This window comes from Thiomicrolovo sp. ZZH C-3 (assembly GCF_054862725.1).
Map to the genome: position 1 here is coordinate 1,461,282 of NZ_JBTKXX010000001.1, position 106,281 is coordinate 1,567,562.

The 106,281-nt window shown below is 57.2% G+C and carries 132 protein-coding genes and 2 tRNA genes (2 of these 134 running past the window's edge); 48 read left to right on the forward strand and 86 right to left on the reverse strand.

All coding sequences use genetic code 11. From position 1 onward, the window contains the following. The 4 genes in view from argB to ACXWTF_RS07485 are tightly spaced (at most 9 nt apart) and all read right to left on the reverse strand, a layout consistent with a single transcriptional unit that may run on beyond the window. Positions 1-432: the 5' portion of an acetylglutamate kinase gene (gene argB / locus ACXWTF_RS07470; RefSeq protein ID WP_461714374.1), read on the reverse strand. 420 nt of this gene lie to the left of the window's left edge; only the first 432 of its 852 coding nucleotides appear in the window; the start codon lies at positions 430-432; the stop codon falls past the left edge of the window. Continuing rightward, the gene (locus ACXWTF_RS07475) at positions 416-1,339 is read right to left on the reverse strand and encodes a tetraacyldisaccharide 4'-kinase (protein WP_461714375.1); all 924 of its coding nucleotides are present in this window, start codon (positions 1,337-1,339) and stop codon (positions 416-418) included. The genes argB and ACXWTF_RS07475 overlap by 17 nt, the downstream gene beginning before the upstream one ends. Next, on the reverse strand, positions 1,336-2,454 hold the full coding sequence (locus ACXWTF_RS07480) for a DegT/DnrJ/EryC1/StrS family aminotransferase (RefSeq protein WP_461714376.1): 1,119 nt from the start codon (positions 2,452-2,454) through the stop codon (positions 1,336-1,338). The genes ACXWTF_RS07475 and ACXWTF_RS07480 overlap by 4 nt, the downstream gene beginning before the upstream one ends. Before the next feature lie 9 nt (positions 2,455-2,463). Next, positions 2,464-3,264 (reverse strand): NAD+ synthase, encoded by an 801-nt coding sequence (locus ACXWTF_RS07485; RefSeq protein WP_461714377.1) that lies wholly within the window; start codon positions 3,262-3,264, stop codon positions 2,464-2,466. Positions 3,265-3,476: 212 nt separating this feature from the next. Here ACXWTF_RS07485 and ACXWTF_RS07490 point away from each other — a divergent pair, with 212 nt between their 5' ends. Then, positions 3,477-4,133, forward strand: a complete 657-nt coding sequence (locus tag ACXWTF_RS07490) for an OB-fold nucleic acid binding domain-containing protein (RefSeq protein WP_461714378.1) — start codon at positions 3,477-3,479, stop codon at positions 4,131-4,133. 165 nt (positions 4,134-4,298) lie between these two features. Here ACXWTF_RS07490 and ACXWTF_RS07495 read toward each other — a convergent pair whose 3' ends face one another. Then, positions 4,299-5,114, reverse strand: coding sequence for a ferritin-like domain-containing protein (locus ACXWTF_RS07495; RefSeq protein ID WP_461714379.1), 816 nt, complete (start codon positions 5,112-5,114; stop codon positions 4,299-4,301). A gap of 25 nt (positions 5,115-5,139) precedes the next feature. On the opposite strand from ACXWTF_RS07495, the gene ACXWTF_RS07500 reads away from it, so the two are divergent. Continuing rightward, positions 5,140-5,733 carry an MBL fold metallo-hydrolase gene (locus ACXWTF_RS07500; protein ID WP_461714380.1) on the forward strand — a complete coding sequence of 198 codons (594 nt, stop codon included), beginning with the start codon at positions 5,140-5,142 and terminating at the stop codon, positions 5,731-5,733. Positions 5,734-5,854: 121 nt separating this feature from the next. On the opposite strand, the gene ACXWTF_RS07505 is transcribed toward ACXWTF_RS07500, so the two are convergent. Beyond that, positions 5,855-6,061, reverse strand: a complete 207-nt coding sequence (locus ACXWTF_RS07505) for a hypothetical protein (protein ID WP_461714381.1) — start codon at positions 6,059-6,061, stop codon at positions 5,855-5,857. Between the two features lie 56 nt (positions 6,062-6,117). Between ACXWTF_RS07505 and ACXWTF_RS07510 the strand changes: the two genes are divergently transcribed. The 3 genes from ACXWTF_RS07510 (at position 6,118) to ACXWTF_RS07520 (ending at position 8,064) form a co-directional block, all read left to right on the forward strand. Continuing rightward, positions 6,118-6,843 carry a tetratricopeptide repeat protein gene (locus ACXWTF_RS07510; protein ID WP_461714382.1) on the forward strand — a complete coding sequence of 242 codons (726 nt, stop codon included), beginning with the start codon at positions 6,118-6,120 and terminating at the stop codon, positions 6,841-6,843. Positions 6,844-6,967: 124 nt separating this feature from the next. Next, positions 6,968-7,852 (forward strand): HpcH/HpaI aldolase/citrate lyase family protein, encoded by an 885-nt coding sequence (locus tag ACXWTF_RS07515; RefSeq protein WP_461714383.1) that lies wholly within the window; start codon positions 6,968-6,970, stop codon positions 7,850-7,852. Further along, a complete protein-coding gene (locus ACXWTF_RS07520) occupies positions 7,849-8,064 on the forward strand; it encodes a hypothetical protein (protein ID WP_461714384.1) in 216 nt (71 codons plus the stop codon). Before ACXWTF_RS07515 ends, ACXWTF_RS07520 begins: the two co-directional genes overlap by 4 nt. Before the next feature lie 5 nt (positions 8,065-8,069). On the opposite strand, the gene ACXWTF_RS07525 is transcribed toward ACXWTF_RS07520, so the two are convergent. The 6 genes from ACXWTF_RS07525 to ACXWTF_RS07550 all read right to left on the reverse strand — a co-directional run bounded on the left by ACXWTF_RS07525 (position 8,070) and on the right by ACXWTF_RS07550 (position 13,485). Next, positions 8,070-8,684, reverse strand: a complete 615-nt coding sequence (locus ACXWTF_RS07525) for a GDSL-type esterase/lipase family protein (RefSeq protein ID WP_461714385.1) — start codon at positions 8,682-8,684, stop codon at positions 8,070-8,072. Positions 8,685-8,689: 5 nt separating this feature from the next. Further along, positions 8,690-9,712: a tRNA 2-thiouridine(34) synthase MnmA gene (mnmA, locus tag ACXWTF_RS07530; protein WP_461714386.1), complete on the reverse strand. Its 1,023-nt coding sequence runs from the start codon at positions 9,710-9,712 to the stop codon at positions 8,690-8,692. 71 nt (positions 9,713-9,783) lie between these two features. After that, on the reverse strand, positions 9,784-11,052 hold the full coding sequence (locus tag ACXWTF_RS07535; RefSeq protein ID WP_461714387.1) for an ArsS family sensor histidine kinase: 1,269 nt from the start codon (positions 11,050-11,052) through the stop codon (positions 9,784-9,786). Next, positions 11,039-11,719 (reverse strand): response regulator transcription factor, encoded by a 681-nt coding sequence (locus tag ACXWTF_RS07540; protein WP_461714388.1) that lies wholly within the window; start codon positions 11,717-11,719, stop codon positions 11,039-11,041. The genes ACXWTF_RS07535 and ACXWTF_RS07540 overlap by 14 nt, the downstream gene beginning before the upstream one ends. 51 nt (positions 11,720-11,770) lie before the next feature. Continuing rightward, entirely contained in the window at positions 11,771-12,556 is a 786-nt protein-coding gene (locus ACXWTF_RS07545; protein ID WP_461714389.1) for an LOG family protein, read from the reverse strand. Positions 12,557-12,558: 2 nt separating this feature from the next. Beyond that, positions 12,559-13,485: a 5'-nucleotidase gene (locus ACXWTF_RS07550; RefSeq protein WP_461714390.1), complete on the reverse strand. Its 927-nt coding sequence runs from the start codon at positions 13,483-13,485 to the stop codon at positions 12,559-12,561. A gap of 102 nt (positions 13,486-13,587) precedes the next feature. Between ACXWTF_RS07550 and fbaA the strand changes: the two genes are divergently transcribed. Next, positions 13,588-14,667 carry a class II fructose-bisphosphate aldolase gene (gene fbaA / locus ACXWTF_RS07555; RefSeq protein WP_461714391.1) on the forward strand — a complete coding sequence of 360 codons (1,080 nt, stop codon included), beginning with the start codon at positions 13,588-13,590 and terminating at the stop codon, positions 14,665-14,667. Here fbaA and ACXWTF_RS07560 read toward each other — a convergent pair. The 3 genes from ACXWTF_RS07560 to ACXWTF_RS07570 all read right to left on the reverse strand — a co-directional run bounded on the left by ACXWTF_RS07560 (position 14,664) and on the right by ACXWTF_RS07570 (position 18,397). Then, a complete protein-coding gene (locus tag ACXWTF_RS07560; RefSeq protein ID WP_461714392.1) occupies positions 14,664-15,539 on the reverse strand; it encodes a 1-aminocyclopropane-1-carboxylate deaminase in 876 nt (291 codons plus the stop codon). The two genes, fbaA and ACXWTF_RS07560, sit on opposite strands and share 4 nt — an antisense overlap. A 1-nt stretch (position 15,540) precedes the next feature. Then, positions 15,541-16,380, reverse strand: a complete 840-nt coding sequence (locus ACXWTF_RS07565) for a peptidylprolyl isomerase (RefSeq protein WP_461714393.1) — start codon at positions 16,378-16,380, stop codon at positions 15,541-15,543. Positions 16,381-16,456: 76 nt separating this feature from the next. Beyond that, entirely contained in the window at positions 16,457-18,397 is a 1,941-nt protein-coding gene (locus tag ACXWTF_RS07570) for a response regulator (RefSeq protein WP_461714394.1), read from the reverse strand. A gap of 129 nt (positions 18,398-18,526) precedes the next feature. Between ACXWTF_RS07570 and nth the strand changes: the two genes are divergently transcribed. After that, entirely contained in the window at positions 18,527-19,183 is a 657-nt protein-coding gene (gene nth, locus ACXWTF_RS07575; RefSeq protein ID WP_461714395.1) for an endonuclease III, read from the forward strand. On the opposite strand, the gene ACXWTF_RS07580 is transcribed toward nth, so the two are convergent. From ACXWTF_RS07580 to ACXWTF_RS07595, 4 genes are read right to left on the reverse strand one after another with little or no spacing between them, the layout of a single operon-like run. Continuing rightward, positions 19,180-20,436, reverse strand: a complete 1,257-nt coding sequence (locus ACXWTF_RS07580) for a M20/M25/M40 family metallo-hydrolase (RefSeq protein WP_461714396.1) — start codon at positions 20,434-20,436, stop codon at positions 19,180-19,182. The genes nth and ACXWTF_RS07580 overlap by 4 nt on opposite strands. A 10-nt stretch (positions 20,437-20,446) precedes the next feature. Beyond that, on the reverse strand, positions 20,447-21,157 hold the full coding sequence (gene cmoA / locus ACXWTF_RS07585) for a carboxy-S-adenosyl-L-methionine synthase CmoA (protein ID WP_461714397.1): 711 nt from the start codon (positions 21,155-21,157) through the stop codon (positions 20,447-20,449). Further along, on the reverse strand, positions 21,157-21,501 hold the full coding sequence (locus tag ACXWTF_RS07590) for a TraR/DksA family transcriptional regulator (protein ID WP_461714398.1): 345 nt from the start codon (positions 21,499-21,501) through the stop codon (positions 21,157-21,159). Before ACXWTF_RS07590 ends, cmoA begins: the two co-directional genes overlap by 1 nt. Next, complete coding sequence (locus tag ACXWTF_RS07595; protein ID WP_461714399.1) at positions 21,498-22,535, reverse strand: bifunctional 3,4-dihydroxy-2-butanone 4-phosphate synthase/GTP cyclohydrolase II; 1,038 nt, start codon at positions 22,533-22,535, stop codon at positions 21,498-21,500. Before ACXWTF_RS07595 ends, ACXWTF_RS07590 begins: the two co-directional genes overlap by 4 nt. 177 nt (positions 22,536-22,712) lie before the next feature. On the opposite strand from ACXWTF_RS07595, the gene ACXWTF_RS07600 reads away from it, so the two are divergent. Together ACXWTF_RS07600 and ACXWTF_RS07605 are read left to right on the forward strand one after the other, a co-directional pair. Then, positions 22,713-22,787 (forward strand) — tRNA-Gln (locus tag ACXWTF_RS07600). A 15-nt stretch (positions 22,788-22,802) separates the two neighbouring features. Next, positions 22,803-22,879, forward strand: a tRNA-Met gene (locus ACXWTF_RS07605). 60 nt (positions 22,880-22,939) lie between these two features. Here the strand turns inward: ACXWTF_RS07605 and ACXWTF_RS07610 are convergent. The 20 genes from ACXWTF_RS07610 to ACXWTF_RS07705 all read right to left on the reverse strand — a co-directional run bounded on the left by ACXWTF_RS07610 (position 22,940) and on the right by ACXWTF_RS07705 (position 37,774). Continuing rightward, positions 22,940-23,404 (reverse strand): hypothetical protein, encoded by a 465-nt coding sequence (locus tag ACXWTF_RS07610; RefSeq protein ID WP_461714400.1) that lies wholly within the window; start codon positions 23,402-23,404, stop codon positions 22,940-22,942. Then, complete coding sequence (locus ACXWTF_RS07615) at positions 23,401-24,792, reverse strand: glycosyltransferase family 2 protein (protein ID WP_461714401.1); 1,392 nt, start codon at positions 24,790-24,792, stop codon at positions 23,401-23,403. Before ACXWTF_RS07615 ends, ACXWTF_RS07610 begins: the two co-directional genes overlap by 4 nt. Next, a complete protein-coding gene (locus ACXWTF_RS07620; protein WP_461714402.1) occupies positions 24,785-25,915 on the reverse strand; it encodes a hypothetical protein in 1,131 nt (376 codons plus the stop codon). Before ACXWTF_RS07620 ends, ACXWTF_RS07615 begins: the two co-directional genes overlap by 8 nt. Further along, on the reverse strand, positions 25,915-27,612 hold the full coding sequence (locus tag ACXWTF_RS07625; RefSeq protein WP_461714403.1) for a YaiO family outer membrane beta-barrel protein: 1,698 nt from the start codon (positions 27,610-27,612) through the stop codon (positions 25,915-25,917). The genes ACXWTF_RS07620 and ACXWTF_RS07625 overlap by 1 nt, the downstream gene beginning before the upstream one ends. Positions 27,613-28,025: 413 nt before the next feature. Further along, positions 28,026-28,439, reverse strand: coding sequence for an ArsC/Spx/MgsR family protein (locus ACXWTF_RS07630; RefSeq protein ID WP_461714404.1), 414 nt, complete (start codon positions 28,437-28,439; stop codon positions 28,026-28,028). Next, on the reverse strand, positions 28,436-28,738 hold the full coding sequence (locus ACXWTF_RS07635; protein WP_461714405.1) for a hypothetical protein: 303 nt from the start codon (positions 28,736-28,738) through the stop codon (positions 28,436-28,438). Before ACXWTF_RS07635 ends, ACXWTF_RS07630 begins: the two co-directional genes overlap by 4 nt. Positions 28,739-28,740: 2 nt before the next feature. Further along, complete coding sequence (locus ACXWTF_RS07640; protein ID WP_461714406.1) at positions 28,741-29,436, reverse strand: hypothetical protein; 696 nt, start codon at positions 29,434-29,436, stop codon at positions 28,741-28,743. Between the two features lie 11 nt (positions 29,437-29,447). Continuing rightward, complete coding sequence (locus ACXWTF_RS07645) at positions 29,448-30,602, reverse strand: vWA domain-containing protein (protein WP_461714407.1); 1,155 nt, start codon at positions 30,600-30,602, stop codon at positions 29,448-29,450. 63 nt (positions 30,603-30,665) lie between these two features. Next, positions 30,666-31,370: a DNA alkylation repair protein gene (locus ACXWTF_RS07650; protein ID WP_461714408.1), complete on the reverse strand. Its 705-nt coding sequence runs from the start codon at positions 31,368-31,370 to the stop codon at positions 30,666-30,668. Between the two features lie 74 nt (positions 31,371-31,444). Next, positions 31,445-31,918 (reverse strand): hypothetical protein, encoded by a 474-nt coding sequence (locus ACXWTF_RS07655; protein WP_461714409.1) that lies wholly within the window; start codon positions 31,916-31,918, stop codon positions 31,445-31,447. A gap of 81 nt (positions 31,919-31,999) precedes the next feature. Further along, complete coding sequence (locus ACXWTF_RS07660; RefSeq protein ID WP_461714410.1) at positions 32,000-32,284, reverse strand: hypothetical protein; 285 nt, start codon at positions 32,282-32,284, stop codon at positions 32,000-32,002. A 79-nt stretch (positions 32,285-32,363) separates the two neighbouring features. Next, the gene (locus ACXWTF_RS07665; protein WP_461714411.1) at positions 32,364-32,978 is read right to left on the reverse strand and encodes a hypothetical protein; all 615 of its coding nucleotides are present in this window, start codon (positions 32,976-32,978) and stop codon (positions 32,364-32,366) included. A 181-nt stretch (positions 32,979-33,159) separates the two neighbouring features. Next, positions 33,160-33,360 carry a hypothetical protein gene (locus tag ACXWTF_RS07670; RefSeq protein ID WP_461714412.1) on the reverse strand — a complete coding sequence of 67 codons (201 nt, stop codon included), beginning with the start codon at positions 33,358-33,360 and terminating at the stop codon, positions 33,160-33,162. A 114-nt stretch (positions 33,361-33,474) separates the two neighbouring features. Continuing rightward, positions 33,475-33,615, reverse strand: coding sequence for a hypothetical protein (locus ACXWTF_RS07675; RefSeq protein WP_231018229.1), 141 nt, complete (start codon positions 33,613-33,615; stop codon positions 33,475-33,477). A gap of 132 nt (positions 33,616-33,747) precedes the next feature. Further along, complete coding sequence (locus tag ACXWTF_RS07680) at positions 33,748-34,758, reverse strand: ATP-binding protein (protein WP_461714413.1); 1,011 nt, start codon at positions 34,756-34,758, stop codon at positions 33,748-33,750. 48 nt (positions 34,759-34,806) lie between these two features. Next, entirely contained in the window at positions 34,807-35,151 is a 345-nt protein-coding gene (locus tag ACXWTF_RS07685) for a nitrogen fixation protein NifQ (protein WP_461714414.1), read from the reverse strand. Between the two features lie 42 nt (positions 35,152-35,193). Beyond that, positions 35,194-35,517, reverse strand: coding sequence for a hypothetical protein (locus ACXWTF_RS07690; protein WP_231018233.1), 324 nt, complete (start codon positions 35,515-35,517; stop codon positions 35,194-35,196). A gap of 21 nt (positions 35,518-35,538) precedes the next feature. After that, entirely contained in the window at positions 35,539-36,768 is a 1,230-nt protein-coding gene (locus tag ACXWTF_RS07695) for a nitroreductase family protein (RefSeq protein WP_461714415.1), read from the reverse strand. Further along, positions 36,761-37,195: an ankyrin repeat domain-containing protein gene (locus ACXWTF_RS07700; RefSeq protein WP_461714416.1), complete on the reverse strand. Its 435-nt coding sequence runs from the start codon at positions 37,193-37,195 to the stop codon at positions 36,761-36,763. Before ACXWTF_RS07700 ends, ACXWTF_RS07695 begins: the two co-directional genes overlap by 8 nt. A 24-nt stretch (positions 37,196-37,219) precedes the next feature. Next, the gene (locus ACXWTF_RS07705) at positions 37,220-37,774 is read right to left on the reverse strand and encodes a redoxin family protein (RefSeq protein WP_461714417.1); all 555 of its coding nucleotides are present in this window, start codon (positions 37,772-37,774) and stop codon (positions 37,220-37,222) included. A gap of 185 nt (positions 37,775-37,959) precedes the next feature. On the opposite strand from ACXWTF_RS07705, the gene nifA reads away from it, so the two are divergent. After that, positions 37,960-39,606, forward strand: coding sequence for a nif-specific transcriptional activator NifA (gene nifA, locus ACXWTF_RS07710; protein ID WP_461714418.1), 1,647 nt, complete (start codon positions 37,960-37,962; stop codon positions 39,604-39,606). A 32-nt stretch (positions 39,607-39,638) separates the two neighbouring features. Next, the gene (locus ACXWTF_RS07715) at positions 39,639-39,806 is read left to right on the forward strand and encodes a hypothetical protein (RefSeq protein ID WP_461714419.1); all 168 of its coding nucleotides are present in this window, start codon (positions 39,639-39,641) and stop codon (positions 39,804-39,806) included. Positions 39,807-39,988: 182 nt separating this feature from the next. Here ACXWTF_RS07715 and ACXWTF_RS07720 read toward each other — a convergent pair whose 3' ends face one another. After that, positions 39,989-40,858 (reverse strand): AraC family transcriptional regulator, encoded by an 870-nt coding sequence (locus ACXWTF_RS07720; protein ID WP_461714420.1) that lies wholly within the window; start codon positions 40,856-40,858, stop codon positions 39,989-39,991. 171 nt (positions 40,859-41,029) lie between these two features. On the opposite strand from ACXWTF_RS07720, the gene ACXWTF_RS07725 reads away from it, so the two are divergent. Beyond that, the gene (locus tag ACXWTF_RS07725) at positions 41,030-42,481 is read left to right on the forward strand and encodes an acetyl-CoA carboxylase biotin carboxylase subunit (RefSeq protein ID WP_461714421.1); all 1,452 of its coding nucleotides are present in this window, start codon (positions 41,030-41,032) and stop codon (positions 42,479-42,481) included. A 145-nt stretch (positions 42,482-42,626) separates the two neighbouring features. After that, positions 42,627-42,872: a hypothetical protein gene (locus tag ACXWTF_RS07730; protein ID WP_461714422.1), complete on the forward strand. Its 246-nt coding sequence runs from the start codon at positions 42,627-42,629 to the stop codon at positions 42,870-42,872. Between the two features lie 19 nt (positions 42,873-42,891). On the opposite strand, the gene nifT is transcribed toward ACXWTF_RS07730, so the two are convergent. From nifT to ACXWTF_RS07750, 4 genes are read right to left on the reverse strand one after another with little or no spacing between them, the layout of a single operon-like run. Further along, on the reverse strand, positions 42,892-43,113 hold the full coding sequence (gene nifT, locus ACXWTF_RS07735; RefSeq protein ID WP_461714423.1) for a putative nitrogen fixation protein NifT: 222 nt from the start codon (positions 43,111-43,113) through the stop codon (positions 42,892-42,894). 27 nt (positions 43,114-43,140) lie between these two features. Further along, on the reverse strand, positions 43,141-44,805 hold the full coding sequence (locus ACXWTF_RS07740; protein WP_461714424.1) for an L-aspartate oxidase: 1,665 nt from the start codon (positions 44,803-44,805) through the stop codon (positions 43,141-43,143). Further along, entirely contained in the window at positions 44,795-45,916 is a 1,122-nt protein-coding gene (locus tag ACXWTF_RS07745; RefSeq protein WP_461714425.1) for an aldo/keto reductase, read from the reverse strand. The genes ACXWTF_RS07740 and ACXWTF_RS07745 overlap by 11 nt, the downstream gene beginning before the upstream one ends. Beyond that, positions 45,916-46,887, reverse strand: a complete 972-nt coding sequence (locus ACXWTF_RS07750) for an iron-sulfur cluster assembly scaffold protein (protein WP_461714426.1) — start codon at positions 46,885-46,887, stop codon at positions 45,916-45,918. Before ACXWTF_RS07750 ends, ACXWTF_RS07745 begins: the two co-directional genes overlap by 1 nt. A gap of 161 nt (positions 46,888-47,048) precedes the next feature. On the opposite strand from ACXWTF_RS07750, the gene ACXWTF_RS07755 reads away from it, so the two are divergent. After that, on the forward strand, positions 47,049-47,444 hold the full coding sequence (locus tag ACXWTF_RS07755) for a P-II family nitrogen regulator (protein WP_461714427.1): 396 nt from the start codon (positions 47,049-47,051) through the stop codon (positions 47,442-47,444). Positions 47,445-47,447: 3 nt separating this feature from the next. Here ACXWTF_RS07755 and rpoN read toward each other — a convergent pair whose 3' ends face one another. The 9 genes from rpoN to nifN form a co-directional block, all read right to left on the reverse strand. After that, the gene (gene rpoN, locus ACXWTF_RS07760) at positions 47,448-48,716 is read right to left on the reverse strand and encodes an RNA polymerase factor sigma-54 (RefSeq protein WP_461714428.1); all 1,269 of its coding nucleotides are present in this window, start codon (positions 48,714-48,716) and stop codon (positions 47,448-47,450) included. 146 nt (positions 48,717-48,862) lie between these two features. Continuing rightward, positions 48,863-49,153, reverse strand: a complete 291-nt coding sequence (locus tag ACXWTF_RS07765; RefSeq protein ID WP_345987001.1) for a 2Fe-2S iron-sulfur cluster binding domain-containing protein — start codon at positions 49,151-49,153, stop codon at positions 48,863-48,865. Positions 49,154-49,168: 15 nt separating this feature from the next. After that, on the reverse strand, positions 49,169-49,549 hold the full coding sequence (locus tag ACXWTF_RS07770) for a 2Fe-2S iron-sulfur cluster-binding protein (protein ID WP_461714429.1): 381 nt from the start codon (positions 49,547-49,549) through the stop codon (positions 49,169-49,171). A 69-nt stretch (positions 49,550-49,618) separates the two neighbouring features. Continuing rightward, entirely contained in the window at positions 49,619-50,071 is a 453-nt protein-coding gene (locus tag ACXWTF_RS07775) for a nitrogen fixation protein NifZ (RefSeq protein ID WP_461714430.1), read from the reverse strand. An 86-nt stretch (positions 50,072-50,157) separates the two neighbouring features. After that, positions 50,158-50,535, reverse strand: coding sequence for a nitrogenase-stabilizing/protective protein NifW (locus ACXWTF_RS07780; protein WP_461714431.1), 378 nt, complete (start codon positions 50,533-50,535; stop codon positions 50,158-50,160). Positions 50,536-50,626: 91 nt separating this feature from the next. Then, complete coding sequence (locus tag ACXWTF_RS07785) at positions 50,627-51,145, reverse strand: flavodoxin (protein WP_461714432.1); 519 nt, start codon at positions 51,143-51,145, stop codon at positions 50,627-50,629. A 23-nt stretch (positions 51,146-51,168) separates the two neighbouring features. Then, complete coding sequence (locus ACXWTF_RS07790; protein WP_461714433.1) at positions 51,169-51,624, reverse strand: NifX-associated nitrogen fixation protein; 456 nt, start codon at positions 51,622-51,624, stop codon at positions 51,169-51,171. A gap of 40 nt (positions 51,625-51,664) precedes the next feature. After that, the gene (gene nifX, locus ACXWTF_RS07795) at positions 51,665-52,120 is read right to left on the reverse strand and encodes a nitrogen fixation protein NifX (protein WP_461714434.1); all 456 of its coding nucleotides are present in this window, start codon (positions 52,118-52,120) and stop codon (positions 51,665-51,667) included. A 20-nt stretch (positions 52,121-52,140) separates the two neighbouring features. Next, positions 52,141-53,460 (reverse strand): nitrogenase iron-molybdenum cofactor biosynthesis protein NifN, encoded by a 1,320-nt coding sequence (nifN, locus tag ACXWTF_RS07800; protein ID WP_461714435.1) that lies wholly within the window; start codon positions 53,458-53,460, stop codon positions 52,141-52,143. A 148-nt stretch (positions 53,461-53,608) separates the two neighbouring features. Between nifN and ACXWTF_RS07805 the strand changes: the two genes are divergently transcribed. Further along, positions 53,609-54,184 (forward strand): YceI family protein, encoded by a 576-nt coding sequence (locus tag ACXWTF_RS07805; RefSeq protein WP_461714436.1) that lies wholly within the window; start codon positions 53,609-53,611, stop codon positions 54,182-54,184. Positions 54,185-54,191: 7 nt separating this feature from the next. After that, a complete protein-coding gene (locus ACXWTF_RS07810) occupies positions 54,192-54,794 on the forward strand; it encodes a TetR/AcrR family transcriptional regulator (RefSeq protein ID WP_461714437.1) in 603 nt (200 codons plus the stop codon). A gap of 26 nt (positions 54,795-54,820) precedes the next feature. On the opposite strand, the gene ACXWTF_RS07815 is transcribed toward ACXWTF_RS07810, so the two are convergent. The 3 genes from ACXWTF_RS07815 to ACXWTF_RS07825 all read right to left on the reverse strand — a co-directional run bounded on the left by ACXWTF_RS07815 (position 54,821) and on the right by ACXWTF_RS07825 (position 57,227). Then, positions 54,821-55,222: a hypothetical protein gene (locus ACXWTF_RS07815; protein ID WP_461714438.1), complete on the reverse strand. Its 402-nt coding sequence runs from the start codon at positions 55,220-55,222 to the stop codon at positions 54,821-54,823. A gap of 159 nt (positions 55,223-55,381) precedes the next feature. Beyond that, positions 55,382-56,749: a nitrogenase iron-molybdenum cofactor biosynthesis protein NifE gene (gene nifE / locus ACXWTF_RS07820; protein ID WP_461714439.1), complete on the reverse strand. Its 1,368-nt coding sequence runs from the start codon at positions 56,747-56,749 to the stop codon at positions 55,382-55,384. A 184-nt stretch (positions 56,750-56,933) separates the two neighbouring features. Beyond that, positions 56,934-57,227, reverse strand: coding sequence for a hypothetical protein (locus tag ACXWTF_RS07825; RefSeq protein ID WP_461714440.1), 294 nt, complete (start codon positions 57,225-57,227; stop codon positions 56,934-56,936). A gap of 111 nt (positions 57,228-57,338) precedes the next feature. Here ACXWTF_RS07825 and ACXWTF_RS07830 point away from each other — a divergent pair, with 111 nt between their 5' ends. After that, positions 57,339-58,145, forward strand: coding sequence for a hypothetical protein (locus tag ACXWTF_RS07830; RefSeq protein WP_461714441.1), 807 nt, complete (start codon positions 57,339-57,341; stop codon positions 58,143-58,145). A gap of 61 nt (positions 58,146-58,206) precedes the next feature. Then, on the forward strand, positions 58,207-60,192 hold the full coding sequence (locus ACXWTF_RS07835) for a sensor domain-containing diguanylate cyclase (RefSeq protein ID WP_461714442.1): 1,986 nt from the start codon (positions 58,207-58,209) through the stop codon (positions 60,190-60,192). 73 nt (positions 60,193-60,265) lie between these two features. Here ACXWTF_RS07835 and ACXWTF_RS07840 read toward each other — a convergent pair whose 3' ends face one another. The 3 genes from ACXWTF_RS07840 to ACXWTF_RS07850 all read right to left on the reverse strand — a co-directional run bounded on the left by ACXWTF_RS07840 (position 60,266) and on the right by ACXWTF_RS07850 (position 62,852). Beyond that, positions 60,266-60,619, reverse strand: coding sequence for a hypothetical protein (locus ACXWTF_RS07840; RefSeq protein WP_461714443.1), 354 nt, complete (start codon positions 60,617-60,619; stop codon positions 60,266-60,268). A gap of 73 nt (positions 60,620-60,692) precedes the next feature. Continuing rightward, the gene (locus ACXWTF_RS07845) at positions 60,693-62,072 is read right to left on the reverse strand and encodes a sensor histidine kinase (RefSeq protein ID WP_461714444.1); all 1,380 of its coding nucleotides are present in this window, start codon (positions 62,070-62,072) and stop codon (positions 60,693-60,695) included. A gap of 45 nt (positions 62,073-62,117) precedes the next feature. After that, complete coding sequence (locus tag ACXWTF_RS07850) at positions 62,118-62,852, reverse strand: hypothetical protein (protein ID WP_461714445.1); 735 nt, start codon at positions 62,850-62,852, stop codon at positions 62,118-62,120. 126 nt (positions 62,853-62,978) lie between these two features. On the opposite strand from ACXWTF_RS07850, the gene ACXWTF_RS07855 reads away from it, so the two are divergent. After that, complete coding sequence (locus ACXWTF_RS07855; protein WP_461714446.1) at positions 62,979-63,374, forward strand: hypothetical protein; 396 nt, start codon at positions 62,979-62,981, stop codon at positions 63,372-63,374. Positions 63,375-63,392: 18 nt separating this feature from the next. Here the strand turns inward: ACXWTF_RS07855 and amrA are convergent, their stop codons facing one another. Continuing rightward, positions 63,393-64,391, reverse strand: a complete 999-nt coding sequence (amrA, locus tag ACXWTF_RS07860) for an AmmeMemoRadiSam system protein A (RefSeq protein WP_461714447.1) — start codon at positions 64,389-64,391, stop codon at positions 63,393-63,395. Positions 64,392-64,528: 137 nt separating this feature from the next. On the opposite strand from amrA, the gene ACXWTF_RS07865 reads away from it, so the two are divergent. Then, positions 64,529-65,128 (forward strand): hypothetical protein, encoded by a 600-nt coding sequence (locus ACXWTF_RS07865; protein WP_461714448.1) that lies wholly within the window; start codon positions 64,529-64,531, stop codon positions 65,126-65,128. 21 nt (positions 65,129-65,149) lie between these two features. Here ACXWTF_RS07865 and trpB read toward each other — a convergent pair whose 3' ends face one another. Next, positions 65,150-66,358 (reverse strand): tryptophan synthase subunit beta, encoded by a 1,209-nt coding sequence (gene trpB, locus ACXWTF_RS07870; protein WP_461714449.1) that lies wholly within the window; start codon positions 66,356-66,358, stop codon positions 65,150-65,152. A gap of 234 nt (positions 66,359-66,592) precedes the next feature. Here trpB and ACXWTF_RS07875 point away from each other — a divergent pair, with 234 nt between their 5' ends. Then, positions 66,593-67,183 (forward strand): phosphoribosylanthranilate isomerase, encoded by a 591-nt coding sequence (locus tag ACXWTF_RS07875; protein ID WP_461714450.1) that lies wholly within the window; start codon positions 66,593-66,595, stop codon positions 67,181-67,183. 9 nt (positions 67,184-67,192) lie between these two features. Here ACXWTF_RS07875 and ACXWTF_RS07880 read toward each other — a convergent pair whose 3' ends face one another. After that, positions 67,193-67,768: a hypothetical protein gene (locus ACXWTF_RS07880; RefSeq protein WP_461714451.1), complete on the reverse strand. Its 576-nt coding sequence runs from the start codon at positions 67,766-67,768 to the stop codon at positions 67,193-67,195. 125 nt (positions 67,769-67,893) lie between these two features. Here ACXWTF_RS07880 and ACXWTF_RS07885 point away from each other — a divergent pair, with 125 nt between their 5' ends. After that, positions 67,894-68,253: a hypothetical protein gene (locus tag ACXWTF_RS07885; protein ID WP_461714452.1), complete on the forward strand. Its 360-nt coding sequence runs from the start codon at positions 67,894-67,896 to the stop codon at positions 68,251-68,253. A 36-nt stretch (positions 68,254-68,289) separates the two neighbouring features. On the opposite strand, the gene ACXWTF_RS07890 is transcribed toward ACXWTF_RS07885, so the two are convergent. From ACXWTF_RS07890 to ACXWTF_RS07900, 3 genes are all read right to left on the reverse strand, one after another. Continuing rightward, on the reverse strand, positions 68,290-68,499 hold the full coding sequence (locus tag ACXWTF_RS07890) for a cold shock domain-containing protein (protein WP_461714453.1): 210 nt from the start codon (positions 68,497-68,499) through the stop codon (positions 68,290-68,292). Positions 68,500-68,568: 69 nt separating this feature from the next. Next, on the reverse strand, positions 68,569-68,754 hold the full coding sequence (locus ACXWTF_RS07895) for a hypothetical protein (protein WP_461714454.1): 186 nt from the start codon (positions 68,752-68,754) through the stop codon (positions 68,569-68,571). An 84-nt stretch (positions 68,755-68,838) separates the two neighbouring features. Beyond that, positions 68,839-69,057, reverse strand: a complete 219-nt coding sequence (locus tag ACXWTF_RS07900; protein WP_345987024.1) for a cold-shock protein — start codon at positions 69,055-69,057, stop codon at positions 68,839-68,841. Between the two features lie 254 nt (positions 69,058-69,311). Between ACXWTF_RS07900 and ACXWTF_RS07905 the strand changes: the two genes are divergently transcribed. Next, positions 69,312-69,917: a superoxide dismutase gene (locus ACXWTF_RS07905; RefSeq protein ID WP_461714455.1), complete on the forward strand. Its 606-nt coding sequence runs from the start codon at positions 69,312-69,314 to the stop codon at positions 69,915-69,917. 70 nt (positions 69,918-69,987) lie between these two features. Here ACXWTF_RS07905 and ACXWTF_RS07910 read toward each other — a convergent pair whose 3' ends face one another. Together ACXWTF_RS07910 and ACXWTF_RS07915 are read right to left on the reverse strand one after the other, a co-directional pair. Beyond that, positions 69,988-70,641, reverse strand: a complete 654-nt coding sequence (locus ACXWTF_RS07910; protein ID WP_461714456.1) for a DUF3530 family protein — start codon at positions 70,639-70,641, stop codon at positions 69,988-69,990. A 796-nt stretch (positions 70,642-71,437) separates the two neighbouring features. Continuing rightward, entirely contained in the window at positions 71,438-71,629 is a 192-nt protein-coding gene (locus ACXWTF_RS07915; protein ID WP_461714457.1) for a hypothetical protein, read from the reverse strand. Positions 71,630-71,696: 67 nt separating this feature from the next. On the opposite strand from ACXWTF_RS07915, the gene ACXWTF_RS07920 reads away from it, so the two are divergent. Continuing rightward, positions 71,697-73,532, forward strand: coding sequence for an ATP-binding cassette domain-containing protein (locus ACXWTF_RS07920; protein WP_461714458.1), 1,836 nt, complete (start codon positions 71,697-71,699; stop codon positions 73,530-73,532). Next, a complete protein-coding gene (locus ACXWTF_RS07925; protein WP_461714459.1) occupies positions 73,529-74,056 on the forward strand; it encodes a 3'-5' exonuclease in 528 nt (175 codons plus the stop codon). The genes ACXWTF_RS07920 and ACXWTF_RS07925 overlap by 4 nt, the downstream gene beginning before the upstream one ends. 387 nt (positions 74,057-74,443) lie before the next feature. Here ACXWTF_RS07925 and ACXWTF_RS07930 read toward each other — a convergent pair whose 3' ends face one another. The 3 genes from ACXWTF_RS07930 to ACXWTF_RS07940 form a co-directional block, all read right to left on the reverse strand. Then, a complete protein-coding gene (locus ACXWTF_RS07930) occupies positions 74,444-74,827 on the reverse strand; it encodes a thioredoxin family protein (RefSeq protein ID WP_461714460.1) in 384 nt (127 codons plus the stop codon). Between the two features lie 28 nt (positions 74,828-74,855). Continuing rightward, a complete protein-coding gene (locus tag ACXWTF_RS07935; RefSeq protein WP_461714461.1) occupies positions 74,856-75,221 on the reverse strand; it encodes a rhodanese-like domain-containing protein in 366 nt (121 codons plus the stop codon). A gap of 553 nt (positions 75,222-75,774) precedes the next feature. Next, on the reverse strand, positions 75,775-76,083 hold the full coding sequence (locus tag ACXWTF_RS07940) for a Dabb family protein (protein WP_461714462.1): 309 nt from the start codon (positions 76,081-76,083) through the stop codon (positions 75,775-75,777). 166 nt (positions 76,084-76,249) lie between these two features. Here ACXWTF_RS07940 and trxA point away from each other — a divergent pair, with 166 nt between their 5' ends. Beyond that, a complete protein-coding gene (gene trxA, locus ACXWTF_RS07945) occupies positions 76,250-76,633 on the forward strand; it encodes a thioredoxin (protein WP_461714463.1) in 384 nt (127 codons plus the stop codon). 347 nt (positions 76,634-76,980) lie between these two features. Here the strand turns inward: trxA and ACXWTF_RS07950 are convergent, their stop codons facing one another. Continuing rightward, complete coding sequence (locus ACXWTF_RS07950; protein ID WP_461714464.1) at positions 76,981-77,790, reverse strand: transglutaminase domain-containing protein; 810 nt, start codon at positions 77,788-77,790, stop codon at positions 76,981-76,983. 763 nt (positions 77,791-78,553) lie between these two features. On the opposite strand from ACXWTF_RS07950, the gene ACXWTF_RS07955 reads away from it, so the two are divergent. Further along, positions 78,554-78,847, forward strand: a complete 294-nt coding sequence (locus ACXWTF_RS07955; protein ID WP_345969228.1) for an ATP-dependent Clp protease adaptor ClpS — start codon at positions 78,554-78,556, stop codon at positions 78,845-78,847. 41 nt (positions 78,848-78,888) lie between these two features. On the opposite strand, the gene ACXWTF_RS07960 is transcribed toward ACXWTF_RS07955, so the two are convergent. Next, a complete protein-coding gene (locus tag ACXWTF_RS07960) occupies positions 78,889-80,745 on the reverse strand; it encodes a hypothetical protein (protein ID WP_461714465.1) in 1,857 nt (618 codons plus the stop codon). Between the two features lie 172 nt (positions 80,746-80,917). Between ACXWTF_RS07960 and ACXWTF_RS07965 the strand changes: the two genes are divergently transcribed. From ACXWTF_RS07965 to ACXWTF_RS07995, 7 genes are all read left to right on the forward strand, one after another. Beyond that, positions 80,918-81,670 (forward strand): TSUP family transporter, encoded by a 753-nt coding sequence (locus ACXWTF_RS07965; RefSeq protein ID WP_461714466.1) that lies wholly within the window; start codon positions 80,918-80,920, stop codon positions 81,668-81,670. A 158-nt stretch (positions 81,671-81,828) separates the two neighbouring features. After that, a complete protein-coding gene (locus tag ACXWTF_RS07970) occupies positions 81,829-82,182 on the forward strand; it encodes a GerW family sporulation protein (RefSeq protein WP_461714467.1) in 354 nt (117 codons plus the stop codon). Positions 82,183-82,191: 9 nt separating this feature from the next. Further along, positions 82,192-82,704, forward strand: coding sequence for a DUF2953 domain-containing protein (locus ACXWTF_RS07975; RefSeq protein ID WP_461714468.1), 513 nt, complete (start codon positions 82,192-82,194; stop codon positions 82,702-82,704). Positions 82,705-82,760: 56 nt separating this feature from the next. Next, positions 82,761-83,483 (forward strand): acetolactate decarboxylase, encoded by a 723-nt coding sequence (gene budA / locus ACXWTF_RS07980; RefSeq protein ID WP_461714469.1) that lies wholly within the window; start codon positions 82,761-82,763, stop codon positions 83,481-83,483. 231 nt (positions 83,484-83,714) lie between these two features. Then, on the forward strand, positions 83,715-84,026 hold the full coding sequence (gene cowN, locus ACXWTF_RS07985; protein WP_461714470.1) for a N(2)-fixation sustaining protein CowN: 312 nt from the start codon (positions 83,715-83,717) through the stop codon (positions 84,024-84,026). Positions 84,027-84,163: 137 nt separating this feature from the next. Next, positions 84,164-84,577: a MarR family winged helix-turn-helix transcriptional regulator gene (locus tag ACXWTF_RS07990; RefSeq protein WP_461714471.1), complete on the forward strand. Its 414-nt coding sequence runs from the start codon at positions 84,164-84,166 to the stop codon at positions 84,575-84,577. 10 nt (positions 84,578-84,587) lie between these two features. Beyond that, a complete protein-coding gene (locus ACXWTF_RS07995) occupies positions 84,588-85,256 on the forward strand; it encodes a CatB-related O-acetyltransferase (protein ID WP_461714472.1) in 669 nt (222 codons plus the stop codon). Here the strand turns inward: ACXWTF_RS07995 and ACXWTF_RS08000 are convergent. From ACXWTF_RS08000 to msrP, 6 genes are all read right to left on the reverse strand, one after another. Then, positions 85,253-85,504 (reverse strand): hypothetical protein, encoded by a 252-nt coding sequence (locus tag ACXWTF_RS08000; RefSeq protein WP_461714473.1) that lies wholly within the window; start codon positions 85,502-85,504, stop codon positions 85,253-85,255. The genes ACXWTF_RS07995 and ACXWTF_RS08000 overlap by 4 nt on opposite strands. 745 nt (positions 85,505-86,249) lie before the next feature. After that, positions 86,250-87,602 (reverse strand): MATE family efflux transporter, encoded by a 1,353-nt coding sequence (locus ACXWTF_RS08005; RefSeq protein WP_461714474.1) that lies wholly within the window; start codon positions 87,600-87,602, stop codon positions 86,250-86,252. Between the two features lie 56 nt (positions 87,603-87,658). Further along, a complete protein-coding gene (locus tag ACXWTF_RS08010; RefSeq protein ID WP_461714475.1) occupies positions 87,659-88,447 on the reverse strand; it encodes a phytanoyl-CoA dioxygenase family protein in 789 nt (262 codons plus the stop codon). A 65-nt stretch (positions 88,448-88,512) separates the two neighbouring features. Next, positions 88,513-89,493, reverse strand: coding sequence for a sce7726 family protein (locus ACXWTF_RS08015; protein ID WP_461714476.1), 981 nt, complete (start codon positions 89,491-89,493; stop codon positions 88,513-88,515). A gap of 80 nt (positions 89,494-89,573) precedes the next feature. Then, the gene (locus tag ACXWTF_RS08020; RefSeq protein ID WP_461714477.1) at positions 89,574-90,122 is read right to left on the reverse strand and encodes a ferric reductase-like transmembrane domain-containing protein; all 549 of its coding nucleotides are present in this window, start codon (positions 90,120-90,122) and stop codon (positions 89,574-89,576) included. Next, on the reverse strand, positions 90,119-91,078 hold the full coding sequence (gene msrP / locus ACXWTF_RS08025) for a protein-methionine-sulfoxide reductase catalytic subunit MsrP (RefSeq protein ID WP_461714478.1): 960 nt from the start codon (positions 91,076-91,078) through the stop codon (positions 90,119-90,121). Before msrP ends, ACXWTF_RS08020 begins: the two co-directional genes overlap by 4 nt. A 112-nt stretch (positions 91,079-91,190) precedes the next feature. Between msrP and ACXWTF_RS08030 the strand changes: the two genes are divergently transcribed. From ACXWTF_RS08030 to ACXWTF_RS08040, 3 genes are all read left to right on the forward strand, one after another. Then, positions 91,191-91,697 (forward strand): YgjP-like metallopeptidase domain-containing protein, encoded by a 507-nt coding sequence (locus tag ACXWTF_RS08030; RefSeq protein WP_461714479.1) that lies wholly within the window; start codon positions 91,191-91,193, stop codon positions 91,695-91,697. Between the two features lie 66 nt (positions 91,698-91,763). After that, positions 91,764-92,645: a hypothetical protein gene (locus tag ACXWTF_RS08035; protein WP_461714480.1), complete on the forward strand. Its 882-nt coding sequence runs from the start codon at positions 91,764-91,766 to the stop codon at positions 92,643-92,645. Positions 92,646-92,788: 143 nt separating this feature from the next. Further along, positions 92,789-93,415, forward strand: a complete 627-nt coding sequence (locus ACXWTF_RS08040) for a hypothetical protein (RefSeq protein WP_461714481.1) — start codon at positions 92,789-92,791, stop codon at positions 93,413-93,415. Positions 93,416-93,417: 2 nt separating this feature from the next. On the opposite strand, the gene ACXWTF_RS08045 is transcribed toward ACXWTF_RS08040, so the two are convergent. Then, the gene (locus ACXWTF_RS08045) at positions 93,418-93,756 is read right to left on the reverse strand and encodes a hypothetical protein (protein ID WP_461714482.1); all 339 of its coding nucleotides are present in this window, start codon (positions 93,754-93,756) and stop codon (positions 93,418-93,420) included. Positions 93,757-93,961: 205 nt separating this feature from the next. Between ACXWTF_RS08045 and ACXWTF_RS08050 the strand changes: the two genes are divergently transcribed. The 8 genes from ACXWTF_RS08050 to ACXWTF_RS08085 all read left to right on the forward strand — a co-directional run bounded on the left by ACXWTF_RS08050 (position 93,962) and on the right by ACXWTF_RS08085 (position 99,035). After that, positions 93,962-94,882, forward strand: coding sequence for a hypothetical protein (locus tag ACXWTF_RS08050; RefSeq protein WP_461714483.1), 921 nt, complete (start codon positions 93,962-93,964; stop codon positions 94,880-94,882). A 55-nt stretch (positions 94,883-94,937) separates the two neighbouring features. Continuing rightward, complete coding sequence (locus ACXWTF_RS08055; protein WP_461714484.1) at positions 94,938-95,114, forward strand: hypothetical protein; 177 nt, start codon at positions 94,938-94,940, stop codon at positions 95,112-95,114. Between the two features lie 66 nt (positions 95,115-95,180). Further along, entirely contained in the window at positions 95,181-96,137 is a 957-nt protein-coding gene (locus tag ACXWTF_RS08060; RefSeq protein ID WP_461714485.1) for a DUF6515 family protein, read from the forward strand. A gap of 9 nt (positions 96,138-96,146) precedes the next feature. Continuing rightward, positions 96,147-96,722 carry a class I SAM-dependent methyltransferase gene (locus ACXWTF_RS08065; protein ID WP_461714486.1) on the forward strand — a complete coding sequence of 192 codons (576 nt, stop codon included), beginning with the start codon at positions 96,147-96,149 and terminating at the stop codon, positions 96,720-96,722. Between the two features lie 69 nt (positions 96,723-96,791). Continuing rightward, positions 96,792-97,268, forward strand: a complete 477-nt coding sequence (locus ACXWTF_RS08070; protein ID WP_461714487.1) for an FKBP-type peptidyl-prolyl cis-trans isomerase — start codon at positions 96,792-96,794, stop codon at positions 97,266-97,268. Beyond that, on the forward strand, positions 97,268-97,711 hold the full coding sequence (dtd, locus tag ACXWTF_RS08075) for a D-aminoacyl-tRNA deacylase (RefSeq protein ID WP_461714488.1): 444 nt from the start codon (positions 97,268-97,270) through the stop codon (positions 97,709-97,711). The genes ACXWTF_RS08070 and dtd overlap by 1 nt, the downstream gene beginning before the upstream one ends. Next, positions 97,708-98,373, forward strand: a complete 666-nt coding sequence (locus ACXWTF_RS08080; RefSeq protein ID WP_461714489.1) for a DUF6498-containing protein — start codon at positions 97,708-97,710, stop codon at positions 98,371-98,373. The genes dtd and ACXWTF_RS08080 overlap by 4 nt, the downstream gene beginning before the upstream one ends. Positions 98,374-98,486: 113 nt before the next feature. Continuing rightward, entirely contained in the window at positions 98,487-99,035 is a 549-nt protein-coding gene (locus ACXWTF_RS08085; protein ID WP_461714490.1) for a hypothetical protein, read from the forward strand. Between the two features lie 9 nt (positions 99,036-99,044). Here ACXWTF_RS08085 and ACXWTF_RS08090 read toward each other — a convergent pair whose 3' ends face one another. After that, positions 99,045-99,422, reverse strand: a complete 378-nt coding sequence (locus ACXWTF_RS08090; protein ID WP_461714491.1) for a hypothetical protein — start codon at positions 99,420-99,422, stop codon at positions 99,045-99,047. Continuing rightward, entirely contained in the window at positions 99,409-99,660 is a 252-nt protein-coding gene (locus ACXWTF_RS08095) for a hypothetical protein (RefSeq protein WP_461714492.1), read from the reverse strand. Before ACXWTF_RS08095 ends, ACXWTF_RS08090 begins: the two co-directional genes overlap by 14 nt. A 117-nt stretch (positions 99,661-99,777) precedes the next feature. Between ACXWTF_RS08095 and ACXWTF_RS08100 the strand changes: the two genes are divergently transcribed. Further along, positions 99,778-100,014: a hypothetical protein gene (locus ACXWTF_RS08100; protein ID WP_461714493.1), complete on the forward strand. Its 237-nt coding sequence runs from the start codon at positions 99,778-99,780 to the stop codon at positions 100,012-100,014. Between the two features lie 12 nt (positions 100,015-100,026). On the opposite strand, the gene ACXWTF_RS08105 is transcribed toward ACXWTF_RS08100, so the two are convergent. Continuing rightward, complete coding sequence (locus ACXWTF_RS08105) at positions 100,027-100,440, reverse strand: hypothetical protein (RefSeq protein WP_461714494.1); 414 nt, start codon at positions 100,438-100,440, stop codon at positions 100,027-100,029. Between the two features lie 126 nt (positions 100,441-100,566). Here ACXWTF_RS08105 and ACXWTF_RS08110 point away from each other — a divergent pair, with 126 nt between their 5' ends. Next, the gene (locus tag ACXWTF_RS08110) at positions 100,567-100,953 is read left to right on the forward strand and encodes a bacteriohemerythrin (protein WP_461714495.1); all 387 of its coding nucleotides are present in this window, start codon (positions 100,567-100,569) and stop codon (positions 100,951-100,953) included. Further along, positions 100,946-101,791: an aldo/keto reductase family protein gene (locus tag ACXWTF_RS08115; RefSeq protein WP_461714496.1), complete on the forward strand. Its 846-nt coding sequence runs from the start codon at positions 100,946-100,948 to the stop codon at positions 101,789-101,791. The genes ACXWTF_RS08110 and ACXWTF_RS08115 overlap by 8 nt, the downstream gene beginning before the upstream one ends. A gap of 372 nt (positions 101,792-102,163) precedes the next feature. Here ACXWTF_RS08115 and galU read toward each other — a convergent pair whose 3' ends face one another. The 4 genes in view from galU to ACXWTF_RS08135 are tightly spaced (at most 3 nt apart) and all read right to left on the reverse strand, a layout consistent with a single transcriptional unit that may run on beyond the window. Further along, positions 102,164-103,015 (reverse strand): UTP--glucose-1-phosphate uridylyltransferase GalU, encoded by an 852-nt coding sequence (gene galU, locus ACXWTF_RS08120; protein WP_461714497.1) that lies wholly within the window; start codon positions 103,013-103,015, stop codon positions 102,164-102,166. Further along, positions 103,012-104,787 carry an alpha-amylase family glycosyl hydrolase gene (locus ACXWTF_RS08125; protein WP_461714498.1) on the reverse strand — a complete coding sequence of 592 codons (1,776 nt, stop codon included), beginning with the start codon at positions 104,785-104,787 and terminating at the stop codon, positions 103,012-103,014. Before ACXWTF_RS08125 ends, galU begins: the two co-directional genes overlap by 4 nt. A 3-nt stretch (positions 104,788-104,790) precedes the next feature. Further along, positions 104,791-106,008 (reverse strand): glycosyltransferase family protein, encoded by a 1,218-nt coding sequence (locus ACXWTF_RS08130; protein WP_461714499.1) that lies wholly within the window; start codon positions 106,006-106,008, stop codon positions 104,791-104,793. Then, positions 106,001-106,281, reverse strand: partial view of a glycerate kinase type-2 family protein gene (locus ACXWTF_RS08135; RefSeq protein WP_461714500.1) — the end only. The gene runs 1,003 nt beyond the window's last position; the window shows 281 of its 1,284 coding nt (coding positions 1,004-1,284); its start codon lies off the right edge, out of view — the gene reads right to left on this strand; the stop codon is at positions 106,001-106,003. Before ACXWTF_RS08135 ends, ACXWTF_RS08130 begins: the two co-directional genes overlap by 8 nt.

Here is a 106,281-nt window from a genome sequence, read left to right on the forward strand (position 1 = left end):
CCCCGTCAGTCCCCATTTTCCCGCATCTTTGGGCTGGGCCGTGATGAATTGGGCATCCTTGCCGTTAACGCCGAAAGCGCGCGCCCCGTGGGAATTCAGCAGGGCCACGATCTCGTTGTTGACCTCGCCGCACAGTACCATCTCCACGATCCGCATGATCTCGGGGGTCGTGACACGCTGCCCGTCGATGAACTCGGTGGGGATCTCCAGCTTGGAGAGCATCTCGTTGATACGCGGCCCCCCGCCGTGGACGATGACCGGACGTATACCGACAAGATACATCAGCAGCACGTCTTTGGCGAATTTCGCCTTGAGCGTTTCAGAGGTCTGCGCCGCCCCCCCGTACTTGATGACGACGATCTGGTTTCCGAACTCCTTGATGAACGGCAGTGCCTCGAGGAGGGTCTTGACGGTATCAATCTTTGTTTTCATCGTATGTCCTGATGTAGTGTTCCACGTCTGCGGCCAGCGCATCGTCGAGCTCCAGGTGAAGCTCCATCAATGCCAGCGGCAGTTCAAAGTGGCGAATTTTAACGTAATCTTTATAAGTAACGAGCAAAGCCTCCGCCCCGCTCTGCCCGAGGATGGCGGCCAGTTCGTCACGCGTGAAGAAGTGGTGGTCGGGAAAGGTCGCTTTGGCGACAACGTCGGGCAGATAGGGGTCCAGCCGCTCGGGCCGGGCGATGGCGGTGACCAGCGCCATCTTCGGCACCGCGTCCCTGATGGTGACGCGGCGCGTGAAATCCTTCCCCTCCCGCACGAGGCGTACGTTTTTCCCCGCCCAGAGCCGTTCGCGGAAAGGACCGGCGGGGAGGCAGAAGCTGTTGGCGGGCGTGACGTCAATGACGATGTCGTACTTCGCGATAAAGTGCTTGCCGTAGCCGTCGTCGAGGAAGACGCAGCCGCATCCCATCTGTTTGGCTTTGGCAATGCCCGCTTCGCGCTCCTCGCTGACGATGACCACGGCGTTGGGAAGCTGCAGGGCGTAGAGCATCGCCTCGTCGCCGCTGCACGCGACATCGCAAAGAACGCTTTGGCCGTCGGAGACGACCTGCAGCCCGCTGCTTTGGCGCCCGTAGCCGCGCAGCACGACGGCGGGCTTCGCCTGGCGCTGCGCCAGCGCCACCGTCAAGGGGGTCTTTCCGCTCCCGCCGACAGTCAGGTTCCCGATGCTGACGACGGGGATCCCCTGGTGACGCGGTACGCTGTTTTGATAGCGGCGGTGCATGATAAAGCAGTAGAGCACGCCCAGAGGCCAGAGCGTGTAGGAGAGCAGACGCTGGAAAAGAGAGGGAGCGTAGAAGAAGCGCTCCCCCCAGGCGACGAGGCGGGGTTTCACACGCGGGTTTTCGCGAGTTCGATGACGGCGTCGCAGATGTAATCGACCTCTTTGTCCGTGATGGAGCCGTAGATCGGCAGGGAGAGCACCTGTTGGTAATTGCGCAGGGCGATCGGGAAATCGTTGATGCGCAGGTTGTATTTGTTCTTATAGTACGCCATCAGGTGCAGCGGAATGTAGTGCAGCCCCGTCTCGATCCCTTTGGCCAGAAGATCGCGGGCGAACCCGTCGCGGTTCTTGTCGATCTTGATGATGTAGTTGCTGAAGGCGTGATCCCCGTGGACCTCCGGCGGGGTGATGTGGTAGACCCCTTTGAGGCGTTCGCTGTAGCGCGCCGCCACCTCTTTCTGGCGGGCGATCACCTTGTCCTGGTGGGAGATGAAAGCATCGTTGAAGGCGGCCTCGATCGGGCTCATCGTATACTTGCTCCCGATATCGACGACGTCGTAGATGTAGCTCAGTCCCTCTTCGTCACGTACCATCGCGTGGTTGCGCAGCAGGGTCGCGCGCTCCATCATCTCGGCATCGTCGGTGACGAGCATTCCGCCGTTGCTGATCGTCTGCTTCATGTGGGGGCTGAAGCTGAAACAGGTGATGTCCGCCCCCGTCGAGCCGATCTTCTTTCCTTTGTAGGTCGCGCCGAGGGCGTCCGAAGCGTCTTCAACGATCTTCACGTTGTAGATCTTGGCGATGTTATAAAGCCGGTCGAGGTCCATCGGCTGCCCGCCGATATGCGAGACGATGACCGCCTTGAGCTTCTTGGCACTGTTGGCTTCGAGGTAGCGTTCGAGTTTGTCGATATCCATGTTCATCGTCCACTCGTTGACATCGATGAAGATCGGCTCGGCGTCAAAGTGGCGCACGACTTCCGGCACGGCCGGGAAGGCGTTGACGGAACAGAGCACCTTGTCTCCGCGCTTGAGGTCGATGGCCAGCATCGCCAGATGCAGCGCCGCCGTGCCGTGTGAGGTCGCCAAGGCATAACCGCAGCCGATATAGTTCTCAAAATTCGCTTCGAGATCCTCCACGGCGAATTCGGCATCGCCCTGCAGTACCTGCTCGACCTTGTTACGTTCTTTCGGTCCTATTTCCGGCCGGTAAAACGGTACTTTCATCCTCTTCTCCTATAAAGTGATATCACGCGGATAGTTAAAATCATGGTTGATCGTCCGCGACGTCAGTTTCGCGATGACGGGCATTTTACGCTTGAACTGGTTGCGGTAGATCCGTGTCAGGATCAGCTCCACCAGCGCGGCGTCACACCCCTCTTCGATCAGTTCCGCTTTGCTGGCGCGCTCCTCGACGTAGCGGCGCAGAACGGCGTCGATCTGCGCATAGCTGTACCCCAGCTCCGCTTCGTCGCTCTGCCCCGCCCAAAGATCCGCCGAAGGGGGTTTGCCGATGATGCTCTGCGGCACCTCCAGGTGCGCCGCCAGTTCAAAGACCTCCGTCTTGTAAAGGTCCCCGATGGGGTTCACCGCGCTGGCAAGGTCCCCGAAAAGGGTCCCGTACCCCAGCATCAGTTCGCTCTTGTTGCTCGTGCCCAGCACCAGGGCGCTCTCGCGCGCCGAGATGTCAAAGAGCGTCGCCATCCGCATCCGTGCCGAAAAGTTTCCGACCCTGAGATTGTCCATCGCCTCGTGCTCGTACGCTTTGAGCATCGGTGCGATGCTGTGGGTCTCCGCGCGGATGCCGAAGCGTTCACAGAGCTCGTCAGCGTCATCGAGGCTGCTTTGCGAGGAGTAGTGCGACGGCATTTTAACGCAGAGCAGCCGCTCCCCGAAGGCGCGGTGGGCCAGGACGGCGACCACGGCGGAATCGATCCCGCCGCTCAGCCCCACGACCACATGCTTCAACCCGGTTTTTTCGACTTCATCGATGAGGAACTTCGTCAAAAAATCGGTAATCAATGCGTATTTACCCATCTGATGTTCCTCTGAAATTGTATTTTTCCGCTTCCCCTTTCTCCATGGTATCAGAGTATTATTTTAGAGAAGCCTTAACAATCAAAATTATATCAAATTTTCCTTCGCAAACGATAATTTTTATAATTCAGCACATATTTTTCCACACATTTCCGTTCATTGTACAAGGGTCTGCTAAGATGCGGATACCGAACAAACCGAGGAGAACCCGAATGAAGACATTACTCTTTCTTATAGTGGCCGTTTGCGGCCTCTGGGCAGCCGGCCCCAATGCGCCGGTGCAGCACACCGCCCGTGTCGTTGAGACGATGGATGCCGGCGGCTACACCTATATGAAAGTCAGTGAAGGTAAAGAGGCATACTGGGTCGCGGTAACGGCGACGAAGGTGAAGGTGGGCGACAACGTCTCTTTCAGCGAACAGATGTGGATGCCCAACTTCAAAAGCCGTGCCCTCGACCGCACCTTTGACAAAATCCTTTTCGCCTCCATGGCACCCGGGTCGGCGGCAGCCGCCGAACGTGTCCAGCCCCAGAACGCACCGAAGGCGGTCCTGAAAAAAGCAAAAGGCGGCTACAGCATCGCAGAGGTCTTTGCCCAGCGCCAAAACCTCAAAGGCAAACAGATCAAAGTGCGCGGCAAGGTGACGAAGATCTCGCGGCAGATCATGAAGCGCAACTGGGTTCACCTCGAAGACGGGACCGGCGATACGATGACGGACGACCTCGTGTTCACGGCCGACAGTGTTGCGAATATTCAAGAGGGTGACATTGTGATTGCGACGGGAAAAGTAGAGACGGATAAGGATTTCGGGTACGGTTACTTCTACCCGGTCATTATTGAAGAGAGTACGTTTGCCAAAGAGCGCTGATCAGCGCTCTTTTACGCCTCCGGAGCGAATCAGCACCGAGGCGCCGAAAATGACCAGTGCCGCTACAGCGACGACGGTCTGGGTCTGCGCGAAGAAAGCGTAATCCATTTGTTCCCCTTTTGTTACCTTTATGTAACCCTATTGTAACAAATTAACTTTCTTTCGTCAACAGAGCTTTTCCATACTCATACGGTTGAGTTCACTGCAGCTGAACCCTGCCGCTTTGCGGGCATCGACATTGAGGTATTTCTGCCGCGGATAGCTGCCCGGACAGCACTGCTCGACGATGTCAAAATAGACCGACTTTTCCGCTCCCGCCGCTTCGCAGGCGAAATCGAACCAGCGGTCCCCCTTGCGGACATGCTCCACCTCCTCTTCCAGGATCACCTTCAGCGCAGCAACGATCCGGCCGATCATGGGGTCGTTCTTGATCGATGCCAGTTTCTCCAGGATCTGCGGCGTCGCATCGAGACCGTTCGCCTCGAAATAGCGCGGCACCACCGCCATGCGTTCGAGCAGGGTCTGCGTTTTCTGGCCCGCTTCAAAAAGCCCCGCATGTACCGGAAGGGTGCCGTAGCGGCTGCCGAGCGCTTCGAGCAGCGTATGGAGCATCTCGAAATGGCGGCACTCGTCATCGGCCACCTCGAGCCAGTCGTCATAAAAGCCTTTCGGCATTCCCGTGAAGCGGTAGGCGTGGTCCAGGGCCAGGTCGATCGCGCTGTATTCAATGTGGGTGATGGCGTGCAGCAGCAGGATCTTTCCCTCGTCGTTGACGGGGCTTTTGCGTTTGGGAACATCCTGCGGCGGGACGATCTCGCAGACGGAGGCGAAGGAGGGTTCATCGAACAGCAGCGGTGTAAATGCCGATTCAAAGACGGTTTCCCCCGCCCGGTACGCGGCATAGAAGGTACGGAACGCCGCCAGTTTTGCCGCCGGTTCCGCGGTCTGGATGATCGATTGTAGGGTGGTGTGAAATTGCATGTATAATTCTACCAAAGGAAAGCGTATGCAGATCAAGAAAAAGCCCATGGGGCCCTACCAGACCAACTGTTACATCGTCACGGAGAACGGCAGCGACATCATCATCGATCCCGGCGTCGGCGCCGTGGAGTGGGTCAAGGCCAACGTCACGAACCCCGTGGCCATCCTCAACACCCACGGCCATTTCGACCACGTCTGGAGCAACCAGGAGCTCAAAGAACAGTTCGACATCCCCCTGTATACCCCGAAAGGCGACGTCATGCTGCTGCAAAAAAGCGGCTGGATGCCCGACCTTCCGCCCTCCTACCCCGACGTCGAGGTCGAGGGGGACCAGACCTTCGAGATCGGCGGTATCGAAGTGACCTTCCGCCATTTCCCCGGCCACTGCCCCGGCTGCTCCATGATCGAGATCGGCGACGCCGTCTTCAGCGGGGATTTCATCTTCCAAAACTCCATCGGACGGGTCGACTTCCCCTACTCTTCGCCCGCCGACATGAAAAAGAGCCTGCAGAAGTTTTTGCAGATCGACTATGACAAGAAGGTCTATCCCGGCCACGGCGGCCCGACAACGATCAAGGCCGAGCAGCGCAACGTCCCCTACTGGCTCAAAGCGATCTGAGCCTTTTTGACGCGGCAGGTTCTCCCCTACCTGTCAATCATCCGTAACTACCCGACTGATTCTTCCCTTTTTAGACCCTCCGCCTACACAGACAATATGCACTCCCCTGTCCGCGCAGAGCTCACGGCTGCTTGCCGCAACGGCTCAAGCCGCCATTCATCAAATTCAACTCATTTTCTTTGCTGCCGGGATCGTCCGTGATCAAGAGGCAAACCATGCCGTTTCCTGTGAAATTCTCTGCTGATTGAGCGCTCCAAACTGACAATTCAGGCCCTGAAAGGCCCCTAAAACAGGAGCAAAGAGAGGATAAAGCCTGCTTCGCTACCATGCGGCGGCTCATTGCCTCATTCACATACTTTAATCACTATCCAAAGGATCCAAAACATGAAAAAAACCATCCTAATGCTGCTGGCCACCGTGCCGATGTTCGGCGACGCTTTCAACGAAGGTCAGTTTGCATACGACAAGGGTAATTTCCGCAAAGCCGCCATCCAGTGGGAAAAAGCCTGCAATCTCGGCGAAGCAACCGCCTGCTACAACCTCGGGATCATGTCCTACAACGGCCAGGGCATTGGACAGGATTATGCCAATGCCGCCGGTTACTACAAGAAAGCCTGCGACGCGGGGAGTGCCCTGGGGTGCACCAACCTCGGCCGCATGTACGAACACGGCCGCGGTATAGCCAAAAATGAATCCAGGGCTGTCACGCTTTTCCAACAGGCATGTGACGCCGGCGAAACTGCAGGATGCTTTAACCTCGGCAATATGCTCAGCGACGGGCGCGGTACGGCGCAGGACCATGCCCAGGCCGCCACATACTTCGAGGCATCCTGTAACGCCGGGAATGCCCATGGCTGTACGAATGCCGGTAACCTGTACAGTTCCGGCAAGGGCGTGAAGCGCGATGCGGCCGCGGCGGTCAGGTACTTCAAAAAAGCCTGCGACAACGGCAGCGCCAGCGGGTGCTACAACCTCGGAAACATGTTTGCGCTCGGTGAAGGCACCAAGCGCAATGATGCGGCAGCGGCGCTGCTGTACGGCAAGGCGTGCGACGGCGGCTCTACGCTCGGCTGCAAATACTACAACAAATTGAAGCAGGCGGGGCTCTGATTTTTCATTTTTTCATACGGCAGTTTGCGGTAGCATAGTGATAACGAAAAGGAGATCGTAATGAAAAAAACAGTGATGCTCATGACGATCACGTCCGGGCGGCGCAACGTCACCCACCGGCTCCATGCGAACTGACCCCATCCACCCCGCCGAACTGGGCGGGACCCTCTTCGTCCCGGCGACACATGCCGGCCTCGCCGCCGTGCTGGGCGGCAAGAAATACCCGCGGTTGCGCAGCTGCGTCATCGACCTCGAAGACGGCATCGACGCGGATGCGCGCGACACGGCCCTTCTGCGTCTACAAACCCTGCTGCCGCAACTTGCCGATACATCACTGCTCCGATTCATCCGACCGGCCTCTCCGGAGATGCTCGCCGCGCTGCTTCGTATGGAGGGAATCGAACGTATCGACGGGTTCGTCCTGCCGAAATTCGGCAGCGATAACGCCGATGCATGGCTGGCGCTTCTGGACGACAACACATTCGCCTTCATGCCCTCCATCGAAGGTGACGACCTCTTTTCCCAGGTAAAGCTCCATACCCTTGCCGACCGGCTTCTACCTTACCGGGCGCGGATCCCGACGCTGCGTTTCGGGCTCGAGGATATGCTGCGGCAACTGGGGATGGTCCGTGACTGCGAGACGCCGCTTTACGAGCTTATCGCCCCGTCGCAGGTCATCGCCACGCTCATTACCGTCTTCAAGCCCCGCGGTTTCAGCCTCTGCGGCGGCGTCTACAAATGTTTCAAAGATCAAGAAGGATTTGCCCGGGAGCTGGAAGCGGATTTGAGGCAGGGCCTGTTCGGCAAGACCATCATCCATCCTTCCCAGATCGATGCCATGGAGGCAGCCTACCGGGTCGATGCGGCGGAACTGGCACAGGCAGAAACCATCGTTTCAGCATCATGCAATGTTTCAAGCTTTCGTGGTATGATGGTGGAGAAACCGACGCAGCTGCCCTGGGCGCGGATGATTCTGCGGCGCGCAGCGCTCTACGGAGTAAAGGCATGACCAAATTTGTCCATAACGCCCCGACGCAGGATGAAGTCTATTCGTTCAATATGCAGGTCGCCCACAGCGAGAACTACACGACCTACCGTATTCCCCTCGGCGGAACGTCCGAAGGACAGAAAGAGCGCCTCTCACGCCGTTACGGCATTCCGTTGCGCATCCTTGAAGACGAACGGGAGCTCGTCATCAAGATCATGAATGAGATGGGGTAAAAGGGCTATTCGACATACCCCAGGGAGCGCAGGCGTTCCGCGATTCCTTCAGCGAGCATACGGTAACCCTCTGCATTGGGATGCACATAGTCTGCTCTGAGCGCCCTGTCTCCCAGGACATCGGGCAGCAGTGACGGCATATAGGGTATGCCCTCCTCCCCGGCGATCTCCTTATACAGCGGCAGCGACTTCATACCGAAAACCCCGAACGTCGGAACCCCGATCAAGATAACGTCGATCCTCTTTGCTTTTGCCATCTGGACGATGCGCTTGAGGTTTGCTTTCAGGCGGATCTTCGAACGCTGCTGCAGAATGTCATTCCCGCCCAGACAGAGCAGCATCAGCCGGATGCTCTCATCTTCGAGCAGGTGGGGGAGGCGGGCGAGCCCCTCTTCCGAGGTCTCGCCGTTGACCCCGGCATTGATTACCATGAAACCGGTCAGTGACTGCAGCACCGCGGGGTAACTTTCATGCGCTTGCGCACCGTATCCGTAGGTGATGCTGTCGCCCAGGGCCAAAATGGCGTCCCCGTCTTGCAGGTGCGGCACGTGCGGAGCGGATTTCATGAAGGTAATGACGGCCAGTAGCAGCAGAAGAAGAAAGGCGAAAGCTTTGAGCATCAGCCCTACTCGATCCAGCCCCCGCCGATCAGCTTGTCGCCGTCATAGAAGACGGCCGCCTGTCCGGCGGCGACGCCGAGTACAGGTTCCTGCAGCTTGATCTGAGCCTTTTCCCCTTCGATCTTGACGTGGCACGGCACGGCTTTGGTGCGGTAGCGCAGCTTCACCGTCGTATCGAATTCGCTGCGCTCGTCGAAGAGGTTGATGTTGCCGATGGTGACGTCCCATATCTCCAGGTCCTCTTTCTTGCCGACGACGATCTGGTTCGTCTCGGGCCTGATCTCGAGGACGAAGTGCGGTTCATGCGCGCCGTGGACGGTGAACCCTTTGCGTTTGCCGATGGTGTAGTGCATATACCCTTTGTGCTCCCCGACGACGTTGCCCTCACTGTCGAGCACCTCGCCGGGCTGGTCGATGTTCACGTAATCCTTGAGGACATCCGCGTAGGTCGTCTCGACGAAACAGATCTCGCTCGACTCCGCCTGCGACGCGAAGGACTCCAGCCCCTGCACGGAGGCGGCATAGGCCTTGATATCCGTCTTTTTGCGCTCGCCCAGCGGGAAGATGAGGCGCGGCACGATCTTTTTGTCGACATAGAAGAGAAAATAGCTCTGGTCTTTGGTATCGTCCTCCGCCTGGTAGAGGAACTGGCCGTCGGTCTTGATGTAGTGCCCCGTTGCCAGGTAGTCCGCGCCGACCTCGTCGGCGAATTCCGCCAGGGCGCCGAACTTCATCGTCCGGTTGCACAGGGCGCAGGGGTTGGGAGTACGGCCTGCCTTGTAGGTTTCGACAAAGGGGGTGAAGACGTTCTGGTTGAACTCTTTCTGCAGATCGAGGACATGCAGCTTCACTCCGGCGAAATCCGCGGCTTTCTGGGCGCGGGCCTGGTGGATCTCATGGTATCCCGGTTTCGAGTGCAGCTTCATGTACACCCCTTCGACCTCGTAGCCCTGTTCTTTGAGCAGCATCGTCGTCACCGTCGAGTCGACCCCGCCGCTCATCCCGATAAGCACTTTTTTCTTTTCCATTACCCTTCCAGCATTTTTTCGCAATTGTAACAACATCGTGATAATTAAACCTAATATTTTCTTCCCAAACGCTACGTTTCAGGCAACGGATTCCCCATGGAAGTATTGGCAAAACAGATCTTGAAGACGTGCTGCCCCGCTTCGTACGCGTAGCGCAGCGCATAGCCGTGGCGCGTCACGATCTCGTTGACGATGTAAAGCCCCAGCCCCATCCCCTCCAAAGAGTGTTGGGAGAAGTCGCGCTGGTACGCCTTGAGATAGTGGGTGTACTCCTCCTTGAACGGCTCCCCGGCATTGGCAATACGAAGGCAGTTATCCGAGAAGGCGATGGTGACCGGCCGTTGCGAGGCATACTTCACCGCGTTGTCGATCAGGTTTTTAAGCGCATAGGCGAAGAGATCGAAGTCCACCATGATCTTCTCATTGCCGACGGCGACCTCCAACTCCGAACGCGGTACGTCCAGCAGGTCGATCGCCTGGTCCAGAACGTCGATACAGGCATAGGAGCGGATGTCGAGCTGCAGGTGGCGGGCCGTCAGCGACTCCACCCGCGCCAGGTCGTTCAGGTGCCCCTGCATCTGTTCGAAGAGCGCTTCGAGGATCGCTTTGTCCTTCGGGTTGATCTCCAGCAGGTGCGCCAGCAGCTTCCCCTTGCTGATCGGGGTTTTGAGCTCATGCATGACGTTGCGCAGGAAAAGCGAGCGGCTCCGCTGCAGCGCCTCGATCTTCTGGACACTGTCATGGAAGGCGTTGGCCACCTGCGCCACCTCGTCGCTCCCCACGACCTTCGTATCGATCCCCTTCTCCCCGTCGGCGAAGCGGAGGATCTGCCGGTGCAGGTTCTGCAGCGGTTCGATAGAGCCCGACATATAGCGGTAGAGCAATATCACCGTCACCAGGACGAGCCCGGCGGCGACAAGGATATAGAGCATGTAGGGTGTCATCTCCTTGTCGCTGCGGTAGTAATACATGTCGTGCATCTTGTAGGCGTAGTAGCAGTGCATCTCATAGACGAAGATCTCGATGTTCCCCGACTGGAAGGTACGCCGCAGCAGCGGGTCCTCGATAAAGGGTTTTCCCTCTTCGCGGATGCGTTTCATGACCTCCCCGCCGACAGGCGTGAGCTGATGCTCTTTGAGGTAACGCTCAAACACTTCAGGCGTCGGCTTGGTCATGAAGAGCAGGTCGTAGAGCATGACGGCACGCTGGATCTCGTTACGTTTGTCGAGCTGGATGGAGAGGTAGAGCGCCATCAGGGTCGCCGCGATCAGCAGCAAGGCGGTGATAGCGCCGACCAGGCGGGCGGCGAAGATGATCGAACGGGGGTTAATGTTCGTCAAACCGGTACCCTATGCCGCGTACGGTCTGAATGAAGGTGTCAAAATGCTCCGGGTCAAGTTTTTTACGGATGCGCCCGACAAGGATGTTGATGCTCTCGACCCCGCTGTCAAAACGGTGCGACTCGATGCTGTTGGCGATATCGGCGCGGGAGATGGTGCGGTTGGGGTGTTTCAGCATCAGCTTCAGGATCTCGTACTCCGCCAGGGTCAGTTTCAGGGGCACGCCGTCGAAATAGATCAGCGTCCCCTCCTCATCAATGCGGAAACGGCTCGGCGTCTCCTCCGCCTCCGCCTCGCTCCGTCCCCGCCGCCGCAGTACGGTCTTGATCCGCGCCATCAGCTCGCGGGGGTCGTAGGGTTTGGGCAGGTAGTCGTCGGCCCCGTTCTCCAGCCCCGTCAACTTGTCATCAAGATCTGTACGCGCGCTGGAGATAATAATGGGCACATCGGAGTGTTCGCGGATCTTGCGGCAGAGCATCAGCCCGTCCATCTCCGGCAGGGAGAGGTCGAGCACTACGAGGTCAAACGGTTCCGCTTCCAATGCTTTCATCGCCCGGGAGGGGCGCGTCACGTGTTCGACCGTCATCCCCTCCTGGCGCAGAAAACGCCCCAGCAGTTCCGCCATCTGGACATCGTCTTCGATCAGTAGCAAGCGGGTCGCGTCCACGGGCCATCCTTTCAGTGACATCCAGCATACCCCCTCATCAAAAACGCTTCATTAACGTTCCGCCGGATCGTGGTCCTCCCCGAAACCGCGCTCCTCGAAGAACTGCTGCAGTTTCTTGTAATACGGCGTATCGGCCAGGCCGCTCGCGCGGAGCGACCCCAGCTGCACATCGAGCGACTCGCGGATCTCGCGGACGACCAGATCCACGTCGTCGGTCAGCGTCAGCTTCGCCAGGTCCTCCTCGTCGATCATCCCCTCCGCCAGGAGCGAACTCCGCATAAACGCCAGCAACGGGGCATAAAAGGCCTCCCCCATCAAAAAGACGCACACCCCGTCGACCTTCTTGGTCTGAATCAGCGTCAATGCCTCGAAAAGCTCGTCGAGGGTGCCGAACCCGCCGGGCATGATGACGTAGGCCGTGGAGTATTTGACGAGCATCACCTTCCGGGAGAAGAAGTAGTCGAAGTTCTCCTCCTTGGTCGTATAGGGGTTGGGACGCTGCTCCATCGGGAGATCGATGTTGAGGCCCACCGATTCGACCCCGGCTTCGCGGTAGTTGTAAGCCCCGCGGTTGGCGGCTTCCATAATACCCGGGCCGCCGCCGCTGATCACGTTGAAGCCCGAGGCGGCCAGTTTGCCGGAGAGCTCCACGGTCTTGGCATACCAGGGGTGCGTTTCGTCGACGCGGGCACTGCCGAAAATCGTCACGGCCGGGCCGAGGTCGCCCAGTTCGTCAAACCCTTTGACAAAGTCGGCCAGGATCTTGAATACCGACCAGACGTCGGAGGACTTGATATCCTTGACATAGCGCTGCTCTATCTTCTGCTCTTTGGCCATGGCTACTTCTCCTCGGATATGAGCGTGCGGATCGGCGAATCGCTCTTGTAGGGCACCTTGCCCGACGGCACCACCCGCGACGCGCCGTCGAGGTGGACCTCCTGGTCGTCAAAGAAGATGTGGGCCCCGTACGCTTCAAGGATCTCCTCTTTGCCCAGACCGCCCAGGAAAAAGGCCTCGTCAACATGTACACCCCAGCGCCGCAGGGTCTGGATGACCCGTTCATGGGCGGGTGAGTTGCGCGCCGTGACGATGGCGATGCGCACCGGTGACGGCTCCGGGGCGAAGTGGCGCTGCAGGTACGAGAGGGTGATCAGCAGCTTTGCAAAAGGTCCCGCTTCCAAAGGCTCGTCCGCATGGGCTTTCTCATGGGCCCAGAACGCCTCGATGCCGTCGCGCTTGTAGATCAGTTCGCTCGCTTCGGAGAAGAGGACCGCGTCGGCATCAAAGGCGATACGGATCTGGTCGTCACGGTGCCCGGCCTTTTGCGGCGGCGCATAGAGTGCGGCGGCGGCCACCCCGCCGTCCACCGCCTGCTGGACATCCTCTTCGGACTTGGAGAGGAAGAGGTCGACCTTGAAGGAGTTCAGGTAGGGCGAGAGCGAAGTGCCGCCGCTGAAGGCCGCCCGCGTGATCGGCAGTCCGTAGTGGCTGATGGAGTTGAAGACCCGCAGTCCCGTATCGGGGGAGTTGCGCGACATGACGATCACCTCGACGACCTGCTTGCCCGCCTTGACGTTGAGGCGCAGCAGGGCCTCCACCAGGGGGAACGCCGTCCCCTTTTCGAGCGGGACCTTCTCATGTTCGAACTGGTAGGCGCGGTACGCCTCCAGCCCCTCCTCTTCGAAAACGCGGTTGGAAGCCTCGAGGTCGAAGAGCGCCCGCGAGGAGATACCGATTACCAGGACCGAAGAGAGATCAAATGCCATTGCCTGCAACCTCCGCGTAATATTTACGCACGTATTTAACGGTTATCATAGCGAAAAGCGCTATAATCCGCATTAGAAATTTTCTGTCCCAAGGATCTTTTTATGGCACAAGGTATTCTCGATCTGGTCAAACCCGGCGTCCTCTTCGGAGATGACGTCCAGAAGGTATTCGCCGCGGCGAAAGCGGGCGAATTCGCCCTTCCGGCGGTCAACGTCGTCAACACGGAGTCCATTAACGGCGTCCTGGAAGCGGCGGCGAAGGTCAACTCCCCCGTCATCATCCAGTTCTCCAACGGCGGCGGCCAGTTCTATGCGGGCAAAGCCCTCTCCAACGACGGCGAAAAAGCCGCCATCGCCGGGACGATCAGCGGGGCGCAGCACGTGCACATGATGGCCGAGCTTTACGGTGTACCGGTCATCCTGCACACCGACCACGCCGCGCGCAAGCTCCTGCCGTGGATCGACGCCCTGCTCGACGCGGGCGAAGCGCACTTCGACCGCACGGGCAAGCCGCTGTTCAGCTCCCACATGCTCGACCTCTCCGAAGAGAGCCTTGAAGAGAACATCGCCACCTGTGCCGAATACCTGGCGCGCATGGACAAGATCGGGATGACCATCGAGATCGAACTGGGCGTGACCGGCGGTGAAGAGGACGGTGTCGACAACACCAACATCGACAACGCCCTGCTCTATACCCAGCCCGAAGACGTCGCCTACGCCTATGAGACCCTCAGCAAGATCAGCCCGCGCTTTACCGTCGCGGCCTCCTTCGGGAACGTCCACGGCGTCTACAAACCGGGCAACGTCGTGCTGACGCCGAAGATCCTCGACAACTCCCAGAAATACATCGCCGAGAAGTTCGGTACGGCCGACAAACCGGTCAACTTCGTCTTCCACGGCGGTTCCGGTTCCGCCCCCGAAGAGATCACCGAGGCGCTCGGCTACGGTGTCATCAAGATGAACATCGATACCGATACGCAGTGGGCGACCTGGGACGGCGTCAGAGGCTATGTCGAAAAGTACCACGACTACCTGCAGGGACAGATCGGCAACCCCGAGGGCGAAGACAAGCCGAACAAGAAGTACTACGACCCGCGCAAATGGCTCCGCGCCGGCCAGGAGAGCCTCGTCGCACGTGTCGAGCAGGCTTTTGCCGACCTCAACGCCATGAACCGCAACTAACGGCGCCGCGCATAGCGCGCGAGCATCGTCTCGTTGCCGCTGACCCCGCCCGAGTGCACGTACAGCACTTCCCCCTCAAGATCCTCCCACACTTCCGTCAACGCCAGCCACATCACCGGGGCATAGACCAGGTCGAATTCCACGCCCGCTGATCGCAGTTTTTCATACGTCTGCAGCAGGTCGTCATGCAGGCTGCCGAATCGGTAGGGCGTGGAGAGCATCATCAGGTTCGGCGGCAGCGGCATCAGCGCTTCGATCTGCCGCTGCAGGTAGACCGGGTCCCCGACGGCCGCGACCGTCACTACAAGGCATTCGGGCAAAGCTTTGGCCAGGTAGGCCGCCGTCGTCCCCGTGCCCGAAGGTGTCACGACATTGAGGCGTTCGATGCCCCGCGCCGCTTTCCATGCCCGGATCTCGTCGGCCAGGAGAGACACACCCGCTTCCGCCGCCGGGTCGGCCCCGCCCTGGGGGATCAGCCGTACACGTTCCGCCGCGCCGCAGCGCGCTTTCAGCGCCGCCACGGCCGCATCGTACTCGCTCGGGTGCACTTCCCGCGGCTGCATCCCCAGTGCCAGGGCCTGCCGGTAGTTCCCCTGCGGATCGTCTTTGAGGTGCTGCGGCACCGTTTTCGCGGTGTACACGAATCCCCACCCTTTCAGGCCGCAGAGTGCCGCGATGGAGAGCATGGCGTTGGACTGGATGCCGCCGTAGGAGACAAGGGTATCGATAGCGTCTGCGGGGGTCTGCAATAGTGCGTAGAGTTTACGGTATTTGTTGCCGCTGAAAAGGGGGTGGATCAGGTCGTCGCGTTTGAGGGTAAACTCCCGCCCTTCAAACCGGAAGGGCTCGAACGGTGCGGGAGAGAGGTGCAAATTATTTGCTGTAGGTGATTTTAGCTGCGTCTTTGAGCGCTTTGGTTTTCGCTTCCATCTCTTTTTGGAACTGCTCCTGCTTCAGGCGCTGCTCGATGAACGGTTTCGCTTCGTCGAGGGTCGCTTTCTTGCCGGCCTGCTTCTCTTCGAGATAGATGATGTGGTAACCGAACTGGGTTTTGACCGGTGCCGGCGTGATCGTTCCGACCTTCATGCTGAAGACGGCGTCGTTGAACTCCGGTACCATCTGACCCTGCTGGAAGAAGCCGAGGTCACCGCCCTTCGGACCGCTCGGGCCTGTCGATTTGGCCTTGGCCTCTTCGATGAACTTCGCTTTGAGCTTATCGCCTTTGAGGCTTTTCATCCCGCCGATGATCTTCTTCGCTTCATCTTCCGTTTTCACGAGGATGTGGCGGGCATGGACTTTCTCTTTCTGCTCGAACTCGTCGCCGTGGCCGTCATAGTAGGCTTTGATCTCTTTGTCACTCACCTTGATGCCCTCGAGGAGGTTCTCCTGCCAGACTTTCGCCGCAAGCTGCTTCTCAATGCGCGCGACGATATCGTCATACTCTTTTTTGTATTTTGCGGATGTGAGGACACCCTCTTTCTTCGCGGCTTCGTAAACGAGTTCCTGCATCACGAGGCCCTCGACGACGCGCTTTTGAAGTTCGTCCTGTTTCTCTTTAGGCAGTGTGGTAAAACGTCCCTGCGTTCCTTCCATCAGGACCGCGTTCACTTCCTCTGATGTGATCGTTTTACCGTTGACCGTTGCCAACACTGCCGCAGAGGCGCTTACGCTGATCAGCGCCGCCGCCATCAATGATTTGACGATAAGCTTCATTCATTCACCTTTGTTTAAAGTGAAAGTATTGTATTTATGAATATTAAACAGATACCCAACGGCCGGGGCGGCCGTCTCAGGAGAGTGCAGGTTTGCTCAGATAGCGTTCGAGGATCCCCTCGAGTTTTTCGCGGCCCAGGGGTTTGGCGAGGTAATCATCCAGCCCCTCGGCGAGGATGCGTTCGCGGTCCCCTTCCATGACGAGGGCCGTCAGGGCGACAATGGGTGCGGGGTGTTCGCGGAAAAGCGGAAGCTTACGGATCTCCTGCGTCGCGGCGATCCCGTCCTTGACCGGCATATCGATGTCCATGAAGATCACGTCAAAAGGGAACTTGCGGCACAGCTCCACTGCATCGGAACCGTTCGAAGCGGTCGTGACGGAGAGGTTGTACTCCTCCAGCAGCAGCTTGGTCAGACGCTGGTTGATGATGTTGTCCTCAACGACCAGCGCTTTGACCTTGCGCTCTGAACCCTGCGGCTTCTCGACCGCCTTGACCGGCAGTTGGAGCACCTGGGTAAGGTGTTTCGAGATCCGGGAGGGGAGCAGCGGTTTTTTCAGGGTGTAATCGACCACCTGGCGCACCCGCTCCGGCAACTCCTCATCCTCGTCGATAAGCATGACGAAACGGCACGGGTGCGACTCGAAGGCCCCCAGCTGCATCAGCCAGCCGGAGTTCTCCTTGGGGGCGACGATATAGAGGATGTCCGTATCGCCGCAGTCGACGTGCTCGGTGTAGTGCACCTTTGTCACCGACAGACCGAAGGCCTGCAGGTAGCGGCTGAGCAGGTTACCGTCGAAGAGACGGTCGTCGTCAAAGAGCAGTACCTTCGCGCTGTGGTCGCGGATCGGGTCGAAGCTGGTGACCGTCGTCCCCGTCACGTCGAGGTTGAAGGAGAAGTGCGAACCGCGTCCCGGTTCGGACGTGACGTCCAGCCAGCTGCCCATCATCTGCAGCAGCCCCTCGGTGAGGGTCAGTCCGACACCCAGGCGGTTGTCCGAGTGCCCGCCGGTCTCGAAAGGTTTGGTGATCGAAGCCAGCCGCTCCGGCTGGATACCGACGCCCGTATCCTTGACGCTGACGTGGAGGGTATAGAGGTCGTTCTCATGCTTTTTGACGACGCGGATATCGACATGGACCCGTCCGCCCGACTCGGTGAATTTGACCGCATTGTCGACCAGCAGGGAGATCACCTGGCGGAATTTGCGCGGATCGGCCTCAATGTAGGTCGGCAGTGCCGGGTCGATAAAGACGTAAAGCCCGATGCCGCGCTGACGCGCCTCGTATTCGTAGTGCTTGAGAAGCGATTCGAGTTCGCCCATCGGTTTGAACTCGGTCACCTCCAGGCTCAGGCGCCCCGTCTGCATCTGTGCGAGGTCCAGCAGGGACTCGATGTTGTTCATCATGTACTGCGACGAGCGCTCGATCATCTCAATGTAGTCGCGCTGGGTCGCCGAAGGGTGGGAGGATTTGAGCAGCTCGACAAAGCCCATGATGCCGTTCATCGGCGTGCGGAACTCGTGGGAGATGTTGTGCAGGAACTGCTGCTTCGCCGTCTCTGCGCGCTCGCGCTCCTCGCGTGCCCGCTCCTGCTCGGTGACGTCCGTCATCTCCAGGAACGAGAGGCCGTTGAGACCGCTTTTGAAGACGCGGCTGCGCAGGGCGAAGACCTTGCTCTGACCGTTGGGAAGCTTCATGTGGACCTGCGGCGGCTTCTCCCCTTCGCGCTCGAGCTGCCGGAGCCACTGCTCGTCGGTCTCGGCAAAGATCTCGTAGTTCGGATCATTGAAGAAGTCCGAGATACGCTCATACTGCGCGCGGAACTCCTCCATATTCTTGAAACCGAAGGTGTTGTAAAAGGCGAGGTTGGCCCCCACCCATCCCTTTGCCGGGCTGAAAAACATTACCGTGGCGCTCTGCGCATCAAGATAACTGAACAACAGCGACTTGCTGATGTAGTCGTCGGGGAGGTCTCCCGCATCTGTGTGCTTCCCGAAAAGCCAGCTGATCAATCCCATCGGGCGCTCCTTTCACAATCTTTCACAATGTTAAGTTTCATAGTGTAGCCACCCCAAGCTTTTACATTTATTACACTTATATCAAAATTTCGAACCCGTAATCCGATGCGCTTTGCTACAATGGCACCCATGAAAAAAGTGAAAAAAGCCACCAAAGTAGAGATCGAAGCCATCAAAGCGGCCCTGATGGAACGCTACAGTGAGGCCGTCACGGAGCTGGACTACCGTAACGCCTATGAACTCGTCATTGCCGTCGCCCTCTCGGCCCAGTGCACGGACAAGCGGGTCAACCTGATCACCCCCGCACTTTTCGAGAAGTACCCGGACCCTGCGACCCTGGCCGCGGCCGACGTCGACGAGGTCAAGGCGATCATCCGCAGCTGCTCCTTTTTTAACAACAAGGCCGTCAACATCGTCAAGATGGCCCAGCGGGTCATGGAGGTCTACGGGGGCGAGATCCCGATGAATGAAAAGGACCTTGTCACCCTTGCGGGCGTCGGGCAGAAGACGGCCCACGTCGTCATGATCGAATACACCGGCGCCAACCTGATGGCCGTCGACACCCATGTCTTCCGCGTCGCCCACCGCCTGGGGCTCAGCGACGATGAAACGGCGCTTAAAACCGAAGAGACCCTGGTCAAAAAGTTCAAAACGGACCTGCATGCCCTGCACCAGGGGATGGTCCTCTTCGGCCGCTACATCTGTACGGCGAAGAACCCCAAATGCGACACGGAGTGTTTTTTGAAGGCGTACTGCAAGAGTACGGAGGGGTTCAAGGCGCGTTAAGCACGCGCGGCGATCACCTGTTCAACGACCGCGAAGACCCGCGCGACGCTCTCGAGGTCGACGCGTTCGCGGGTCGAGTGCGGGTGGGTGATCGTCGGCCCGATGGAGGCCATCTGCATCTGCGGAAAGTGTTTCTTGATAATGCCGCACTCCAGCCCGGCGTGGATCGCGCCGATCGTCACGGTGCCGCCGGTGGCCGACTCGTACGCCGCCCTGACCTCGTCGACGAACCCCTCCTGCTCCGGCTCCCAGGGGGCATAGAACCCTTCGCTCTCCACCGCCGCTCCGAAGGCTTCGAAGTAGGCCGTCGTCTCCGCTTCGATACGGCGCAGGTCCGCTTCGATCATTGAACGGGCACTGAGTTTGATGGTGAGCGCACTTTCGCTCGTCGCGATCTCGGCAAGGTTGATGCTTGTGCGCACGATGCCCAGCCCCGCATCGAAATCCCGGACCCCGTGCGCAAAAGCATGCAGCAGCGGCAGCAGCGGGTTTTCGATAACCTCGCACGGCTGTTTTCCGAGGGGGCGCAGCAGTGCATTGTCGACCTCGGTTGCAAACCCGACCGTCGCGGCAGCCCGCTTGGGCACGGCGTTGCGGCGCTCACCCCCTTCCATGGAGACGACCGAAGCCCCCAGATCGTAAAGCTTCGCCGCGAGTTCCTTGATGGCGTTGGGAAGGTGCTTGTCGATGTCGACGCCCGAGTGCCCGCCGGGATACCCTTCGGCGACCGCTTCGTAGCAGTAAAGCTCCCGCGTCGTGCGCGTCAGCGGCAGCGTGACGTTCAGGTCAACCCCGCCCGCGCAGCCGACGGTGATCTCCCCGTACTCCTCGCTGTCGAGGTTGAGCAGTACGGGGGTCTTCAGCGGAACGGCGAGATCCCGCGCGCCGACCAGCCCGGTCTCTTCGTCGGAGGTGAAAAGGCAGTCCACCGGCCTCCCCGCTTCCATCAGGGCCAGCATCATCGCCATCCCCATCCCGTTATCCGCGCCAAGGGTCGACTCCCTGGCGTGCAGCCACCCCGCCTCTTCATAGAGCTCCAGCGCCGGTGCCCGGCCGATGCAGACCATGTCGTAATGCGCCTGCAGCGTCACGGTCGCGTCCGGATGGGTGCAGAGCAGGTTCCCCACGGGGTCGGTATGCACACCATAGCCGTACGCTTGCGCTTTTTCACCCAGGTAGGCGAGCATCTGCGCCGTGTCGCCGGAACAGTGCGGGATGGAACAGAGCGTTTTGAAATGGTCGATGACGGTCATATGGGCCCTCCTATTTTTTCAGCGCGATAAAGGTCGCAAAATTGCCCCAGCGGAAGATCGTCTCGCAGTGCGCGAAGCCGCAGCGCGTCACCATCTCCCTGTTTTCCGCCTCGGTATAGGGGATAAGGACGTTCTCCAGCGCTTCGCGCTTCTGCATGATCTCGTACTCGCTGTACCCCTGTGCCTTTTTGAAGTCGTAATAGCCGTCGATGAGCAGCTTGTTGAGGCGCTTGTCCTCGCTGACGACCTTTTCGCTGAAAATGAACACCCCGCCGGGGTTGAGCGTATCATAAACGCGCTGCACCAGCGTCTCACGCACCAGCGGGCGGATAAACTGCAGGGTGTAGTTCGTGATGAAGACGTCGGCCGCCTCGTAATCGAAGGTCATGATGTCGGCCTCTTCGAGCCTGATCTTCGAGCCGAAGACGGCGAGCTTGCGCCGGGCCTGCTCCAGCATGGAAGCCGCGTTGTCGATGCCGACGAGTTCGGCTTCCACTTTCAGGTCCCGTTCGATGCTCAGCAGCGTCGAGGCGGTGGAGCAGCCCAGGTCGTAGAGCCGCCCGCCCTCACGCAGGTAGGCCAGTGCGAAACGCTTCGTCAGCGCCATCGCCTCCTCGTAAAAAGGGACGGAGCGCTTGAGCATGTCGTCAAAGACCGCGGCGATCTGCTCGTCGAACTCAAACTGCTTCTCGATCGGTTTGTTGAATACCTTGTCTTCCATCATCCCCCCCTCGCTTCGGCGCACGCCACACAGAGCGTCGCTTCGGGCATCAGCGCCAGTCTCCCCGGCGCGATCGGTTCGTCGCACGCTTCGCAGACCCCGAAATCCTCGGCGTCGATGTGCGACAGCGCGTACGCCAGACGGTTCCTGCGTTTCACAGCCGCCTCGTAGGCTTTAGCGGCGACCTCCTGCTCCCCCATCAGCTCCGCGCGCGTCAGCTCCCCCAGACAGCAGTCCGGGGCGATCGGCTCGAGCTGGGGTTCAAGCAGCGCGATCTCGTCGGCCGTCTTCGCCAGGGCCGCTTCAAGCGTCTGCCGCAGCGCCGCCTTCGCTTCCGGTGTCATTCATCGGCATCCAGGTGGATCACCTCGGCGACATCCAGGCCGAACCCGCCCAAACCGACGAAGGAAGGGGCATGGGCGTCGGTAATGAGACGCATATGCTTCACGCCCAGGGACTTGAGGATCTGCGCGCCGATGCCGTACTCTTTCATATTCCCGCCGGTCGCGTCGGGGTTGTTGATAAAGACCAGCACTCCGCTGTTTAGCTTGAGGTACTCGATGCTCTCGATCAGGCGGTTGTACTTGCACTGGTTGATCAGCAGGTCGAGGTCCGGGATGACGTTGTGGACTTTGACGTTGGCCGTTTCGTTGACGTTGTAAAAGACGACGGCCGTATGGCGGTTCCCCTCGTGGTCTTCGAAATCGTGCCGCTTGGCCTTGACGCCGAAGAACTCGATGTCCGCCTCTGCGGTGCTCTGGACCAGGGTCTCGTTGGCCATGCGGTACTCGACGATGTCGGAGATGTAGACGACCTGAAGCGCATGCTTCTCGGCGAAGATATCAAGATCGTCGCGGCGCGCCATGGTGCCGTCCTCTTTCATCACTTCGCAGATGACGGCCGACTCGCTCAGCCCCGCGAGGCGGCAAAGGTCGACAGAGCCTTCCGTATGCCCGGTACGCACGAGGGTGCCCCCCTCTTTGGCGATGAGCGGGAAGATATGTCCCGGGCGCGCCAGCTGCTCCGGGCGGCTGAGGGGATCGGCGAGGATGCGGATGGTAAGATCGCGCTCCCCGGCGGAGATCCCCGTCGTGGCTTCCGTGGCGTCGACGGAGACGGTAAAGGCCGTTTCGTGCGCCGAGGTGTTGGAGGTGACCATCGGTGCCAGTTCCAGCCGCTTGGCCGTGGCTTCGGAAAGGGCCACGCAGATGAGCCCCTTGGCGTGTGTCGCCATAAAGTTGACGTGCTCCGGCGTCGAGAAGACCGATGCGTAAACGAGGTCCCCCTCGTTCTCCCTGTCCTCGTCATCCATCATGATGACCATTTCGCCGCGTTTGATCGCTTCTATCGCTTTTTTTACCCGTTCGATCGGTGTCATTTCGCTCCCTGGATATTGCTTTGGTATTCATACATGTTTTGTGAATTCCGTATATAATAGTTGCAATTATAGCCAATAAAAAATTTTCGTAAATTTCTCCCGAAAACCCTTGACATTGCGGCATATATTGCCTATAATTTCGGCCTCAACTGACACAGAGCAGTTGGAAATGCGGACTGGGGTATCGCCAAGCGGTAAGGCACTTGGTTTTGGTCCAAGCATTCGGGGGTTCGAATCCCTCTACCCCATCCACCTTTTCATAACGATCGCGGGATAGAGCAGTTCGGTAGCTCGTCGGGCTCATAACCCGAAGGTCACAGGTTCAAATCCTGTTCCCGCAACCAATCGAAACCTTCAACTCAAAATCAAACTTTTTTTCCAAAACGAGCTTTTTTTTCCTAACATCAGTATCCCTCTTGCGATGCTGCCTCCTTCACAAAGCTTTTGAATTCAGACGTCATAAAATAGCGATGCACATAGGTCCGGCCCTCTGCCATAGCCAATACCCCGGCCAGTGCCGAGGCGTTTACATCGGGCAGGACGACAAATGCCATCCCCAGGCGGCGGCACGCTTCGGCTTCGCTCTGCACCAGTTCCCGCACGAAGGGCACCTCGGGATCCAAAACAGAGACGACGCGCCTGATACCCTTGCTGCTTTGCAGCCGTTCCAGCGCTTCGGGGTCCGGGTAAGGGCCCACGTAAACCTGACTGTGGACATAGGAAACGCTCCCCTTGAAGGGCTGCAACGGGTTGGCATATGCCTCCACCTTGTCGAAATTGGTAAGCACCATCAGAAAATAGTAGCTCAGAAACGTCATCAGCAGCGGGAGACGTATGCTCCAGAAGCGCAGGCTGTCCACCCAGTTCAAATCGACTTCCTTTTAATATGTCCCCAGGTGCGGTTAAAGACGTTGAACATGGCGAGGAACCCCTCCACTTTGAGCATCGGCCGGTAGAGAAACGGTTCAAGGAAACTCAGCACCAGCAGCCGGTAGATGTCTTTAAGTTTCGTCAAACGGCGCTTGACGAACATGTCTAAAGAGAGGGCGCCGATATTGAGAACGGTCCCCCAGGCGAACTCCAGCAGGAAAAAGACGATGAGCGCTTCGCGGTTCAGCAGTCCGAAGATGTAAAGCGTGATGATGGAGACGAGCCCCATAAACGTCACCATCGGTGCAATCCCCTCGATCATCAGGTAATAGGGAAGCGCGAGCATGCCCACCCTGCCGTATTTCGGATTGAAGATCATTTTGCGGTTGTGGTAGAGGGTTTCGATCAGCCCCCGGTGCCAGCGGTTGCGCTGGCGCAGCAGCGATTTGTAATCGGTGGGCACCTGTGTCCAGCACATCGTATCGGGGAGGAACCGGACGGTGTGGTCGATGCCGTTATCGTAACAGTGACGATGGATGCGCACCAGCAGATCGAAATCCTCCCCCACCGTATGCCGGTAGCCGCCGATGGAGAGGACCATATCCTTGCGGAAGACGCCGAACGCGCCGGAAATGATCAGCAGCGCGCCGAAGCGTTCCCAGGCGATCCGCCCGGCGAGGAACCCCCGGGTATACTCGAGCACCTGGAATGATTCGATCTGCGTGTCCGGCAGCCCGCGGCGCAGGACATTCCGCTCAACGACGTCGCACCCGTTCATGACATTGACCCTGCCGCCGATGGCCACCAGCCGTCTGTCCAGCGAGAAGAGAACGATGCTTCTCAAAATCGCGTCGAACTCCAGCAGCGAGTCCGCGTCCACGCAGCAAAAGAGCGGGAAGCGCGAGACGTTAATGCCACAGTTGAGCGCATCCGCCTTCCCCCCGTTGGCTTTATCGACGACGATCAGGTTCGGATAGTCCGGTGACGTATAGGTCTGCCGGATCGCCTGGTGCGGCACGTTCAGCCGTACGGGGACGTTGCTCGGTTCCAGGGCGAACTCTTCCTGGAGACGCGCAAGCGTACCGTCGGTCGAACCGTCATTGATCACGATGATCTCATACTCGGGGAAATGGAGCTTCAGGAAAGAGTGGACCGAGGCCGTAATCGTCTGTTCCTCGTTAAACGCCGGAACCAGGATCGACATCGGACGGTAGTTGTTCGAGTTGATGATACGGCTGACGATGACATTCTTGGCGGAGAAAAAATACCCCATGACCTGTTTGAGCGAGATCAGGATAAAGAGCGTCGTCGTCATATTCGTAAACACGAGGAACATCAGGTAGAGCACCTGAAGCAGCAAGAAGAGGTAGATCAGGTATTCACTCATCATCGTGTTCCGTCAGGGGATAAAAAGCCTTCAGGCTGTCAAGGAAAAAGGGGTCAAGGATTTTCCCGGACGCTTTGCGCGTGACAATATCGAGGATCTCGACGCGACTGATTCCGTGCTTTTTGCACATTTCGAAGATATTCCTCCTGACATAGTAATTCTCATCGAAAAAGTAGACGTACATGAACGCCAGCGCGGAAGTGCCGCAGAGGTCCAGCCCCGTCCTGGCACAGACGATGCGGGTGACCGTGTTGGGGCTGCGGTAATACGCCCGGATGACATCGCACTCCATCGCCCCGATCTTGTGGAAACTCCGTATATAGGTGATGACGAGCTGCTCATCCTCCCGGTAGCGTTCGAACAGGTTCGTGAGCAGCGGGGCGTATTCGCGCTTCTTCGTATCCCCCAGTGCCGCGACGACGCTCCGGACCATCACCATCGGCGCCTCGCGGAAAAGCGCCCCGTTCAGGAAAGTCTCCAGCTCCCCGTATGCGATGTTGACGAAGGCCTGCATATAGACGAACTCGCTGAATTTCAGGCTGATCCCCCTGCGGTACGCCCCCTGCAGCACCTCCGTAATGTGTTCAAGGTCCTCAGCGGTTTCGGCGAGCTTCGCAAAGCCGTACACGGAGTAGACCATCATCTCGAACTCGGCATGTTTTGCAATCATCCGTTTGAAAAAGGATTTCAGGCGCGGCGAATAGAGAAAAAGCATTTTGGTAAAAAAGAACTTCTTTTTCACCTCCGACCAGCTTTTTTCATGCCGGTTCAGCAGGTAGGTGTCCACCTCCATTGCCATGGCCAGTTCCGATGTTTTGCTCCGCGCCGTCACGGGGAGGAGACTGTTCACCTCGGTCAAGGCGTCGGCAAATGCATAGTAATCGAGCCTGCCGTTTACCGCAATGTCGTGCTGCCCCGTTTCAAGGTAACGGTTGATCTGCGGTATGTACTGCTCTTTGCGCAGCAGCACGCTGTACCTTCGCCGTTCGATGGAGTACTGCGAAACCGACAGGACGATGAGCAGGACGACCGCACTGAGGAAAAAAACAACCGTCACATCCCACACAAGCGGCAGTCTGTCGGTCAGAAACATCAGCCAGGAGTGGAGTATATTTTCCGGCATCACCAGTACCTTCTGACATAAATGCCCGCGCCCCGGCGTTCGAACGTCGCGGTGTCGGAGCGGTAGTGATCGTAAAAGAGGGCGCCTCCCGCCATCCACTCAGGCGTCAGCCGGTAGCTCCCCTCCCCCCGGAACATGTCGGCATCCGTATGGCTGAACACGTTGCCGATGTCGACCTTCTCCGAGGAGGAGGCCCGTGTATAGGAGAGCATCGCCTCCCAGCGGCAGACGCTTTCGTATTTCAGCAGATTCAGCAGCGCGTAACTGCCGCTCTCCGGTACCCAGTAGAACTTCTGGTTCCAGGTGTAACGGTCACCGAAATAGATGGAGTACTCCGGGACCAGCAGGTGCGTATCCGTCTCTTTGTAATGATTGTAGACGTACCCCATGCCGATCTCGAAATTTCCTATCCCCTTGTAAAGGTGCCCTCCGAGGCTGTAGCGGGGCAGGAACGCCGCATCCGGCGCCGCGGAGAAGGAGAGATAGCCCCACGTCCCGTTCCCGAAGGCGTCGTAAAGTTCGCCCCGGACGTTCGTATCGTAAAGGCCGTAGCGCCAGACACGCTCCGCCGTAGCCACAAGCACACGGCGCGCAATCGGCACCTCGACCCCGGCATAGACCCGCCCGTCGTCGTCCCGCTTGTCACTGTATCCGGCGAGCTCCGTCCCGGCCTCGAACGCGTGGAGCCTGGTACGGCAGTAGAGCTCCGGGTAGGCTTTGCGGAATGTCTCCAGCGCCTGCCCGTCCAGTGCCGACACCGCTTTCCCCGCTTTGGATTTTTCATGCTGTTGCAGCAGTACCGTGGCATACATCCGTGTCGCGTCAAGGTCCCCCGGATGCTCTTCACAGAGCGTTTCAAGCAGCGATTCGGCTTTGCCAAGTTCTCCCGCTTCCAGGTAGAGCGCCGCCAGTTTTTTCCCCGATTCGGCATCCTTCTGCTGAGCATACCTTTGCTGCAGGCGTTCGGCGGCTTCGACGTTTTTGCCCTGCCAGCGCAGCAGGTTTGTCAGGATCGCCTCCGCTTCCGTACTGGCGGGGTAGCGTTCCAAAAGCGCCCGGACGGCCGCTTCCGCTTCCGGGAACCTCTCCAGTCTGATCAATGCGCGGACGCGTAGCAGCATGACGTCGTAGGCGTTCCTGACCGCCTTCGGTTCCGCATCGATGCGTGCCGGGACCTCTCCGGGCGCCTTCTCCAGGAGCGTTTCCCCCCTCTCCAGCAGCAGCGCTGTGCGGACCTGCAGGTAGACCCGGTCGTTTCCGTAGGCCGGGTCCAGTGAAACCAGATGCTTGAACTGCGTATCCGCTTCCGCAATACGCCCGGACCAGAAAAGCAGCGTCGCGTACTGTTTCAGCACGGTCGCATCGCCGGGGAACACTCCCGCCAGCATACGTGAAGCGTCGCAGGCCGCAGGCGCTCCCTGTGCCTTTGCCACTTCGTACAGGCGGTCGATAAAAAGCTGCCGGATCTTGTCCGGATCATCCGTCACGGTCTCAAACGCAGCCGCACCGCGCCTTACCGCACTTTCCCGGACGGCAGCTTCGCTGCTGCCGACGAAGCAGCGCACCGAGTAACTGTTCGCTTCCCTATATGTCACGCAATACGGCGAGAGATCGCCCGGGAGACGGCCCCGGGCTTCTGCTGCTGCCGTGGCCGTTTCGAACGTCCCCATCCGCGTCGAAAAGATATCCGCCGTCAAGCAAACAGGCAACAGTATCCACGGCAAAAAAAGTCGTTTCATGCTTTCAGGCCACAATCTTTCATATTTTTTTCGTACTCTGCATGATACGGTATGCTACCTAAAGCGCCAATTCGCCACGTTAAAAAACATTTTCGTTTACACTGTCACACTGTTTTTACGCTGCTGTCTTTCAAAACGGCAAAGTATTCGGGATATTAAGATTGTTGCAGGAGCGGTGTCGGTAAGAGAGGGGGAAAGGTTGGCTTGCCGGGACGGCGGGGAGTCCGGAAGCGATTAGAACTGTTTGGCGTAGACAGCAACGGCGATCAGACCGATATAGACCATTGCCATAAAGCTGAACTTCGTGCGAAAGTAGTTGTCCAAAGCGTGCATCGTTTCTCCTTGTGCCTTGATTACCACTCTTTATGCAATTATGGTTCCGGGCAATTTTCGCCGTTTTGGAAGGAGCAGCTGTTGTCAATCGGCGTGCCCAGCGGCGTGTTGATGATCCCTTCGATCTTCGCCTGGTCGAAGCCGCACATACGCTGGCCGTTGACGCTGATAAGGGGCCGGCGGATCAGGATGGGGTCTTGCAGGAGCATGGAGAGGGCCGTTTCGGCGTTATAAGCCGCCGGGTCGACCCTCCCCTCTTTGACGGCGGGGGCGTTGGGGTTGAACCACTCGGCCACGGGACGGTCATCGAGGTAGGTGCGCAGCTCGTCGGGGCCCATGTTGAGCGCCAGCAGGTTCTGCACGATCAGCGTACAGCCCGCTTTGTAGAGCAGCTTCTTCTGGCGCGCGTTGGTGGCGCAGCCCGGTTTTTCGTAGAAGAGAACCAGTGTCATCCCAGCTCGACCATATCGATGGCTTTGTCGGTGAGGCAGTAGGTCGTCGTACCGTCATCGTCTTCGGTCATGCAGTGGTTGAGGCACCCCGCATCCCAGAGGATCTCGATCGCTTCGTCGACAAGCTTCTGGTCCAGCCCGAGGTAAAAGGCGATATCCTCCGCCTCGTAGACGCTGTAGTTCTCCTCGTCGGCGAGGTTGTAAATCGCCTTCATGACGCTGCGGAGGATCCGCGTCTTGTCAATCGGTTCGGACGGGTCCATACCAGTTTCGGACATCTCTACACTCTCTTCGGACATTTTTACTCCTTCAAAGCCGCTATCTGTTTTTGCAGTGCGATCCGCTGCAGCGGATGTAGCTGCGTCTTTTCCACCCATGTTTCATACGCCTCGGTATAGTGCGCTTTAAGCAATGGGTGCAAATTCTGTGCCTGCTTGCTCAGCGTCTCCAGGTAGGCCTTCGCCTCGTCGTAGCTGAACTTACGCACGGGCTGCAGGCGGCGCTTTACCCCGTCGACGAGCTTGTCGTCCAGGAAGTCTTCAGCCATCGTTAGAAAGGCCGTCGCGGCCCCCAGGTCGGCGTAGTGCTCGTTCCAGATACGGCCGTTGATGACCTGGTCGCAGGCCATGTCGATAAAGACCGGCGCGTATTCAAGCACCTGCACCAGCTCGGTAAAGTCGTTGTCGACCATGGCGCGGAAGAGCATCCGGCTCCGGTTGCGCACCTTGACCCGCAGGCGGTCGTTGGCGATGACGTCGGGATGCAGCCGCGTAAAACGCTCGTACGCCCCCAGGCGCGAGTGGTTGAAGGCCATGATGGAGACCATGACGTTTTTGTCGCTGACCTGCTCCGGGTGCGAACCGGAGGGGCGGTAGAAGGCCCACTCCAGCCGTGCCTCGTCATCCTCGTGGTAGAGGTAGAGCTCGTCGCCCCGCGTTTCGAAGTCCGGCTCATCCTTGAGGGCTTCGATCTCTTCCTTGTAACTCAGGTCGTACACCGTATACCTCCTTACAGATCAAAGTAGAAGACGTCGCCGTAGGGCTCAAAACGCTTCATGTTGCGCTTCTCGCTCACCAGGAACAGCGTCGGCAGGTGCGAGGCCTTCTCGATCTTGAAGAAGCCGTCGCTGAGCACCATCAGCGTCGCCGCCGCCTCGTCCGCCGTATTGAGGTACTCCAGTACCGGTGCGAACTGCGTCCCTCCGTTGCCCTTCTCGAAGGCCACCTCGGGTTTGAGCGCCTGGGCGTCGTAGGTGACGATCTTCTCCTTGTCGACCTCATCGTCGAAGGGGATGACGGTTACCTTGAAGTCGGTACTGAGGCGCAAAACCCCGTCGATGATGCCGAGGAACTTCGAGAAGGTGTCGCGGCTGATACTCATGGAGCGGTCCAGCGCGATGTAGAGGTTGAGGCGGTTATGCTCCTGGCGGTAGCCGGGCAGGTAGAGCTCCTGGTAGATAAAGCGGCGGTTGGGCCGGGAAAAGTCGCTCTGCTTGTCGAAGAAGCTCTCCGTCATGTAGGTGTGCAGGAGCGTCGCCAGGTCGATCTTGGGGCGGGTCACTTCGCGGATCACCTCCAGGAAGGAGGCAGGGATGTTCCCCTGCTTCTGCGCCGCGCCCATTGCCTGCACGATCAGCGCGTCGATATCTTCCATCGCCGCTTCGCTGTCGCCCTCGCTCTCTATGAGGTCCTGCTTCTGCTCCTGCGGGTTCTCGTCGTCGGGTGTGCCCTCGCCCTCGGGGTTCTCCTGATACAGCGAATTGTAGACCTCCTCGACGCTCTGGTCGCGGTACTTCTCCATCATCACTTCGTGCTCCGGCCGCTCGCCAACCCGCTCGAAGTCATCGAGCAGCAGATTGATGACGACGTCGCTGCTGCGGTTCCAGGTCTTGTGGTCGCGACCGGCCATGCGGAAAGGGTGCTTGAGCATGATGTGCAGCAAGGTATGCGCGTAGATGTACTTGAGTTGCGGTTCGGGGATGGTCTCGGCCATCGTCGTATCGACAAAGATGGCCGTCCCGTCGGTCTCGAAGGCTTCGTGGGGGTTTTTGCGGTAGCGCATGGGCAGGGAGAGTGCCAGGACGCTCAAAAACGGGTGGTCAAATAGAAACTGGACGCGGATCTTCTCCAGCCGGCGCTGCAAATCGCTCTGTTCTTCTGGCATGGCCCTCTCTCTACCCTAGGTTTATGCCGGAAAATATGCAATCGCCGTTCTATGGTTAAGCGGCTACACCTCCCCTTTCAGGTAAGCCTTGCGCTCCGCTTCGGGGAACTTCTCGATGGCATAGCGCAGCATCGTCCGCGGCATAACCTTGTATCGGGAGGCAAGAAACGCCCGCTCTCTGTCCGGATCACGGTTGCCGACTTCACGCAGCATCCAGCCGACGGCCTTGTGGATCAGGTCGTGGGTATCTTTGAGCAGCAGTTCCGCTATTTCCAGCGCCGTGTCGAACTTTCTGTTGCGGATAAAGTAGAACGTCGCCATGATCGCAATGCGGCGCTCCCACAAACTTTCTGAACGTGCGAACGTATAGAGGACCGCTTTGTCCCTTGCTATCAGGTACTCACCGACAATATAAGGCGCGGAGCTGTCGACGAGGTCCCAATTGTTGATATAGGCGGTATTAGCCATGTAGCAGTTGTAAACCGCTTCTTTCTCCGCCATATCTCCGCGCTCGTACTTCGCGACCATCAGCAGCAGCGCGAAAAGGCGCTCTTCATGATAGGCGGAGTGCAGAAGCATCACGACCTCATCCAGCGGCGTCTCACGGAACTTGGCAACCTGCTTGCGCAGCACAGGGACGCGGATACCAAGAAATCTATCCCCTGCTCCGTACTCCCCCTCGCCCGTTTTAAAAAAGCGCTGTGAATGTTCGGCGATGTCGGGGTCACCGAGGCTTCTGAGGGTTTTACTGATTAGTTCTGCGTTCATACTATTCACTTGTAATGTTTATTTGAGCAATCATATAGTTGTCCACAGTTCGTAGATTAGTCTGCAATGATTTGTCAGGTACTATAATGATTGAATTTTCGCCATATCGATTGATGCCGTTTATTATTTGGCGTATTGTAATGGTCAGTAAATCTAAAAAGCATTATTGACCCAGATCCCCATGCCACGCCAATCTCGTACTTTCCCTTTTCAAATGCGTATTCAGAAACAATCCATTCTGCTTTTGCCATGTTTTTGACAATTACATTGCCGAAGTACATGGCCATGCATTCCTCAAACTCTTCTCGCTTTGTATGAAGACTTTCGAACGCATTATCTTCCCATAATTCGAAATACCATACCTCAAGCGATTTTAGACTTTCGGGACTACTATCTGGTTCAAACATGTCACTAGCTGATGCGAAATCACTAAGGCGCTGAAGTCTATTATCCCTGAAAGCAAACAAATCTCTTTCAGCATCAGCTTGAGAAGAATAAGCAGGGAGTTTTTTCCCAAACAACTTTGCAATCTTGAGACCGTATCTCATCAAATGAATACCTTACTAGAACGTTTCGAATGAGCAATCAAAAAGCTGCTCGCGGGTTTTTGATTGGTCTCCTCTGATTTGTTATGTCTTTTCATCTTCTACGTTGCAAGGTAAGATGAAACACTCTGGATAGTTCTTGAGTAAAGATTCTTGAATCCCTGCATGTATTCCGTCATTTTTTATCTCGTCCAATAAGGTCTCCATTCTCCTTTTTAATGGAGCACCATAGTCATCATAAATATTATATTCCTGCGCTGAAAGATCAAAAGCAAAGCTTTTGACCTCCGAACAGCCTTTGACCGTATAAGTACGATCTTTATGTAGAAATTTTAGTTGATTGCAATTTTCTAGATTTATTTTATTCATCTATTCCCTTAGTGACATAACGTTTGCATTGAGCAATCAGTAACCCGCAGATAGGTTGCTGATTGGCTCCGCTTATTCGTTATATATTTTTTTCATCATCTACTTGTGCTTTATCAATTACAGATTGATATATAGTCTCCACCAGCATGGCATGATCACAACAATGAGCCATTCCAGTAAGGCCATGTACACGATTAAACTGTATAGAGAGCTTCTGGCAAAAATCATCCAAATCGTCTCTTGTTTTTTCGATTAAATGAATATCTTCATTTAAACTTCCATGTTCAACTGATTCAACAGAATATTTATATCCTTTTGTTGACTTGGAACTTTCTTTAATTCTCATGACTGAGTCTGGAGAACTTTTAAACTCTGGAACCCAAAATGAATGTATTAATTGATTTCGTCTGCTTTCACATTGATGGCATCGTTTCACAATCTCATCTAATTTCTCATAAATATTCTCTTCACTGAATAGCACTTCCTGAGAATCATGCAGGTCTTTAATGAGTGAACTCATTACATGGACTTTTGACTTAAAGGACATTTCACTCATCAATATTCGCATCTGGGAATAGGATGAAGTCATACTTCCAAAGATCAATCCTTCTACAGAACGTTCAAGGCCCTGAAAAGAAACAACCAGCTTCCCAAGTATTTCAAATAAATATATTTTTGTTTGAGTTTTCTTCATACTGATCCATAACTATTTATTCAATCAACACTATATTCGATCATCTATTGAATAAACATGTTAATAATACATTTCCAAATATAGATTCGAATCAATATACCACCTATCAACTTAACACAAAACAAAACTATTTAATACAGGAAAAGAAGAACGGGACGAAGAAAACGTCCCGGGAGAAGTTTTAGTGGCGGTACTCTTTATGGTGTCCGTAGGCGTGCCCATGACCGTTACTGCGTTTATAGACGGTACGGCCCTCTTCGTAATAACCTGACGGGTATCCGGACTCGTAATAGATGACCGGTTCACCTCTGTAAGCGTACGGCGCACGGATGACGCAGCCGGTAAAAAGCAGTGGGATGAGTGCAAGCAGCAAATATCGCATCTTCTATCCTTTTTTCATTTAGATAGGAAAAGCATAGAAAAAAATCGTGGGGGGATCGTGACGCGGGGAGCCCTCTTGGGCTGAGGGCTATTGCGGCATTGTGCCACATCGTTTTCAGTACCTGTGTCCCCTATGGTAGCCGCCGTACGGATAGATGTCATAGTAGATGACCGGGCCGTGATGATGCGGCCCCGGCACCCGGACGACACAGCCGCTGAAAAGCAGTGCAATGAGCAGTATGAACAGGTAGCGCATCGTTTATCCTTTTGTCGTTCTTTTCAGAAAGCATAGGAAAATTTCATGAGCCGTTTGTGAGAGAGAGTCTGCCCGAGACGGATCGGACGTGACGGTTAGAGAGGAGAGGTATACTCTTTCGAGCAGACCTTTTTAAAGGATGTACTCCCCGTACTTTGCCAGCCAGGCGTCGAAGGCGCCGTGGGTCGCGATGGATTCGTCCTTGACGATGACGTCCTTGACGAGCATGACACCGAACTCCGTCGGGAGGGTTTCGCTGTAGGCGAAGAGGTGGTCTTTGTGGGTATCTGAGCCGTTGTAGTACTCGACGAGCGCCGAGACAAGCGCGTAGAGCAGTGCCGGCTGGTTCGGGGTCTCGGGGTAGTGCCCCTCGTAGATCGCCGCGACATCCGGCAGCTCCTCGTAGACCTTGACGTAGGAGACGAACTCGATGCCTGCGGCGTAGCCGATGGTGCCGTAGATAACCGGGGCGATCTTGCCGATATCGAGGCTGGATTTCAGAATGTCCGAGAGCATGTGGTAACTGCGCGGCGTCGCGAAGGCCGGGTTGGCGTCGTCCTCGACAACCGGTTCGGTCGAGAGCAGGTCCGGGCGGAAGCCCAGGAAACCGATGACGAAGTGGTGCAGTTTACTTTTCAGCGCGAAGAGCTTGAAGTCGTCGAAGCGGGCCTGAACGTGCAGGTGCACCATCCGGTTGGCCAGCGGGGTGGGCAGGCGGAAGACGACCCCGCGGTCGCTGACGCGGTTACCGGCGCAGATGATCCGCCACCCTGCGGGCAGGTCGTACTCGCCCATGCGGCGGTTGAGCACGAGCTGGTAGATGGCAGCCTGCACCGACGGCGGCGCGGAGTTGAGTTCGTCGAGGAAAAGGATACCCTCGGAGTCGGGGTCTTTCGGGAAAAAGACCGGCGGCATCCAGACCGTCTGCTCGTCTCGGATCGCCGGGACGCCCCGCAGGTCGACCGGGTCCATCTGCGACAGGCGCACATCCACCAGTTCCAGTTTGTTCTTCTCTGCCACGTCGGCGACAATGTAGGATTTCCCGATTCCGGGGCTGCCGTGGATAAACAGCGGCGTGTCCGTTTTGATCAGCGTATCGATATGGTCGTAAAGTTCCGTGGTTGAAATGGATGGTGTCGTCATTGAGGGTTAGCGTTCCTTTCAGTAATTAACGTGCGGATGCCCGGGGGTTCAGGCACTCAGCTCTTTGACCATGCATTTGAAGCAGGTGAGCTGATCATCGCAGGTGGCGCAGGCCGGGGCGATGGCATTGACCCGGTCGTAGATGTATTTTTTCCAGAGCTTGTCCTTGGGCTTTTCCGCCGCCAGTTCCGGGAAGTTCTTCTTCATGAACGCCCCCATCTCCGTGCGGCTGTGGAAGCCCATGTCCTCGTACAGGTGGTCCATCAGCAGCGACTTCTGGGCGACCAGGGGTGCCAGGACGGTCTTGGCGTAGTAGTTGACCGCATACGCGGAGAGGAGTGTCTTGACGTCTTCATACATTTTGACATGTTCAGGCGGCATGATCGCAGTCATGGAATCTCCTTGAATATAACTCATCAACATGCAAATACCGTTCTACTGTCTGCCGTAGAGCAGATAGAGATAGTCGTGAATGTCGCTGAGGAAGAAGCGGCGGTTGTCCCGCTCCTCGAAATGGCCGACCCAGCCCGGATCCCCCTCCGCCGTCATCTTGCTGGGATGCACGAACTCGTTGTAGGGAAGCGTCGCCTTGAGCGGACCGCAGTCGTTGATGGCGTCGACGACCGCCTCGAAAATCGCGTCGAGGGTTTCGTCGTCCGCCGTGAGATAAAGATTCCCGTCCTTCTGGTAGAAGCGGTAGATGTTCAGGATCTTCTGTGCTTCGGCACTGTGTGCCTTGTTCATTTTCTTGACATTCATGAAAGGGTACCTCCATACACCCTATCGCTCCATTCCGAAGACGCCGACATAGAGAATGTCCTCCGGCGTCTCCAGAAAGGTTTGCAGTTTCTTATCGTAAAAGGCCCCGATAGCCGTGTAGCCCACCCCGCGGGAGGCGGCTTCCAGCGAGAGACCGTGCGCAAAGGCGGCCGAGGCCATCTGCAGGTCCGCGCTGTACTCCGGCGTACTCAGGACCATCACGATCTCCGCGTTTGCGACAAAACGCTGATCGACGAGCATGGCGGCGATCGCCTCGGCGAAATCGCCCGTCTTTACTCTTTTGCCCCCGCGGTAGACACCCGCCGGGGTCTGGTCGTCCCGGAGCACGATCGCATAGGCGTTCATCCACTCCGGCGTCCGCGTGAGCGTATGCATAATGCGTTCAAATGCATCCGCCGGCATCGTCTTGCCTGCAAAGACCCGGGCGGAACGACGGGCGCGCTGCAGCGCCTCGTCGGTACTGCGCATCCGGGGCGGCAGCGTCCTGCCGACGGGATGGTGCTGCACGATCCAGCCGGGGACGACCCCGTCGCTCTCGTTGTAATCGGTCGGCGCCACCTGCATCAGGGGCGTTTTGGGCAGCTTGACGGGTTTCTCTCCCGCCGTGCCGACGGCCAGGGCCGCACAGACATACTCCTGCTGCCCGAAGCCCATCATGTGGTTGAGCGCCGAAAAGTCCGCGTCCTCCAGCAGCGTTGTATCCAACCCGTGCGCATCCATCGCCGCGCAGAGCGCACCGATCTGGTGGCCGGCATCCATGTAGCAGTAGCGCCAGGCGCGGTGGCCGTACTTCCATTCGGAACGGAACGGGACGACACTGACGACAAAAATGAAACCGTCAAAGCGTGTCTCCATCCCGACGAAGTGTTCCAGCCCCTCCGCGCCGCATTCGCGGATCAGGACCATCTCCTCTTTCTGGGCGTCCAGATGGTAGGTGCCGCTCAGTACCCCTTTGACCCCCCGCACCTGGACATAGAGTTCCACGGGGTGCAGGTTGCCGGCAGAGGGGGTGTTGAGACGCAGGTAGGGTTTGCCCCCGACATCCCCTTCAAAGGTGATGCAGCGCGAGAGCGCCAGCGGGGCGAGTCCTTCATGGGCATCGAAACCGATACGGTAGAGAAACTCCGGGTAGCGTTTGAAAAGGGAGGGCTGGGAAGCCCAGTCGATGTAGCCGCCGGAACGGGCGACACGCAGCGGCGTCAGCGCCGTGGCATCATACAGCTCACGCATAGCGCAGCTGATTGAGGACGTCCCGGTTGACGGCGAAATCGATGGCGCAGTAGCCGTCCATGTTCTGCATGGATTGGTCGGCGCCCAGGCTCAGAAGGCATTTGACGCTGTTCAGACGGGAAGCGGAGACGGCATACATCAGCGGGGTCTCGCCGTTCTCGTTGATATCGTCGATGTCCGCGCCGGCAGTGAAGAGACGGGCGATGATCGCGGCGTTGTCGGCATAACAGGCGTTGAAGATGACGCCGTTATAGTCGTGGTTGACCGCATAGAGGTCTACGCCGGCTTCGAGCAGGCGCTGCACCATCAGCTCATTGCCCTCCAGCGCGGCCTGCAGCAGCGGGGTGTTGCCGTTGAAGGCGCGGGATTCAAGGTCGCTGGGGTCAAAACCGCGGGCCAGCAGCCACGCAATGTAGTTCTCTGCCATGACGGACTCCTTCTTCGCTGTGTCTTAGACGCTCATCCATTCCTCGTGGGAGTGGCCGTGTCCCGTCTTCTTCTCGTTGACCAGTTTGTCAACGACCTCGATACAGGCATCGTAATTGACTTCGTCGACGATCTCGGGGACGATCTCGCGGTAGGCGATGACGCCATCGCGGTCCACGACGTAGACGGCGCGGGCCATACGGTCTCTGAGTTTGCCCTCACTGATCAGCAGGCCGTACTTCTTGGCAAAGTTGCGATCCGGGTCCACAACGATTTCCGCAGCATCGATGGACTCTTTTTCCGCAAAATCCTTGACGAAATCGAGGTCATCCGTTGTGACCATGATGGCATTGAGCTTTTTGAAGGTTTTGAGCAGTTCATTGAACTTCTTGGCGCCGAGGGAACAGACTTCCGTCTTCAGCGAAGGAATAGCGATGAGCAACTGGGTATTGGGGGCGATCATGCCGATGACGTTTTGTGAACCGTCAAGCTTCGTGATGCGTGCTGCCGGGGCTTCGCCGCCAACCATTGGCTGCTTTCCGATAAGGGGTGTCGGGGTGCCGTGTACCGTAATTTCCATAACATATCCTCAGTGAGATTTCCGCAGATAATGCAAAATACGTTCCTGTTAAAATTGTGATATTGCCTATTTTTTATACTACATATTTGTCGTATTTTGGTATACCCTTGGACTATAATTACAACTGAACATTGATTCAACCATGTGATTGAAACGCTATAAACTGTAGTAGAAAGAAAAACGTAATGATGTATGACTCCCCCGTGATCCCCGACAGGCCCGAATGTAAGACCTGTTCGCTCACCTTTGCCTACAAAGAGATCGAACTGCTTTACGAAATCGCGGTCATCCTGGCCAGCTCGACGGACATCAAAGAGACGATTGAGCAGGGAATGCGCCTGCTCAAGCGTCACAACTACCTTGAACGCTGCGCCCTGTTCCTGCTGAACGAAGAGGAAGTTCTGGAACTGTACGCATCGATCGACCTGACCGAACAGCAGCGCCTCATGGCGACCTACAAGATCGGCGAAGGGGCGACAGGCCTTGCCGCTGCCGGCGGCGAACCCGTCGTCATCGAGAATATCCACAACAGCATCGACTACCTCAATAAAATGGGCGTCGTCAACAGCAAATCGGTCTCCTACGTCGCCGTCCCCGTCATCCAGGACGACGCCGTCACCGGGGTCATCTCCGCCAACCTCGGTCCGGACACGCCGCTGAACTTCGACGAGATCGTGCGCATGCTCACCATCGTCGGCTCCCTCTTCAGCGGGACGCTCGCCATCCAGCAGCGTTACATCAAGGAGAAAGAACAGCTCAACCAGCTCAAGATGTACTATAAAGAGGAGATGCTCAGCGAACACCGTTTCGAGAACATCATCGGGCGCAGTACGAAGATGCGCCAGATCTTCAGCATGCTCGAGACCGTCGCCCCGACGGACGCAACGATCCTCGTACGCGGGGAGACGGGTACCGGTAAAGAGCTGATCGCGACGGCCGTGCACAACCTCAGTCAGCGCAAGAACGGCCCCTTCATCAAGCTCAACTGTGCCGCCATCAGCGAGACCCTGCTTGAATCCGAACTCTTCGGTCACGAGAAAGGCGCCTTTACCGACGCCAAAGAGATGCGCAAAGGGCGCTTCGAGCTGGCCGACGGCGGGACCCTTTTCCTTGACGAGATCGGCGATATCACCCCGGCCCTGCAGGTCAAACTGCTGCGGATCCTCCAGGAGCAGGAGTTCGAACGTGTCGGCGGGACGAAGACGATCAAGACCAACGTCCGCCTCGTTGCCGCGACGAACCGGAACCTCGAGGAGATGGTCAAAAAGTCGGAGTTCCGCGAGGACCTCTACTACCGTCTCAACGTCATTCCGCTGAACCTCCCGCCGCTGCGCGAACGCTACGAGGACGTCAAGCTGCTCGTCGAACACTACATGAAAAAGTTCATGAAAGAGCACAACAAGAGCATGGTCCTCTCCAAGGCGGCGTTGGAGCTGCTGCTTGATTACCCCTGGCCGGGGAATATCCGGGAGCTGCAGAACACGATGGAGCGCCTCGTACTGATCTGCCCCGAGGGCGAAGTCCAGCCGGAGATGCTCAACCACGTTCTGCCGTTCAATTACCAGAAACTCTACAACCCCGCCACGCCGGAGCCGGCACCGCAGCCCGTCCCGGCGGCACCGGTCGCACCGCCGCCCCCGCTGGAGGAGGCGGCCCCGGCGAACACCGAGTCGCACCCGGTCACCAAGGCGACCCTGCAGGAGCTGGAGAAGGAGTCCATCATTCAGGCCCTGATCGAGAACCGCGGTATCCAGACGAAGGCGGCGGCCCAGCTGGGCATGACGCCGCGCCAGATCGGGTACAAGATCAAAAAGTACGGCATCGACATCTAGCGATGCCCTAACCCCAACCAAGGAGTACTATCATGGCACACGCAACATCTGACAACCCCACTGTTTCACCCGCAATCGGGTCCACCTACGGCACCTGGTTCCTCGGACGCAAGAAAGAGGAGTGCGGCAAGGGCAGCAGAGGGGTCGCCCCGGTCTGCCGCGCTGAGAAACCAAGCTGGTTCCTCGGGCGCAAACAGTAGCCCGGCACCCGCAAAAAACCCTGGAATGCCATTTGCAATCTCCTTATAACAAGGAGTTATAAATGGCAATGCACTACTATCATCAGAAGCTTCAAGCGCTGCGCACCAGCCTCGCCTGCAACGGCTGCGGTGCGACCATGGCGTTTTACAGCGTCCCCTCCGCCCTTATCTACGGCCTGTGATCAGTATCGAATCGCGATATAGAAACTGAGGTCGAAGGTCCCGTCTTCACTGAGGAAGTTGTTCTTTCGGTAGACGGCATAAGAGGGTTTCGTCGTCGTTTCGTATTCGCTGCGCGGCAGCCAGACGTGGTAGACCCAGTGGATGAACCGCAGGAGATCCTCGTGGCGCCCCTGCAGGTCGAACCGGGCGTAGATCCCCGACGCGATCTTGAACTTCGGCAGGCGGTCGCTGCGCACCTTCTCGTCCGTCTCGATACAGGCGATGTAACGGCACTCCTCCAGCGGTGTGACCGTCGGGTTGTCGTGAAAGAGCGCGATCTGGCGGTACGCCGTCACCCCGTTGTCCAGCACCCAGGTCTGCAGCTTCTGCCAGGTCGGCTTGATCATGCTGTCATACCCTTTGTGACGGATATAGTAACTCTCCAGCTCCGGCCGCTTTTCGATGACAGGCTCCATGCCGTCGAATTCGGAGAGCTTCGCCGTCTCGATGCCCGCACGGCGCAGCAGCCGGTCCGAATAGGTCTTATACCCCCCTTCCCTCCACCGTTTCGGGCTCTTTCCGAACCGCATCTTGAACGCCTTGATAAAAGATGAGTGGGAGCTGTACCCGCACTGGGCCGCCACTTCGGAGATCGTCGAGTAGCGGTTGGTGATCAGCAGGCTCGAGGCTTTCTGCAGCCGGATCGACTTGATGCTTTCATAGATGTTCTGTCCGAACATCTCCTTGAAGATCCGGTGCATATGGAACTTGCTGATTTTGAGGTCCCTGCTGAGCTCTTCGAGGTCGATATGGGTCTCGATATGGGTATAGATGTAGTAGAGAATATCGTTGGCGATCTTCGTATGTTTTTGCAGCGTCTCTTTTCTCATGGCTACATTATAGCAATAATAGACAATTTTACTGACAATTAATAATAATTAAACTCACATCAATTGCAAAAGAAAAAAGCATGAAATAGAAAGAAATAATTTTCGGAACCCTCTAAAATGTCTCCATCTTTTTTAAACGGGATGCCATCAGGCGTCCGAAACGGAGTCACAATGCAATCGATTACGAAAATCCTGGTCGCCAACCGCGGCGAGATCGCCCTGCGCATCATCCGCGCCTGCAAAGAGCTCGGCATCACCAGCGTCGCCATGTTTTCCGAAGTCGACGCCGAAGGGATCTGGGTCCGCAAGGCCGACGAGGCCTACCCCATCCTGGGCAACTCACTGCAGGCCTACCTGGACTATGACCGTATCATCTCCCTGGCGAAAAAAGCGGGCTGCGACGCCATCCATCCCGGGTACGGCTTCCTGAGCGAAAACGCCGAGTTCGCCGACGCCTGTACCAATGCGGGCATCATCTTCATCGGTCCGAAGGCGGAACACATCATGCTCTTCGGCGACAAAACGGCCTCAAAGGCGGCGATGAAAGCGATCGGCGTCCCCGTCATCGAGGGGACCCAGACGGCCATCACCGATAAAAAAGAGGGGGCGAAGGTCGCGGCGGAAATCGGCTTCCCCGTCATTATCAAGGCGGCGTTCGGCGGCGGCGGGCGCGGGATGCGCATCGTCCGCAAAGCAAAGGAGTTCGACGAACTCTTCGACTCCGCGACGAACGAGGCGAAGAAGTTCTTCGGCAAAGGGGACGTCTTTATCGAAAAATATGTCGAGAACCCGCGCCACATCGAGGTGCAGATCATCGCCGACAAGTACGGCAACGTCGTACACCTCGGTGAGCGGGACTGTTCCATCCAGCGCCGCCACCAGAAGGTGATCGAGATCGCCCCCTCCCCCCGCCTGAATGACGCGGTGCGCAAGGAGATCTTCCGCATCTCCACCAAGGCGATGTTCCGGCTGGGCTACGAGAGCGTCGGCACCATCGAGTTCCTCGTCGATGAAGCGGACACCGTCTACTTTATCGAGATGAACACCCGCGTCCAGGTGGAGCACCCCGTCACGGAGCTCATCTCCGGCATCGACATCATTCAGCGCATGATCGAGATCGCCGCCGGGGACAAACTCCGCTTTCTCCAGGAGGAGATCATCTTCCGCGGTTACGCCATCGAGTTCCGTATCAACGCCGAAGACCCCCAGAAACAGTTCTTCCCCTCCTGCGGGAAGATCACCAACTATATGGCACCCGGCGGCCCCGGCGTCCGGCTCGACACGAGCCTCTACGCCGGCTACGTCATCCCGCCGGATTACGACTCCATGATCGGCAAGCTCATTATCTGGTCGCTGGACTGGGAGGGGGCCGTGCGAAAAGCGCGCCGCGCCCTGGACGAGTTCTACATCGACGGGCTGCCGACGAACATCCCCCTTCACAAGGCGATCGTCCGCGACCAGGACTTCATCGAGGGACGGTTCACGACTTCATACCTCGACGAGAAACTGGACAAGTTCAATCTCGACGCCATCAACTGCATCAAGAAAGAGGAGGAGCGCATGGAGCAGATCAACAATCTGATCGGAACGATCAAACAGAACAACCTCTCCATCCGCCACTAGGCCCCACCAACCGCATCCGCAGCAGCGGGTCGGTGTCCATAACATATTTTTTAATCTGTTGAGAAATCATTTTGTATATTATTTGATCAATTTGGAATTTTATGTGGTAATATTCCGGGTGTTTATTTTACTAACGAGGTGTTCCTTGACCACAAAAATCATCTTTTCCGATGGTAAAGTTCAATTTCTCAGTGACGTCGATGCGGCGCTGTGCAGCAAACTCAAAGAGGCGCAGAGCGACAAAAGTATCAACGACCTGCTGTCCCAGCATATCGGCAGTTTTGCCCTGTGTGAAGAAATGGATGCCGGTGAGGTAGAGTGTACGGTGGATCTGCTGAAGAAAAAGCAGTCGAGCATCAAACGCATGAAGAAGGCGTTCGGCGGGCGCTAGGCCCGCTGCTGCGGGAGGATCACTCCTCGCCGCGGGTAATAATCTTGGCGTCGACTTCGTCGGGGAGGTTTTTCGGCCCCGGTTTGATGTACCAGACGTCACCGTTGGTCAGGCTGACGTTGCCGCCCCACTTCTCATCGGTGTCGAACTCCAGCTCCTTGATGATCTCCTCCATGTCCTTCTTTGCCACGTAAAAGAGGATCTGACCTTCCCCGTTGTCTCTTAACATTACTTTTGCCATTGTTTTTCCTTTGTTGTTAGATGGAGCTCAGACTTTGATCGAAGCCAGAACCTTTTTGGTGTGATGCCACAATCCGCCGCGTACGACCCGCTCGAACGAGATCTTGAGGTAGTCGCGCCCCACCAGCTTGATGTAGGAGGCGGCATTGAAATAGCGGTCGTCGCGCTCGGGGTAGTCCACGCGATAGTGCACCCCCCTGCTCTCTTTGCGTTTGAGCGCCGAGAGGATCATCGCCTCGGCGATGGTCAGCGCATTCTCAAACTCCAGGATGGAGGCCAGCTCGACATTGTTGTCACGCTCTTTGTGAATACAGTGCAGGCCGTGTTTTCGCCCCATCAGGTAGTGGGAGTACTCCAGGGCGGATGAGAGCGTATCTTCGCTGCGGAAGACACCGGCGTTGCGGAAGAGCGATTCGCCGAGGTTCTTGCGCATGGCGTTGATGTTGTAGAGGTTCTCCCCCTCCAAGATCAGTTCGACGCGGCGGCTCTCCTTGTCCACATCGCGGTAGTCGATGGGGCGGAACTCGCGGCGGCGGGCGTAGCGCGCGGCCTCGACCCCGGCCATCCGGCCGAAATAGGCCCCCTCGAGCAGGGAGTTGCCGCCGAGGCGGTTGGCGCCGTGCACCCCCGTGACGGCGCATTCGCCGCAGGCAAAGACCCCCGGCATGTCCGTCGAGGTATCGTCGCGCGTCCAGATCCCGCCGATGCTGTAGTGCGCCGAAGGCGTGATCGGCAGCAGCTCGGTGGTGATATCGATCCCTGCGCCGTTCAGGGCCATTTTCCGTGACGAAGGGAGCTTGGTGTCGATGGCCGCTTCATCCAGATGACGGAAGTCGAGGTAGACCGTATGCCCCTCGCGCATATGCTCGGTGATGGCGCGGGAGAGCTTGTCGCGGGTCTGCAGCTCGTCGGTAAAACGTGTCCCCGTCTCGTCGACCAGGTAGGCCCCCTCACCCCGCGCCGCTTCGCTGATCAGCGAACCGTTGGTCGCGAGCGTCGTCGGGTGGAACTGCACGAACTCCATATTGGAGAGCCGCAGGCCCGCACGCAGCGCTGCCGCGATGACGTCGCCGGAGCTCTCCTGGGCGTTGGTGGAGTGGCCCCGGAAGATCCCCGCATACCCGCCGCCGGCCAAAATAAGCGATTTACAGGCGAACGCGATGACCTGCGAGTCGCGGCGGCGCAGCACGGTCACACCGGAGAGTTTCTCTTTGAAACTGCAGATATTGAGGAACTTGTGGTTGGCCAGGATGTGCACGCCTTCGTTGCGGCACTGCATCAGCAGGGTCTGCACGATGGCCGAACCCGTCCGGTCGGCGATGTAGCAGGTGCGGTTCGCACTGGCCCCGCCGAAGGGGCGCTGGGCGAACGCCCCCGATTCGTCCGTATCGAAACCGACGCCCATCTCACCGAGTTCCTGTACGATCTCGGGGGCCTGGGCGCACATTTTGCGGATATTCCCGAGATTGGCAAGGCCGTCGGATCCGTCATAGGTATCGCTGACATGGCGTTCGACCGAATCGTATTCGTTGACGTTAATGACGGCATTGATGCCACCGGATGCGACGGCGGAGTTGGAGCGGAACGGGTTGCTCTTGGTCAGTACCGCGACGTGACAGCCCGCGCGTTTGGCAAAAAGTGCTGCATGCAAACCTGCGATCCCGCTTCCGACGACGATCACATCATACAGCATACTCACCCTTTACGACACGCTGTACCGTCTCCTGAGGCAGCTGCGGCACATAGGCCAGCAGCAGATTGTCCTCGACGTGCTGCGGATCGACGGCGCCGAAGAGCGCGCTCAGGATCCCGCCGGAACGTGCGAACTGCAGTGCGCTGATAATGTCCGTGAGCTCGCCGGTACCCATCATCTCGCCCAGACGGCTGTCGAACTTCCCTTTGAAGAGGTTCATCTGTAGCAGCGACGACGCCGCGAAACACTGCAGCCCGTAACCGTAAGCCGCCTGAAGCAGCGTATAGTAGCGCCCGTCGGGCCCCTTCTGGTTGGCGTAGCTGTAGGCGTGCGGCTTGGCGAGGTTGAACGGCACTTCCAGGAAGCGCAGGTGGTGATCCGGCCCCCCGACCTCTTCGGCGATGGAGACGATGTCTTTGAGGCTGAGGTACTCGGTGTGCCCCTCCTCGTACAAAAAGCCGTTCCACGCCGCAATGCCGTAGTGGCGGATCTTGCCCTCCGCCACCAGTGCTTCAAAGAGCTTGAACGCCTCGGCGATACGCAGGCGAAGCGTCATGTAATCCACGTAGCCGAGCTGGGTCTCGGGGTTGTGAAGGAAAAGCGCGTCCAGGGTCTCGATGCCCAGGTTCTTGAGCGACGTCTCGACGCTCCAGCGCAGGAACTTGGGACTGATACAGTGCTGGTCGACGACAATGTCGTCCTTCGTCGCCAGCCCCGCTTCGAGCATATGCTTGTTGATCCAGTCGTAAGGATCCGGGAAGGGGAAGTCCAGGGGGATAAATCCCGCCTTGGAGGTGATAAACAGCTGGTCGCGGGTCGCTTTGCCCTCTGCAAAAAGCTCGGCTAATGCCTCGCCGATCTCACGCTCGCTCATCTGGTAGCGGTAGTTGATCGCCGTATCAATGACGTTGATGCCGTTTTGCACCGCCGTCTTGACCGCATCTTTGTAGTTGAGAACATAGTTCTCTTCGCGGTAGGGCTCTTTGCGGAAGGTCCCGAGCCCCATCGACGAGAGGAAAGCCTCGCCGTTGAAGCGGAAGAAGTCCCGGCTGTATTTCGGGAACTGTTTCAGGTAGCCGAATGTGCCTTCTTTGGTCGCGTATGAGGCCATTAAGTAACGATTACCTTGATCGGTGCTTTGAGTTTGAAGTTGAGCATATCTTCGATACCCGCCAGCGTCGTCGTGGTGTTCATGGAGCAGCTCATACATTCGCCCTGGTACTTGATGAGGACATCCCACTTGCCTTCGTTCGCAACGATGTCAAGCAGTTCGACGTCACCGCCGTCGGCTTTGAGGGTCGGGCGGATATACTCTTCGAGGATGGACTCGACCGCTTTGATCTTCTGGACAAGGCCCATGGATTCGAAGGTACCGTCGCCCTTCGCTTCGATGATCTTGCGGCTCTTCTCTTCGGCAGCCATCTCCTCGAGCGCCTGCTCGAGCAGGTCGACGATGTAGACGTCTTTCTTCTCGTGGCCGCCCGGTTTGATACAGGATTTACAGAAACCGCCCGCTTTCGTATAGTCGGTGATCTCTTCAACGCTGGTCAGCTTGTTGAGCTTGATGACCTCCATGATCGTGTCCTGGGTGATACGGGCACATTCACAGATGATGAACTCATCTTCGAAGCTCTCCATATCGACACCCTTGTAGATGGAGGCCGCTTTTTTGATGACGTCGTAGGCCATAACGGAACAGTGCATCTTCTGGCCCGGGACCGCCGGAACGTCCGGATCGTCGCGCAGGGCTTTTTCGACGTCGATGTTGGTAATTTTCAGTGCATCGTCAACGGTCTTGCCCATACAGAGCTCGGCCATCATGTCGGAACTGGCGATCGCCGTACCGCAACCGAAACTCTTGAACTTGCTCACTTTGATCGTATCCGTCGCCGGGTCGATCAGCCAGTAAAGACGCACGGCGTCGCCGCAGCTCTCTGCACCGAAATCGGCAATAACGAGTTTATCGTCGCCGGCATCGGATTCTGTGAGTTCACCCATATTGATTGGATCGTTCATTCTACGCTGTACTTCGGTCGAGTACTCCTCCCAGAGCGCTCCGCCGATCAAATCATCTCTAGCCATTGTGTGACCCCTTTTAAAAAAGATTTCTACCGGCCATTATGCAAATGGCGTTCCAGTTGACACCCCCCATGAAAAAGAGGCTGCGATGACAAAAATGTCACCCTCCGACACCGGGAATGTCTTATGCAGTATCTATGGTAATCCCCATGAAAGGATCAGCCATGTACCAACTGACTGCCATCTTCAACCGCAGTTGCCTCAGTGACGTATTACTGGAGCTCAAAGAGCGCGCAATCGAGGGCGTTACCATCAGCGAGGTCATCGGAAAAGGCGGTGTGGCGTTTGACGACGCGGGCCCCGTTGAACTGGATGAGAACATCCGTCTCGACATCGTCGTCTCGAACGAACGCTTCAAAGAGGCAGCCAAAGAGGCGATCCGCTGCAATACCCGCGATCTCGGCAAAGGAAGCGGCAAGATGTGGGTGACGCCGGTCCTGGAGGTCGAGCGGATCCGTACCGGCGAAATCAACGAAGCGGCCCTGCGCCACAACGACAGCGACGAGCGCGCCCTGCACTTCGACAGCTACTACACCGCCATCGACACGCCGGCGAGCTGAGGCTCAGCTCTCGGCCAACTTGTAAAGAAAGCGCCGCTCTTTGAAGGGCGGTATCTCCAGCTCCTGGCGGTACTTCGCGATGGAGCGCCGTACCATTGAGATCCCGAAACGCGCCTCGATCTTCTCATGCAGGATCTTGTCGCTGAAGGGTTTGTCGTGGTCTTCACTCTTCACCAGACGTTCCAGGAAGTGTTTGATCTCCGCCGTGGAGACGTTCCCGATGGCGTTGGAGAAGAAATCCTTGAAGGCAAAGACCCCCCGCTCCGTCTCCAGGTACTTGTCGCTGATCGCCCGGGAGATCGTCGATTCGTTAAAACCGAGTTCATCCGCCACGTCCTGGAGTTTGAGCGGCTGCAGTTCCCCGCCCATGAAGAAGGCGTACTGCTTCTCCAGCAGCACCAGCGTCACGTTGTACAGCGTCGCCTTGCGCAGGTCGAGCAGTTTGACGAGCTCGCGGGCCTCTTTGAACTTCTGCTTCGCAAAATTGTCGTACTTGTCGATCTGCGTCACTTTGAGGTCGGGGTAGAAAGCGTTGTTCATCTTGATAATGAACTCCCCGCCGACAAACGCGACATAAAGGTCGGGCAGTACCGGCGGTTCGCTCTCCATGTACTCCAGCGCCGGCGGGTTCTTGAGGTGGCTGATCACCTCTTTCGCATCGCCCAGGCGCGGGTGGTTGACGAACTTCTCCATCGACTCGAAACGGGTAATCATCGCGCTCACCAGGATGCTCAGTTCGTCATCCATCTCAACCTCGTTGAGCTGGAAAAGGAACGACTCCTTGTAATCCTTGGCACCGACACCGGAGGGTTCGAGGTAGGCGAAACGCTGGCGCACCTTCTCCACCTGCTGCGGATCGGTATCGCACTGCTGCGCGATCTCCTTGATGGAGCCTTCGAAGTAGCCTTCGTCGTTGATGTAGTAGATGATCTGGCGGGCGATCTTCTGGGAGATCGGCGTCGGAAAGAGCGGCGCGGCGATCTGCTCGTCGAGTTTTTCATACAGCGACTGGGCGGAGACGCTCAGCCACTCGATCTCGTCGCTGGAGGCGTTGGAGACGTGGTTCTGGTACTCCATATAGGCGCGATGCGACCGGTCCGAAGAGCTCTCCGAGACTTCGAATCCCGACGACACTTCAAGACAGGGATTTTCGCTCGAGATGACCTGCAGGTGTTTGTCCAGGTCCGAGAGCGAACACTGTAGCAGCGGCAGCCATGTCTGCATGGAGAGGCGCGGCAGCTGTTTCTGTTTGAGGTTTAAGGCTTGTTTCATTGTCTAATCATACCTCTGCTGCTGATAATGTGATACGGGAATGTGGATATATTTTGTGCATTCTGCTGTTGAAATGCAAAAAATGTTCTAGGAATTTCGAAAATGTAGAAAAAAAGGAGTCCGAAGGGGAAAACCCTTCGGGAAGATTAGTACTTCAGGCGGACCAGACCGTTCGGCTGGGCAATTTTCATCTGGCAGGCCAGACGTGCTTTCGGGCTGGATTCGTTCAGTGTTTTCATAACCGCTTTTTCTTTGTCAGTCATGTCGCTGAGGAAGTCCATACCGGACTCAACGAAAACGACACAAGTCCCGCATTCGCCGTCACGGCAACCGAACGGCAGGGCAGAACCTGACGCTTCAACAATGTCCTGAATCGTTTTACCCGGCTTGACGTTGATCGCCAGGAAGTCGTTCATAATCTCTACACGTGTTGTCATCTATAACTCCTTTTTTTACTCGAATGGTTTAACGATAATGTCGCTTCTTACAATGCACTGGCATGCAAGGCGAACAGGTGTCTGGCGGTTGAATTGCTGGGCAACTTCCGCTTCTTTCTTAGTGATCGCAGCCATCTCGACCAGGGTGTCGAGCTCTTTGTCTTCCATGTAGTAAGACTGTGCATGCGCATCATAATCTTCCGTCATGGAATTCATCGGCTCTTCAACGCTGAGATCTTCGATCTTTACCGCGCAGCTACCGCACGTCCCGTCCTTGCACTCGGTCGGGATCTTGACGCCGTTGCTTTCCGCTACTCGCAGAAGCACGTCGCCCGTACGGGCCTGCACACGCTTGTCCATGCCGTCGCCAAATCCGCAAAAAATGACGTTTGCCATGTCGTTCTCCTTCTATTTAATCCCTCGCTACATCATGGCAGATGCATCAAGTTCGTCAATACCCAAAATTCAGACAATGTCTCCTTCATCTTGGGATTGCCCCCCTTTGGCAGCGCGTTCGGCAGCTTCTTTTTCTGCGGCAGCTTTGGCAAGTTTCTCCGCTTCGCGCTTGGCGCGGTGTTCGCGGATCCATTTGAGTTCATCCTCGACTTCGTCGAAACCGTCTTCCTCCTCGACGGCGACGAGTTCGCCTTCACGGCAACCGAAGGTGGAACCCTCTTCGATGAACTTCACGTCATAGACGCGGATGACCTGCAGGAAGTCGCCGATGTTCGTGACATACCCCTCGGCACCCGGTTCGACCAGGATGCCGTCACGCGGGTGGAACGGGTTGGTGCCGTCGTTGCGGATCGCCTTCGTGATCTTGACCCGCTGACCGATCCGGAAAATCGGAAGAATGGCATCTTTAGTGGAAGGGGATATCATTTTGCTGTCAGCAGTCGACATATTATTTTCATCCATGGCTTACCTCCTATAGTTTGCACCGTGGTTACGGATTTTTATCTTCACCCGTCTGGGCGACCCGGAAATCCGGGAGAGCGGCACTGTCAGTTAAAGCTGAGATCCGCCTGGCTTGTGCACGCGTGAACGCCGTTGCTGACTTCCTCGACGTCGCTGCAGCTGTCGGACGTTGAACACGTACCGCAACCGCTCTCTTTTCCGAACATGTCCCAGACGTCCGCCGCGGACGGCGCATACCCGTTCTCAAAATTCTTATACACGGTGATGAGTGCAAATTTGTAGTATTCGAGCAGTTTCTCATCACCCTCGAGATCGCTCCCGATGGCGCGTTCCATCATTGCACCAAACTCCTTCAAAATATGAAAACGTTTGACGTACACCAGACGCTCATCATAATCGAGGTCGAAGAAATCAAAATAGTCTTCGGCATCGGTCAGCGACTGAAACTCTGCGAGTGTACCCATCATCAATCCTTTCTAAGTGATTTGCAATTTTGATTCTTTAGTTTTAGGACAAAAGAATCATTTAAGAGACCGTAAAGGTGACATTTATGTCTTACAGTCCCATCTCCTGCTTAAGCTGGCCCGCCCAGGTGCTGACGCGCTCTTCGGTCAGGTCTTCCTGGTTGACCTTGTCGATCGCGAGACCGACGAACTTGCCGTCTTTCTCTGCGGCGGAGAACTTATAGGTATACCCCTCCGTCGGCCAGTAGCCGTATTCGGTATCGGCTCCGAGCTGGGCGAAAAGGGTTTTGAACTTCACCAGGGCGCTGACAAACTCTTCACCGTGGGTGTCCTGGTCGCCGGCGCCGAAGAAGGCAACTTTTTTGCCGCTGAAGTCAGGCGTTTCGCTCTCAAGCTCCATCATGGGGTCGACCCAGTCGCGCTGCGGATCGCCCTGCCCCCAGGTGGAGGAACCGATCAGAAGGACGTCGAAATCGTCGAACTGGTCGAGATCGTCGTAATCCTCTTCCATGTTGATAAGCTCTGCTTCGTCAAACTGCTCTTCCAGCAGTTCCGCTACTTCCTGTGTTGCACCGGTACTACTACCGACAAAAATACCTACTGTTGCCATTGATGTCTCTCTCCTTGTTGTAATTAAGCTTTGTCTTTGCAGGGTTTGTACTGTTCAAAGATCTCAAACGCCTTGTCCAGCAGTTTCTGGCCGTCCTCGTACAGTTTGTCGAGGGTGCGGTAGCTGAAGCGGTGCGCATCTTTGAAGTACTTGTCCACCAGGACGATCTTGTCCGCGATCACGATGCAGCGTCCGAATCCTTCGTGGCTCATCTCCATAACGACGTTACACATGACGCCCGTCTTGCGTTCGAACTGCAGGGCGATCGCTTTGTAGATCATCTTGATCTCGCCGATCAGCATCTCGTCGATATCCGCGATGATCGGGATCTCTTTGAGCTGCTCTTTCGTTTTGACGTATTTTTTCGTCAGGAGCTCTTCGTCGCTCATTTTCGCCCAGTTGCCGAACTGGTCCGTCGCACGCAGCTGACGGATCAGCTCCTCGGTGAATGCATTTACTTCAAGTGCCGTATCGGTCATTGTTTTCCTTCTTTTGATGTTGCTTTGCGTCTTGCGACGATTACTCGACGGCCCAGCGCGCCAGGCGCGGGTCTTCGACGGTTTCCATGTTGATGATCCGTTTGACCCACGGCGGCGGGTTGCCGTTGATCATCTTGACCAGGTCGTCCAGGATCTCCTCGATCTTGCGCGGATCGGGTACCTTCATAGGGTTGATGCCCGCGCGGATCACCTTGGCCGCCGCCGTACCGCCGATGGATTCGACGTACATGATGTTGATCCCCGCGAGACACTGGACTTTGAAGTCGGTCTTGTCGTCGCCCGTCAGCCCCGTGGTATCCGACTTGATCACCCCGTTGAGCTCGTAGCCGTCTTTGGAGACGTTGTAGACGACAAACTCTTTCGCCCCGCCGAAGTGGGCGTTGACGGTCTCCATATCCTTCGACGCAAAAGCGACCTTCATCGCGTTTGCCAGTGTGCCGGTGCTCTCGACGCTGATCTTCGTACTTTCACCCATCATGATCCCTTCAATTCAGTTTAGTGTTCGCCGTGCCTGACGTGCCGCAGCGTATTGGCCGCTTCGAAAAGAAAGAAGCAGCTCCCTTCGTAGAGCTGATCGTTCTTGAGCTGGTTGCCGAGCTCCTCGTAGTTCGGGAAGCCCCGCAGCATCAGCCCGGCATGGCTTTTGTCATCCATATGCAATAATCGTTCCGCATGGAAGTTGCTGATCACCAGGTCGGCGTTCCGGAAGTGCGGTGCCGCATCTTCAAGGTCCCCGACGAAGATGTGTTCGGCCTCGATCTTCTCGAGCACCGGGCTGTAGGTCGTTGCGACGACGGTGTCGATGATGCCGCCGACGCTCTGCAGCAGTTCGCAGATCCCGATGCAGGAATCGGGCTCCCCGGTGACGACGAAGCGGGCCGAACCGACGAGGAAGTGGCTGTCGAGCATCACGTCCTGCAGGCGGCCGCGCCAGCGCTTCACGAGCGGCGGCGGGTCGATCTGCCTGATCTTCATCAGTTCCGCGACAAAATTGTCGTTATTTTCCAGTCCCATCAGGTGATCAAAGTGGATATGGCAGACGGCGGGGTTCTTCTTCTGCAGCGCCTCGGCGCCGATTTTCATGGAACTGCCGATGGTGATGACCGTCTCCGTGTCCCCCAGGGCCACGATATCGTCGATGCCGATCCCCCCCGTGGCCAGTTTGCCCTGCCCTTCGCTGAGGTAGCCGTCGAGGGAGGTCGAGAGGTCCGGCAGCGCCAGGGTCTCGAAACCGAAGTTCTCGCACATCTTCTTGATCTTCTCGATCTCGCCGGGCTGGATACCCACGTGCGGCATCAAGACGAGCTTATTGGGCTTGCACTCCGTCGCCGGGGCGGTGTGCTGGTCGATCAGCGCCTTCACGGTCAGGGCCCAGCCGCTCTCCATCCCCCCTTCGAAGTCGGGGGTGTTCACGTAGCAGTAGGGGATCTCGATGTGCATTCCCACCCCCCGGACGTCGTCGCCTTTCGTCTCCGTCAGCCCCGTCGTATGCAGGCCGATGATCTCGGGCTTCATCCCCTTGTTCTTCTTGGTGATGTTCTCGATGGCGAGCAGGATGGAGTAATCCCCGCCGTCAAGCACCGCCGTGATGTCGCTGACCGAAGTGTTGTACATGGCGATCGGTTCGTTGAAGTGTTTGGTATAGAAGACTTTGGTATAGGAAGCACACCCCTGCGAGGCGTGCATCAGCGGCAGACAGTTGCGGATACCCATAAAAGCCAGGGCCGCCCCCATGGGCTGCGAATGCTTGATGGGGTTGACCTGCAGCGGTTTGTGCTCTTTCCTGTTCAGTTCGAAGTCGGCTTCGTGAGACATGGCACCTCCTTAATAATGCAAAAGCAACTGCATTTCGCGTTCTTGGAGGCCATTTTCGATAAAAATTATCAAATTAGTGCAATTGCTCTTGACATGCTTCAAAAAAAGGTGTAAAGTGTTAGAGTATTTACACTAAAAAGGATTCGCAATGAAACTTTCCACACGCATTCTGGGAGCGGCTACAGCACTCTCCCTTTCGACATCCCTGCTCTTCGGCGCCGTGTACGACGTCGATCCGACCCACTCGAATGTCGGCTTCAAGATCCGCCATATGATGATCAGCAACGTCAGCGGCCGTTTTGCCGAATTCAGCGGCAGTTATGACCTGGAGGGGAACGTACTCAACTCCCTGACCGGTACCATTAAGAGTACAAGCATCGATACGGATAACGCCAAGCGTGACGACCACCTGCGCAGCGCCGACTTTTTCGATGTGGCGAAATACCCGGAGATCACGTTTAATATGACGAAGTTTGACGGCGAGAGTGTAACGGGGGAACTGTCGATCCACGGGGTCACCCGCACCGTCACCCTGGAAGCGGAAGTATCGGGCACCATCAAGGACCCGTGGGGCATGACCCGCAGCAGCATCATCCTCGAAGGCAGCATCAAGCGCAGCGACTTCGGGCTGACGTACAACCAGGTGCTTGAAGCGGGCGGTGTCGCGCTCGGCGACAAGGTGAAGATCACCATCGAGCTCGAGGGTATCGCCAAGCCGCTATAATGCCGCCATGGGAACGAAAAAGAAAATCCTTGCAGGGGCCCTGAAGCTCTTCAACGAGAGCAATACGCAGGCCGCGACGACGAACCATATCGCCGCGGCACTCGGCATGAGCCCCGGCAATCTCCATTATCATTTCAAAAACCGCGAAGCGATCATTCACCGGCTCTACGAGGAGATGAAAGCGCAGACGGAACTGGAAACGGATGCCCTTCCGGGTTCCATCTGCGCCCTGCACGAACATATGCAGCACCTCGGACGGGTCTACTGGGAATACCGTTTTTTCCACCGCGAGCTGCTCTTTCTGCTCTCGCGCGACCCGGAGCTCAAAGCGCTCTATGTCCGGGACAACCTGGCCCACCGCGCACGCATCGTACGCGTGCTGGCCAACCTCGTAGAGAACGGCTGCCTCCAGGTCCCCTACGAGAACGTCCTGGAGCACCTCGCCGAAACGACCCTGCTGGCCACGCAGTTCTGGATCCCCTTCCTCGAAACCCTCGGCACAACGCTGGATGAACACAATATCGACGGGATGTTCGGCCATGTGCAGGGGGCCATGCGCCCCTACCTGACCCCCAGGGGCCTCAAAGCACTCGCCGAACTCGACGCCTAAGCAAAATCAGAAAAGCGGGAGGCCGTTTACATACGGTCGTCGAGGATCAGTTCGTTGTCGATGCGGATACGGGGGCGTTTGCGCACCTCGTCCATAATCCGTCGGAGACGGTTCAAGACCATACTCGAATTGAGTGTCGTATCGAAACTGTCGAGTGCTATGCAGCTTTTGGTGTCACGAAAGTGGTCGTCCAGCCGGCAAAGCAGGTTCTGACTGGCTTTGTACGCACCGCTGTAATCGGTAAAAGTAAAGATAATAACGTAGTGATTGTCGTCGATCTGGTGCAGATGGTCAGAGAGGCGCACAAACTCCCCCAACTCGTCCACGTGCAGAGGCAGGTGATGGTAGAGCAGCGAAAAGGTCGCATCAACTCCGTACCGATCATAAATGTAGTAATGCTTTCTGACAAGGTTGTCAAAATGTCTCATCGCACCGTCCCCTTCTGCCGTTAACCGTTTTATCAAAATTATAACAGTTTTCGGGAAACATGCATAGTTAAATTGGATGATTAAAAGGCATGGGGTGAATAAGGGGAACGTTTCCCACGCTCCGGGAGGGGCGTGCCGCTGGGTTCCGGGAGGTACGGACTAGCCGACTTCCCAGGGCGCTTTGGCCGAAACATTGGCGAACACCGGGTTCGCGAAGGCGGCCTTGAGGTCCTCGGCCAGGTTGATCAGGCCGCTGTACCCGCCGTAGGAGGTCTTCTTCTCCTGGTTGACGTCGATAAAGGAGATCTTTTTCTTGATCGCCGTATAGAGGCTCCGTCCCCCGGCGAGGAGGATATGCGCCCCCCGCTCGTCGATGACCTTGGACTGCTGTGCCGCCGGTTTGTCCATCAGGACCCCGTCCGGTCCCAGGTAGTCCCGCGCCTTTTCGATATCGTCCGCCGTCGATTTGCGGACGGAGGTCGCCACAACCTCGATGCCAAGGTCCTGGAGGCCCGAGGCGATGGACCACGCCTTGTTCCCCCCGGTGTTGAGGACGGCTTTTTTACCCTTGAACATGCGGCGGTAGGGCTCGAGGGCGAGGTCGAGCTTCGCCTCCTCCTCGTCGATAAGGCGTTCGGCCTTCTCGATCAGCTCCGGATCGCCGAGCCCCTTGACGATCTCGCGGATGGCGAAGGTCGTGTCGCGCTTCCCGTAGAAGGAGACGGAGACCCAGGGGATATCCCACTGCTCGTTCATCTTGCGCACCAGCGTCACCAGCGACTTGGCACAGACGATGACGTTGAGCTTCGCGCGGTGGGCCGTGCGGATATCGCCGACCCGGCCGTCCCCGCTCATGGAAGCGAGCACCCGGATGCCGAGCTTTTCGAACATCGGCAGGTACTGCCACATGTCACCCGTGACGTTGTAGTCGCCGATCAGGTTGATGTCGTACTTGGTCGTGTATTCGGGCTCTTTGGTGCCGATCAGGTGTTCCAGCACCGCTTCGCCCGCCAGGCGCGAACCGAGGTTCTTGCCCCCGACAAAGCCCGGTGCATGCACCGGGACGACCGGCACGCCGTGCTTCTCGCTGCCGAGTTTGCAGGTCATGTCGATGTCGTCACCCACCAGCGCCGTGACACAGGTGGAGTAGACGAAGATCGCCTCGGGCTTGTAATGCTCTATGACATAGTCGATGGAGTCTTCCAGGCGCTTATCCCCGCCGAAGATGACGTCGTTCGTCGTGATCCCCGTCGTGAAGCCCATAAAGGTGTGGTTGCGGCCGTGGTAGGAGCTGAGGCTCTCGCGGGTCTCCCACGAAGCTCCGAGACAGGTCTGCGGGCCGTGCACGAGGTGGACGGCGTCCGCATAGGGAAAGAGCGAGATCTGCGCACCGTCAAAGGCGCAGCCCCCTGCCGCCAGCCCCGGTTTGGGCTTGTCGCACCCCTCGCCGGGTTTTTTGTCCTTGCTGTGCGAACAGGCACTCTCGTTCAACAGTTCTTTGATCTTTGCGCGGTTTACCATTGCCATAATGTCATCCTTCTCTATGGATTTTCATAGTCAGCAAAGCTGCTCATCCGCCTGCTTTACGCTATTGATTTTTCTTGTAGGGGGATATGCAATATGTGTGCCTGCGGCGGGTTCTTGGGAGTCGTTATCAGTTTAATGGGGGAAAAGAGATGCAGGTGCCGGGCAGCCCCGGCGTGCGGACGGATTACTCCGCGACAGCGTCTGTATCGATCGGGTCGACGACTTCCGTCTCCGTCACCGTCTCTTCGACACCGTTTTGGTGCTTGTACTGGTGCTTCGCCTGCTCCGTCTGCTGTGTCATGTTGCGGATCTGGTGCTGGTAGCGCATCTGGCTCTGCATCTGCTGCTGCATCATCGCCGCGCTGCGCTGCATGGTTGCCGTACCGGCACCGGCGCCTGCGCCCGGTCCCTGCTGTGCCATGGCTGCCGTCGAAGCGACCAGCGCTGCTGCCGTCATTGCGATCATTGTCTTTTTCATCCTAAGTCCTTTTTCTAGTTGGGATGCGGAAATTGTAGAGCAGGAGGGTGAGCGGAGTGTGAGGGATGCACGCCGTTTTTCGCTAAGATATGTCCGAATCAAGGAGCCCCCATGCCCGAAGCCCAAACGCCCGCCTCCTTCCTGCGCCGCCACTGGAACCGTCTGCTCGTTGTCGCGCTCTCGCTGCTGATCCTGGCATTCTCCTTCGCCGGTACCCTTGACAAACCCGGCCGTGCGAACGTCGACGGCGCCTTCAAGCAGGCCCTCGTCGTCTTCGGGACCGCCAAGGCCCTCAATGCCGTCATTTCCGTCGTGCAGGGCACCGAGGTCGGTCCCCCCGGCGTCACCCTCGCCGTCGGGGAGGTGCTCGACCCCGTCAACGACCTCATCGAACGTTTCTCCTGGATCATGCTGGCCTCCATCACCTCCCTGGGGGTACAGACGATCTTTATGAACATCGTCACGGACCCCCGCTTCAACTACCTCCTGCTCGCCCTCGTGCTTGCCTACAACCTCTGGCTCTTTTTCCGCTTTGCGCGCGACGAAAAGTCCCGGACCCTCTTTTTCAAGATCACGGTGATCATGGTCTTCCTGCGCTTCAGCGTCCCGCTCATGGCCATCGCCAACGACCTCGTCTACACCCATTTTGTCCAGCCCGACTACAATATTGTCGAACTCGACCGGGGCATTACCGCGATCTCGGACGATATCGAAGGGTTCAAAAAGAGTTCGCACAGCCTCTTCAGTACCAGCTACTACACCGAACAGGTCGACCACTACAAAGCCGAAGCCAACGCCGCCGGCGACCAGATCATCCGGCTGATCATCGCCTTTGTCTTCCAGACCGTCGTCTTCCCCCTGCTCTTTCTGTTTCTGCTCTACAAGTTCGTCTTGAGGGTGTTGGATATCGGAAGGTAACAAAAGACGGCGGCCCGTGTATAAAGGAAGAAATTAATATTCACTTTTATATACTGTACACATGAACATTTATCACAGTAAGCTGCATTTCGAACCGGCATTGAAATATCTGCTCTTCTTTGTGCTAAGTGCTCTGTTGATCCTCATCTTCAGCAACGATATTCTGGCAGACCGTGTCAAGGGGCATCTTGCCGCCGAAAAAGAGCTGACGGTCTCGACCTACCGCAGCATCATCAGCGGTTTCAAATCCCAGGCCGATATTATCTACTACAACCGCATCAACGTCAAAGACGTCATCGATCTTTATAAAAGGGTGCCGGACGCTTCGGAGGCGGAACGTGCCGAGATCCGGAAAAAGCTCTACAGCCTGCTGCTGCCCGTCTACCGCAACATCAGCCTCTACCACCTCAAGCAGATGCATTTTCATCTCAGCAACAACGAGAGTTTTCTGCGCTTTCACCGTCCGGAACGGTTCGGGGATGACCTCACAGGCGTACGGGACAGCGTCGCGTATGTCAACCGGACGCACAAACCCGTCAGCGGGTTCGAAGAGGGGCGGATCTTCAACGGATACCGCTTCGTCTATCCCCTCTTCGACGGCAACGACTACCTCGGCAGCGTTGAACTCTCCATTTCGATGCAGACCATCCTCGAACGCATCCACAACGACATCCATGCCGATGCCCACTTCATCATTCTCTCCGACACGGTAAGGTCCAAAGTCTTCCCCGAGGAGCAGAACTATTACGCCCCTTCGGCGCTTTTCGACGACTACATGCACGAAAAGGCCATGGGATCGAACCATGCTCCGGGGACGGCGGCACTGATCCGTGCGTATATCCATGAGCACGGATCGCTGAACAACGTCCTGGCCAAAGGGAACGCCTTCAACTTCTTCGAATTCGACGATGAGACCCTGCACGCGATCACCTTCGTACCCGTCGTCAATGCGATTTCGCACAAGACCGTCGCCTACCTCATTATTGACCGCATCCACGAAGACCTCCAGACCCGTTTCAACCAGTACAAGATCATGGCCTTTGTCACCATCGCCCTGCTGGCACTGCTCTTTTACCTGCTGTACCGTGCCAACCTGCAGCGCAACGCGATCGAGATCGACAAGCGCCAGCTGCAGTCGCTTATCGACCTTCAGAAAAACGTCGTCATCCTGACCGACGGCCACGCCCTGAAATTCGCCAACCGCTTCTTCTACGAGTCGTTCAACTACGATTCGCTCGAGCAATTTCTCGAAGAGCACGACTGCATCTGCGACCTCTTCATCGCCGACGAGCGTTTCTTCCACCTGGGCAAAGTGCCAGAGGGCAAACAGTGGGTCAAATCCCTCATGGAGACCCCGGCAACGCGCCGGATCGTCAAGATGCTCGACCGCGAAGGGACCGCGCGCGTCTATACCGTCAGCGTCAACCCCATCCCCGGGCACCGCTACATCGTCGTTTTCACCGATATCAGCCTGACCATTCTGAACCAGCGGGAGCTCGAACAGCGTGCCTCCCGGGACAAACTGACCTACGCCTACAACCGGGAGTTCCTCGATGCCTCCTTCCACAAGCTCTGCCACTCGGCCAATGCGCAGCAGAAGCTGCTCGGCGTCATCATGGTCGACCTTGACCACTTCAAACGGGTCAACGACACCTACGGCCACAACCGCGGCGACGAGGTGCTCAAAACCTTCGTCAGCGTTATCCGCCACGCCATCCGTCAGGAGGACTTTATCATCCGCTGGGGCGGCGAGGAGTTCCTGCTGCTGATGATGGTCGACAGCCTCCAGAGCCTGACCGCCATCGCAGAGGGGGTCCGCGAGCGTATCGAAAAAGCGGCCTTCGAAGAGGTCGGTCAGGTGACCGCGAGCTTCGGGGTGACGCTCTACCGCGAAGGGGACAATCTCAAAGAGACTGTTTCCCGCAGCGACAAGGCCCTTTACGAAGCGAAATCATCGGGCAGGAACATCGTTATCGTGGATGAAGCCCTCACCGAAGAGGGGCACAGGGAGTACGAACGGATCATCGAGGAAAAAGCGGAGTCGTGACCCGCCCCCGGAGCGGGAAACGGGTTGTTTTGGAAGAAGTGAAACGGGCGAACAGGGCGTTCGCCGCCGTGCGTTATTCGTCGTCGACGTGGATGCGGTCTCTGTCCCGATCCTGGGCGGGTTCATCGACCTGGTCCTGCAGGCGGTCTTGCACCCGGTCCTGATCAGGTTCATCAATCCGGTCCTGCAGGCGGTCACGCGTCTGGTCCTTGTCCTGCTCTTTTGTCTGATCCCGGAGCTGGTCCTTCGTAGGGTCCTGGGTCTGCAGATAGGTCTGGTTCTGGATCATCATGCGGTTCTGTTTCATCTGCATCTGCTGCGTCTGCATCTGTGACTGGGACTTCTGCATGGTCGCGCTGCCCTGGGCCGAAAACGCCGTCGCCGTCAGCAGCGATAATGCTGCCGCTACTGTCAATACCTTTTTCATGACATGCTCCTTGTTCAGGTGGGATACCCAAATGGTACGCCCGCAGCATGAGCGAAGTATGAGTTCGGGGAACCTACGCTGATGCTTTGGGCAGTTTCAGTATGAACGTACACCCCTCTTCGCTGTTCACGACACTGATCTCGCCGTTGCCGTGCTTGGCCACGATCATTTTCGCCATATAAAGCCCCAGGCCCGTGCCGTTTTTGGACTTCGTGCTGAAATAGGGCTCGAAAATCCTGTCGATGATCGCCCCGTCGATGCCGCCACCGGTGTCGCTGATGCGGAGGAGGACCGCCTCCGCCGTCTCATCACACCCCAGGCGGATCACCCGTTCCCGCGACCGGTGCTGCACGATGGCGTCGCTGGCGTTGTTGATGATATTGATGACGACCTGGACCATTTCGTTGCTGTGCGTATGGATGCAGCTGTCGCTCGTACACTCGTTTTGAAGCGTGATCTTGTTGTACTGCAGGCGCGACTTCGTAAACTCGGCGGCGCGTTCAAAGATCGTACTGACGGCGCTGTACTCGATCCCCTCTGTCGGTTTGAAATAGGTCTGGAAATCCTCCACGGTCTCGGAGAGGTACTGCAGGGTCTTCGAGACTTCCTCCAGGATGCCGTCACGCTCATCCCGCGGCTTGACGTCGATCATCGCCTTGACGTTGTAATTGGCGATCATCAGGCTCATCGTCGCCAGGGGCTGCCGCCACTGGTGGGCGATCATGCTCATCATCTCCCCCATGGCCGCCAGCCGGGACTGGGAGATCAGCAGCTTCTCCTGCGCTTTCACCTCGTCGACTTTACGGGCAAGCTCACTGTTGGAGGTCTCCACCTGCTCTTTTTGCCGGTTGAGCTCCTGCAGCAGCATCTCGCGCTCCTGCAGCGCCCGGGAGAGCTGGACCTCGTAGCTGCTGCGCATCTTCTCATAGGTGTACACGGAGAGGGCGATGGCGATGTAGCCCAGGACCAGCTGGATGAGCAGGTCGAAAGAGAAGATGGGTTCCACCCACAGAAAATGAGCATTGGCCGCACTCCAGACGATCCCGAAGAGGATCAGCACGCTCAGCCGCAGCCCGTCCCGGCTCCCCAGCAGCAAAAAGGTATAGATCGGAAGCGAGGCCGTCCAGAAGAGCGCCGACTCTTTGCCGAAGCCTTCGATCGTCAGCGAGAAGAGCGACATGAAGGCGACGGTACCGAGCAGCAGGTAGGAGGCAGGTTCGAACCCGAGCCGCCACCGGAACAGCAGGTAGGTCATGACCAGGATCGCCAGCGATATCCCCTCCGCATACGCCATCGGCATAAAGCTGTGGGAGAGACTGTTGAAGAGGTCGGTGCCAAGGATGAGGATGGCAAAGATCAGCAGAATATTCAAAAAGGTGCTGCGCGTCTTTTGGATCCCGGGATAGCTGTAATCGGGATGCGAAATGGCCAACGTGATGATCTTGTTCAACATGTCAGAACTCCGACGGGGATCTGGCCGCCATACCGGCAGACACCGTCACGCCTCGTACGCCGTCGGGAGCGGCGGGTTCGTACTGAACGCCCGCCCTAAAGCCTCGGTCACTTTCGTTTTGAGCTTCCCGGCGGCGACCGGGTGGAGGAAACGTGCCCCCTCCTCGCTCATCGCCTGCCGCAGCCCCGGATCGTAGATGTAGGCGCGCGCCTTGCCGATCTTTTCGCTCTGCTCGAAGATCGACTTGGCGTAGGAGAGGATGTTGGGGTGGTGGCGGTCGAAGCGGTTCCCCCAGGCGAAAAAGACGAACTTGCCGCTGAGGCGGATGTTTCTGACGTCATGGTAGTTGAGCTCCCGGCTGAAGCGCGTCAGCTGGAACGACCCCAGCTTCTCGATATCCTCGTTGAAGGTCTCCAGCACCGAGGTCGGTTCGATATCGGGGCGGTTATAGTTGAAGAGATACTTCACTTCGATCAGTTTGCCCTCAAAGCCGTGGATTCGGGACTGGAAAATGTCCATCAGCTTGTTGAACTGCAGCGCCGTGTAATGACCGTCGAATTCGTACCCCTGCTCCGAGAGCTGGGTATCGGTGTTATACCCCTCCGGCGCCATGACGGGATTGTAGAGGAAGATCGTCCCCGCGACGGTCTTGTTCTTTTTCTTGAGCAGGCGCGGCAGATCATCAGCCGTGATCTCCTCGCCCGGCGCATTGAAGTAGAGGTAGTGTTCGACGAGGTATTCCAGGTCATATTCGGTGGCGAATTTTCCGAAAGCTTGCATCATCGTAGCCTTTAGAGCGTTTAGCGGATTTTACAGTATTTCGCCGTGAATGGGAAACGGCCCCTTTGGCGGGATGGACCAAGAAGTGCAATACATCCGGAAACACGGAAGGAACAAAGGAAACCGATGAAAGTTTTGACGGAAAATAGGATGAAAAGCGGAGCACGTTTTGTCGAACTGCTCGACGAAGAGGGGCTTAAGCCCAAAGCGGCATTCTGGATCTACAACCCGGAGCTGGACGCATGGCAGCTGCTGGTCGGCCACCTGGACACCCTCGATGACGCCGCGTTCGATCCGGCGGTTGCGGAACTTTTGGCCGCACATGCATCGGAGCTGCCCGAACTCGCCGTAAGCGATATCGGACTGGCCTTCGACGATGCGCCGATCCTGGAGCTGCTCAACTCCGTCGTCAATACCGGTGACGAGATCCTCGGCATCAACTTCAGCCGCGAAGAGATCAACGGCGTCGTCATCGACGGCGTCTTTCTCTACCGCATGAACATCACCGAACCGGTCTTTTAACGCTCCCGGCTGCCGCCGTTACGGCATGACCGCCGGATCGGGGGAGGCGTGGTGCATAAGCATCCGCCATCCCCCCGCTTCGTGACGGTAGACGTTCGTCGTCAGCGCCACCCCGGCCAGCTGGCTCCCGACGAAGATGCGTTCGCGCAGGGTATGGACGCTGAGCTGCGCGTCTCCCGTCCGCTGGACCGCCTCCTGCTCGAAACGCATGATGGGCTGCCCGGCGAGCATCTCCCGCCAGCTCTTCGCCACCGCGCTGCTCCCCTGCAGGCGCTCGCCGCCGGGGTGGATGCAGACGACGGCTTCATCCTCGGCCCACAGCCCCAGCATCGCCTCGAGGTCCCCGTACTCCAGCGCCCGGTAGAAGGCGGCCTCGGCCTCCTGGGGTGTCGCGTAGGAGGCGGCAGGCACCGCCTCGGCGGCTGCCTCGTCCTCGGTGTATGCCTCTTCGTCATCCAGTGCCCTGTCCGCAAAACGATCGGCCTGGTAGATGTAGATCTTCGGGTGCTGGTCGAGCGCGAAGCCCCGGATGCCGGCTTTGACTCCGAGCTGGCCGAAGAAGTGGTCAAAGCTGGGGAACTCCTCCCACACCTGGGGCAGGAAGGTTGCGCTGCGGTCTTCGAGCTGCAGGATCACCCCGTCTATCCCCGGCCGTATTTTCGTCTTAAGCTCCTCGGCGTCGCTGTACTCCACCTCTTCGGGGAGGCTCAGCAGCGAGACCTCGATGCTGCAGTAGGGGTACTCGCTTTCGCTCAGCGGGAAGAAGCGCTTGTCGCTGAAGGCCGCGGCCTTGGCGTTGTAGATGACGTCGTCGTAAAGGGTGGCGTGGGGCAGCAGCGACCCGATGCAGCCGCGCAGCGAATCGCCGTCGATGTTGATGGTCACGAAGGTCGCGCGCTCTTCGGCGAGTTGCGGGAACTGCTCCAACAGTATCTCTTTTGAAAAACTGAACGGTTTCCCGAATTTCTCCTCGATCGCCGCACGGGCGAGCTTGAGTAGTATGTCTTGCAGGGTCATGATATCTTTTCCTTTGGGCGATTATTCAACCCTTACAATTTTTATTCTCAACGGACAATTTTTATTAAGAAAAGGAGACGTTCCCCCGCCGCTTCGCCTGCAGGTGTGTTAAAATGAATATAAACAGGAGGGATGCGATGCTGTTACGTTACACACTGACGCTGATCTTTGCCCTGGCGGTCACGCTGGTCGCACAGGAGCAGGAGCGTGCCGAACCGACCATGCCTTTTTGGAATGGGCATGCCCAGTACCTCTTTTTCCAGGCCAACATCAACTTCCCCGACAGCGGCGGCGGTATCGAGTGGGAGCGGGACATCGACCGCGAGGAGTCCTCGATCGGGATCGTCTACTACCTGCAGCTCTACCGTTTCGTCTATCTCCGGGGCGCGTACGGGCAGACCGATTACACCTATACCGAACGCTACCGCTCCACGAGGGAGATTATCGAACGCCGGGATGCCGATTTCGACTACCTTCAGGGCGGGCTGGCGCTGGCCTTCGTTGAGACCCCGGATGCGCTGGCGACCGTCGACCTGGAGTATATGCACCCGCTGGGCGGGTCGGCTAGCAAGGAGGTGGAGGGGGTCGTCACCCCGCTGGATGACCCCGAAGCGAAGGTGGTCGCTTCCGTCAATGCCCACTACTGCTTCAAACATCTCTGTCTGGGCGGGGGGCTGTCGACGGAGCAGTACCGGAGCGGGCTGAACCTGTACCTGCGGATGGGGGCCAGGTTCTAGCGCGGGACGGCGCGTTTGCCCTCACCCCTTCGGCGGGATGGGGTAGTGCTCGATGACGTAGTCGATGTCCTTGTCGCCGCGCCCGCTGAGGTTGACGAGAATCGCGTCTTTGGGGTTGGCGCGCGCCAGTTCCATCGCGTAGGCGACCGCGTGGGCCGATTCGAGTGCCGGGATGATCCCCTCGTACTGGGAGAGCTTGTAAAAAGCGTCCACGGCTTCGTCGTCCGTCGCGGTGCCGACGATGGTGCGGCCGATCTCGCGCAGGTGGGCGTGTTCCGGCCCGACGGAGGGGTAGTCGATGCCCGACCCGATGGAGTGCACGGGCGCGGGATTGCCCTCGGCGTCTTTGAGCATGATGGAGTTGAAGCCGTGCATCACCCCCTCTTCGCCGTAGGTGAGGGTCGCGGCGTGTTCGCCCAGTTTATCGCCCTTGCCCATCGGTTCGACGCCGTGCAGCTTGACCGGGTCGTCGATAAAGCCCGAAAAGAGCCCCATCGCGTTGGAGCCGCCGCCGACGCAGGCCACGGCGTGGTCGGGAAGCTTGCCCGTCATCTCCATGAACTGCTCCTTGGCCTCGATGCCGACGACGGACTGGAAGTCGCGCACCATCCGCGGGAAGGGGTGCGGCCCCACGACGGACCCGATGGCGAACATCTGCGTCTCCGTATCGGCCAGGTAGGCCTCGAACGCGGAGTCGACCGCCTCTTTGAGCGTCTTGAGCCCGTGCGTCGCCGGGACGACCTTGGCGCCCAGGATCTTCATCCGCACGACGTTGGGGTGCTCCTTGGCGATGTCCACCTCGCCCATGTGAATCTCACACTCCAGCCCGAAATAGGCCGCCGCCGTCGCCAGCGCCACCCCGTGCTGCCCCGCCCCGGTCTCGGCGATGAGCTTCTTCTTGCCCAGATGCTTCGCCAGCAGTGCTTCGGCCATGCAGTGGTTGAGCTTGTGCGCGCCGGTGTGGTTGAGGTCTTCGCGCTTGAGGTAGATCTGCCCGCCGCCGCAGAACTCGCTCAGGTTCTTCGCGTAGTAGACCGGCGTCGGCCGCCCCTGGTAGTGCTTGCGGATCTTGCGCAGCTCGTGCAGGTACTCGTAGGACTTTGACAGTTTGTCATAGGCCTCGCGGATCTCCCGGAACGGCGCTTCGAGCTGGGGCGGGATGAACGCGCCGCCGAACTTGCCGAAAAAGCCGTTCGCGTCGGGCATGGTCTCCAGATACGGTTTTTGCATTTGCATGACTGTTCCTTCTGATAAGTTTCATCGATTCTAGCGGAGGACATCTTAGAAAACAGCACCGCGAACGGGCGGGGGCGCCGAAGTGTAGCGCGCCGTAAAAAAACGCGGCAGCATGCCGTGATCCGGTAGAAAAACGGCAGCATGAACGGGCATTGCATTACAGAGGGTCAACGGGCCTGCGGCATACGTCGCGGGCCGCACCATCTTTAGCATATGACAGGAGGATCGATGCGTGTAAAAATCACCGGCATCACCAATCTCGAGGATGCGCTGGCCGCCGTAGAAGAAGGCGCCGACGCCATCGACTTTATCTTTTTCCAGGGTTCGCGGCGCTTCATCACCCCCGAGGCGGCCTTCAGGATCGTCGAACAGCTGCCCCCCTTCATAGAGAAGGTCGGCATCTTCGTCGACAGCGACGCCAAGTACATCAACAAGGCCATCGCGCTGAGCGGCATCACCCTCGCGCAGATCCACTTCGAGGCGACGGACGCCTTGTACGGCTCGCTCGTCGCGCCGCACCTGCGCGTCGTGCGGGCCCAGCGCGAAGCGGACATCGGCTACCTCGGCGACCGCTACCGCATCGTCGACGTCTTCGGGGCGAACACGCTCAACGCGGACGGCAGCCTGGATCTGAGTTGGTTCGAGGGCAAGGACTGCTCGAGGATCATCCTCTCGGGCAACCTGACGCCCGAAAACGTAGAGCAGGCCCTCCCCTACGGCTTTTACGGTGTCGATGTCAGCACCGCGGTCGAGCGCGAACCGGGCAAAAAGGACCGCGAAAAGATGCGGGCCTTTATCCGTGCCGCCAAGCAGTGCTAGGCCGCGCGTCTACGCCTGCAGCAGCCACTCTTTGCGCGCGGGGGCGAGCTCCTCGAGCGTGTGCCAGACGGTAGGGTAGTCGCCGATCTGCGCGATCATGCCGTTGAAGATATGGTAGGCCATGCCGTCGCCGGCTTCATTCTGCGCCTCACGCCTTGTCTTCTCCAGAACTTCCAGGGGATCGAACGTCCCGACAAAGCGTGTCTCGACGGGCATCCCCGTATGATTCGCCACGGTGGCGATAATGACGTTGTACTTCTCCATTTTCAGCAGTGCCTGCAGGGATTCGTACATTTTTGGCTCGGTAATGTCGTAGTGTGTCGTAAAGATGTAGTTGTCGTCTCTGTTCAGACGGAACTGGACAATACAGACCCCGATGGTCTTGCCGTCATAGGGCATCAGCAGAAAGGTCGGCTTGAAGTCGCACTCCAGCTCGGGGGCATCGAGCAGCGCTTCCGCCCCGTCGCTGAGGCGCAGCAGGATCATGGGCTCGTCGTTTTCGACGCCCAGCGGGAGGGCATCGCCCGGGTCCATGGCGAGGATGGCTTGTTGTACTTCTGCGGGGAGTTCGTGGTTGAAAATCATAGGTCGGTTCCTTTGTGGTTTTCACCGGACCTACATTTTTTGTTCTTCCGCGCGATTTCCGGCGCCGAATGTCGCGCCCGTTTCCTGCATGTAGCCACGGAGAAAAGCACTTAAAAGGAGTCCATGTGCAAAAAGGGACGATCATCACGCTGCAGGAGGTGCAGGACGCTTTTTTTGAAAAGAGCCTCCATGGCTTTGACAATGAGAAGATCGCCGAACTCTACTACCTCATCGACGATCACGGCTACGTCTGTATCCGCGATCCGGAGCGCACGTGGGCGCCCAACATGGACGAAGACGACGAACGGATGGCCTGCAACGAGATCGCCGACATTCTGGAGCTCGACCACTCCATCATCGACGAGTACCACATGGTGATCGTGGCCGCCGTCCAGGCTGCCTGCGAACAGTTCACCGACATGACCCAGATGGAGAAGGTCCCCTTGTACATCGTGGCACTGCACGCACTGCTGCCGGAGGCGTAACGCCCGCTGTTCGGCGGTTGGAGAAGAGGGGTCTTTTTAGAGGAAGTAGAGGTTGTGGGCTTCGGTATCGACGATCTCGAACGAGACGTTATTGCCGACACGCAGTGCGCGGATACCGTCGGCGCGGCTGTGGTGGACCTGGCACTGATGGATCGAGACCGTCCTGTACTCGGCACAGAGCCGGATAATGCCGTAACCGTTCTCGGTGTCATACCAGATGACGGTCCCTTCAAATCTTTTTTGCATGGGTATATACCTTCTGTTTTCGTATGGGGAGCGTATGTGTCAGAGAAGGCGGCGCCTTCTGCGGGGTGCTTAGTGCTGCAGGTTCTGCCAGGAGACGGGATTGTAAAAATGGAGGCCGCTGCGCTGCCATTCGACGCGTTCGCTGTCTCTCGAGTGCAGCAGGCCCTCGATGATTTTATACCTTAGACCGGTCACCGAACTGATCAGTTCTTTGCCGTCTTTTAGTGCTTTAAGTGTCTCTTCTCTGGTGTTCATATCGATCCTTAAAGTCGCTCTATAAAAGAGTTAAACTCTTTTAAGTGAACGCCTGGACGGCGGAAGGCTCCGCCGCTAGGATCGTTAGAGCGCCGTAACGTTCTCTGCCTGCGGGCCTTTTTGCCCCTGGCCGATTTCGTACGTGACTTCCTGTCCCTCGTTAAGCTCGACACGGCCGTAGCCGCTGTTGTTGACCTGGCGGAAGTGTACAAATACGTCGTCACCACCCTCTTTCGGGGCGATAAACCCAAAGCCTTTTTCGCTGTTGAACCATTTAACGGTTCCGTGTTTAAGATTTGCCATTGCAAGACCTTCATGTTGAATTGTTGTCAAAATATAATGCGGAGTAAAACGAGGAATAGAAAATACTGAGGAAGTCTTCAATAGTTACAAACCAAGATGAAACTCTAAATCATCTTTCAATGGCTTAAGTATACCTGAAATAATAAAAATTAGCAAGCAAAAGTCAAAGAAAAAACGATTGGTGCAGTGAGATTCATTTTTGCACCTTCAGCAAGGTTATGAAAACAATGCATACGCTAAAAGGAGCAAAAGAGATGGCATTCGAACTGATGAAACTGCCCTATGAAGAGACGGCACTGGAACCGATGATCTCCGCGGAGACGATCCAGTACCACTACGGCAAACACCACCAGGGCTACGTGAACACCCTCAACAAGCTGATCGAGGGGGGCAAATATGCGGACGCATCGCTCTTTGACATCATCCGCAAAGCCAAGGGGCCCACGTTCAACAACGCCGCGCAGGTCTTCAACCACGACTTCTACTGGTACGGACTAACGACGGAGCAGACCTCTCCTTCCACGGTGCTTATGGACAAGATCGAGCACGACCACGGCTCCATGGAGGATTTCAAAGACGCCTTCATCAACGCCGCGATGAGCCTCTTCGGTTCCGGCTGGGTCTGGCTCGTCAATCAAAACGGCAGCCTCGCCATCAAGAAGTACAGCAATGCCGAAACGCCCATCAAGGACGGCCTGCGCCCCCTGCTGGTCTGCGACGTCTGGGAACACGCCTACTACATCGACCAGCGCAACAACCGCGCGGCCTACCTGGAGAACTGGTGGAAACTCATCAACTGGACGTTCGTCTCCGAGAACTGGGAAGCCAAAGAGGACGACCCGATTATCGGGTACAACTAAGCAGCCTTCATTTTTTCCGGGCCTCCGCACACCGCGGGGGTCAACTCCCCCTTATGCAATACCGATTAAACTATTCCGTTTCCTGCGCTTCCAGCCACGTTTCGACTTCATCGACAAAGAACCCCTCGGCACCGTCGAGCACATGGTTCGCGCCGTCGATGCCGTACTGCGTGTACTTCGGTCCGACAAGTTTTCTTCGCGTCGCGGCGAAGCGTTCATCCTCCCCGTTTGCCCTGCCCCAGACGTCCAGCACGCTCATGTTGATCTTCGGCATATTGTCGTTGCAGGATATCACTTTGCTGCCGTTGCCCCGGCACCCCACGGCGATGTACCCCTCTACGGAGGCATCGGGGTGCGAAACGAGGTAGCCCGAGGTCATCCCCGCCCCCAGCGAGTGCCCCATAAGGTAGATCGTCTTCACTCCATGCTCTTTCAGGTAGACGATGGCTCTGTCGATCATGGCGTCTACACGCGGCTGCTCCGCTTCGTACCCTTCGTAATCCTCGTGGTTCGTCGGCATCTGCAGCGAGAGGGTATGAAAATCCAGGTCTTCGTTCAGTGCCTTGCGCAACGGCCCGACGACTTTGAAATCGGGATGCATCCCCTTGCCGTGCGCGAGAATGATCCCTTTGTCGACGGAGCCTTCGAGGTAGAGGGCTTTTTCGGGTAGGGTGACGGCCAGGAGGGAGAGGGGAACAAGCGCGGTCAGCAGCAGACGGTGCATGCGGGTATCCTTCTTTTTTCAGACAAGGATAGTCCATAAGTATAAATTCTGCGTAAAAACAGAGAGCTTCGACCCGTCGAAGCGCATCCAATCAAATAAAGAATTGGCCTTGAGCGCTCTTTGTAAGCCATTCCGGAGGCATAAAGCCGGGAGGGATGAGCGATTCGCGAAAGGCCGCTTTTTGCGCTACTTTTTCTAAAAAAGTGGCAAAGAGGTTTCTTTTTCCTTTATTTTTACAAAGAAACGAAACCAAAGAAAATCGTCGTTGCGCGAATCGCTCGCTGCTCCCGGCTTGAGGGTATATCTATAACCCCTGTACAGATTTCAGAGGGCTTGGGAAGCGTGAGGTTGTTTTTGTTTTTTGCGAAGGCCTGGCTGTGGCCAAGTCAAGCGGAAAACGGAGGGAAAGTCGCGCTTCCAAGGCCCTCCCGCAGGGCGAAACAGAGAAAAGCCATACTCAGCGTTGCCGCTTCTCGACTTGGCTATGGCCAGGCCTTCAAAACGTCGCCTTGATTATGTCTGTCTCTGCTTCGCTGAAACTGCACAGGGGCTATAGGATATACCCTTACCTCCAGGGCGGCTTTCAAGGCACGCTTAACGACACTTAGCCTATTGATTTATGCGCTTCGGGAACCGATGCTAATATGAAAAAAGAGCTTTGTCGCGACAAAGCGCATTCAATCAATTAGGAATTGGCCTCGAACGCTCCTTGAAAGCCATCCCGGAGGCATAAAGCCGGGAGGGATGAGCGATTCGCGAAAGGCCGTTTTTTGTGCTACTTTTTCTAAAAAAGTGGCTAAGAAACCTTCTTCTCTATCTTTTCTTTTTCATAAGAAAAGAAACAAAAGAAAATCGTCGTTCTGCGAATCGCTCGCTGCTCCCGGCTTTGGGCCTCCGCAGCGGCTTTCAAGGCACGCGCGCCGACCAACTGCCGATTGATTTGATGCGCTTCGATCATCGAAGCTAATTGAGAAAAGAGCTTCGACACGTCGTTTTCCCCAGCGGAAGCAACCTGTTATAATTACGAAAAATCCTTCATCCGTCCAAAGAGTCCCATGATACAGTTTTCAAACCTCTCCAAGAGCTTCGGCAGCCAGGAGCTTTTCAGTAACCTCAATTTCCAGCTCAACCCGGGCAACAAGGTCGGACTCGTCGGCCGAAACGGCAGCGGCAAGTCCACGCTCTTCAAGATCATCCTCGGCGAGGAGAGCCCCGACAGCGGCGAGGTCCTTACCCCCAAGGGCTACCGCATCGGCGCGCTCAAGCAGTACCTCCACTTCACCGAACCGACCCTGCGCGAGGAAGCGGCGCTGGCGCTCAGCGAAGAGATGAAGTACGAAGTCTACCGCGTGGAGAAGATCCTCTTCGGCCTCGGTTTCGACCAGGAGGACCTCGACAAGGCCCCCGGCTCCTTCTCCGGCGGCTACCAGATCCGCATCAACCTCGCCAAGCTGCTGGTAACAGAACCGAACCTGCTGCTGCTCGACGAACCGACCAACTACCTCGACATCCTCTCCCTGCGCTGGCTCAAGGCTTTTTTGCGCAACTTCAAGGGCGAGGTGATCCTCATCACCCACGACCGCGACTTCATGGATTCCATCGTTACCCACACCATGGGCCTCGTGCGCCGCAGCCTCTTTGTCATCCCCGGCGACACCCACAAGTTCTACGACCAGCTCAAGGCCAACGACGAGCTCTACGAGAAGCAGAAGGCCGCCGACGACAAGAAGCGCAAGGAGCTTGAGGAGTTCATCGCCCGCAACAAGGCGCGCGCCTCCACCGCGGCGCTGGCCCAGTCCAAGGTCAAACAGCTCGAGAAGATGGGGGAGATGGACGACCTCGGCTTCGACCCCACGCTGACGTTCGACTTCAACTTCAAGGAGACCCCGGCCAAGGTGCTCCTCGACGTCAAGGACCTCAGCTTCGGCTATACGCCGGAGCACCTCCTTTTCAAGGACGTCTCCTTCACACTGGAGAGGGGGCAGTGCCTCGCTATCATCGGGAAGAACGGCTCGGGTAAATCGACCCTCCTCAACAACATCGCCGGCGAGCTGACGCCCCTCAGCGGCGAAGTGGCGTTTCACCCTTCGACCGCGTTCGGCCACTTCGGGCAGACGAACATCTCGCGCCTCAACCCGGACCAAACCATCATGGAGGAGATCTACGAGGCCAACCCGAAACTCTCCGCCGCCGTCGTGCGCGGCATCTGCGGCGGCATGATGTTCAGCGGGGACCTCGCCGAGAAGAAGGTCTCCCTGCTGTCAGGCGGCGAGAAGAGCCGCGTCATGCTCGGCCAGATCCTCGCGCGCCCGGCGAACCTGCTCTTCCTCGACGAACCGACCCACCACCTCGACATCGACTCCATCGAGGCGCTGATGGTCGCCATCGAAAATTTCAAGGGCTCATGCATCATTGTCACCCACTCCGAGGAGATGCTCCGCCGCGTCGCCGACCGGCTCATTATCTTCTCCAAAAACGGGGCCGAGTACTTCGACGGCGGTTATGACGACTTTTTGGCGAAGATCGGCTGGGGCGAGGAGGACCAGGTAGAAAAGGTCAAAACCGCCCCCAAGAACAACTACAAGGCGAACAAAAAAGAGATCAACGCCCTCACCCGCGAACGCTCCAAGGCGACCGCACCGCTGCGCAAAGCGGTGGAGAAGCTGGAGAAAGCCATCATGGAAAGCGAATCAACCATCAACACGCTCCACGCGGAGCTTGTTGCTGCTTCAAACAGCGGGGACAACTCCAGGGTGATGGAACTTCACCAGACCGTCGCCAAAGAGGAGAAGGCGGTCGAGGCGGATTTCGAACGCCTCGCCGAAGCGCAGGAGAAGCTCGACGAGCTCATGGCAAGCTACGAGAAGCGCTTCGCGGAGCTGGAGGGGTGATCTTCCTCGACTTCGAAACGAACTCCCACAACGTCCACGACGTCATCGAAGTCGCCGCGCTGCGCGTCGCGAAAACTGCTGCGGGCTACGTCGTGACCGAGACCTTCCACCGCTACTACCTGTCGCGCTACCCGGTCAACCCGCACGCCCTCGCCGTCCACAAGCTCTCTCCCTCGCGTCTGATCGCACTTCGGGAAGAAGCAATGTACCCGGAGCATTTCGAAGAGGATCGGGAGTTCGCCGATTTCTGCAACGGCGCGACGACGCTGGTCGCACACAACATCGCTTTCGAACTGCGCCATCTCGGCGACATAGTTGCGTTCGAAAAGCATTTCTGCACCATGCAGGCGAACAAGCGCATCGTCAACGCCAAAAATGTCAGGGGCGGGCTGAAAAACCCGAAGCTCGCGGAGACCTGCGCCTTTTACGGCATCGACTTCGACGAGGAGCAGTACCACAGCGCCATCTACGACGTCACAAAGACGCTGGAAATTTTGAACCGCATGGACGGTGCACTGCAGTGAGGGTAATGCTCGTATGAAAGTAAGTCAACGATAGTGGGAACCGATAGAGCTTCGACACGTCGAAGCGCATCCAATCAATAGGCAACCTGTCGTTAAGCGTGCCTTGAAAGCCGCTGCGGAGGCCCAAAGCCGGGAGCAGCTAGCGATTCGCGCAACGACGATTTTCTTTTGGTTCTTTTCTTATGAAAAAGAAAAGAATGAACCGCATACCTCTTTGCCACTTTTTTAGAAAAAGTAGCGCAAAAAGCGGCCTTTCGCGAATCGCTCGCCCTTCCCGGCTTTATGCCTCCAGGGCGGCTTCCAAGGTGCGCTCAAGGCCAATTTCCAATTCTATTGAATGCGCTTCGGGAACCGAAGCTAGTGTGAAAGTGGAATTTTGGGGCGCAGCTATTTTTGCTGGCGTGCCGCCCTTCTCGCTGCTTTTTCCGCCGCTTTCGCCGCGCGGAACGCTTCCATATCCATCGCTTTTATCTCTTCGATAATGTCGACAAGCTCCTCTTCCGAAAATACGCCCGGTTTTTTGAAAACGACTGTTTTCTCCTTCATAATCACCGTTGTCGGCGTGCTTGAGATAAAGAAATGATCCGAAATACTCGTTTCCACCTGGGAGTTGAGCTTGGTGAAGGTGATCTCGGGGTATTTTTCAGACGTCTTTTCAAAGATGGGGGCAAACTGTGCGCACGGTGCACAGAATTGTTGCCAGCAATCTATGACCACAATCTCGCTGCCGTCAACGGTAATATCATAATTCTCTTTTGTCAGTTCGAGCATCTATTTTTTCTCCTGCTTTTGCTTTTACTTACTTCACCGTTTCCAGGCCCTTGTCGATCCAGCCCCAGTTGATCCCGCCGTCAAGCTCAAAGACATTTTTGTAGCCCAGTTTCGTACCCATGATCTCGCAGGCGACTTTCGTTCTGCTCGCATGCGCACAGACCATGATAAAAGGCTGCTCTTTGTCAGTCACGACCTTCGAAAATGACTCCAGGAAGGCGTCGATGTCAAAGCCGCCCATCGCGTCAAAAAAGGTGATCTTGTGGCTACCTTCGATGATGCCGTCGTACTCCCACTCGTCAGGCCTTCTGATGTCGATGACGGTGAAACCCTCCTCCAGCTTCTTCTGGAACTCCCTGGTCGAAAGCGACTTGAACGGTCCGAAATTTAACACTGTTTCCCTCCTGATGGCGCTGCCGTGCGCCGGGTGTTTTTGGGGATATGTACAATAATCATGCCTGTTTACAAAAAAGAAGGGATCTTCGATACGTCGAAGCGCATTAAATCAAATAGGAAGATGGCCTTGAACATTCTTTTTACACTACTATTTCTCACAAAGTTACATAAACCTTCTTCTCTATCTTTTCTTTTTACAAAGAAAAGAAACAAAAGAAAATCGTCGTTGCGCGAATCGCACGCCCTTCTCGGCTTTGTGCCTTCAGGGCGGCTTTCAAGGCACGCTTAACGACCGTTTGTCTATTGATTAATGCGCTTCGATGAATCGAAGCTAGTAAAAGGAAGAGAGCTTCGACACGTCGAAGCGCATTCAATCAAATTGGGAGTTGGCCTTGAGCGCTCTTTGTAAGCCATCCCGGAGGCCTAAAGCCGGGAGGGATGAGCGATTCGCGAAAGGCCGCTTTTTGCGCTACTTTTTCTAAAAAAGTGGCAAGAAGATATACGCTTCGTCGAAGAGAATCAAAGCGCATTGCTGCAAATGAGTAAGTTTCCTACTCCTCTTCATCCACCTCGTAATCCACGACGTGCATCTCCTCCGTCTTGTCCTTGATGAAATTCAGCACTTCCAGGCTCTCCTGCTCGACCTTGTACCACATCAGGTGTTCCTTGGTCTTGAAGGTCGCATAGAGACAAAGGTCATACGAGTGCGCCCCGTGGTTGAAGTCCATCCCCACCTGCATGCTCTGCAACCACTCCACCTTTTCGGGCAGCGCTTCGAGCATCTCTTTGGCCTTGACCATGTTGGCCATCTTGTTCAGTTCGAGTTTGAACTTATACATTTCAACGTGTACTATCATCATTCACCCCGCTTAGAAAAAATCCACAATGAACAGTCTGCTCTGTCCGTTGGCTGCCAGGCGAGTTGCAAAATTTATGCATGAAGCGGGTTTTGTACAACATAAACTCCCCCAAAATCACTCCTTGAATCTAATTTGCATAGGGCCATAAAACAACCAAGGAGAAAGAATGGCACCAGTAGCACTGACAGCGGAGAACTTTGACAAAATAATAGCGGACAACGAGATCGTCATTATCGATTTCTGGGCGACATGGTGCGGACCCTGCAAGCAGTACGGCCCCATCTTTGAACGCGTCGCGGAGAACGTTTCAGACATCACCTTCGCCAAAATCAATACCGACGAGCAGCAGCAACTGGCCGCCCAGTTCCATATCCGTTCCATCCCGACGACGGTAGTCATGAAAGACGAGATCATCGTGTTCCAGCAGGAGGGGGTTCTCTTCCACGAGAAGCTGCTGGACATTGCGGAAAAGGCGCAGGCGCTCGACATGGACATGGTTCGCGAAAAAATCGCAGCGCAGGAAGCGGCAGCAGCACAGCAAGAAGGCTGATACCAGCTCCGACACGTCGAAGCGCATGCAATCAATAGGCAAAGTGTCGTTAAGCGTGCCTTGTAAGCCGCTGCGGAGGCACAAAGCCGGGAGCAGCGAGCGATTCGCGTAACGACGATTTTCTTTTGTTTCTTTTCTTTGTAAAAAGAAAAGATAGAGAAGAATGTTCATGCCACTTTTTTAGAAAAAGTAGCGCAAAAAGCGGCCTTTCGCGAATCTCACCCTTTCTCGGCTTTATGCCTTCAGGGTGGCTTTCAAGGAGCGCTCAAGGCCAATACTTGATTTGATTGGATGCGCTTCGGGAACCGAAGCTAATCGTGGGCAATGCAAGCATCCCGCATCTGTTTTCAAAACGCACTGTCGGAGGGAGGCGAGACCATCCGTTCGACATTGACGGACATATACAGCAGCTCCACGGGGTCGCCGAACTGGGTGTAGATGGCGACGTCGGCGGCATCGCGCCCGAAGGCGATCGCGATGCGCCCGCCCCACAGGTCATTTTGTGTCGGGTCGAACGTGTACCACCGGCCGCCTACATAGGCCTCGAACCAGGCGTGAAGATCCATCGGTTCGAGGCTCTCCAGGTAGCCCACAACCATGCGCGCCGGGATTGACAGCGCCCGGCAGCAGGCGATGCCCAGGTGGGCCATGTCGCGGCATACGCCGAAGCCGCTTTGGTTGAGCTCGGAGGCGCTGATGATCTGCTGCCCCATGCCGGGCGCGTACCGGACCGTATGGCGGATATACTCGACGATGGCGGCGCACTGGTCGTAGCCGGCGGCCCGGCCCGCCGTGATGGACCTGGCCATTTCCGTAAAACGGTCCGATTCGCAGTAGCGGCTGGGGTAGAGGTAGGGCAGCGTCTCGTCGGGCAGCTGCTGCACCTCGACAAAAGGGGCGCCCGGGGCCGTATCGCAGGCCTCCGCGGTTTCAATGTCCACGGAGGTATGAACGGAGAAATAGCCCGACGGTGCGACCAGCCGCTGGCAGAGGTTGCCGAACATGTCCGTAAACTCCATCACCGGCACGTTGGGCGACAGAACGTAGTGCTCGCTGGCGACCCACTGCTGCCATCCGCTCCGGGGGCGCAGCATCAGCAGGAATGGCGTCGGAACCGGAATACTGAATTCAAGAAAACAAGATGCGTGTAACCACATGACAATCCTTCACACTGTGACAAGTGGTGTTTGCACCCCTGTCCCACCGGTTATTCATTATAGCGTGTCACATTACATGCGGGACACAATTAAAAGCAAGCGAGCGGAGCCGCTGATGGATTCATATGAGCATCTCTTGGAAAAGCACAGCCCGACAATAAGCCTCTATGCCCCTCCCCTTATATCAATCAGCTTCGACCCGTCGAAGCGCATCAAATCAAATCAGGAATTGGCCTTGAGCGCTCCTTGAAAGCCGCCCTGAAGGCATAAAGCCGAGAAAGGGTGAGCGATTCGCGAAAGGCCGCTTTTTGCGCTACTTTTTCTAAAAAAGTGGCAAAGAAACAATCCCCTCATTCTTTTCTTTTTACCAAGAAAAGAACCAAAAGAAAATCGTCGTTGCGCGAATCGCACGCTGCTCCCGGCTTTATGCCTCTGCAGCGGCTTTCAAGGCACGCTTAACGACAGGTTGCCTATCGATTAATGCGCTTCGAGAAATCGAAGCTAGTATATAAAGAGCTTTGTCGCGACAAAGCGCATTCAATAAAATTAAGAATTGGCCTTGAGCGCTCTTTGTAAGCCATCCCGGAGGCCCAAAGCCGGGAGGGATGAGCGATTCGCGAAAGGCCGCTTTTTGCGCTACTTTTTCTAAAAAAGTGGCATGAAAATTATCTACCTACCAATTTGATTTTATGCGCTTCAAGCATTGAAGCTCATTGAAGGGCATGAAACCCCGTTGAATCTTTTAATATGCTAGACTTCCGCCATGTCAACACAACTCGAAAGCAAGACCGAACTCGCCACCAGCGAACCGAAAATGTTCGCCGTCTTCATGCTCAACGACGACTATACGACCTGGGAGTTCTGCATCAAGATCATCAATACGGTGTTTCACAAAACCATCGCGGAAGCAGACGCGATCACCCATGACATCCACACCAAGGGCAAGGGACTGTGCGGCATCTACACCTACGAGATCGCAGAGACAAAGGCTTTTATGGTTCGGGAGCAAGCCCGTAAAGAAGGCTTCCCCATGCGCTGTTCTGTTGAAGAGCAGTGAGAACGCAATCAGTTCCTACTCTATTAGCAGAGCCCCCTACTTTATTTCTTTATGGCCTTGACTATTCTGTCTTCTTTAATCATTACGTCCCGCATAAGTAAGTTATATGGAAATTCTTTCAACTTTGATTCTTCAAACTGGTCTGCAATCGCTTTCAAAGATTCAGCACGGATAAGTGAAAGATTAAGAACATAATCCAATTCGCATTCATTCACAAAATCGTCACTGAAATCAGGCGCTATCAGGAGTGACTTCACTACCTTTTGACCTGCTCTTTCTGCAAGTTCTACATATGATTTAATCTGTCGTGATACGGAGCTGAACTTGTTGTAACCAGACTCTTTAATAGTCTTGCATTCAACAATAATGATTTCATTGCCCCCTAGATTTATCACTATGTCAATCTGGTTTTTTGCTGTATTTAATTGCTTACGAAGTTTTTCATCTACATTGAAACCCAGAGATCCAAAAATACTTTTCGTAATGTCTTCAAACTTAATACCAAGGTCTGCTTCCTTAATCTTCAAACCATTTTCTTTTAAGGCATTCAAATCTCTGAAACCAATGTTGACATAGTTTTCAAATTCAATAATTTTCATATCTTTATATGACTCTAGGATATTGGCGACAAGGTTTCCACGAGAAGAAATCTGCTTTTCTGAGCAAAACTGTTTCATCTGAGCGTCATCAAGTAATTCAATAAAGTCACGCGGTTTGATGTTGTAATCTAAAAGGTATTCTGCATTCATCACATTCTCATCTTGAAGTTCAAACTCTTTCTTCAAAATATCATTGACTGTTTTTCCGAAGACAGATTCCATATCAATAACTAGCTGCTCATAACCACCCAATGGAATTCCTATCTTCTCTTCCTTCTCCAGTTCAATATAGTACGACATCAGATTATTGATCTTGTCATCAACAGTTGTACCTCTTAAAGGTTCAGGCAAACGAAGACCTTTTTCGGCCAACTCATTCAAAAATACCTTTTTCTCATTTTGGGTTGTCCCGTCTTTGTAAATACTATTTGAAAGGATTTCGTTAAAGCTGATTCCGCTATTGATGATCGTACGGATTTTGGTTTCTGTATCGAGCCCTTTGAAATGTATATTGTGTTTTTTGCATATCAGATTAATCTGTGGTTCTCGAAACTGTTTCAACACACGTCTAATATGTTTGTCAGCCATCGGTCGCTTTTTAATTCTACGAAGAATAGTAATGATTTCATTTGGTATATAAATCATATTTTGTTTCTTGGAAAAGAAAATTATTCCCATATTCTTTAGATCATTTATCAGTTCGTCAATATTCTTTTTTTCAAGAGGGATAACCATATAGTTGATCATTTTGATCTCTTTTTGCGAAAGCTCTAACTGCTCTGATAATGTCTGAAGAAGATGCTGCTCATCACTAGAAATTTTTGCATCCTGATTATGTGCTAGGTCATTAGTGTACGCAACATCAAGACAAGTTTTATATATTTGATAGTCACGTTTTCTGATAATGTCAATGTCCCCTTTTTCATTGGCCATAATTGTTGCAAGTTCTTTGATTGCCGAACGCATTTCTTTGAGCTCTTGCTCATATAATTTTGAGAACCATTCATATTTCATAATTGAGTTGCCATCTCTAATCATGATGTCTACAACAATATCCATTTGTGACATGATACTTTTCATCTGTTCTGACAAATGAGCTTCATATTCATCCTCAACGATCTGAAAAATCTTCACAATGTTCTTTATATCTGTATTTTTTAGATCTTTGTCAGAGGAAAGGAAAACCTTATCAATTGCCTTATGGTCAACGTTCCCGTTTGAAATAATGTTGTCTATGATTTTCAAAAACGCATTCTTTTCAAAAGAATTTACACGGTCTAAAATGTCAATTAACTGCATGGGGTTCCCTTTTCAGAAGCTAGCGTGAAAAATAGGATACAACAAATAAAATTAATAATAATCTATATGCAAATAGAGACTAATTTCATGAATATCTGTAAGTGCAATTTCACAAGACTATGATTTCATCATCGAAATGCCCAATGGAACAAAAAAGGCATCGCATACATTCATGGAAACATCAATTGAAATGCTCATGTTCCTGTTTGCCGCATCCGTCGTCGCAGGTACGATGGATACGATGATCGGGGGCGGCGGGCTCATTACCCTGCCCTCACTGTTGCTCACAGGCCTGTCGCCCATCAACGCGCTGGGTACGAACAAGCTGCAGGGGTGCGTCGGTACGGGAACGGCCACCTTTCTGCTGCTGAGAAAGTCCAAGATCAGGTGGCGGCACATCCGGCCTCTCTTTATTGCCGCCTTTGTCGGCTCGTTCATAGGCACCGTGGCCGTGCAGTTCATGAGCCAGCACTCTTTGTCGCTGGTCATCCCCGTCGTTCTAGTGCTGATCATCGGCTATTTTCTACTGTACAACCCAAGCAGAGCCTCTAATTTCAGCATCAAAATGGGTGCGAAAAAGTTCACCTGGCTCGTCGTTCCCGGCATCGGTTTTTACGACGGCATGTTCGGCCCCGGGACGGGCTCCTTCTTCAGCTTTGCGAACGTGCTGCTTCGGCGCGCGAAACTGGTGGCAGCAACCGCCACGGCCAAGCCGCTCAACTTCGCCACCAACGTTTCATCCCTCTTGGTTTTCATCCTTTTCGGCAACGTCGTCTGGCACGTGGGTCTGGTGATGATGCTGGGCCAGGCCATCGGCGCCTGGCTGGGGGTGCATTTGCTTTACAAGATCAACCCGCAGTACCTGCGCGCCTTCGTCATCGTCGTCTGTCTGCTGATGCTCGCTAAGTACATCGCCTCCTCCTGATGTACTGACCCTTACTGGCAGCATTACTTTCAGACCCTTTCGTTCCCCATTGTCACTTTTTGCTACAATCAGTGAAGGAGTACAGACATTGTCGTCCGGATGCAATACCCCTCCGGATCAATCGCAGCATATCTGCAATAGCAAGCAAGGAGAGCGCGATGGAACATGTTCAAGAAGTTTTGAAAACCTCCCTGGAGGAGCTTGAAAGGGTGCTGAGCACCAAAACGGTCGTCGGGGAGCCCTTCGTCATTGAGGGCAACACCCTCATCCCCCTCATCAGCATCGGGTTCGGGTTCGGTGCCGGCGGCAACATCGGCGGCAAAAAAAGCGGTGACGGACAGGGCGCCGGTACGGGCGGCGGTGGCGGCATCCGGCCGGTGGCCCTCGTCATCATCAACAAGGACGGCGTCAGGGTCGAACCCATCAAAAGCGGGATGGCCAGCGTCTTCGAACACCTCGGCGAAACCCTCGCCAAGGCGATGAAGGAGAAAGAGGAAGAAGACGACGATTAGCAGCTGAACATGCTAGTAGTTCTCTATCTCATCGCCTTTTTGTTCCTGAGCCTGCTCGCGTTGCTCGCCACTCCCGTCGAACTGAGCCTGCAGCTGGAAAAGGAGGAGACCTTCGACTACAAGGCCAGGTTGCACTGGTTTTTCGGGCTTGTATCCATAGACCTTACCGGGCTGGCAAAGAAAGCGGGCTCGATGAAAAAAACGAAGCGCAAAGCACACAGGACAAAGTTCCCGGGCGGGAGTGTGTCGCCCCAGAGGGTCACCCGGCTTCTGCGGGGGCTGCGGCGCAGCCTGCAGGTCAGGGAGTTCAGCCTTCACGGCCGCATCGGGCTGGGCGACCCGGCCTGTACCGGGATGCTGATGGGTGTGCTGCAACCGCTCCTGCTCCCCGCACGGCAGGTGAGCCTTGTCGCGGACTACGAGGAGGCGGTCTTCGAAGGGCGCTTCAGCGCAAGGGTCCGCGTTGTGCCCCTGCGGATCTTCGGCGTCCTGCTTCGCTTTTTCTTTGCGGGAAGGCGCTAGGATGATCACTGCGGCAGGGTGACCGTCCGTATTACCGACAGAAGAAAGGAGAGACTATGCCCGCCGAGCGAACCGCCTCACTGCACCCCCTCTACCTCTGCGCCCCCGTCAACGCCCTCGTGGAGGGGATCTACGAGGAGAATATCCCCCTGGCCGAGATCAAGCGCCACGGCGACTTCGGCCTGGACACCTTCGACGACCTGGACGGGGAGATGGTCATGCTGGACGGCGACGTCTACCAGATCACCGCCGACGGGGAGGCCCACAGGGTTCCCGACGCCAAACACACCCCCTTTGCCGTCGTCACCTTTTTCGAACCGACCTTTGCGGCGACTTTCGAAGAGGCGATGGCGTACGACACCTTCCTCGCGCGCCTCGACGCCCTGCTCCCCTCGCCCAACCTCTTCTACGCCCTCCGCATCCGCGGCCGCTTCGACCTGGTCCGGGCGCGCTCCGTCCCCAAGCAGCACAACTACCGGCCGCTCAGCGAAGCGGCCGCCGAACAGCACGAATTCCGCTTCGAGAACGCGGAGGGGTGCCTCGCCGGCTTCTACACGCCCGCGTTCATGGCGTCGCTCAACGTTCCCGGCCTGCACCTGCACTTTCTCACAACGGACCGCCGCCGCGGCGGCCACCTGCTGGAGTGCCGCACCCGCGGCGTCACAGTAGAGGTGCAGATGCTCCACACCCTCGAGCTTTCCCTCCCCATGACGCACGACTACCTGACCCGCGATTTCAGGCGCGACACGGCCGCAGACCTCGAGGCGGCGGAGAAGTAGCACCCGGGAGCGGTGCAATTTTCTGCTGTATTGACCGTAACCATCCCTCCGACCGCACTGGACAAATATAGAGCATGCTGCAGTGACGCAGCATGCGGACTCCCGGAGAAACGGCCTTTTCACAGCCACTTTCCTTAAAATACAAAGAGTATAATATTCCACAAATATTTTTAAGGAAACCAATGACCCTCCGCACCGCCGCGACCCTTCCCCTTCCGAAAAGCACGCCCAATGAACAGTGAAATCCGCATCGACGAACGCTACGTCTCTTTTGCGAACATCGACTGCTTCGAGAACGCCTGCCTCGTCATCGACCGCCTCCTTTATGTGACCGGGCAGGCCGAGCACGTCAACCTCTACTGGAAAAAGATCATCCCGACGATCCCCCAGGCCTACTACGACCGCGACCCGAAAGCCGACGAGAAAGAGGCCCTGCTCTACCTTGTCTGCTCCAATGTCTTCTACCTCGAAGAGCTCTTTGAAAACGAAGAGGACGAGGCAGGCCTCGATGCGCTCAAGCGCGCCGAACTTGAGTGCTGCTAGGCGGCAGCACAGCGCGCCCACTACCCACTACCCACTACCCACTACCCATTACCTAATACCTAATACCCATCACCATCTTGACGAAAAGAAATATTTGCAATATACTTGTGCACTCAAATATATTGCAAGGATATTTTATGGCTTCAAAACTGGAATGGCTCTTCGCCTTCTCCTCCGCGCATGCAAAACTCTTCAAACAGGTCGACCGGGCGCTCAGCGTCCACGGCATCAGCTTTTCTGAGTTTTACATTTTGCACCGGCTCCAAAATGCGCCCGGACGGGCCATGCGGCGCATCGACCTGGCCGAAGAGGTCGGGATGAGCGCCTCGGGGATCACCCGGGCGCTGAACCCGCTGGAGAAGCTGGGGCTGGTACAGAAAGAGAAAAACCCCAGGGACGCGCGGGTGAGCCTCGTCAAGCTCTCCGACACCGGGGTACAGCACTCCACCGACGCCCTGGCAACGGTGCAGATGACCCTCGACACCCTGCTCTCGCCGCTGGAAGCGGGCGACATCGACGCCTGCATGGCGATCGCGGCAAAACTCAACTAAGGAGAGCACTATGCTGGACCCGGCAAAAAAACACCCCATGGTGATGCCCGACGGCACCGCCGTCGAACAGGTCGTCCACCTGAGAGCGGTCATAGACCACCCCCGCATCGAGGTGGGCGAATTCAGCTACTACCACAACTTCGAAAAGCTGGATGACTACGCGGGCCACCTTGCCCCCTACCTCTTCCCCCTCAGCCTCGACAGGCTCATCATCGGGAAGTTCGTCCAGATCGCCCACGGGGTGCGCTTTATTACCAGCTCGGCCAACCACGCCATGGGCGGCTTTTCCACCTACCCCTTCGACAACTTCACGATGAACGCGGAGACGACGGGCGCGGATATCGTCGCCATGTTTGAAAAGTCCGGCAACCGCGGCGACACCGTCGTCGGCAACGACGTCTGGATCGGGCTCGGTGCGACCATCATGCCGGGGGTGACCATCGGCGACGGCGCCATCATCGGCAGCCATGCCGTTGTCGCTGCAGACGTGGCACCCTATACCGTCGTGGCGGGCAACCCGGCACGCCCCGTCCGCCGGCGCTTCGACGACGAGGTGACGGCGGCGCTGCTCGCCATCCGCTGGTGGGAGTGGCCGACCGCGAAGATCGAAAAGCACATCGACGTCATCACCGGCGGCGACATCGACGCGCTGAAGCGCTGCAGCCGGGAGAACTTCTAATCCCTCTGCCGTTTCTCCAGCAGCTCGCGCTTAAACTTCTCCTGCGCCTCCTTTGCCCTCTCGCGCTCCGCATCGCGCTGCCGCAGCCGCTCTTTGAAAACCGCCTCCTGCTTCTTCTGCTCGGCGGTCAGCTCCTGTTTCGGGGCGGGCTTCTCCTCCTCTTCGTAGGGGACGATGACACCGACGCTGACGGCGAAGGCCAGGCTGCCGTAGAGCAGGAAAGCCGCTGCAAATACGCTCTTTTTCATACGCTGATCCTTTTGACTCTATGCACCTGCACATTATGAATCTATTGTAGCCAAGTATCAGCTTCGCACGTCGAAGCGCATCCATTCAAATCAAGAATTAGAATGAGTATTCTTCTCTATCTTTTCTTTTTCATAAGAAAAGAAACAAAAGAAAATCGTCGTTGCGCGAATCGCTCGCTGCTCCCGGCTTGAGGGTATATCTATAACCCCTGTACAGATTTCAGAGGGCTTTGGATGTGTGAGGTTGTCTTTGTTTTTTGCGAAGGCCTGGCTGTAGCCAAGGCAAACGGAAAACGGAGGGAAAGTCGCGCTTCCAAAGTCCTCCCGAAGGGCGAAACAGAGAATAGCCATACTCAGCGTTGCTGCTTCTCGACTTGGCTATGGCCAGGCCTTCAAAACGTCGCCTTGATTATGACCTCTCTCTGCTTCGCTGAAACTGCACAGGGGTTATAGATATACCCTTACCTCCAGGGCGGCTTTCAAGGCACGCTTAACGACACTAAGCCTATTGATCAATGCGCTTCGATGAACCGAAGCTAGTAAAAGAAAGAGAGCTTCGACACGTCGAAGCGCATCAATAAAATAGACCCTTGGGCCTTGAGCGCGATCCTTATAAGCCATCCCGGAGGCATAAAGCCGGGAGGGATGAGCGATTCGCGAAAGGCCGCTTTTTGTGCTACTTTTTCTAAAAAAGTGGCAAAGAGACTACTGTTAAATTGTCAGTCTAAATAATGAGAGGAATAGATCATATCTTCGTCTTCAACCACTTGCGTCTGGCAAAGATCTTCCAGAAGATGAACCCCTTGATGAAGGTCTCCACCGTCATGATGATGTAGACGGCGATGATGCCGAAACCCATTTTCATGGCGATGTACGAGGGGATGACCCGCAGCAGCCAGAGGGCGGCGATGTTGATCTTCAGCGGCGTGCGGGTGTCGCCCGCGCCGCGCAGGACGTTGCTGAGCACGAAGAGCACGGCCAACGGTACCTGGGAGAGGCCGACGAGGCGCAGGTAAAGCGACGCCTGCTGCACGGTTGCGGGGTCATGGGTGAACATCCGCACGAAGAGCTCGGGCCAGATAACCATGACGAGCCCGAGCAGTCCCATGAACGTTGCGGCGACTTTGAGGCTGTAAAGCCCTCCCTCGTAGGCCTCCTCCGGGCGCTTCGCCCCCAGCTGCTGCCCGACGATGGCCATAGCGGCGACGGCGAAGCCGAAGCCCGGCATAAAGGCGAGCCCCTCCACGCGCAGCCCCACCTGGTACCCCGCCAGGGCCGCCGTGCCATAAGAGGCGATGACCCAGATGAAGAGCAGGAAGGAGCTGACGGTGATGAGCCGCTCCAGCGCCGCGTGGCTGCCGACCTTGAGCGCGCGCTTCAGGTCCGGCAGGTTCCAAAGGGGCAGGAAGTGCAGCCGCGCGTCGCGCCGCCGCAGCAACAGCAGGTAGAGCACGATGTTGAGGCCGTAGGCGGCCACCGTCGCGTAAGCCGCCCCGGCGACGCCCATCGCAGGCAGGCCCCAGTGGCCGAAAATGAGCAGGTAGTCCAGCAGGGCGTTGACCCCGGCGGAGGCGAGCTTGATGTAGAGCGAGCTCTTCGTATCGCCCGCCGCGCTGAGCTGGTTGTAAAAGAGCGCGTCGAGGAAGATGAGCGGGAAGCCGAGGGCGAGCGCGCCGAAGTAGACGCCGCCGTAGTGCACGACGTCCTCCCCCGTGCCCAGCAGGCGGTAAAACTCGTCGGCAAAGAGGGTGCCCGCCGCGGCAAAGGGGAGCGAGAGCAGCAGGGAGAAAGCGCCCAGGGTAAAGAGCAGCGCGTTGGCCCTTTTGCGGCGCCGCGCACCAATGAGCCTTGCCGTCACGGCGTTGCCCCCGACGACGTAGAGGGTGATGACGACGTTGACGACCATGATGAACTGCATGCTCGTCCCGACCGCCGCCAGGGCGGAGACGCTGAGCAGCCCTACCATCAACATGTCGACGAAGATCTGCAGGACGTCGAGGAGGTGTTTGAAGGCCGCGGGCAGCGCCAGCCGCAACACCTCGCGCAGGCGCGCGTTGGGCCGCAGAGAGGTCAATACGGAGCGGGACGGTCGGTTCATTGATAGTTGCTTCCTGCCTGCACCCGCTATCGGTGCGGCAATGGTTAAGATGGGTGTTAACGCGGCGGGAGGGCCGAGACGTGCAGGACGACGGAGCGCCTGCTGGAGCGTCTGTTCTCGATGACGCTGCCGCCGTGAGGGAAACGCGGGTGCCAGATAAGGGCGTCGCCGCCGCGGAAGGCGAACGCCTCCTCGCTCAGACCGGCCGCTTCGTACTGCCGCTTCAGCGTCTCCTGGTACCGGCGCCACGCGTCGGGATCCTGTGGCGGCATTGTATCGAAACGTTCGTAGAATCGGTGCGGCAGCCCGTAGCGCTCCGCCGCGACCCGGTGGGCGCCTTTGACCCCCGTCAGCGTACCGTTGTCAGGCGTCGTATCTTCCAGGGCGATCCAGATCCTGAAATAAGGCTCCCCGGGCATGACGTGAAAGACGGGAATGTCCCGGTGCAGCGGCTGTTGGCTCCCCTGCAAAAAGGTAATCGACGTCCGCAGCGACGGCCCCAGGCCGAACAGCAGCTCCTGCAATTTTACGATGGTGCGCTCCGCGAAGAGCGCGTTGATGGCGGGAATATCATCGTGCAGCCCGATCAGACGCGGGTAGGTGCCGTCGGCTTTTTTGTTCGCCGCCAGGGCTTTGACGTTGGCGACCGTCCAGTCGTCCAGCGCGTCGTTGACCTTTTCGACCGTCTCGTCGCCGATCGCACCCCTGTAGAGGTAACAGCCGTCCGCGTTGAACTGCTCGACAATCGCCCTCTCCTCCCCGGAGAGACCGAGGTAGCGGGGATGCTGAGCATAGTTTTCGTACTCGAACCAATGTTTTTCCGCCGGCATCGGCCCCACTTTCACTGCTCTGCTCCCTTCTCTGCACTCACGCTTTTTTAACGGCAAAGCAATTTCCGTTCGACCCCGCGTCAAAAGAGCGTCGGCTGCCGCAGCTGCCGGTAGAGTTCCAGCACGCCGGGAAGCCTCGCCGCCCTGCACAGCCGCCCCGCTTCCCAGTAGGAGGGTTTGAGCAGTTCGTCGAAGAGCAGCTGCTTCTCCAGGGGGTCGACGTAGTCCACTATCTTAACATCATCGGGCCTGTCGCCCCGCAGACGGGCGACGAAGAGCTGCCGCGCGATCCGTTCGCGTTCGTGCTGGGTGTAGACGGCGTCGATAACGTCACGGTAGGTATTATAGTCGTTACCGGGAAGGCGGCTCCGGTTGTTCAGCATGGAGAAGTAGTGCTTCAGCTCCGGGGCGCGGAGCATGGCGACGAACGTATCGGGAAGCAGCGGTTCGGGCTCCTTGTAAAGCCCCAGGCCCCCTTCCCCGTAGAGCAGAATGCCCACATGCTCGAAGCGGTTGCCGAAGGTCTGCAGGTACTTGGGCAGGAACCGCTCGTCGAGGGCGACGTAGACGTGGTTGCTGAAGCGGGAGTAGCTGTCAAGCTGGCGGTAGAGGCGGTCGAGGTTGTCCTTGTCGCTCTTGATCTCGACGGCGACGAGTGTCTCTTCTTCCGTCAGGGCGTAAAGGTCAGGACGCACGCTGATGGTCCACTGCGAGAACTCGTGGATGATATGTGTCCCCTCCCCGTAGCGTTCGCGCAAAAATGTTTCGGCGGCCTCGCGCAGTTCGGCCTCGTTCGACGCCGGGGCGGGCCGCAGCTTGCGGTACTTGGCGAGGAAGCTCTTGTGGTCCCGGTCGCGGCGCTGGCGCGGGGTCATGTCCGCGTAGGCCTGCCGCACATAGCCTTCGTCGTCGCCCCCGCTGCAGTAGTCGCACAACTGCTTGCGGCGCCGTTTCAGGCGGCGGGGAATGAAGGGGTTGTCGGGCTGCTCTTCGAGCAGGGCTTCGTCGACAGTGACGGCATTGAGAAGGGCAAGAACTTCATTGGCGTTGACGGCATCCATGGCGCGATTATAGCGCGTAGCCGGACCGCGCGGCGAAAAGATGGCAGGGATGCCATGTGACGGCCGCCGAGCGGCGCCGTTCAGAGCTTCGCGAGCCCGGTTTTCTGCAGCAGCTTCAGCACCCCGATAACGCCCATCACCGCCAGGATCTCCCACTGCCAGTAGGCGAGCGCCTTCTGCGCCATGACGAAGTGGACCGTGACCAGCAGCAGGGCGACGTAGATAAGCCGGTGGTACCTGTAATACCTGGCGAAGAGCCTGGGCAGGGAGGTGACGGCCATAAACAGCAGGATTGCGAAGGCGCTCACCCCGAGATAGATGAAGGGCCGCTTCAGCGTCTCGTTAAAGGCGGCGGCGGGATCGAGTTCCATGTCGAGGATGAGGAAGTTGGAAAAGTGCAGCAGGGCGTAGAAGAAGGCGAAGAGCCCCACCATACGCCGGTAGCGCAGCAGCCGAATCTTCTTCCGCACCAGGGAGATCGTCGTCGCCGCGTAGAGCAGTGTCAGGGCACTGTAACCGGTCACGCTGTAGATGGTCTTGACGGGGTCTTCCGCCCCGCCGGCGAAGAGGCGGTAGAGCAGGAAGAGCAGCGGGGAGAGACAGAGGAGGAAAAGGAGCGTTCTTTTCAAAAATCTTTCCTCAGGTCCATGCCCTTGTAGAGATGGGCGACCTCTTTCCCGTAGCCGTTGAACAGCTGCGTCGGCTGTTTGAAGAAGTGCCCCAGCACCCGTTCGCGCGCCTGAGACCAGCGGGGGTGGTCGACGCCGGGGTTGACGTTCGCGTAAAATCCGTATTCGCGGGGGGCGTAGGCCTGCCAGGTGTTCTGCGGCCGGGTGTCGGTAAAGGTGATCCTCACGACCGACTTGATGCTTTTGAAGCCGTACTTCCACGGCACGACGAGGCGGATCGGCGCGCCGTTCTGCGGCGGGAGGGTGTGGCCGTAGAGGCCGACGGCCATCAGCGTCAGCGGGTGCATCGCCTCGTCCATGCGCAGCCCCTCGACGTAGGGGTAGTCTAGAGTCGCCAGGAGGCCGCGGCCCTGGTCGGGGAACTGCTCGGGGTCGTACAGCGTCTCGAAACGGACGTACTTCGCCGAGGAGAGGGGCCTGGCCATGGCGATGAGCCTGGAGAGTTCGAACCCGATCCACGGCACGACCATCGACCACCCCTCCACGCAGCGGAAACGGTAGATCCGCTCTTCCAGGGGGAGCTGCTTCATCAGCTTCCAGACGTCCAGCTCGAGCGGCTGCCCGACCATCCCGTCAATGGTCAGCTTCCACGGCTCGCTTTTGAAGCGCTTTGAAAGGGGTTTGACCCCCTCCTTGCTCGTTGTGAACTCGAAGAAGTTGTTGTAGGAGGTGATCTGCTCGTAGGTATTGAGTTCGAGTCCACCCGCGTTGGGGTCTTTGGCATAGTCGAGGTTTGCCGCGGGCAGGCGCTCTTTCGCAGCCAGTTCCAGCGCCGCCGCCGTACTCACCAGGGTCGCCGCCCCCAGCTTCAGGAACTTCCGGCGTGCGTCGAAGAGCGCCTCTTCCGTCACGTCGGCTTCGCGCAGCGGCCGGTTTTCGTATCGTGTGCGTTGCATCGTCGCTCCTTTTCGGGCGTTGTACCTTAGTAAGACTATACGCCCAGCGCATAAATAGTTCAAAAACGGCCGCTACAGATGCTACAATGGCGCAAACATCTTTGGAGAGAGCATGACGACGGAACTGCGCTATCTTGCCCACTACCCCGAGACGCTCCAGGCGCAGGTGCGGCGGCTGATCGAGGGCGGGAAGCTCGGTGATGTTCTGCTGCAGAAGTACCCCGAGGCGCACGCCCTCTCCACCGACAATGCGCTCTACGGTTACGCCGACGCCATGCGCAGCGCGCACATGCGCAACTCCCAGCCACTGCACAAGGTCGTCTACGACACGAAGATCAGGGTCATCGACGACGCGCTTGGGATGCACACCCGCATCTCGAAGGTGCACGGAGGACGGGTACGTTCCCGGCGGGAGATCCGCATCGCCTCCCTTTTTAAAAGGGTCCCCGAGCCCTTTTTGCAGATGATCGTCGCCCACGAACTGGCCCACCTCAAAGAGCGCGACCACAACAAGGCCTTTTACAACCTCTGCGAGCATATGGCCCCCGGCTACCACCAGCTGGAGTTCGACCTGCGCCTCTACCTGACCCACCTGGAGCAGGCCGGGAAGCTCTACTGACCCCGCAACGCATTTTCCCCTGCACGCTATAATGGCGCCTTTCGATTCCCGTTATAAAGGCAACCAATGAAGATGTTTTTTTCCCGTCTGGCGGCACTCCTTTTGATCGTTGCGTCGTTCGGCGGCTGTTTCGAACCCAAGACCCCGCAGGAGGCTGCGGCGGCGTTCTGGAAGGCCGTCGAACAGAACGATGCCAGTGATGCGGTCCGCTACTCCACCCTGGAAGACGAGGCGGCATTCGACGCCTTCGGACACGCCTGGGAAGGCGCCGAAGCGACGGTCGAAAAAGTCCTTATCGAAGGGCGCAAAGCGCAGATCGTCTCGCGCATCAGCGCCCCGGAGGGACGCGACCTGCCCGCTACCGTGACAACCTACCTTGTCCAGCGCGACGGGGCGTGGCTCGTCGACTACGCGCGTACGGCGGAGGGGATGCGCGGCAACGCCCTCTCCGCCCTCTTTTCGGAACTGACCAAGATCACCCAGGAGCTCGCGGGACAGTTCAGCGCCACCTCCGACGACCTGCAGCAGCAGCTTGCAACGATGCGGCAACAGATGGACACCTATGCCGAAACGCTCAACCGGCAGATGTCCGACTCTATCGAACGCTACGGCAGCGTCCTGCGCGAACAGGTCGACGCGCTGGCCGCATCGGCCCGCGACGCACTCGACGAACACGGGGAGCAGCTGACCCCGCAGGAGCAGCAGACCCTGAACGACGTCGCCGGGGAGATGGCGCAGCAAAGCGACACCCTTTCCGAACCCGATGCGGACAACGTGACCAAAGGGACCGAAAAAGCCCTCGAGGCCCAGGGGATGCTGCTGCAGCTTGATGCAAAGACGCTGAAGCGCTACAAAGCGCAGTGGATCGAGTGGCGCAAGCAGTTTGAGCAGGAGGCGAAAGCCTTCTTCGACACCCTCGATGCCGAACTCCGTAAAGGGAAGGAGTAAGGCACCCCTCTCTCCCGATCACGCCCCGTCCGCTCTTTCTCCCTCCAAACTTTTAAATTTTTTTAAAAATATGTTTAATAAAGTTATTAATGTTACAATTATTTTTTCCGGCACCAGATTCGGTGCCGCCGAGAAGGAGAACCATGCGACCGATCATCGCGACACTACTACTGTTTATCACGGCCGCGTCCCTCGCGGCCGCCACCACCAAGGTCATCGTCGTCGGGGCGTTCCATACCCCCGAACAGGCGCAGCAGCGCGTCGACACCCTCAAAGGGTATCTGCGCTTTGAGCCGGAGAGCTACGCTCTCCAGCGCGGCGGGCACTACACCTACGGCGTCCGCAGCGCGGCCCCCTATTACGTCGCGGTGCTGTACGCTTTCCGCAATTTCGACGAAGTGCTGACGGTACGTAACAGCATCAAGAAGATCTACCCGGACGCCTACGTCAAGAACAACATGGACTTTACGCAGCCACTCGGTGCCCATGCACAACGCATGGCATCCGCGGACACCGCGGCGTTCGCCCCGGCGGCTGTTTCTGAAGAAGTGATGGCGGAAAGCGTTGCAACGGCGACAGATACGACCGTCGTGGAGACGGTGCCGGGGATGGAGGTGACGGCGGTCACCACGCCCGAGACGCTGACATCCGCTTCCATCCCCCCGGAAACGACAGGGCCTTCATTTTTGCCGCTGCTGATCGCGGAGCTGCTCGGCGGGGCGGCGTTCATTCTGCTCTTTGCCGGCAGACGCCAGCCGGTGCAGGGGTAGATTCAGAGCTGTTTGACGCTGAGCAGCGCCCCGCCCGGGGCGATCACCGCGGAAAGGTGGGCGGTAAAAGCGTCCCCCCGGTAGTTTCGCGCCGAGAAGGTCGTCATGACCCGCAGGTTCTGCCCGGCGGCATAGACCAGCGTCTTGATATGCGTGTAGCTTTCGGGCACGCGCAAACGTTGGCGGATGTAACGGCTCAGCACCGGGTGGGCGCCGCCGTGCATCGGGGAGAGGCGCGGTGCCTCCAACGCCCCGCTGCTTTCCGGAAGGCCTGCAGCCTTCAACGCCGTCACGGGGAGGACACGCTGCTTAGCGTCTCGGTATGCCGGGGTCATTGTCATCACATTTTCCTGCCGCAAGTATCAATAATACGGCACTATACCCCCTTTGTGTCACAGCCGTATTACAGTTTTTATCCTCCAAACATGTGAAAAAACGGCAAAGCACAGTATTTTCAGCGCAAAAAAAAGTTAGACAAAGTTCCGGGTGCTAAAATAACCTTCTCTCATTGGCGCGTTCAGGCGCTATATTCATTAAAGGAGTTGCATGCGTCTGGCCACCCTATCCTTTCTACTGTTTTTGTCGGCGGTCTCGCTTGCGGCCGCGACAACGGAAGCCATCATTGCAGGGGCGTTCCAGACGGAACAGGATGCGGCGCAGCGCATTGAGGCCCTGCAGTGGTACCTGCAGCAGGACCCCGACGCCGGTCCCCTCCAGGCGCAGGGGGCCTTTACCTATGACGTACGCAATGCCACACCGGACTACCTGGCCGTTTTGCATAAATTCCGCAGCAGCGCGGAGCGCAAGATCGTGCTCGATACGATCCACAAGCTTCACCCGGATGCCTACCTGACCGACGGCGGGGAGATCGTTGCCGGCGTTTTCGGCAGTAAAGCCGAGGCCAAGCAGCGCATCGAAGCGCTGCAGTGGTACCTGCAGCACAATGCCGACACCGGCAGCCTGCAGAGTGATCACGCCTTCACCTATGCCCTCAGCGGCGGAACGCAGAACTACCTGGCCGTGTTGCAGCAGTTCCGCAACAGCGGGGAGGTCCGCACCGTCCTCAAAAGCATCCGCAAACTTCACCCGAACGCCTATATCGCGAAGAACCTCGCAACCCTGAAGCCGTTCATTACCGAACCCCTCGAACCGCAGGCGGCGATCACCCCCAAAACGGCGGCACCGCAAAAAGCAGCACCCGCGCCGAAGCACGCGCCCGAAGTCACGGAACCCGCAGCAGCCGCTCCGCAACCTGCCGAGGCGGCCCCCGCCGTCACACCGAAACCGGTGGCCCCCAAACATATCCAGACCGCTTCCTCCTTCCAACGCACGACCCCCTTCGAGATCTCCGATGATACCGAGCCTTCGGACGAGTCCATGTTCTCCTCCGTCGTCACGCTGCTGCTCGCCGAACTGCTGCTCGGCGGGGCGGCGCTGATGCTCTTCTTCCGCAAACGTACCCATTGACCGTTTCCCTCCGGGGGAAGCAGCATGCATGAACACGCTTTGCATATAAAACGTTATGGAAAACCTCTACTGCGTACATTGTGACAAAAACTACCGGGTCAGACCCGAAGATATCCGCCTGGTCCGGCAGCACAACGACGGCCTCGAAAAACGGGAGACGCATTACCGTTTCACCGGAGGCTGCTTTTTCAAAACCCTCACCGCCCTGAAACGGGAGCATCCCCCCCGCTGACGCACGCGACTCACAATTTTTTAACGATTTCCCGTTATACTGGACCTATCACTTAAGGAGGATGCGATGCAAACCAGCAACTTCATCTCAATGGCAGCAGCCCTGCTTCTCGGTTCGGCCCTGCTGCATGCGGCCCCTGACCATGACGGCAGGAACGACAACAACCGTGGCGGTTCAAAGCAGGAACGCTCCTATAATAAACAGGACCGTTCCTACAATAAACAGGAGCGCACCTACAACAAGCAGGATCGTTCCTACAACCAGGGCCGTTCCAACGGTCAGGGCAACGTCCTGGGACAGGAGATCCGCCGCGACCGTACCCAGCCCTCCAAAGGCGAGATCCGTCGGGAAGAGGTACGCCGTTCCGAACCGCAAAAATACACCCCGCACCCGGTCAGACCGGCGCCTGTCGTCCGGCCGAACCAGCGCGATGACAGACGAATCGAACAGCGTACGGTACGCCCGTCAAAAACGGAATACCGCGACGGTAAACGGGTCTATTCCCCTTCGCATAACAAGGTGGTCCGCATCGACAAGCACAAGCGCTATTACCGCCCGCCGGGAGCCCGTCCGCTGACCTATTACCAGCGCCCGGGATACGTCGTGCGGAGCTTGCCGCGCGTGGCCATCTCCCTGACCCTCGGCGCGCTCTCGTTCTACTATGCCGACGGTGTCTACTACCGCCGCCACGACCACGGGTTCGTCGTCGCCGTCCCGCCGGTCGGCCTGGTCGTCCGGAGCCTGCCGGTCGGTTACACCGTCTTTGTACACAGCGGGCGCACCTACTACTATTATGCGGACGTCTATTATACGTGGGACTCCTACCGCAACGCCTACCGCGTCGTGAAACCGCCGGTGGCCTATTATGACGTCGAGTTCGCTCCCGGCCAGGTCCTTGACGCCCTGCCCGACGGCGCCTACAGTGTCACGATCAACGGGGCACAGTACTACCGTTATGCGGACACCTATTTCATGCAGGCGATCCAGGGTGACCGTATCGTCTATATCGTCGTCACGCCGTAAGGCGCAAAGATGATCCCCTTCAACCATCTCGGTTGGATCTTCAGCCGGTTCGGCGCAGCGGTCTACCCCGCGGCCGCCGTCTCCCACCTCTGCGAATCCCTCCGTCCCCTCCCCGCCGAAGCCATCCTCCTCGACCTCGGCGCGGGGACGGGCACCCTGAGCAGCTACGCGCTTGGCTGCCGCAGCGATCTGCGACCCGTTGCCGCCGACCCGGCCGAGGGGATGCTGCGCTACGTACCCGAAATCGTTGAGCGCTTTACGGCGCGGGCCGAAGCCCTCCCTTTCGACGCCGACCGGTTCCATGCCGTTTTAGTGGGCGAGGCCCTGCACCACTTCGACGTTCCCGAAGAGGCCCTCGACGAAATCGTCCGCGTTCTGCGGCCCGGCGGGCTGCTCTTCATCTACGACTTCGACCCCTCCACCCTGCTCGGCGGCACCCTGATGCGGGCCGAAAAACTGCTGGGCGAGCCGGGGCACTTCTACCCGCCGGACACCCTGGCAACGCTGCTGGAGCAGCGCGGCTTCACCGGTACCAGCATCCGTTACGGCTGGCGCTACACCCTTGCAACTGCCCTTAAGGCTTAAAGACGGCGCGTTTGGCTATTCCCCCCGTTTCATTGTAAAATTTCTCTATCCCATTGTTAAGGCCGCACCATGCGCATTACGAAGAACACCCTCGTCACCCTCGACTACGAGCTCTCCACCGCCGACGGTACGCTGCTGAACCCCGATGACTCCGAACTGATGTACCTCCACGGCGGCTACGGCCAGATCTTCGCCAGGCTCGAAGCGGAACTCGAAGGCAAACAGGCCGGGGACGACGTCTACGTCGCCCTCTCCCCCGCCGAAGCTTTCGGGGAGTACGACGGCTCCCTCATCGTCGAAGAGGCCCTCTCCGAACTCCCCGACGACCTGGAGGTCGGTATGGAAATCGAAGGGCACCTCGAATCCGATCCCGACGACATGATCATCTATACCGTCAAGGAGATCCGCGGCGATGAAGCGGTTCTCGACGGCAACCACCCCCTCGCCGGCAGCAGCCTCGTCTTCGACGGCACGGTGAAGGAGGTGCAGCTCCTCGATGACGCCGCCGTCCGCGAGCTACTCGAACACGAGCACCACCACCACTGATGCTGGCCCTGCTTCAGCGGGTCGGCAGCTCCTCCGTATACGTGGAGGGGCGCGAAGTCGCCGCGATCGGAAAGGGGCTCACCCTCCTGCTGGGCGTGCTTGAGGGCGACACGGAGGCTGACGCCGACAAACTGCTGGCCAAGATCATACCATTGCGCATCTTCGCCGACGAGGCGGGCAAGATGAACCGCTCCCTGCTCGATGTGGGGGGCCAACTGCTTGTCGTCTCCCAGTTCACCCTCGCCGCCGACGTCAAAAAAGGGCGGCGCCCCTCCTTCGATGCCGCCGCCCCGGCGGCGGAAGCCGAACAGCTCTACCGCTACTTCATTGCGCAGGCGTCCGTGAACGTCCCGGTCCGGCACGGCGTCTTCGGCGCCCACATGGACCTGCACATCGCCAATGACGGCCCGGTGACCATCATGATGGATTCGAAAACGCTTTGACGGTCCCGCTGCTCTCCACACTCCGGCGCTACGTCTCCCTGCCGCTCATTGTCCTGCTGGCCGCCAACCTCTACCCGCTCTACGGCGTCCTGGAGCGGGGATGGGGTGTTTTTGAACTGATTTTTCTGTACTGGATGGAGAACGTCGTCATCGGCCTTTTCAACGTGCTCAAAATGATCACCAACCGCCCCGGGGATCTGGCCGGCAACCTCGGCAAGCTCTTCCTTGTCCCCTTTTTCACCTTCCACTACGGCATGTTTACCTACGCCCACGGCATCTTCGTCATCGCCCTCTTCGCGCCGAAGGAGCTGCACCTGAACGTCTTCGGTCTCGCCGACTACATCTACCACCGCGACGTCCTGTTCGGCAACGGCGTACTCACCGCCCTGACGCTGCTCATCGTCAGCCACGCCGTCTCTTTCTACGTCGATTATGTCCGCAGCGGCGATTATGAGCGCACCACGCTCTCGGACTGGATGGGCGCGCCTTACGGCCGGGTCGCCGTCCTGCACATCGGGCTTATTGTCGGGGGGTTCCTCGTTATGGCGCTGGGACAGCCCCTCGCCGGGCTGCTCGTCCTGCTCTTTTTGAAGATCGGGATGGACGGGCGCTCGCTCATTCGCCACCATGCCTCCGTGCAGGGGAAGCGTCCGGTGGATTAATGTGACTTTTTGATCATCACTTTTATCCGATCACTGATTATTTTTTATCCATTGAAGCGTCAATAATTCCCGCTGCCTTGTCGTACACTTCCGTATTCTATGCGGAGGTCATTATGGCATCAAAAGAGAACTATATACAGAATATTCGAAATGCACGGACCCATCAGCTCAAATGGATCAACCAGATCAAACTGATGGTCTCCGGCGTCAGCCATGAAAAAGATGCGGTCCCCGTCAACCAGTCCGACAGCGACTTCAGCCGCTGGCTCTACGACGACGCGATGATCTTTTCAACATCCAACGCCAAAAGCGTCATCGACGAGATGATCGAGCTGCATACCAACTGCTACGATATCTATCTCAAGATCTATGCCACGCTCTTTGCCGAAAAATCGGGGGGATTGATGGGGATGTTCGGTTCGAAAAAGGCCAGCGCCAGCGACCTGAAACTCGCCCAGAACTATTACGAAGAGCTTCTGCCGGTCTCCGACAGTCTGCTCAAGCGGCTGCGGGCTTTCGAGAGCGTCATGCTCGCCACCCCGCAGTCCAAGTTTGACGAACTGATGGTGGCCCCGGAGGTGGAGGCCGTTACCGCGCCGGAGCCCGAAGTCTCCGAAACCAAGCAGAAACTCTACTTCCGCGGACAGCTGATCGAGGGCTGACGCCCCGGCCTAGTAGTCCGTAAAGGTGGCATAGACCGTCGTATCGCACGGCATCCACACCCCCAGTGTCTCCGTAACGTACCCATCCTCGTACTCGACCCGGAGATCGTAATACTGGTCGCATTCATAGATGTCTACGACAAGATCCTCCCCGGGGTAGAGCACATCCGTCCCCAGCAGATCCTCACCCCAGCTCGACGCGAGGGAGGGCGCGGCATAGGCGTAAAAGATCCTGCCCCAGGAGGTCTCATCGTTGTGCATCACGAGTGTCGCCGGTGCATAGGGGATGTGGGGGTCGTTGTCCTCCACATAGATAAAACAGCCCGACAGCAGCCACAGGGGCAGCAGCAGCATCGCCAGGCGCAGCAGAAGTTTATTGCGCTTCATCGGACACCTCCGGTTTCGGCAGATAGAAGATGTTGGGCAGCTTGCGGTCATGCAGTTTGCCGAAATCCTTCGCCGGTTTGGCGGCCGCAGGGGCGGCTTCCGGCTTCTGTACCGCTTCGGTGTGGGCATGAAGCCGGACGATTTCCCGGACCTGTGGCGGCTGCGGCGCTGTCGGCGCGGCGGCATAGACCGTCGCCGCAATAAGGGCCGCTCCGCTCCATAAAATGACTTGTTTCATCATGGCTCCTTTAATCTTTACCGCCAGTATGCCATACAATCATGAAGCGAACGTGAAGCCCGCAGGAACGGCATTTGCAACCTCTCAATCACAATATTTACGTGTAAGGAATCTCCTATGGAACACCATGTCATCATCGAAAAACTTTGCAGTTGCGCCAAGAAAAAAGGGTTGGATCAGATCGTCACCTTCGACAATAAAGAGAGCGCCAGAAGCGCGGCGGATGCCCAGCTCTCCTTGATGAAAAACAGCTTCTGCGGCAAACACCACTTTGACGTCACCGAAGTGGATGACCACTTTGTCATCGGGATGCTCCAGGGCGGCTGCGGCTGCGGCAGCCACGAGCATCACTAAGGCGATCCCGCCTCAGTGCTGTACCCGCAGGTACACCTGAAAAAAAGGAAGCACTTCCAGATCCTCCGGATCGATACTGACCCGGCCGTCGGAAGCGACGCTGGCGATGATCTCCACCGTCTTGTCTTCACTGTAAAAACTGAGCAGCGCCGTATCCCCGCTCTGCTCCTCTAACAGTCCCAGCCCCGTAGTGCGAACCAGTTCGCGCAGGGCCTCCGCCGATTCGAAGACGGCAGCGGTAATAGCCGCCAGGAAAGCCGCAAAGGGTTCGCAGCGTACTTCGCAAAGCAGGCAGTCTTTTTCCGAACGGCTGATGCCGCGGTTCTCAAAATGGATAAAATCGTATTGCTGAAGGACATCCAGATCCTCCATCGTGATTTCGCGCGAGGCGTACACGGCTTTGAGTGCATTGAACGTTGATAACATCGTTACCTCCTCTCCGCCCGGTCGCGGGCGTGTCGTCCCACCTACTGCATATTCCGTGCGACGCGGCTATCGTATGAAAGTTGCACACGTGAGGCCAACGCCCCGGGCGTACCCAAGGAGATAGGAATGGATGAACTGACGCTCGGAGTCGCCGCGATGGACGAGACCCATGCAGACTTTCTTCGTCTGCTCGATGCCGTCAAGCAGGCGACGGGAAGCGACTTCATTGAAGGGTTTTCGGCCCTTGTCGAACACACGGAAGCCCACTTTGCCATGGAAGAGGAGATGATGCGTTCGCTCGCCTATTATGGCCTGCAGGAGCATCATGACGAGCACGAGACCCTGCTCTCGGAGATGCGCTACTTCCTCCAAAAAGCACGGAAACTCCCTCCCTTCGGTCGCTCCTATATCGACGATTATGCCTATGAAAAGTTCCGGCGCCATATCATCAACATCGACGCGCAGCTGGCGATGTTCCTCAAGGGGCTCGAAATGGAGGCCGCGCATGGTTAAGACCCTGACAACCCGCGCCGGTGTAGAGATGCCGACGCTGATCTACGGCACAGCCTGGAAAAAAGAGCAGACCGCGCCCCTCGTCGAAGCGGCACTGCGCTGCGGCTTCCGAGGCATCGATACGGCCTGCCAGCCCCGCCACTACCATGAAGCCGGTGTCGGCGAAGCCCTGGCGAAGATGGACGCCGAAGGGCTCAAACGCGAAGCGGTCTTTCTGCAGACGAAATTCACCCCCGCAGACGGGCAGGATCCGGAGAACACCCCCTACGACCGGAACGCCCCGCTCCCCGAACAGGTGGCGCAATCTTTCCGTGTCTCCCTGGACAACCTCCGTACCGGCTATGTCGATTCGTACGTCCTGCACTCGCCGCTCTTCCCTTTCGCACACCTCCTCGCCGTCTGGCGGGCAATGGAAACGATCGCCATGGACGGCGGGGCGCGGCAGCTGGGGATCAGCAACTGCTACGACCTGCGGACCCTGCAGCGGCTCTTTGACGAAGCAAAGGTCAAACCGGCCGTGCTGCAGAACCGCTTCTACGCCGATTCCGGCTATGATGCCGAGCTGCGCGCCTTCTGCGATGCCAACGGCATACGCTACCAGAGCTTCTGGAGCCTGACCGCCAACCCTCATCTGCTCGGCAGCGAACCGGTCATCCGCGCCGCGATGGCACGCCGTATCGGCACCCCGCAGATCTTCTACGCCTACCTGATCGCCAAAGGGATCACTCCCCTCGACGGCACCACCTCTTCCGTCCATATGCAAGAGGACCTGCACGTCACGGATATCCGCCTGGCGCCCGAGGAGATCGCGGCGATCGACCGGCTGCTGCTGAGCTGAGTCTAACGCCGTTTCACACTGGGATTTTCAAAAATAGACAGGGACGAGACACCATTGATTAAAAGTTGATCACTTTGTTGTTCATCCTGTTTCCAAAATATCCTATACTGTTCTTACCCGTAAAAGGGTAAGCATTCCGATGCGATTGATTTGTATCAGACTTTCATGCGAAAGTCGCCATTACGTTTTTGTTCTTCTACTCCCTTGCATTCGCGGTGCTGCTGTCACCGCGATCCTTCCACAGACACCATTGACATCTGAAACGACACCGATAATTTGACCTGGTACACTGAAGAGAAAATACGATAGATAGCGGTATGAAAGTGTGCCGGCCGCAACGGCCCTCAGAGAAAAGAAAGTGTGGCGGGGCGGCTATTTCTTTGCCGCTTTCGCCTCCGCCTGTTTTTCAAGGTCGTAGAAGTAGTTGGTCGCCTCGACGAAACCGTCGACGCTGCCGCAGTCGAAACGCTTGCCCTTGAACTTGTAGCCCAGGACCATCCCCTTTTTCGCCTGTGTCAGGAGGGCATCGGTGATCTGCAGTTCGCCGTTTTTGCCCGGCTTGGTCTTCTTGATCACCTCGAAGATATCCGGGGTCAGAATATAGCGGCCGATAATGGCAAGGTTGGAGGGGGCTTTATCATTGTCGGGCTTTTCCACCATATCGTCGACCATGAAAACGCCACTCTCGATCTCGCGGCCGGCGATGACACCGTATTTGTAGACCTGGTCTTTCGGGACCTCCATGATGGCGACGATGCAGCACTTGTACTTGTTGTACAGATCCACCATCTGCTTCAGTACCCCGTCACCCTCCGGGTTGATGCAGAGGTCGTCGGCCAGGATGACGGCGAAGGGGTCGCTCTCCCCGACGAGGACCTTGCCTTTATAGATCGCGTCCCCCAGCCCCTTCATCTCGTTCTGACGCGTATAGGTAAAGGTACAGTTGTCGATCAGGCGGCGGATGTCGCTGAGCAGCGACTCTTTCGAGGAGCCCTTGATCTGGTGTTCAAGCTCGTAACTGATGTCGAAGTGGTCGGTAATGGCCCGCTTGCCGCGGCCGGTGATGACGGCCATGACATCACAGCCGGCTTCATGGGCCTCTTCGACCCCGTACTGGATCAGCGGCTTGGTCAGGATCGGCAGCATCTCCTTGGGCATCGCTTTGGTCGCGGGCAGGAAGCGTGTTCCGTATCCGGCCGCGGGAAATAGACATTTTGTAATCATTCAAACTCCTTTTCATTGATGATGGGCAGTGCCTTGTTACAGCACTCTTCGAACACGTCGACGTCGATACGGCATTTTATCCACATCACTCCGTAACTTTCAATTTCAAGCGCTTCGGAGGTAACGTGAATGTTACCGATACACTCCGTCGCCGGCAGTTCAAGGTATTCGGGCAGGCGGAAACGCACCGCCTCGTCGCTGAAGTTGTGCACAGCCAGGATATGGCTGTCCAGGTCGCGGCTCTCGCGCTGGAGGCAGAAGAGCGACGGGTGAAGGTCCAGGAAGATAAAGGGGCCGAACGGGTCGAACGCCGTCTCGTTTATCCGGATGGAGAGCAGCCGTTTGTACGCCAGGTAGACCCGGCGTTCCAGGCTCCCCTCCTTCTGCAGTTGTGCATCCAGCCAGTTCGAGTTGAACTTCTCGCGGTTGATGGAGCGGTTGATCCCCGTCATCTTGACGCCCTCGAGGTAGTTGCGCGATCCGAACAGCGAATGGAAATAGATCCCCGGCACCCCCGGCATGGCCAGCGACACCGCCTGGGTCAGCCGCATCCGCCTGGCCCGGACCTCATCATCCGCTTCGGGGGGTGTGAGCAGGTCGATGTAGCTGCAGTTGAGTTCGTAGGGGCTCTGTGTACCGTCGGTATTCGCCCGGTACGAGACGAGCCCCCCGGAACGTTTGGCGGCCGCTTCGAGGGTCGCGATCTCCTCCTCGTCGAGGATCTCGCTCACGGGCCGCAGCCCCACCCCGTCATGCGACGCGGTGAAGTTGAAGAAGCAGACCTTGTCGCTGGGCAGTCTCAGCGTCTTGGCCCACGCCGAAAGCTTCGAGGGATTCCCCGTCAGTACCGAATGCGCCAGCAGCGGAGGCAGCGCGAAGTTGTAGACCATCTGCGCCTCGTCGTCCCCGCTGCCGAAATAGGAGATGTTCTCCTGGTGCGGGACGTTGGTTTCGGTAATGATGATGACCTCCGGGGCGACCTTGTGCAGCACCTCCCGCATCAGCTGGATCAGTTCGTGGGTCTGCTCCAGGTGAACGCAGGCGGTACCGATCTCCTTCCAGACGAAGGCGATGGCATCCAGGCGCAGCAGCGTCGCCCCCTTCTCGATATAGAAGAAGAGCGCATCGAGCACCGCCAGCAGCACCCTGTAGTTGGCGTAGTTCAGGTCGACCTGGTCCCGGCTGAAGGTCGTCCAGATATAGCGGATACGCCCCCCGGTGTCTCTGAACTCGTGCAGCAGCGGCGAGGTCCGGGGCCGTACGACCGAGCTGAGGTCCAGGGTCGGGTCCGCATCGATGAAAAAGTCGGCGTACTCCGGGTCGTTTTCAAGGTACTTCTTGAACCAGTCGGAGAACTGCGAGACATGGTTGATGACCGCATCGAACATCAGGCGGAAATGGGTCCCCAGCAGCTCCACTTCGCCCCAGGAGCCGCAGTGCGGGTCGACCGCCTTGTAATCGACGACGGAGAATCCGTCATCGGAAGAGTAGGGATAAAACGGCAGCAGATGGACCGAATTGACAAGCCCGTCGACATGCGAAAAGAGAAAATCGTTAAGCTCTTTGAGCGGGGGCTCGGGCGGGCTCTGTACCTGGTCGCCGTAGGTAATGAGGATGGCATCCTTTTCTGTGAGGTGATAGTCATACGACGTGATCCGCTCGCGGTAGGTGTTGATCAGGTCCCGTATGCCCGCGTAGGCGTTGTCCGCGTCTTCGGCATCGTAAAGAACCGACAGACGCTCCCGTATGGAATGGGGTTCGTACTGGATCATTCCTTACGCCTCCTGCGCATCCAGCGCGACGGCCTTGGCGAACTTCTCCGAAAACTCCGGCAGCACCGAACGGACGGTAATCCACGGGGACATCGACGGGACACCCAGCGGATTCTCGAAAAACTCGCTCGCCGCCTCCTCGATGGCATCCTGGAACGCTTCGACGGCGCTGATCTCCCGCTCGCGGTTATACTCCAGGCCGTTGAGCTTGGAGAGCGCCACGTACTTGGAGATCTCGAAACGCGACTCCTGGAAATAGGCCGCCAGCAGAGTCTTGAAGTGCGACTCGGTAAAGACGATCCCCTCCTGCGCCATCACCCGGAAGAGCGCCTTGGCGATGTCGCCGGCCATCTTGTAGACGCCGCCCCCTTCGGTCTTGTTCCCGAGATCCTGGTGCTTGTGCTCGTAGGTATCCATGATCTCCGTCTGGCAGATCCGGCGGTTGGAGGTGTTCTTGTAGACCTCGCTGAGCGTCGAGACCTCCAGGCCCCAGGTCGGCGAGATGGCGATACCGCGTCCCAGCGAACGGATAAAGGCGAACTCTCCGGAGAGCGCGTAGCGGAAGCTGTCCATGTATTCGAGGTAGCGGTTCGTACCCATCACCTTCTCCAGCGCATGGATCAGCGGGGTGTAGAAAAGGCGCGTCACCCGGCCGTGCAGCTTGTTCGTCACCCGGGAGTAGTACCCTTTGTTGAACTCGTAATCCAGGGCCGGGTGGACGATGGGGTAGAAAAGCCGCGCGACGATCTCGCGCGAATAGTTGACGATGTCGCAGTCATGCAGGGCGAAGGCGTAGTTCTCCTCTCCTGTCAGACCGTAGCCGATCATCGTCCAGACGTTGCGCCCCTTGCCCGGGTCTTTCAGGCAGGGGAACCCTTCGCGGGTCAGCTCCGCGTAGAGCTCCTGAATCCGGGGACCGTCGTTCCAAAGCACATCCACTTCGCAGGGAAGCTGCACCATCAGTTTCTTCACCTCCAGGAACTGTTCGCGGGTCGCGCGGTCCAGCCCCAGGATAATGCGGTGCAGGTAGCGGACATGCTTCAGCTCCTCGATGATCGTATGCATCGCCGGAGTCTCGAACTCGCTGTAGAGCGCAGGCAGCAGCAGGACCATCTTGCGGCGTTCGGACATGCGTTCGAGGTCCTTTTCCATCGCCTCGAGGCTTCTGTCACCTACCCGTTGCAGTGAGGTGATCACCCCGTTTTGAAAAAAGTCAGCCATTATCCTCTCCTTTGTATGCAATGACCACGTCCATGACGTTGGTGCCGGTGTACCCGGTCTTGATCAGGGCCTCTTTGCCTGCGAAAAACGTGTTGGAGTCGAAACGTGCCAGGGCATCGTCGATCTCCTCGGCGCTGCAGTGCCGGTACAGTATGTCGGAGATACGCGCCCCCGCCGCATCCGAGTTACCGTCGATCCCGTCTGTACCGGCACATATAATATCGTAAACACTGTTGGTTTTTAAACGTTTTAAACAATACAGGGCGAAATGCT

Bases quoted from the DNA above. Each gene is read 5' to 3' on its own strand.
- ACXWTF_RS07595 (WP_461714399.1), bottom strand. From the start codon at position 22,535: ATGACACCGATCGAACGGGTAAAAAAAGCGATAGAAGCGATCAAACGC.
- ACXWTF_RS07900 (WP_345987024.1), bottom strand. From the start codon at position 69,057: ATGGCAAATCTTAAACACGGAACCGTTAAATGGTTCAACAGCGAAAAA.
- ACXWTF_RS07940 (WP_461714462.1), bottom strand. From the start codon at position 76,083: ATGATGATAGTACACGTTGAAATGTATAAGTTCAAACTCGAACTGAAC.
- ACXWTF_RS07655 (WP_461714409.1), bottom strand. From the start codon at position 31,918: ATGAGATACGGTCTCAAGATTGCAAAGTTGTTTGGGAAAAAACTCCCT.
- ACXWTF_RS07480 (WP_461714376.1), bottom strand. From the start codon at position 2,454: ATGAAAGTACCGTTTTACCGGCCGGAAATAGGACCGAAAGAACGTAAC.
- ACXWTF_RS07965 (WP_461714466.1), top strand. From the start codon at position 80,918: ATGGAAACATCAATTGAAATGCTCATGTTCCTGTTTGCCGCATCCGTC.
- ACXWTF_RS07955 (WP_345969228.1), top strand. From the start codon at position 78,554: ATGTCAACACAACTCGAAAGCAAGACCGAACTCGCCACCAGCGAACCG.
- nifA (WP_461714418.1), top strand. From the start codon at position 37,960: ATGATGTATGACTCCCCCGTGATCCCCGACAGGCCCGAATGTAAGACC.
- budA (WP_461714469.1), top strand. From the start codon at position 82,761: ATGCCCGCCGAGCGAACCGCCTCACTGCACCCCCTCTACCTCTGCGCC.
- ACXWTF_RS08095 (WP_461714492.1), bottom strand. From the start codon at position 99,660: ATGAAACAAGTCATTTTATGGAGCGGAGCGGCCCTTATTGCGGCGACG.
- ACXWTF_RS07515 (WP_461714383.1), top strand. From the start codon at position 6,968: ATGCGAACTGACCCCATCCACCCCGCCGAACTGGGCGGGACCCTCTTC.
- ACXWTF_RS08005 (WP_461714474.1), bottom strand. From the start codon at position 87,602: ATGAACCGACCGTCCCGCTCCGTATTGACCTCTCTGCGGCCCAACGCG.
- rpoN (WP_461714428.1), bottom strand. From the start codon at position 48,716: ATGAAACAAGCCTTAAACCTCAAACAGAAACAGCTGCCGCGCCTCTCC.
- ACXWTF_RS07715 (WP_461714419.1), top strand. From the start codon at position 39,639: ATGGCACACGCAACATCTGACAACCCCACTGTTTCACCCGCAATCGGG.
- cmoA (WP_461714397.1), bottom strand. From the start codon at position 21,157: ATGGAAGACAAGGTATTCAACAAACCGATCGAGAAGCAGTTTGAGTTC.
- ACXWTF_RS07630 (WP_461714404.1), bottom strand. From the start codon at position 28,439: ATGACACTGGTTCTCTTCTACGAAAAACCGGGCTGCGCCACCAACGCG.
- nifN (WP_461714435.1), bottom strand. From the start codon at position 53,460: ATGTCTCACGAAGCCGACTTCGAACTGAACAGGAAAGAGCACAAACCG.
- trxA (WP_461714463.1), top strand. From the start codon at position 76,250: ATGGCACCAGTAGCACTGACAGCGGAGAACTTTGACAAAATAATAGCG.
- ACXWTF_RS07485 (WP_461714377.1), bottom strand. From the start codon at position 3,264: ATGGGTAAATACGCATTGATTACCGATTTTTTGACGAAGTTCCTCATC.
- ACXWTF_RS07910 (WP_461714456.1), bottom strand. From the start codon at position 70,641: ATGCACCGTCTGCTGCTGACCGCGCTTGTTCCCCTCTCCCTCCTGGCC.
- ACXWTF_RS07850 (WP_461714445.1), bottom strand. From the start codon at position 62,852: ATGCAAGCTTTCGGAAAATTCGCCACCGAATATGACCTGGAATACCTC.
- ACXWTF_RS08090 (WP_461714491.1), bottom strand. From the start codon at position 99,422: ATGAAGCGCAATAAACTTCTGCTGCGCCTGGCGATGCTGCTGCTGCCC.
- ACXWTF_RS07675 (WP_231018229.1), bottom strand. From the start codon at position 33,615: ATGCGCTACCTGTTCATACTGCTCATTGCACTGCTTTTCAGCGGCTGT.
- ACXWTF_RS07815 (WP_461714438.1), bottom strand. From the start codon at position 55,222: ATGAGACATTTTGACAACCTTGTCAGAAAGCATTACTACATTTATGAT.
- ACXWTF_RS07550 (WP_461714390.1), bottom strand. From the start codon at position 13,485: ATGGCATTTGATCTCTCTTCGGTCCTGGTAATCGGTATCTCCTCGCGG.
- ACXWTF_RS07510 (WP_461714382.1), top strand. From the start codon at position 6,118: ATGAAAAAAACCATCCTAATGCTGCTGGCCACCGTGCCGATGTTCGGC.
- ACXWTF_RS07495 (WP_461714379.1), bottom strand. From the start codon at position 5,114: ATGCAATTTCACACCACCCTACAATCGATCATCCAGACCGCGGAACCG.
- ACXWTF_RS07570 (WP_461714394.1), bottom strand. From the start codon at position 18,397: ATGGGATTGATCAGCTGGCTTTTCGGGAAGCACACAGATGCGGGAGAC.
- ACXWTF_RS08055 (WP_461714484.1), top strand. From the start codon at position 94,938: ATGGAAAACCTCTACTGCGTACATTGTGACAAAAACTACCGGGTCAGA.
- ACXWTF_RS07905 (WP_461714455.1), top strand. From the start codon at position 69,312: ATGGCATTCGAACTGATGAAACTGCCCTATGAAGAGACGGCACTGGAA.
- ACXWTF_RS07810 (WP_461714437.1), top strand. From the start codon at position 54,192: ATGGGAACGAAAAAGAAAATCCTTGCAGGGGCCCTGAAGCTCTTCAAC.
- ACXWTF_RS07645 (WP_461714407.1), bottom strand. From the start codon at position 30,602: ATGCCAGAAGAACAGAGCGATTTGCAGCGCCGGCTGGAGAAGATCCGC.
- ACXWTF_RS07740 (WP_461714424.1), bottom strand. From the start codon at position 44,805: ATGCTGTATGATGTGATCGTCGTCGGAAGCGGGATCGCAGGTTTGCAT.
- ACXWTF_RS08045 (WP_461714482.1), bottom strand. From the start codon at position 93,756: ATGACAATGACCCCGGCATACCGAGACGCTAAGCAGCGTGTCCTCCCC.
- ACXWTF_RS07620 (WP_461714402.1), bottom strand. From the start codon at position 25,915: ATGCCGGAAAATATACTCCACTCCTGGCTGATGTTTCTGACCGACAGA.
- ACXWTF_RS08110 (WP_461714495.1), top strand. From the start codon at position 100,567: ATGGATGAACTGACGCTCGGAGTCGCCGCGATGGACGAGACCCATGCA.
- ACXWTF_RS07880 (WP_461714451.1), bottom strand. From the start codon at position 67,768: ATGATTTTCAACCACGAACTCCCCGCAGAAGTACAACAAGCCATCCTC.
- ACXWTF_RS07855 (WP_461714446.1), top strand. From the start codon at position 62,979: ATGAAAGTTTTGACGGAAAATAGGATGAAAAGCGGAGCACGTTTTGTC.
- msrP (WP_461714478.1), bottom strand. From the start codon at position 91,078: ATGCAACGCACACGATACGAAAACCGGCCGCTGCGCGAAGCCGACGTG.
- ACXWTF_RS07615 (WP_461714401.1), bottom strand. From the start codon at position 24,792: ATGAGTGAATACCTGATCTACCTCTTCTTGCTGCTTCAGGTGCTCTAC.
- ACXWTF_RS08060 (WP_461714485.1), top strand. From the start codon at position 95,181: ATGCAAACCAGCAACTTCATCTCAATGGCAGCAGCCCTGCTTCTCGGT.
- ACXWTF_RS08085 (WP_461714490.1), top strand. From the start codon at position 98,487: ATGGCATCAAAAGAGAACTATATACAGAATATTCGAAATGCACGGACC.
- amrA (WP_461714447.1), bottom strand. From the start codon at position 64,391: ATGACCCTGCAAGACATACTACTCAAGCTCGCCCGTGCGGCGATCGAG.
- ACXWTF_RS07660 (WP_461714410.1), bottom strand. From the start codon at position 32,284: ATGAATAAAATAAATCTAGAAAATTGCAATCAACTAAAATTTCTACAT.
- mnmA (WP_461714386.1), bottom strand. From the start codon at position 9,712: ATGGAAAAGAAAAAAGTGCTTATCGGGATGAGCGGCGGGGTCGACTCG.
- ACXWTF_RS07765 (WP_345987001.1), bottom strand. From the start codon at position 49,153: ATGACAACACGTGTAGAGATTATGAACGACTTCCTGGCGATCAACGTC.
- ACXWTF_RS07525 (WP_461714385.1), bottom strand. From the start codon at position 8,684: ATGCTCAAAGCTTTCGCCTTTCTTCTTCTGCTGCTACTGGCCGTCATT.
- ACXWTF_RS07580 (WP_461714396.1), bottom strand. From the start codon at position 20,436: ATGACCGTCATCGACCATTTCAAAACGCTCTGTTCCATCCCGCACTGT.
- ACXWTF_RS07565 (WP_461714393.1), bottom strand. From the start codon at position 16,380: ATGAAGCTTATCGTCAAATCATTGATGGCGGCGGCGCTGATCAGCGTA.
- ACXWTF_RS07840 (WP_461714443.1), bottom strand. From the start codon at position 60,619: ATGAAAAAGGTATTGACAGTAGCGGCAGCATTATCGCTGCTGACGGCG.
- ACXWTF_RS07895 (WP_461714454.1), bottom strand. From the start codon at position 68,754: ATGAACACCAGAGAAGAGACACTTAAAGCACTAAAAGACGGCAAAGAA.
- ACXWTF_RS08125 (WP_461714498.1), bottom strand. From the start codon at position 104,787: ATGATCCAGTACGAACCCCATTCCATACGGGAGCGTCTGTCGGTTCTT.
- galU (WP_461714497.1), bottom strand. From the start codon at position 103,015: ATGATTACAAAATGTCTATTTCCCGCGGCCGGATACGGAACACGCTTC.
- ACXWTF_RS07680 (WP_461714413.1), bottom strand. From the start codon at position 34,758: ATGACGACACCATCCATTTCAACCACGGAACTTTACGACCATATCGAT.
- ACXWTF_RS07830 (WP_461714441.1), top strand. From the start codon at position 57,339: ATGCCCGAAGCCCAAACGCCCGCCTCCTTCCTGCGCCGCCACTGGAAC.
- ACXWTF_RS07690 (WP_231018233.1), bottom strand. From the start codon at position 35,517: ATGAATGTCAAGAAAATGAACAAGGCACACAGTGCCGAAGCACAGAAG.
- ACXWTF_RS07805 (WP_461714436.1), top strand. From the start codon at position 53,609: ATGAAACTTTCCACACGCATTCTGGGAGCGGCTACAGCACTCTCCCTT.
- ACXWTF_RS07845 (WP_461714444.1), bottom strand. From the start codon at position 62,072: ATGTTGAACAAGATCATCACGTTGGCCATTTCGCATCCCGATTACAGC.
- trpB (WP_461714449.1), bottom strand. From the start codon at position 66,358: ATGCAAAAACCGTATCTGGAGACCATGCCCGACGCGAACGGCTTTTTC.
- ACXWTF_RS07705 (WP_461714417.1), bottom strand. From the start codon at position 37,774: ATGGAAATTACGGTACACGGCACCCCGACACCCCTTATCGGAAAGCAG.
- ACXWTF_RS07825 (WP_461714440.1), bottom strand. From the start codon at position 57,227: ATGAAAAAGACAATGATCGCAATGACGGCAGCAGCGCTGGTCGCTTCG.
- ACXWTF_RS07490 (WP_461714378.1), top strand. From the start codon at position 3,477: ATGAAGACATTACTCTTTCTTATAGTGGCCGTTTGCGGCCTCTGGGCA.
- ACXWTF_RS07685 (WP_461714414.1), bottom strand. From the start codon at position 35,151: ATGACTGCGATCATGCCGCCTGAACATGTCAAAATGTATGAAGACGTC.
- ACXWTF_RS07790 (WP_461714433.1), bottom strand. From the start codon at position 51,624: ATGACCGATACGGCACTTGAAGTAAATGCATTCACCGAGGAGCTGATC.
- ACXWTF_RS08065 (WP_461714486.1), top strand. From the start codon at position 96,147: ATGATCCCCTTCAACCATCTCGGTTGGATCTTCAGCCGGTTCGGCGCA.
- ACXWTF_RS08130 (WP_461714499.1), bottom strand. From the start codon at position 106,008: ATGGCTGACTTTTTTCAAAACGGGGTGATCACCTCACTGCAACGGGTA.
- nifT (WP_461714423.1), bottom strand. From the start codon at position 43,113: ATGGCAAAAGTAATGTTAAGAGACAACGGGGAAGGTCAGATCCTCTTT.
- ACXWTF_RS07500 (WP_461714380.1), top strand. From the start codon at position 5,140: ATGCAGATCAAGAAAAAGCCCATGGGGCCCTACCAGACCAACTGTTAC.
- nifX (WP_461714434.1), bottom strand. From the start codon at position 52,120: ATGGGTGAAAGTACGAAGATCAGCGTCGAGAGCACCGGCACACTGGCA.
- ACXWTF_RS07750 (WP_461714426.1), bottom strand. From the start codon at position 46,887: ATGGCTAGAGATGATTTGATCGGCGGAGCGCTCTGGGAGGAGTACTCG.
- ACXWTF_RS08115 (WP_461714496.1), top strand. From the start codon at position 100,946: ATGGTTAAGACCCTGACAACCCGCGCCGGTGTAGAGATGCCGACGCTG.
- ACXWTF_RS07755 (WP_461714427.1), top strand. From the start codon at position 47,049: ATGTACCAACTGACTGCCATCTTCAACCGCAGTTGCCTCAGTGACGTA.
- ACXWTF_RS07745 (WP_461714425.1), bottom strand. From the start codon at position 45,916: ATGGCCTCATACGCGACCAAAGAAGGCACATTCGGCTACCTGAAACAG.
- ACXWTF_RS07775 (WP_461714430.1), bottom strand. From the start codon at position 50,071: ATGGATGAAAATAATATGTCGACTGCTGACAGCAAAATGATATCCCCT.
- ACXWTF_RS07780 (WP_461714431.1), bottom strand. From the start codon at position 50,535: ATGGGTACACTCGCAGAGTTTCAGTCGCTGACCGATGCCGAAGACTAT.
- ACXWTF_RS07635 (WP_461714405.1), bottom strand. From the start codon at position 28,738: ATGTCCGAAGAGAGTGTAGAGATGTCCGAAACTGGTATGGACCCGTCC.
- ACXWTF_RS07770 (WP_461714429.1), bottom strand. From the start codon at position 49,549: ATGGCAAACGTCATTTTTTGCGGATTTGGCGACGGCATGGACAAGCGT.
- ACXWTF_RS07990 (WP_461714471.1), top strand. From the start codon at position 84,164: ATGGCTTCAAAACTGGAATGGCTCTTCGCCTTCTCCTCCGCGCATGCA.
- ACXWTF_RS07975 (WP_461714468.1), top strand. From the start codon at position 82,192: ATGCTAGTAGTTCTCTATCTCATCGCCTTTTTGTTCCTGAGCCTGCTC.
- ACXWTF_RS08030 (WP_461714479.1), top strand. From the start codon at position 91,191: ATGACGACGGAACTGCGCTATCTTGCCCACTACCCCGAGACGCTCCAG.
- ACXWTF_RS08050 (WP_461714483.1), top strand. From the start codon at position 93,962: ATGCGTCTGGCCACCCTATCCTTTCTACTGTTTTTGTCGGCGGTCTCG.
- ACXWTF_RS07875 (WP_461714450.1), top strand. From the start codon at position 66,593: ATGCGTGTAAAAATCACCGGCATCACCAATCTCGAGGATGCGCTGGCC.
- nth (WP_461714395.1), top strand. From the start codon at position 18,527: ATGAAAAAAGTGAAAAAAGCCACCAAAGTAGAGATCGAAGCCATCAAA.
- ACXWTF_RS08070 (WP_461714487.1), top strand. From the start codon at position 96,792: ATGCGCATTACGAAGAACACCCTCGTCACCCTCGACTACGAGCTCTCC.
- ACXWTF_RS07950 (WP_461714464.1), bottom strand. From the start codon at position 77,790: ATGTGGTTACACGCATCTTGTTTTCTTGAATTCAGTATTCCGGTTCCG.
- ACXWTF_RS07590 (WP_461714398.1), bottom strand. From the start codon at position 21,501: ATGACACCGGAAGCGAAGGCGGCGCTGCGGCAGACGCTTGAAGCGGCC.
- ACXWTF_RS07890 (WP_461714453.1), bottom strand. From the start codon at position 68,499: ATGCAAAAAAGATTTGAAGGGACCGTCATCTGGTATGACACCGAGAAC.
- ACXWTF_RS07995 (WP_461714472.1), top strand. From the start codon at position 84,588: ATGCTGGACCCGGCAAAAAAACACCCCATGGTGATGCCCGACGGCACC.
- ACXWTF_RS07695 (WP_461714415.1), bottom strand. From the start codon at position 36,768: ATGCGTGAGCTGTATGATGCCACGGCGCTGACGCCGCTGCGTGTCGCC.
- ACXWTF_RS08105 (WP_461714494.1), bottom strand. From the start codon at position 100,440: ATGTTATCAACGTTCAATGCACTCAAAGCCGTGTACGCCTCGCGCGAA.
- ACXWTF_RS07865 (WP_461714448.1), top strand. From the start codon at position 64,529: ATGCTGTTACGTTACACACTGACGCTGATCTTTGCCCTGGCGGTCACG.
- ACXWTF_RS08040 (WP_461714481.1), top strand. From the start codon at position 92,789: ATGCGACCGATCATCGCGACACTACTACTGTTTATCACGGCCGCGTCC.
- ACXWTF_RS07520 (WP_461714384.1), top strand. From the start codon at position 7,849: ATGACCAAATTTGTCCATAACGCCCCGACGCAGGATGAAGTCTATTCG.
- ACXWTF_RS07920 (WP_461714458.1), top strand. From the start codon at position 71,697: ATGATACAGTTTTCAAACCTCTCCAAGAGCTTCGGCAGCCAGGAGCTT.
- ACXWTF_RS08000 (WP_461714473.1), bottom strand. From the start codon at position 85,504: ATGAAAAAGAGCGTATTTGCAGCGGCTTTCCTGCTCTACGGCAGCCTG.
- ACXWTF_RS08035 (WP_461714480.1), top strand. From the start codon at position 91,764: ATGAAGATGTTTTTTTCCCGTCTGGCGGCACTCCTTTTGATCGTTGCG.
- ACXWTF_RS07545 (WP_461714389.1), bottom strand. From the start codon at position 12,556: ATGGCCAAAGAGCAGAAGATAGAGCAGCGCTATGTCAAGGATATCAAG.
- ACXWTF_RS07700 (WP_461714416.1), bottom strand. From the start codon at position 37,195: ATGGCAGAGAACTACATTGCGTGGCTGCTGGCCCGCGGTTTTGACCCC.
- ACXWTF_RS07835 (WP_461714442.1), top strand. From the start codon at position 58,207: ATGAACATTTATCACAGTAAGCTGCATTTCGAACCGGCATTGAAATAT.
- ACXWTF_RS08015 (WP_461714476.1), bottom strand. From the start codon at position 89,493: ATGGATGCCGTCAACGCCAATGAAGTTCTTGCCCTTCTCAATGCCGTC.
- dtd (WP_461714488.1), top strand. From the start codon at position 97,268: ATGCTGGCCCTGCTTCAGCGGGTCGGCAGCTCCTCCGTATACGTGGAG.
- ACXWTF_RS07725 (WP_461714421.1), top strand. From the start codon at position 41,030: ATGCAATCGATTACGAAAATCCTGGTCGCCAACCGCGGCGAGATCGCC.
- ACXWTF_RS07665 (WP_461714411.1), bottom strand. From the start codon at position 32,978: ATGAAGAAAACTCAAACAAAAATATATTTATTTGAAATACTTGGGAAG.
- ACXWTF_RS07720 (WP_461714420.1), bottom strand. From the start codon at position 40,858: ATGAGAAAAGAGACGCTGCAAAAACATACGAAGATCGCCAACGATATT.
- ACXWTF_RS07785 (WP_461714432.1), bottom strand. From the start codon at position 51,145: ATGGCAACAGTAGGTATTTTTGTCGGTAGTAGTACCGGTGCAACACAG.
- ACXWTF_RS07650 (WP_461714408.1), bottom strand. From the start codon at position 31,370: ATGAACGCAGAACTAATCAGTAAAACCCTCAGAAGCCTCGGTGACCCC.
- ACXWTF_RS07930 (WP_461714460.1), bottom strand. From the start codon at position 74,827: ATGCTCGAACTGACAAAAGAGAATTATGATATTACCGTTGACGGCAGC.
- ACXWTF_RS07505 (WP_461714381.1), bottom strand. From the start codon at position 6,061: ATGGTAGCGAAGCAGGCTTTATCCTCTCTTTGCTCCTGTTTTAGGGGC.
- ACXWTF_RS07670 (WP_461714412.1), bottom strand. From the start codon at position 33,360: ATGCGATATTTGCTGCTTGCACTCATCCCACTGCTTTTTACCGGCTGC.
- ACXWTF_RS08100 (WP_461714493.1), top strand. From the start codon at position 99,778: ATGGAACACCATGTCATCATCGAAAAACTTTGCAGTTGCGCCAAGAAA.
- fbaA (WP_461714391.1), top strand. From the start codon at position 13,588: ATGGCACAAGGTATTCTCGATCTGGTCAAACCCGGCGTCCTCTTCGGA.
- ACXWTF_RS07960 (WP_461714465.1), bottom strand. From the start codon at position 80,745: ATGCAGTTAATTGACATTTTAGACCGTGTAAATTCTTTTGAAAAGAAT.
- nifE (WP_461714439.1), bottom strand. From the start codon at position 56,749: ATGGCAATGGTAAACCGCGCAAAGATCAAAGAACTGTTGAACGAGAGT.
- cowN (WP_461714470.1), top strand. From the start codon at position 83,715: ATGAACAGTGAAATCCGCATCGACGAACGCTACGTCTCTTTTGCGAAC.
- ACXWTF_RS07970 (WP_461714467.1), top strand. From the start codon at position 81,829: ATGGAACATGTTCAAGAAGTTTTGAAAACCTCCCTGGAGGAGCTTGAA.